At 62.8% G+C, this 113,587-nt stretch carries 104 protein-coding genes and 1 tRNA gene (1 of these 105 cut by a window edge); 49 read left to right on the top strand and 56 right to left on the bottom strand.

Going from position 1 to position 113,587, the window contains the following annotated elements:
* From BLT65_RS33640 to BLT65_RS33630, 3 genes are all read right to left on the bottom strand, one after another.
* A protein-coding gene (locus tag BLT65_RS33640; protein ID WP_091786352.1) for an NAD(P)/FAD-dependent oxidoreductase crosses the window boundary here: on the bottom strand, positions 1–767 show its 5' portion. Its footprint begins 406 nt before the window's first position; the window shows 767 of its 1,173 coding nt (coding positions 1–767); it begins with the start codon at positions 765–767; its stop codon lies off the left edge, out of view.
* A gap of 129 nt (positions 768–896) precedes the next feature.
* On the bottom strand, positions 897–2,396 hold the full coding sequence (gene amaB / locus BLT65_RS33635; protein WP_091786349.1) for an L-piperidine-6-carboxylate dehydrogenase: 1,500 nt from the start codon (positions 2,394–2,396) through the stop codon (positions 897–899).
* Between the two features lie 62 nt (positions 2,397–2,458).
* The gene (locus BLT65_RS33630) at positions 2,459–2,713 is read right to left on the bottom strand and encodes a hypothetical protein (protein WP_091786347.1); all 255 of its coding nucleotides are present in this window, start codon (positions 2,711–2,713) and stop codon (positions 2,459–2,461) included.
* Positions 2,714–2,721: 8 nt separating this feature from the next.
* Here BLT65_RS33630 and BLT65_RS33625 point away from each other — a divergent pair, with 8 nt between their 5' ends.
* The gene (locus BLT65_RS33625) at positions 2,722–3,351 is read left to right on the top strand and encodes a helix-turn-helix domain-containing protein (protein ID WP_042309912.1); all 630 of its coding nucleotides are present in this window, start codon (positions 2,722–2,724) and stop codon (positions 3,349–3,351) included.
* Positions 3,352–4,172: 821 nt separating this feature from the next.
* Here BLT65_RS33625 and BLT65_RS33620 read toward each other — a convergent pair.
* Positions 4,173–5,300: a 4-hydroxyphenylpyruvate dioxygenase family protein gene (locus BLT65_RS33620; RefSeq protein ID WP_091786395.1), complete on the bottom strand. Its 1,128-nt coding sequence runs from the start codon at positions 5,298–5,300 to the stop codon at positions 4,173–4,175.
* A gap of 117 nt (positions 5,301–5,417) precedes the next feature.
* Positions 5,418–6,560, bottom strand: coding sequence for a pca operon transcription factor PcaQ (gene pcaQ, locus BLT65_RS33615; RefSeq protein ID WP_091786344.1), 1,143 nt, complete (start codon positions 6,558–6,560; stop codon positions 5,418–5,420).
* A gap of 109 nt (positions 6,561–6,669) precedes the next feature.
* Here pcaQ and pcaH point away from each other — a divergent pair, with 109 nt between their 5' ends.
* Both pcaH and pcaG read left to right on the top strand, forming a co-directional pair.
* Positions 6,670–7,374 (top strand): protocatechuate 3,4-dioxygenase subunit beta, encoded by a 705-nt coding sequence (gene pcaH / locus BLT65_RS33610; protein ID WP_009771205.1) that lies wholly within the window; start codon positions 6,670–6,672, stop codon positions 7,372–7,374.
* A gap of 2 nt (positions 7,375–7,376) precedes the next feature.
* Positions 7,377–7,967 carry a protocatechuate 3,4-dioxygenase subunit alpha gene (gene pcaG / locus BLT65_RS33605; RefSeq protein ID WP_091786341.1) on the top strand — a complete coding sequence of 197 codons (591 nt, stop codon included), beginning with the start codon at positions 7,377–7,379 and terminating at the stop codon, positions 7,965–7,967.
* Between the two features lie 179 nt (positions 7,968–8,146).
* On the opposite strand, the gene BLT65_RS33600 is transcribed toward pcaG, so the two are convergent.
* The 4 genes from BLT65_RS33600 to BLT65_RS33585 form a co-directional block, all read right to left on the bottom strand.
* Positions 8,147–8,932: a class II aldolase/adducin family protein gene (locus BLT65_RS33600; RefSeq protein WP_091786338.1), complete on the bottom strand. Its 786-nt coding sequence runs from the start codon at positions 8,930–8,932 to the stop codon at positions 8,147–8,149.
* Positions 8,933–9,025: 93 nt separating this feature from the next.
* Entirely contained in the window at positions 9,026–9,280 is a 255-nt protein-coding gene (locus BLT65_RS33595; RefSeq protein WP_007731923.1) for an H-NS family nucleoid-associated regulatory protein, read from the bottom strand.
* Between the two features lie 325 nt (positions 9,281–9,605).
* On the bottom strand, positions 9,606–11,258 hold the full coding sequence (locus tag BLT65_RS33590) for an acyl-CoA synthetase (protein WP_091786335.1): 1,653 nt from the start codon (positions 11,256–11,258) through the stop codon (positions 9,606–9,608).
* Between the two features lie 271 nt (positions 11,259–11,529).
* On the bottom strand, positions 11,530–11,838 hold the full coding sequence (locus BLT65_RS33585) for a hypothetical protein (RefSeq protein WP_042310011.1): 309 nt from the start codon (positions 11,836–11,838) through the stop codon (positions 11,530–11,532).
* A gap of 355 nt (positions 11,839–12,193) precedes the next feature.
* Here BLT65_RS33585 and BLT65_RS33580 point away from each other — a divergent pair, with 355 nt between their 5' ends.
* The 3 genes from BLT65_RS33580 (at position 12,194) to BLT65_RS33570 (ending at position 15,540) form a co-directional block, all read left to right on the top strand.
* Entirely contained in the window at positions 12,194–13,093 is a 900-nt protein-coding gene (locus BLT65_RS33580) for a DUF72 domain-containing protein (RefSeq protein WP_091786392.1), read from the top strand.
* Between the two features lie 139 nt (positions 13,094–13,232).
* Positions 13,233–14,696, top strand: a complete 1,464-nt coding sequence (locus BLT65_RS33575; protein WP_091786332.1) for a metallophosphoesterase family protein — start codon at positions 13,233–13,235, stop codon at positions 14,694–14,696.
* A gap of 22 nt (positions 14,697–14,718) precedes the next feature.
* Positions 14,719–15,540: a hypothetical protein gene (locus BLT65_RS33570; RefSeq protein WP_091786327.1), complete on the top strand. Its 822-nt coding sequence runs from the start codon at positions 14,719–14,721 to the stop codon at positions 15,538–15,540.
* Positions 15,541–15,548: 8 nt separating this feature from the next.
* Here BLT65_RS33570 and BLT65_RS33565 read toward each other — a convergent pair whose 3' ends face one another.
* From BLT65_RS33565 to BLT65_RS33550, 4 genes are all read right to left on the bottom strand, one after another.
* Positions 15,549–17,954 carry a penicillin-binding protein 1A gene (locus BLT65_RS33565; RefSeq protein WP_244186837.1) on the bottom strand — a complete coding sequence of 802 codons (2,406 nt, stop codon included), beginning with the start codon at positions 17,952–17,954 and terminating at the stop codon, positions 15,549–15,551.
* Positions 17,955–18,189: 235 nt separating this feature from the next.
* A complete protein-coding gene (mctP, locus tag BLT65_RS33560; RefSeq protein WP_042309939.1) occupies positions 18,190–19,665 on the bottom strand; it encodes a monocarboxylate uptake permease MctP in 1,476 nt (491 codons plus the stop codon).
* Entirely contained in the window at positions 19,662–19,859 is a 198-nt protein-coding gene (locus BLT65_RS33555) for a DUF3311 domain-containing protein (protein ID WP_007731907.1), read from the bottom strand. The genes mctP and BLT65_RS33555 overlap by 4 nt, the downstream gene beginning before the upstream one ends.
* A 218-nt stretch (positions 19,860–20,077) precedes the next feature.
* Positions 20,078–21,004, bottom strand: coding sequence for a LysR family transcriptional regulator (locus BLT65_RS33550; protein WP_091786321.1), 927 nt, complete (start codon positions 21,002–21,004; stop codon positions 20,078–20,080).
* 167 nt (positions 21,005–21,171) lie between these two features.
* Between BLT65_RS33550 and BLT65_RS33545 the strand changes: the two genes are divergently transcribed.
* The 8 genes from BLT65_RS33545 to BLT65_RS33510 all read left to right on the top strand — a co-directional run bounded on the left by BLT65_RS33545 (position 21,172) and on the right by BLT65_RS33510 (position 27,826).
* On the top strand, positions 21,172–21,897 hold the full coding sequence (locus BLT65_RS33545; protein WP_042309944.1) for a pirin family protein: 726 nt from the start codon (positions 21,172–21,174) through the stop codon (positions 21,895–21,897).
* A 44-nt stretch (positions 21,898–21,941) separates the two neighbouring features.
* On the top strand, positions 21,942–22,352 hold the full coding sequence (locus BLT65_RS33540; RefSeq protein WP_042310015.1) for a DoxX family protein: 411 nt from the start codon (positions 21,942–21,944) through the stop codon (positions 22,350–22,352).
* A 319-nt stretch (positions 22,353–22,671) separates the two neighbouring features.
* Positions 22,672–23,808 (top strand): porin, encoded by a 1,137-nt coding sequence (locus tag BLT65_RS33535; RefSeq protein WP_091786318.1) that lies wholly within the window; start codon positions 22,672–22,674, stop codon positions 23,806–23,808.
* 185 nt (positions 23,809–23,993) lie between these two features.
* Entirely contained in the window at positions 23,994–24,128 is a 135-nt protein-coding gene (locus BLT65_RS48505) for a hypothetical protein (RefSeq protein WP_007731897.1), read from the top strand.
* A 167-nt stretch (positions 24,129–24,295) separates the two neighbouring features.
* Complete coding sequence (locus BLT65_RS33525) at positions 24,296–25,330, top strand: fatty acid desaturase (protein ID WP_091786315.1); 1,035 nt, start codon at positions 24,296–24,298, stop codon at positions 25,328–25,330.
* 41 nt (positions 25,331–25,371) lie between these two features.
* Positions 25,372–25,719: a MocE family 2Fe-2S type ferredoxin gene (locus BLT65_RS33520; protein WP_042309950.1), complete on the top strand. Its 348-nt coding sequence runs from the start codon at positions 25,372–25,374 to the stop codon at positions 25,717–25,719.
* Complete coding sequence (locus tag BLT65_RS33515) at positions 25,716–26,963, top strand: NAD(P)/FAD-dependent oxidoreductase (RefSeq protein ID WP_091786313.1); 1,248 nt, start codon at positions 25,716–25,718, stop codon at positions 26,961–26,963. The genes BLT65_RS33520 and BLT65_RS33515 overlap by 4 nt, the downstream gene beginning before the upstream one ends.
* Positions 26,960–27,826 (top strand): sugar phosphate isomerase/epimerase family protein, encoded by an 867-nt coding sequence (locus BLT65_RS33510; protein WP_091786311.1) that lies wholly within the window; start codon positions 26,960–26,962, stop codon positions 27,824–27,826. Before BLT65_RS33515 ends, BLT65_RS33510 begins: the two co-directional genes overlap by 4 nt.
* Here BLT65_RS33510 and BLT65_RS33505 read toward each other — a convergent pair.
* Entirely contained in the window at positions 27,816–28,853 is a 1,038-nt protein-coding gene (locus BLT65_RS33505) for a LacI family DNA-binding transcriptional regulator (protein WP_091786389.1), read from the bottom strand. The two genes, BLT65_RS33510 and BLT65_RS33505, sit on opposite strands and share 11 nt — an antisense overlap.
* Before the next feature lie 110 nt (positions 28,854–28,963).
* On the opposite strand from BLT65_RS33505, the gene BLT65_RS33500 reads away from it, so the two are divergent.
* Complete coding sequence (locus BLT65_RS33500; RefSeq protein WP_091786309.1) at positions 28,964–29,791, top strand: SDR family oxidoreductase; 828 nt, start codon at positions 28,964–28,966, stop codon at positions 29,789–29,791.
* Between the two features lie 57 nt (positions 29,792–29,848).
* Here BLT65_RS33500 and BLT65_RS33495 read toward each other — a convergent pair whose 3' ends face one another.
* The gene (locus tag BLT65_RS33495) at positions 29,849–30,766 is read right to left on the bottom strand and encodes a LysR family transcriptional regulator (RefSeq protein ID WP_091786386.1); all 918 of its coding nucleotides are present in this window, start codon (positions 30,764–30,766) and stop codon (positions 29,849–29,851) included.
* A 779-nt stretch (positions 30,767–31,545) separates the two neighbouring features.
* Between BLT65_RS33495 and BLT65_RS33490 the strand changes: the two genes are divergently transcribed.
* Together BLT65_RS33490 and BLT65_RS33485 are read left to right on the top strand one after the other, a co-directional pair.
* On the top strand, positions 31,546–31,713 hold the full coding sequence (locus BLT65_RS33490; RefSeq protein WP_244186832.1) for a hypothetical protein: 168 nt from the start codon (positions 31,546–31,548) through the stop codon (positions 31,711–31,713).
* Between the two features lie 130 nt (positions 31,714–31,843).
* Entirely contained in the window at positions 31,844–32,362 is a 519-nt protein-coding gene (locus BLT65_RS33485) for a phasin family protein (RefSeq protein ID WP_042309958.1), read from the top strand.
* 188 nt (positions 32,363–32,550) lie between these two features.
* Here BLT65_RS33485 and BLT65_RS33480 read toward each other — a convergent pair whose 3' ends face one another.
* Both BLT65_RS33480 and BLT65_RS33475 read right to left on the bottom strand, forming a co-directional pair.
* Positions 32,551–32,889, bottom strand: a complete 339-nt coding sequence (locus BLT65_RS33480) for a DUF4148 domain-containing protein (protein WP_091786306.1) — start codon at positions 32,887–32,889, stop codon at positions 32,551–32,553.
* Between the two features lie 91 nt (positions 32,890–32,980).
* Positions 32,981–33,664, bottom strand: a complete 684-nt coding sequence (locus BLT65_RS33475; RefSeq protein WP_091786303.1) for a TetR/AcrR family transcriptional regulator — start codon at positions 33,662–33,664, stop codon at positions 32,981–32,983.
* Positions 33,665–33,737: 73 nt separating this feature from the next.
* Between BLT65_RS33475 and BLT65_RS33470 the strand changes: the two genes are divergently transcribed.
* The 3 genes from BLT65_RS33470 to BLT65_RS33460 all read left to right on the top strand — a co-directional run bounded on the left by BLT65_RS33470 (position 33,738) and on the right by BLT65_RS33460 (position 35,620).
* Positions 33,738–34,358, top strand: coding sequence for a glutathione binding-like protein (locus BLT65_RS33470; protein ID WP_091786300.1), 621 nt, complete (start codon positions 33,738–33,740; stop codon positions 34,356–34,358).
* 21 nt (positions 34,359–34,379) lie between these two features.
* Complete coding sequence (locus BLT65_RS33465; RefSeq protein WP_091786297.1) at positions 34,380–34,730, top strand: VOC family protein; 351 nt, start codon at positions 34,380–34,382, stop codon at positions 34,728–34,730.
* 134 nt (positions 34,731–34,864) lie between these two features.
* Entirely contained in the window at positions 34,865–35,620 is a 756-nt protein-coding gene (locus BLT65_RS33460) for an acetoacetate decarboxylase (RefSeq protein WP_042309966.1), read from the top strand.
* Between the two features lie 39 nt (positions 35,621–35,659).
* On the opposite strand, the gene BLT65_RS33455 is transcribed toward BLT65_RS33460, so the two are convergent.
* Both BLT65_RS33455 and BLT65_RS33450 read right to left on the bottom strand, forming a co-directional pair.
* A complete protein-coding gene (locus BLT65_RS33455) occupies positions 35,660–36,547 on the bottom strand; it encodes a ketopantoate reductase family protein (RefSeq protein WP_091786294.1) in 888 nt (295 codons plus the stop codon).
* Between the two features lie 93 nt (positions 36,548–36,640).
* Positions 36,641–37,531 carry an alpha/beta fold hydrolase gene (locus tag BLT65_RS33450; RefSeq protein ID WP_091786290.1) on the bottom strand — a complete coding sequence of 297 codons (891 nt, stop codon included), beginning with the start codon at positions 37,529–37,531 and terminating at the stop codon, positions 36,641–36,643.
* Positions 37,532–37,772: 241 nt separating this feature from the next.
* Here BLT65_RS33450 and BLT65_RS33445 point away from each other — a divergent pair, with 241 nt between their 5' ends.
* Entirely contained in the window at positions 37,773–39,107 is a 1,335-nt protein-coding gene (locus tag BLT65_RS33445; RefSeq protein ID WP_091786287.1) for an MFS transporter, read from the top strand.
* Between the two features lie 79 nt (positions 39,108–39,186).
* Here the strand turns inward: BLT65_RS33445 and BLT65_RS33440 are convergent, their stop codons facing one another.
* The 7 genes from BLT65_RS33440 to BLT65_RS33410 all read right to left on the bottom strand — a co-directional run bounded on the left by BLT65_RS33440 (position 39,187) and on the right by BLT65_RS33410 (position 46,337).
* Positions 39,187–40,260: a glycosyltransferase gene (locus BLT65_RS33440; RefSeq protein ID WP_091786284.1), complete on the bottom strand. Its 1,074-nt coding sequence runs from the start codon at positions 40,258–40,260 to the stop codon at positions 39,187–39,189.
* 72 nt (positions 40,261–40,332) lie between these two features.
* Complete coding sequence (locus tag BLT65_RS33435; protein WP_091786281.1) at positions 40,333–41,250, bottom strand: glycosyltransferase family 9 protein; 918 nt, start codon at positions 41,248–41,250, stop codon at positions 40,333–40,335.
* Between the two features lies 1 nt (position 41,251).
* Positions 41,252–42,154: a glycosyltransferase family 9 protein gene (locus BLT65_RS33430; protein WP_091786277.1), complete on the bottom strand. Its 903-nt coding sequence runs from the start codon at positions 42,152–42,154 to the stop codon at positions 41,252–41,254.
* Between the two features lie 240 nt (positions 42,155–42,394).
* Positions 42,395–43,249, bottom strand: coding sequence for a hypothetical protein (locus tag BLT65_RS33425; protein ID WP_091786274.1), 855 nt, complete (start codon positions 43,247–43,249; stop codon positions 42,395–42,397).
* Positions 43,250–43,358: 109 nt separating this feature from the next.
* Complete coding sequence (locus BLT65_RS33420) at positions 43,359–45,644, bottom strand: LPS-assembly protein LptD (protein ID WP_091786271.1); 2,286 nt, start codon at positions 45,642–45,644, stop codon at positions 43,359–43,361.
* Between the two features lie 116 nt (positions 45,645–45,760).
* Positions 45,761–46,165 carry a hypothetical protein gene (locus BLT65_RS33415; RefSeq protein ID WP_167306594.1) on the bottom strand — a complete coding sequence of 135 codons (405 nt, stop codon included), beginning with the start codon at positions 46,163–46,165 and terminating at the stop codon, positions 45,761–45,763.
* The gene (locus tag BLT65_RS33410; protein ID WP_091786265.1) at positions 46,158–46,337 is read right to left on the bottom strand and encodes a hypothetical protein; all 180 of its coding nucleotides are present in this window, start codon (positions 46,335–46,337) and stop codon (positions 46,158–46,160) included. Before BLT65_RS33410 ends, BLT65_RS33415 begins: the two co-directional genes overlap by 8 nt.
* 266 nt (positions 46,338–46,603) lie before the next feature.
* On the opposite strand from BLT65_RS33410, the gene bamA reads away from it, so the two are divergent.
* Positions 46,604–48,913, top strand: a complete 2,310-nt coding sequence (gene bamA, locus BLT65_RS33405) for an outer membrane protein assembly factor BamA (protein ID WP_091786262.1) — start codon at positions 46,604–46,606, stop codon at positions 48,911–48,913.
* An 83-nt stretch (positions 48,914–48,996) separates the two neighbouring features.
* Here the strand turns inward: bamA and BLT65_RS33400 are convergent, their stop codons facing one another.
* Entirely contained in the window at positions 48,997–49,818 is an 822-nt protein-coding gene (locus BLT65_RS33400; protein ID WP_091786259.1) for a response regulator, read from the bottom strand.
* A 258-nt stretch (positions 49,819–50,076) separates the two neighbouring features.
* Between BLT65_RS33400 and BLT65_RS33395 the strand changes: the two genes are divergently transcribed.
* Both BLT65_RS33395 and BLT65_RS33390 read left to right on the top strand, forming a co-directional pair.
* Positions 50,077–51,594: an ATP-binding protein gene (locus tag BLT65_RS33395; RefSeq protein WP_091786256.1), complete on the top strand. Its 1,518-nt coding sequence runs from the start codon at positions 50,077–50,079 to the stop codon at positions 51,592–51,594.
* On the top strand, positions 51,587–52,336 hold the full coding sequence (locus tag BLT65_RS33390; protein ID WP_091786253.1) for a response regulator: 750 nt from the start codon (positions 51,587–51,589) through the stop codon (positions 52,334–52,336). The genes BLT65_RS33395 and BLT65_RS33390 overlap by 8 nt, the downstream gene beginning before the upstream one ends.
* Positions 52,337–52,349: 13 nt before the next feature.
* Here BLT65_RS33390 and BLT65_RS33385 read toward each other — a convergent pair whose 3' ends face one another.
* The 3 genes from BLT65_RS33385 to BLT65_RS33375 all read right to left on the bottom strand — a co-directional run bounded on the left by BLT65_RS33385 (position 52,350) and on the right by BLT65_RS33375 (position 53,976).
* Positions 52,350–52,538, bottom strand: a complete 189-nt coding sequence (locus tag BLT65_RS33385; protein WP_420852481.1) for an H-NS family nucleoid-associated regulatory protein — start codon at positions 52,536–52,538, stop codon at positions 52,350–52,352.
* Positions 52,539–52,687: 149 nt separating this feature from the next.
* Positions 52,688–52,918, bottom strand: a complete 231-nt coding sequence (locus tag BLT65_RS33380) for a hypothetical protein (RefSeq protein ID WP_007732479.1) — start codon at positions 52,916–52,918, stop codon at positions 52,688–52,690.
* A 260-nt stretch (positions 52,919–53,178) separates the two neighbouring features.
* Positions 53,179–53,976, bottom strand: a complete 798-nt coding sequence (locus tag BLT65_RS33375; RefSeq protein ID WP_091786248.1) for a hypothetical protein — start codon at positions 53,974–53,976, stop codon at positions 53,179–53,181.
* 99 nt (positions 53,977–54,075) lie between these two features.
* Here BLT65_RS33375 and BLT65_RS33370 point away from each other — a divergent pair, with 99 nt between their 5' ends.
* A complete protein-coding gene (locus BLT65_RS33370) occupies positions 54,076–54,417 on the top strand; it encodes a helix-turn-helix domain-containing protein (protein WP_042310004.1) in 342 nt (113 codons plus the stop codon).
* A gap of 104 nt (positions 54,418–54,521) precedes the next feature.
* Here the strand turns inward: BLT65_RS33370 and BLT65_RS33365 are convergent, their stop codons facing one another.
* The 4 genes from BLT65_RS33365 to rpoD all read right to left on the bottom strand — a co-directional run bounded on the left by BLT65_RS33365 (position 54,522) and on the right by rpoD (position 59,910).
* Positions 54,522–56,312 (bottom strand): acyl-CoA dehydrogenase, encoded by a 1,791-nt coding sequence (locus BLT65_RS33365; protein WP_091786245.1) that lies wholly within the window; start codon positions 56,310–56,312, stop codon positions 54,522–54,524.
* Positions 56,313–56,494: 182 nt separating this feature from the next.
* Positions 56,495–57,508 (bottom strand): AraC family transcriptional regulator, encoded by a 1,014-nt coding sequence (locus tag BLT65_RS33360; RefSeq protein WP_091786242.1) that lies wholly within the window; start codon positions 57,506–57,508, stop codon positions 56,495–56,497.
* 83 nt (positions 57,509–57,591) lie between these two features.
* Positions 57,592–57,679, bottom strand: a tRNA-Ile gene (locus tag BLT65_RS33355).
* Between the two features lie 182 nt (positions 57,680–57,861).
* Positions 57,862–59,910, bottom strand: coding sequence for an RNA polymerase sigma factor RpoD (rpoD, locus tag BLT65_RS33350; RefSeq protein WP_229513555.1), 2,049 nt, complete (start codon positions 59,908–59,910; stop codon positions 57,862–57,864).
* Positions 59,911–59,971: 61 nt separating this feature from the next.
* On the opposite strand from rpoD, the gene BLT65_RS48115 reads away from it, so the two are divergent.
* Positions 59,972–60,310: a hypothetical protein gene (locus BLT65_RS48115; RefSeq protein WP_042310034.1), complete on the top strand. Its 339-nt coding sequence runs from the start codon at positions 59,972–59,974 to the stop codon at positions 60,308–60,310.
* Positions 60,311–60,341: 31 nt separating this feature from the next.
* Here BLT65_RS48115 and dnaG read toward each other — a convergent pair whose 3' ends face one another.
* The 4 genes from dnaG to BLT65_RS33330 form a co-directional block, all read right to left on the bottom strand.
* Complete coding sequence (dnaG, locus tag BLT65_RS33345) at positions 60,342–62,228, bottom strand: DNA primase (RefSeq protein WP_042310035.1); 1,887 nt, start codon at positions 62,226–62,228, stop codon at positions 60,342–60,344.
* Positions 62,229–62,332: 104 nt separating this feature from the next.
* Positions 62,333–62,779, bottom strand: a complete 447-nt coding sequence (locus BLT65_RS33340) for a GatB/YqeY domain-containing protein (RefSeq protein WP_091786236.1) — start codon at positions 62,777–62,779, stop codon at positions 62,333–62,335.
* Between the two features lie 309 nt (positions 62,780–63,088).
* A complete protein-coding gene (rpsU, locus tag BLT65_RS33335) occupies positions 63,089–63,301 on the bottom strand; it encodes a 30S ribosomal protein S21 (RefSeq protein WP_035997875.1) in 213 nt (70 codons plus the stop codon).
* A 109-nt stretch (positions 63,302–63,410) separates the two neighbouring features.
* Positions 63,411–64,628 (bottom strand): BaiN/RdsA family NAD(P)/FAD-dependent oxidoreductase, encoded by a 1,218-nt coding sequence (locus BLT65_RS33330; protein ID WP_091786233.1) that lies wholly within the window; start codon positions 64,626–64,628, stop codon positions 63,411–63,413.
* Positions 64,629–64,751: 123 nt separating this feature from the next.
* On the opposite strand from BLT65_RS33330, the gene tsaD reads away from it, so the two are divergent.
* A complete protein-coding gene (gene tsaD / locus BLT65_RS33325) occupies positions 64,752–65,777 on the top strand; it encodes a tRNA (adenosine(37)-N6)-threonylcarbamoyltransferase complex transferase subunit TsaD (protein ID WP_007748297.1) in 1,026 nt (341 codons plus the stop codon).
* A gap of 837 nt (positions 65,778–66,614) precedes the next feature.
* Here tsaD and folE2 read toward each other — a convergent pair.
* The 4 genes from folE2 to BLT65_RS33305 form a co-directional block, all read right to left on the bottom strand.
* The gene (folE2, locus tag BLT65_RS33320; protein ID WP_091786230.1) at positions 66,615–67,412 is read right to left on the bottom strand and encodes a GTP cyclohydrolase FolE2; all 798 of its coding nucleotides are present in this window, start codon (positions 67,410–67,412) and stop codon (positions 66,615–66,617) included.
* 145 nt (positions 67,413–67,557) lie between these two features.
* On the bottom strand, positions 67,558–69,456 hold the full coding sequence (gene dxs, locus BLT65_RS33315; RefSeq protein WP_007733035.1) for a 1-deoxy-D-xylulose-5-phosphate synthase: 1,899 nt from the start codon (positions 69,454–69,456) through the stop codon (positions 67,558–67,560).
* A gap of 96 nt (positions 69,457–69,552) precedes the next feature.
* Positions 69,553–70,434 (bottom strand): polyprenyl synthetase family protein, encoded by an 882-nt coding sequence (locus tag BLT65_RS33310; protein ID WP_007733037.1) that lies wholly within the window; start codon positions 70,432–70,434, stop codon positions 69,553–69,555.
* A complete protein-coding gene (locus BLT65_RS33305; protein WP_167306593.1) occupies positions 70,431–70,748 on the bottom strand; it encodes an exodeoxyribonuclease VII small subunit in 318 nt (105 codons plus the stop codon). Before BLT65_RS33305 ends, BLT65_RS33310 begins: the two co-directional genes overlap by 4 nt.
* A 286-nt stretch (positions 70,749–71,034) precedes the next feature.
* Between BLT65_RS33305 and BLT65_RS33300 the strand changes: the two genes are divergently transcribed.
* Together BLT65_RS33300 and BLT65_RS33295 are read left to right on the top strand one after the other, a co-directional pair.
* A complete protein-coding gene (locus BLT65_RS33300; protein WP_042316548.1) occupies positions 71,035–72,141 on the top strand; it encodes an aromatic ring-hydroxylating oxygenase subunit alpha in 1,107 nt (368 codons plus the stop codon).
* A 121-nt stretch (positions 72,142–72,262) separates the two neighbouring features.
* Entirely contained in the window at positions 72,263–73,135 is an 873-nt protein-coding gene (locus BLT65_RS33295) for a sulfurtransferase (RefSeq protein WP_091786228.1), read from the top strand.
* A 55-nt stretch (positions 73,136–73,190) separates the two neighbouring features.
* Here BLT65_RS33295 and BLT65_RS33290 read toward each other — a convergent pair whose 3' ends face one another.
* From BLT65_RS33290 to polA, 3 genes are all read right to left on the bottom strand, one after another.
* On the bottom strand, positions 73,191–74,063 hold the full coding sequence (locus tag BLT65_RS33290; protein WP_091786226.1) for a dienelactone hydrolase family protein: 873 nt from the start codon (positions 74,061–74,063) through the stop codon (positions 73,191–73,193).
* Between the two features lie 99 nt (positions 74,064–74,162).
* Positions 74,163–75,509, bottom strand: a complete 1,347-nt coding sequence (locus BLT65_RS33285; protein WP_091786223.1) for an NAD(P)/FAD-dependent oxidoreductase — start codon at positions 75,507–75,509, stop codon at positions 74,163–74,165.
* Positions 75,510–75,749: 240 nt separating this feature from the next.
* Positions 75,750–78,491 (bottom strand): DNA polymerase I, encoded by a 2,742-nt coding sequence (polA, locus tag BLT65_RS33280; RefSeq protein ID WP_091786220.1) that lies wholly within the window; start codon positions 78,489–78,491, stop codon positions 75,750–75,752.
* Between the two features lies 1 nt (position 78,492).
* On the opposite strand from polA, the gene BLT65_RS33275 reads away from it, so the two are divergent.
* A complete protein-coding gene (locus tag BLT65_RS33275) occupies positions 78,493–79,236 on the top strand; it encodes an LOG family protein (protein ID WP_007733054.1) in 744 nt (247 codons plus the stop codon).
* A 60-nt stretch (positions 79,237–79,296) separates the two neighbouring features.
* Here BLT65_RS33275 and BLT65_RS33270 read toward each other — a convergent pair whose 3' ends face one another.
* Positions 79,297–80,232 (bottom strand): transcriptional regulator GcvA, encoded by a 936-nt coding sequence (locus tag BLT65_RS33270; RefSeq protein WP_091786216.1) that lies wholly within the window; start codon positions 80,230–80,232, stop codon positions 79,297–79,299.
* 98 nt (positions 80,233–80,330) lie between these two features.
* On the opposite strand from BLT65_RS33270, the gene BLT65_RS33265 reads away from it, so the two are divergent.
* Together BLT65_RS33265 and BLT65_RS33260 are read left to right on the top strand one after the other, a co-directional pair.
* On the top strand, positions 80,331–80,939 hold the full coding sequence (locus BLT65_RS33265; protein WP_091786213.1) for a chromate transporter: 609 nt from the start codon (positions 80,331–80,333) through the stop codon (positions 80,937–80,939).
* Complete coding sequence (locus BLT65_RS33260) at positions 80,936–81,466, top strand: chromate transporter (RefSeq protein WP_042316562.1); 531 nt, start codon at positions 80,936–80,938, stop codon at positions 81,464–81,466. Before BLT65_RS33265 ends, BLT65_RS33260 begins: the two co-directional genes overlap by 4 nt.
* 793 nt (positions 81,467–82,259) lie before the next feature.
* On the opposite strand, the gene BLT65_RS33255 is transcribed toward BLT65_RS33260, so the two are convergent.
* Positions 82,260–83,786 carry an AMP nucleosidase gene (locus BLT65_RS33255; protein WP_042315626.1) on the bottom strand — a complete coding sequence of 509 codons (1,527 nt, stop codon included), beginning with the start codon at positions 83,784–83,786 and terminating at the stop codon, positions 82,260–82,262.
* Between the two features lie 219 nt (positions 83,787–84,005).
* On the opposite strand from BLT65_RS33255, the gene BLT65_RS33250 reads away from it, so the two are divergent.
* From BLT65_RS33250 to BLT65_RS33225, 6 genes are all read left to right on the top strand, one after another.
* Complete coding sequence (locus BLT65_RS33250; protein WP_035999458.1) at positions 84,006–84,413, top strand: hypothetical protein; 408 nt, start codon at positions 84,006–84,008, stop codon at positions 84,411–84,413.
* A 167-nt stretch (positions 84,414–84,580) separates the two neighbouring features.
* Positions 84,581–85,552, top strand: a complete 972-nt coding sequence (locus BLT65_RS33245; RefSeq protein WP_091786211.1) for a homoserine kinase — start codon at positions 84,581–84,583, stop codon at positions 85,550–85,552.
* 20 nt (positions 85,553–85,572) lie between these two features.
* On the top strand, positions 85,573–86,388 hold the full coding sequence (locus tag BLT65_RS33240) for a BPSS1780 family membrane protein (protein WP_091786208.1): 816 nt from the start codon (positions 85,573–85,575) through the stop codon (positions 86,386–86,388).
* A 145-nt stretch (positions 86,389–86,533) separates the two neighbouring features.
* Positions 86,534–86,989, top strand: coding sequence for a MarR family winged helix-turn-helix transcriptional regulator (locus BLT65_RS33235; protein ID WP_091786206.1), 456 nt, complete (start codon positions 86,534–86,536; stop codon positions 86,987–86,989).
* A gap of 156 nt (positions 86,990–87,145) precedes the next feature.
* Entirely contained in the window at positions 87,146–87,565 is a 420-nt protein-coding gene (locus BLT65_RS33230) for an organic hydroperoxide resistance protein (protein ID WP_091786203.1), read from the top strand.
* A 186-nt stretch (positions 87,566–87,751) separates the two neighbouring features.
* The gene (locus tag BLT65_RS33225) at positions 87,752–89,266 is read left to right on the top strand and encodes a cryptochrome/photolyase family protein (RefSeq protein ID WP_091786201.1); all 1,515 of its coding nucleotides are present in this window, start codon (positions 87,752–87,754) and stop codon (positions 89,264–89,266) included.
* 46 nt (positions 89,267–89,312) lie between these two features.
* On the opposite strand, the gene BLT65_RS33220 is transcribed toward BLT65_RS33225, so the two are convergent.
* Complete coding sequence (locus BLT65_RS33220; RefSeq protein ID WP_007582646.1) at positions 89,313–89,489, bottom strand: DUF3563 family protein; 177 nt, start codon at positions 89,487–89,489, stop codon at positions 89,313–89,315.
* 106 nt (positions 89,490–89,595) lie between these two features.
* Positions 89,596–90,777 carry an extracellular catalytic domain type 1 short-chain-length polyhydroxyalkanoate depolymerase gene (locus BLT65_RS33215; RefSeq protein WP_042315602.1) on the bottom strand — a complete coding sequence of 394 codons (1,182 nt, stop codon included), beginning with the start codon at positions 90,775–90,777 and terminating at the stop codon, positions 89,596–89,598.
* A gap of 335 nt (positions 90,778–91,112) precedes the next feature.
* On the opposite strand from BLT65_RS33215, the gene BLT65_RS33210 reads away from it, so the two are divergent.
* From BLT65_RS33210 to BLT65_RS33195, 4 genes are all read left to right on the top strand, one after another.
* Positions 91,113–91,844: a phosphatase PAP2 family protein gene (locus BLT65_RS33210; RefSeq protein WP_091786199.1), complete on the top strand. Its 732-nt coding sequence runs from the start codon at positions 91,113–91,115 to the stop codon at positions 91,842–91,844.
* 117 nt (positions 91,845–91,961) lie between these two features.
* Positions 91,962–92,741 (top strand): molybdate ABC transporter substrate-binding protein, encoded by a 780-nt coding sequence (modA, locus tag BLT65_RS33205; RefSeq protein ID WP_091786196.1) that lies wholly within the window; start codon positions 91,962–91,964, stop codon positions 92,739–92,741.
* A gap of 36 nt (positions 92,742–92,777) precedes the next feature.
* A complete protein-coding gene (gene modB, locus BLT65_RS33200; protein WP_091786194.1) occupies positions 92,778–93,452 on the top strand; it encodes a molybdate ABC transporter permease subunit in 675 nt (224 codons plus the stop codon).
* Position 93,453: 1 nt separating this feature from the next.
* On the top strand, positions 93,454–94,155 hold the full coding sequence (locus BLT65_RS33195) for an ATP-binding cassette domain-containing protein (RefSeq protein ID WP_079487724.1): 702 nt from the start codon (positions 93,454–93,456) through the stop codon (positions 94,153–94,155).
* A gap of 18 nt (positions 94,156–94,173) precedes the next feature.
* Here BLT65_RS33195 and BLT65_RS33190 read toward each other — a convergent pair whose 3' ends face one another.
* A complete protein-coding gene (locus BLT65_RS33190; protein WP_042315609.1) occupies positions 94,174–95,010 on the bottom strand; it encodes a TOBE domain-containing protein in 837 nt (278 codons plus the stop codon).
* 94 nt (positions 95,011–95,104) lie between these two features.
* Positions 95,105–95,488, bottom strand: coding sequence for a tautomerase family protein (locus BLT65_RS33185; protein ID WP_007745598.1), 384 nt, complete (start codon positions 95,486–95,488; stop codon positions 95,105–95,107).
* A gap of 98 nt (positions 95,489–95,586) precedes the next feature.
* Between BLT65_RS33185 and BLT65_RS33180 the strand changes: the two genes are divergently transcribed.
* Positions 95,587–96,438 carry a LysR family transcriptional regulator gene (locus BLT65_RS33180; RefSeq protein ID WP_091786192.1) on the top strand — a complete coding sequence of 284 codons (852 nt, stop codon included), beginning with the start codon at positions 95,587–95,589 and terminating at the stop codon, positions 96,436–96,438.
* A gap of 14 nt (positions 96,439–96,452) precedes the next feature.
* On the opposite strand, the gene BLT65_RS33175 is transcribed toward BLT65_RS33180, so the two are convergent.
* Positions 96,453–96,863 carry a hypothetical protein gene (locus tag BLT65_RS33175; protein ID WP_091786189.1) on the bottom strand — a complete coding sequence of 137 codons (411 nt, stop codon included), beginning with the start codon at positions 96,861–96,863 and terminating at the stop codon, positions 96,453–96,455.
* A gap of 104 nt (positions 96,864–96,967) precedes the next feature.
* On the opposite strand from BLT65_RS33175, the gene BLT65_RS33170 reads away from it, so the two are divergent.
* Both BLT65_RS33170 and BLT65_RS33165 read left to right on the top strand, forming a co-directional pair.
* On the top strand, positions 96,968–97,405 hold the full coding sequence (locus BLT65_RS33170) for an MbcA/ParS/Xre antitoxin family protein (protein WP_007582627.1): 438 nt from the start codon (positions 96,968–96,970) through the stop codon (positions 97,403–97,405).
* On the top strand, positions 97,402–98,103 hold the full coding sequence (locus tag BLT65_RS33165; RefSeq protein WP_091786187.1) for an RES family NAD+ phosphorylase: 702 nt from the start codon (positions 97,402–97,404) through the stop codon (positions 98,101–98,103). The genes BLT65_RS33170 and BLT65_RS33165 overlap by 4 nt, the downstream gene beginning before the upstream one ends.
* A 31-nt stretch (positions 98,104–98,134) precedes the next feature.
* Here the strand turns inward: BLT65_RS33165 and BLT65_RS33160 are convergent, their stop codons facing one another.
* The 4 genes from BLT65_RS33160 to BLT65_RS33145 all read right to left on the bottom strand — a co-directional run bounded on the left by BLT65_RS33160 (position 98,135) and on the right by BLT65_RS33145 (position 102,790).
* Positions 98,135–98,872 (bottom strand): metallophosphoesterase, encoded by a 738-nt coding sequence (locus tag BLT65_RS33160; RefSeq protein ID WP_208545844.1) that lies wholly within the window; start codon positions 98,870–98,872, stop codon positions 98,135–98,137.
* A gap of 172 nt (positions 98,873–99,044) precedes the next feature.
* Positions 99,045–100,481: a cytochrome c gene (locus tag BLT65_RS33155; RefSeq protein WP_091786182.1), complete on the bottom strand. Its 1,437-nt coding sequence runs from the start codon at positions 100,479–100,481 to the stop codon at positions 99,045–99,047.
* 14 nt (positions 100,482–100,495) lie between these two features.
* Positions 100,496–102,097: a GMC family oxidoreductase gene (locus BLT65_RS33150; protein WP_091786179.1), complete on the bottom strand. Its 1,602-nt coding sequence runs from the start codon at positions 102,095–102,097 to the stop codon at positions 100,496–100,498.
* 117 nt (positions 102,098–102,214) lie between these two features.
* Complete coding sequence (locus BLT65_RS33145) at positions 102,215–102,790, bottom strand: sugar dehydrogenase complex small subunit (RefSeq protein ID WP_091786177.1); 576 nt, start codon at positions 102,788–102,790, stop codon at positions 102,215–102,217.
* Between the two features lie 374 nt (positions 102,791–103,164).
* Between BLT65_RS33145 and BLT65_RS33140 the strand changes: the two genes are divergently transcribed.
* The 4 genes from BLT65_RS33140 to glgB all read left to right on the top strand — a co-directional run bounded on the left by BLT65_RS33140 (position 103,165) and on the right by glgB (position 113,417).
* Positions 103,165–103,815: a DUF1345 domain-containing protein gene (locus tag BLT65_RS33140; protein ID WP_091786175.1), complete on the top strand. Its 651-nt coding sequence runs from the start codon at positions 103,165–103,167 to the stop codon at positions 103,813–103,815.
* Positions 103,816–104,300: 485 nt separating this feature from the next.
* Entirely contained in the window at positions 104,301–107,744 is a 3,444-nt protein-coding gene (locus tag BLT65_RS33135; RefSeq protein WP_091786172.1) for a maltotransferase domain-containing protein, read from the top strand.
* Complete coding sequence (gene treS / locus BLT65_RS33130) at positions 107,741–111,199, top strand: maltose alpha-D-glucosyltransferase (RefSeq protein ID WP_091786170.1); 3,459 nt, start codon at positions 107,741–107,743, stop codon at positions 111,197–111,199. The genes BLT65_RS33135 and treS overlap by 4 nt, the downstream gene beginning before the upstream one ends.
* The gene (glgB, locus tag BLT65_RS33125; RefSeq protein ID WP_091786167.1) at positions 111,192–113,417 is read left to right on the top strand and encodes a 1,4-alpha-glucan branching protein GlgB; all 2,226 of its coding nucleotides are present in this window, start codon (positions 111,192–111,194) and stop codon (positions 113,415–113,417) included. Before treS ends, glgB begins: the two co-directional genes overlap by 8 nt.
* The last annotated feature ends 170 nt before the right edge of the window (positions 113,418–113,587 follow it).

Raw genomic sequence — 113,587 nt, 5'->3', positions numbered from 1 at the left:
CGAAAGTACACGCCCGTCGGATCGATCAGCAACGGAGCGTGTTCAAGCTTCGCTGGCGAGCTGACGTTGAAGATGCTGCGGCGTCGCGCGAACACAGGCAGTTCGATACCCGCCATCGACGCCACCCGCCGTGCCCACGCACCCGCCGCGTTCACGACGACATCGCACGGAAAAGTCTCGCCGCGTGATGTCACGACATGCGTGACGCGCCGCCCTTCGCGATGCAGCGCCGTCACGTCATCGGCGACATAGCGCGCGCCGAGCGCCTGCGCTTTCTTGCGCAAAGCCTGCACGAGCCCGTAACCGTCGAACCAGCCCTCGCCCGTCTCGCCGAATGCGCCCGCGCTCAGGTCGTCGGTGTTGAGCCACGGAAAGCGCGCGGCCAATGTAGGCTTGTCGAGCAACGTGATGTCGGCGCCGAGACGCTGTTGCAGCGCATGATTCTCGCGCAGCGTCGCTTCGCCCGAAGGCGTCGCGAGAAAGAGATAACCGCCTTCGTGCAAGTCGATGGAAGGCTTCGCGCCGTCGATCTCCAGACGCTCGCCAATGGTTCGCAGAAACTCAATGCCGAACAGCGACATCTGAATAGAGAGCGGCGTGGAGAACTGCTGCCGGATCGACGCCGCCGACAACGCCGACGACGAGCGCGCATAAGTCGGATCGCGCTCGATCACGGTGACACTGACCGTCGGGTCCGACAGACGCAAGAAATACGCGATCGAACTGCCGATCACGCCTCCACCGACAACGACGACTTTCGAACTCACAGGCCACTCCAGACGAAGCGGGTCGGCGGGCAACGAATGCCCGCGACAGGTTGGAAACGTTAAGCGGGTTGATCGAAGAAAGCGCGGCGCGTCATGAACTGCAAAGCCCGCACACGCCGCGCCGAAGCATCAGCCGATATTGAAGTCGATGCCTTGCGCCAGCGGCAGCGCCGACGAATAGTTGACGGTGTTCGTCGCGCGCCGCATGTACGCTTTCCACGCGTCCGAGCCGGACTCGCGACCGCCGCCCGTTTCCTTCTCGCCGCCGAACGCGCCGCCGATTTCCGCGCCGCTCGGCCCGATGTTCACGTTTGCGATGCCGCAATCGCTGCCTGAATCCGACGTGAAGCGCTCGGCTTCGCGCAGGTCCGTCGTGAACACGCACGACGACAGCCCGTGATGCGCCGCGTTGTTCGCCGCGATTGCGTCGTTGAAATCCGAGTAACGCAGCACGTAGAGAATCGGCGCGAAGGTCTCCTTCAGCACGACGTCCGTTTGCGACGGCATTTCGACCAGCGCGGGGCGCACGTAGTAGCCGTTTTCATAGCCCTTCACTTCGACGCGTTCGCCGCCGAACACCTTGCCGCCTTCCGCCGCTGCCTGTTGCAGCGATTCCTGCATGCGCGCGAACGACTGCTTGTCGATCAGCGGTCCCATCAGCGTACCCTTTTCGAGCGGATTGCCGATCGGCACCTTTGCATAAAGCTGCTTCAGACGCTCGACCGTTTGCTCGTACACGCTGTCATGCACGAACAGGCGACGCAGCGACGTGCAGCGCTGCCCGGCAGTGCCGACCGCCGAGAACAGGATGCCGCGCAGCGCCAGTTCCTGGTCAGCCGTCTGCGCGACGATGCCCGCGTTATTGCCGCCGAGTTCGAGCAGCGACCGGCCGAAGCGCTTCGCCACTTCGACGCCGACCGTGCGGCCCATTTCCGTGCTGCCCGTCGCGCTGACGATTGACGCACGCGGGTCCGCGACCAGCTTCGCGCCGACATCGCGACCGCCGTTGACGACGGCCGTGAGGCCCGCGGGCGCATCACCGAATTCCTTCAGTGCTTCGTTGAGAATCTGGTTGACGGCAAGCGCCGTCAACGGCGTTTTCTCCGACGGCTTCCAGACCACGGCATTGCCGCACACGAGCGCGAGCGCCGCATTCCACGACCACACGGCTGCCGGGAAATTGAACGCCGAGATCACGACGCAGGTGCCCATGGGGTGCCACGATTCGGCCATCCGGTGGCCGGGGCGCTCCGAAGCGATCGTGAGGCCGTATAGCTGGCGCGACAGGCCGACCGCGAAGTCGCAGATGTCGATCATTTCCTGCACTTCGCCGAGGCCTTCCTGCAGAATCTTGCCCGTCTCCAGCGTGATGATGCTGCCGAGCGCCTGCTTCTTCTCGCGCAGACGCTGGCCGAGCAGGCGGACGAGTTCGCCGCGGCGCGGCGCGGGCACATTGCGCCATTGCTCGAATGCCTGTTTCGCGTTGGCCAGCACTGTATCGACTTGCGCCGCCGACTGGCTGGCCACGCGGCCAATGAGTTCGCCCGTGATGGGCGAATGGACGGCGATGTCGCCCGCTTGCGCTGCGTCTGCAATGCCGAGATCGGCAAGGATGCTCGATGCGTTCATCTGGATTCCCTTGATTTCCGATACGAAACAAAAGTAAGTTCGGAAACTATACACGCCGTCATTTATGGCGACAAGCGGCGTTGCGACATGAACTTGCGCGAACCGGTGAAACGCCGAAATGAGGGGAAAATGAGGGTTTTCCCGAGTTTGTATGCGTGGCGCTTTTCAGCGCGAGGCTTCATCAGGCACACTCTGCGGGTGCGTTTCAGATCGGAAATCCGCTTGCTTCGACTGCGCGCCGCGCCGCCCGCGCGGCGGTCCGCAAACAGGCCGATGTTATGATCGGAAACACTGAAAGCATCACGCTGCATAGTCATTTACGCCCATGGATACCTCGCTCACCAAGTCGCCGGAAAGCTCGACGTCGGACCTCGGCCGCCGCGTGCGCGCCGCGCGGCTCGCGCATGACCTGACGCTCGAAACGGCCAGCCGCCTGTGCGGCGTATCGCGCTCCACGCTGTCGAAGATCGAAAACGGCCTGATGTCGCCGACCTTCGACGTGCTGCAAAAAATCGTCGTGGGTCTGAAGATCGATCTGGGCGAACTGTTCGGCTCGACGCCGAAAGTCAACGCGAGTGGACGGCGCGCGCTTACGCGCAAGGACGCGGGTCAGCGTCACGCGTATCGCGGCTATCAGATGGAACTGCTGGCGACGGACCTCGCGCACAAGGCGATGTTGCCGTTTCGCATCCGCATCACCGCGCACACGCTCGACGCATTCGATGACTGGGGTCGCCATGAGGGCGAAGAGTTTTTGTATGTGATTAGTGGCAGCGTGTGCCTGTATTCGGAGCTTTATGCTCCTACGCATCTGAATGCGGGTGACAGCCTTTACTTCGATAGCCGAACAGGGCATGCCGCCGTCTCGACCAGCGAAGAAGATGCTGAGGTCTTGTGGATGGCGACTAGTGCGGATCTGCCGGTTGCTGGTGGCGGCGGCGCGTCGAAGAAATAGCGGGCTTTTGGTTTTGTGCTGGCGTCTGTGGTTTGCCTCTGCGCTGGCATCCGCGTTTTGTTAGCGTGCTTCAAGCGTCGCCCCTGTGCGGGGCGGCACCTACTTTTCTTTGCCGCCGCAAAGAAAAGTAGGCAAAAGAAAGCGGCTCACACCGCTAATTCTTGTACCTGCCTGAGGGCCCCCAACGGTTCCTACGCTTCACACGGCAACCACGTGACCCACATTCGTTGCCTGCGCTCTTGCCGTGCGCCTCACCCGCTTCACGCTCCGGCATTGCAGTATGCCGTGCCATATAGTCCACCGCCGCCCAGGTGGCAAACTGTGTGTCGGCCCCTTGTGCTCCACACGCCTCACTTCGGACCGCTACGCACGCGTTCCACCCTGTAAGAGCGCTAACGTGTACGTCGCGACAACCTACACACAGTTTGCCACCTGGGCGGCACATACCATTCGCTGCCGCCTGCTCTTGTTCGGGTGTTTGAAGTGGGTGAGGCGGTCATTCGAAGCGTTGGCAACGAACGCGAACAGAACGGCTGCCGTGTGAAGCGTAAGACCCTTTGGGGGCCCTCAGGCAATGAGAGATGTTGGCGGTGTGAGCCGCTTTCTTTTGCCTACTTTTCTTTGCGGCGGCAAAGAAAAGTAGGTGCCGCCCCGCACAGGGGCGACGCTTGAAGCAGGCAAAACAAAACGCGGATGCCAGCGCAAAAGCCAAAACACCGAACGGCAACGCGTGAATCACGCTAACAAATCGCGGATGCCAGCTCATCGACAAGCAAACCACACCGCCTGCGCAGCAAAAACTAAAAACCAAAACCGCCAATTCACCCCACCGACCGCGCCTGCGCAAGCGCGCCGAGATTGCCCTCACCAAAACCATGATGCCCTTTGCGCTGCACGATTTCGAAGAAGATATCGCCTTCACGCCGCCGCACGAACGTCTGAAAGAACAGCAACGGCACACCATCCGCGCCAATCTCCCCATCGACCAGAATCCGGCCGCGCCTCAGGCGCTCGATATCGACCCCATGCCCCGGCAAACGCGTATCGATCTGCTCGTAGTACGCGGGCGGCGGCTCGACCAGCTCGATGCCGTTAGCGAGCAGCTGATCGACGCAGGCAAAGATATCCTCGGTGGCAAGCGCGATGTGCTGCACGCCTTCGCCCGGATGATCGGGCAGATATTCATGCATCAGGCTCGTGCGCCGCGTGCCTTCCTCGTACAGCGGAATGCGGATCGCGCCGCACGGCGACACCATCACGCGCGATTCCGCCGATACATGCCAGTTCGCATGCAGCTCGTGAATCTCACGAAAGTTGAGCAGCTCGCGATAGAAGTCGATCCATTCCTGCATGCGGCCCGCGCCGACCGTTTGCGTCAGATGATCGACGGCGATGAGGCCCGTGCCTGCGTGGCTCAGATCGGCCTGCGCGGTGCTCGGTTCGATGGGGCGAAAGTCGATGTCGAAGATGGAGATGTCGCCGAGGCCGCCCTTCTGGCCGCCGCGTCCGCGCCAGCGGTCGACGAAATAGATATGTGAATCGCCGATGCCCTGAATGGCGGGAATCGTGAGTTCACCTTTACCGATCCGCTCACCTTCGAACGACCACGCGCCGAGTTCCGTCGCGCGGTCATAAGCACGCTGTGCATCGGCGACGCGAATGCCGATCGCGCATATCCCCACGCCATATTCTTCCGCATAGCGCTCGGCGAACGAATCCGGCTCCGCGTTCAGCAGAAAATTCATGTCGGCCTGACGGAACAGCGTCACGTCCTTGCTGATGTGACGCGCAATCGGTTTGAAGCCGAGCTTCACGAAGGTGTCGGCGAGTGTCTGCGGATGGCGCGCGGCAAACTCGACGAACTCGATGCCGGCCGTGCCGAGCGGATTGTGCTCCGGGTCCGCAACGGCCTTGAGCGCGTCGGCAGGGGTCGGCAGGTCGCTGGGCATGTGCATCTCCATGAATCGTGCTGTTTCAACTCGGCAAGCGCGCGGATCGGGGCGCCGCGCACCGTGTTTTACACCGCGCAGCGCCCCTCGTGCAACCTCGATTTTGTACTAATCGGTTCAAAGGTGCACCTTCCTGCGTGACGTTCCCGAGGCTTTGTCCCCTTGTGGCTTCGCGGCGCGCTTTGTTGCACCATGGCTCGCGTCACGCTTTACGTCAACACCCGCGTCAACACCCGCGTCAGCTTTGGCGTCAATCCCCGCGTCACGCTTCGCGCGGCTCCTCGCCGATGTCTTACCCCGCCCCTCTTCCGCGCGCGCCTGCACATGGCGCGCGAGCCGCTCGCGCGCGACCTTGCGCACGGCGTCGATCAGCGCGCGGCCGACGAGCGTCGGCTGTGTGTCCGAGCGCAGGATCAGACCAACCGGTTCCTCCGTGCCCGCGACGGGCAACGGCAATGGCACCAGCAAGCCGTGCGCCAGTTCGTACTCGATTGCGCTGCGCGGCACAAACCACACGGCGTCGTTCTCGAGCGCGAGTGCGCGCCCCACCGACACCGACAGCACCTCGATGAACGACGACAGCGGCGGCACGGCCCACGCGCGCAGCAGACTTTCCGCCGACTGCCGGATCAGTGTCCCATACGGCGGTACAACGACGGAAAACTCCAGCAGGCGCGTGGCGGACGACAGCGGGCCCGACGCCAGCGCATGCCCCGCTCGCACCACGGCGACGAGCGGCTCGCTATACAGCTGCTCGAACGTCAGCCCCACCATGCGCTCGGGATCGGCCAGCCTGCCGACGGCGAACTCGATCGCGCCCGCCTTCAGACGCTCCAGCAGTTCGGTGTTCGAACCCGTCTTGAGCCGCACGATCGCGTTGGGCCACTGCTCGCCGAACAGGCGCATCACGGGCGGCACGAGCGACGTCGCGACGGTCGGCAGCACGCCGATATCGAGCGTCGCGGCGGCCTCGCCTTCCACGCGCGCGAGCAGATCGACGCCCTGCCGCAGCGCGCTCACGCAGGCGCTGGCATGCGGCATGAAGAGCTGGCCTTCGCGCGTCGGCACGGCGCCGTGCCGGCCGCGCTCGAACAGGCGCACGCCGAGAATCTCTTCCAGTTCAGCCACCGTCTTCGAGACGGCCGGCTGCGTGATCGACAGGCTTTCTGCCGCCTTCTGCACGCCGCCGAACTGCGCGACGGCAAGAAAGCACTGCAGATGCCGGAATTTGACGCGGCTGTCCGCGAGGCTGCGTTGCATAACGGATCGTTATACGAGATGGGAAAAAACGTCATTTTGCATAACTTCTCGGCTTCTATAAAGTCACGTCATCCACTAGCCAAAATCGAATCCCCCAAGGAGACACCTGATGGACGATTCCATTCTGAGTCCGCGCGACTTCCCCTCGCATCCCGCCTATGTCCATTCGCCGTATGGATCGTCCGTCAAGCGCGGCCCGACCCGCCCGCTGATTCCGCTGAAAGAGCGCCTGCGCGACCAGCGCGTGCCCGTCTACGGCGCGGAAGACCTCGGTGCGCTCGACAACGACCTGACGCGCAACGCCGCGAAAAACGGCGAACCGCTCGGCGAACGCATCATCGTGACGGGCCGCGTGCTCGACGAAGGCGGCCGCCCGGTGCGCAACACGCTGGTCGAAGTGTGGCAGGCGAATGCTGCCGGCCGTTATGTACACAAGAACGACCAGCACGACGCGCCGCTCGACCCGAACTTCCTCGGCGCGGGCCGCTGCCTGACCGACAACGAAGGCCGCTACCGCTTCATGACGATCAAGCCCGGCGCGTATCCGTGGGGCAATCACCCGAACGCGTGGCGTCCGAACCACATTCACTTCTCGCTGTTCGGCGACTACTTCGGCTCGCGTCTGGTCACGCAGATGTACTTCCCGGGCGACCCGCTGCTGCAGTACGACCCGATCTTCCAAGGCACGCCGGAAGGCGCGCGCGACCGTCTGATCTCGCGCTTCACGCTCGACGTGACCCAGGAAAACTACGCGCTCGGCTATGAATTCGACATCGTGCTGCGCGGCCCGAACGAAACTCCGATGGAGCGCTAATCATGACGACGCTTAAGCAAACCCCTTCGCAGACGGTCGGACCGTACTTCGCCTACGGTCTGTGCCCCGAGCAATACAATTTCGATCTGAAGAGCCTGTTCACGAACGTTCTCGCCGACCGCGAGGCAGCGGGCGAGCACATCACGCTGGTCGGCCAGGTGTTCGACGCCGACGGCGCGGTGATTGGCGATGCGATGATCGAAGTGCAGCAGGTGGACAGCGAAGGCCGCTATCCGCAGTCGCGCGAAGAAGTGGCGAAGACGGGCTTTCGAGGCTTTGCACGCTTCGGCACGGGCACGGACCCGCAGAAGCGCTTCATCATCGAAACCGTGAAACCGGGCCGCGCGTCGCCCGACGAAGCGCCGCACCTGAACGTGATCGTGACGATGCGCGGCATGCTGCTGCACACGTTCACGCGCGTCTACTTCGACGACGAAACCGCTGCGAACGAGAAAGACCCCGTGCTTGCGAGCGTGCCCGCCGAGCGCCGCGCAACGCTGGTCGCCAAGCGCGAATCGAATGGCGGTAATGCCGTCTATCGTTTCGACATCCACATGCAAGGCCCGAAGGAAACGGTGTTCTTCGACCTGTGATGCGACGCACGGCGTGCGAACCTCGCATGCATTCGATGCAAGGGTTCATCGCCTGTTCACAAATGAACGTTAGGATCTGTTGCGCGAGTCAAATCGCGCAACGAAACTCCGAGCAGTTTTGGATGCCCGCTTTGATGCGGGCTTTTTTTCGTCTGCGTTTCGTGGCGCTGCGCCGTGCGTCAACTGCGGTAATCCGAAACCGAATTATCAATTAACCGCAGCGCCGATTCCCACGCCAGTTCCGCGATGCCTTCTTCGTCGTCGCGCGCGAACTGGCTGGCCGTGAGCTTGCGCACATGCTCGGGAGGCAGCGTCAATTCCGCATTGCCCGCGAGTGCGTCGATCTGGATCTGACAGGCGCGTTCGAGAAAGTAGATCTCCTGAAACGCCGTCGCCGCCGACTTGCCGCCCGCCAGCAGGCCGTGATTGCGCAGGATCATCGCGTTGCACGATCCGAGATCGGCGACGAGGCGCTCCCGCTCGCCGAGATCGAGCGCAATGCCTTCGTAGTCGTGATACGCGAGCACGCCGTAGAACTTCAGCGCGTGCTGGCTGATCGGCAGCAAGCCCTGCTTTTGCGCGGATACAGCCGAACCCGCCGACGTATGCGTGTGAATCACAAAGCGCATATCTGGTCGCGCGGTATGCACAGCCGAATGGATCGTGAAGCCCGCCGCATTCACGCGATACCGCTTCGGATCGGCGGCAACCTTGTCCGCCGGTTCGACGACGCGCCCCTCGCGATCGATTTTCACGAGATCCGACGCGCGCATCTCGTGAAAGAGCACGCCATAGCGGTTGATCAGAAAGTGATGCTCGGGACCGGGCACGCGCGCGGTGATATGCGTGTCGATCAGATCGGTCATGCGGAAATGCGCGACCAGCCGATACAGCGCGGCAAGCTCACAGCGCGCCGTCCATTCTTCGCTGCTATATCCAGCCGGTTGCGGAATCGTGTCGGACATGGCGGTGCCTCCATGGAAACAGTCGAGCGGCGCTGCGCAGGAAAGCGGAAACGAGAAGACAAAAAACAATAAAAGCGCCCGCGAATGCGGCGCTTAGACGCGGAAATGCTCGATGTCCTGACCAGCGTTGATGGCGCGCGTGAGCCAGTCGGGGCGATCGCCCTTGCCGTCCCATTCGTGCCCGAACGCGTCGCGGTATTTCGGCACGGCGGCATCGGCGATCAGCGCCTCTTCGAGCGCTTCAAGCGTAATGCCAAATTCATCCATGCGGCGACGGATCCACAAGACCAGCCGCTCACGAGCTTGACCGTCGAGGTCGAGCGTCCGATGTTCCTCTCGCTCTTTCATAACGTGCCGATAACGTATCGAATTACGCGGCCAATAAGCACGCGTTAAATAGATTATTGGCTTCGCACTTGCCGCGAAGCCTTAATACGGATCCACCAACTTCTGCCGAATGAAGTTGTCAGCGCGTTTCGACAGATTGAATGGCGGCGAAAAACCCGCATGGTGCGTACTGGAATTCGCCATGAACCTTGAAGAACCAAGGTCGCTTCCCTGATTTCTCGGGATTCTAGCATTCATTCCCGTGCGTGCGCGTCAGACGCGGTGCTTTGATAGCTGCGGAAAGCGGCATGGGCTCTACGTTTGCGATGATCGGACCATAAGCATGCTACTTTTTCCCCGGTTCCTGATCGATCGCGCTCGACGACTTCACGCGCGAGCGCAATTCGAATTTCTGAATCTTGCCCGTCGAGGTTTTTGGCAATTCGCCAAAGAAGACCGCTTTAGGCAATTTGAATCCGGCGAGCAATTGACGGCAATGCGCAATGATTTCCTCGGCGCTCGCGTCCGCGCCGTCCTTCAGTTCGACGAATGCGCAAGGCACCTCGCCCCATTTCGCATCCGGCATCGCGACTACGGCGGCCACCGAGACGGCCGGATGACGATACAGCGCATCCTCGATCTCGATGCTCGAAATGTTCTCGCCGCCGGAAATGATGATGTCCTTGCTGCGGTCCTTGATGCGCACATAGCCGTCTTCGGTAATCACGCCGAGATCGCCCGTGTGGAACCAGCCGCCACGGAATGCGGCTTCGGTTGCGCGCTCGTTCTTCAGATAGCCCTTCATGCAGATATTGCCGCGAAACATCAGCTCGCCGATCGTCTCGCCGTCGCGCGGCACGGGTTCGAGCGTATCGGGGTCAAGCACGTCGACGGCCGCCTGCAAGTGGTAGCGCACGCCCTGACGCGCGTTGAGCCGCGCGCGTTCGTCGTCGTCGAGCGCGTCCCATGCATCCTGCTTCGCGCAGACGGAGGCGGGCCCATACACTTCCGTCAAGCCGTACACGTGCGTCAGATCGAAACCGATCGCCTTCATGTGGGCAATCACGGCAGGCGACGGCGCCGCGCCCGCCACCATCGTCGACACGCGGTGCGCAATGCCGTCGCGCCATTCGGCAGGCGCATTCGCCAGCGCGCTTTGCACGATGGGCGCGCCGCAATAATGTGTGATGCGCTCGCGGCGAATCAGTTCGAATACGAGCTTCGGATCGAATTTGCGCAGGCATACGTTGACGCCCGCGCGCGCCGCGACCGTCCATGGAAAACACCAGCCGTTGCAGTGAAAGAGCGGCAATGTCCACAGATACACCGCATGCTTCGGCATGTCCCATTCGAGGATATTGCTGAGCGCGTTCAGATAGGCGCCGCGATGGTGATAGACCACGCCCTTCGGCTCGCCCGTCGTGCCCGACGTGTAGTTGAGCGCGATGGCGTCCCATTCGTCGGCGGGCGGCGTCCACGCGAACTGCGGATCGCCCTCGTGCAGGAAAGCTTCATAGTCGGTCGCGTTCGGAAAATGGCGAGTATCGGCGGGCTGCGCATCGCTGACACTGATAATGCGCAATTGCGGAAACTCGCGCGCGGCGAGCAGCGCAAGCTCTCCATATTCGGTATCGACGATCAGCGCTTTCGCCTCGCCATGCCGAAGCATGTAAAGAATCGACGCGGCATCGAGCCGCGTATTCAGCGTGTTGAGCACGGCGCCCGCCATCGGCACGCCGAAATGCGCTTCGATCATCGGCGGAATGTTGGGCAGCAGCGCCGCCACGGTCTCGCCGCGCGCGACGCCCGCGCGTTGCAGCGCGCTCGCAAGACGCCGCGCGCGCTCATACGTCTCGCGCCATGTGCGGCGCACGTCGCCATGCACGACGGCCAGCCGGTCGCCATAGACTTCGGCGGCCCGCGCGATGAAATCGATTGGCGTCAGCGGAACATGATTGGCCTCGCGGCGGGCGAGTCCCGCTTCGAACATATGCGTCATGGCTGTGTCTCCTCCGAAGCGCGCGGCCCCGTCGATTCAGCTGTTTTTTTGGCAATGGATTCCGGGTTCGAAACACGGTGACTCACGCATTGTGGATGCGCAATACACGCGCAAAAGCATCGCATAGATCAGCGCTGCAAAATGCCCGGGCACAGGATTTTGTGCGAAGCCGCAATGCAGGCCGAACGCGCGGCAGCCGCGTCGAACGCGGCCCGCGCGGTCAAACCGGAAATCGGGCCTTCGCCCTTAGAACATGGCGCGCCTGAAAAAATCAGACGCGCGGCAGATCGTCGATGAATTTCTCGACGTGGCCGTCCGGCACTTCGGTATCGATCCCGTCGTGGCCATCGGCGTGCGCGACCGTTTTGATCTTGGGGCCCAGCAGATTCAGGCCGCCCAGCGTGAAGAAGGACCACACGGCATTGCCCGCATGAATGGCCGTCACGACGTCGGCGACTTCGACGATTTCGTGCGGCGAGAGCCACTCATTCGTTTTGGGATTGACGAGAGCCCAACGGACGTGGGTGACGCGGTCAGTCATAGGGTTAATGCGTACGGCATCGATAGCATAGGTCGCCATTTCCACCTCCATCGTCGTCACCCAGGCATCGTAGCACTTATGTCTGGTTAGACGAAGCAGGCATGTATCGCCCCATGCAGACGGATCCATTCGAAGAGCACCGCTCCGTCGCACAGCCACTATCCGGATGTACTCTGCGGCGCCAACCGCCGCGTGATAGCTTCAGTGCAGGGAATGACTGCGTCTTCGAATGGCTTCCAATTTCTATAACGGTCGTGCGTAAATTGTTCTGAAGCCGGGGTTTGCACCAATGCGGCGCGGCGCACATATCGGTCCGCGCGGAGTACTCAGCGTGCTTATGATCCGCGCGCACATGCAGTACGATGGCCGCACTGACCTGCACGGAAGACGAGCCATGTCGATCGAAGTCGGGACGGCGTCGTGGACGGACGCTACGCTCATCAAATCCGGCCGCTTCTATCCGAAGGGCTGCACGAGCGCCGAGGCACGCCTGCGTTTCTATTCGAGCCAGTTTCCAATGGTCGAAGTCGATGCGTCGTACTACGCAATGCCCAGCGCGGCGACCAGCGCGCTGTGGGCCGAACGCACGCCTGGGCACTTCACGTTCAACGTCAAGGCATTCCGGCTTTTCACCGGGCATCAGACGGAGCGCAAGTTCTTCCCCCCGGACATTCAGCCGCTGCTGCCGCAAAGCGATAAAAAGAACCTTTACTACCGCGACGTGCCGCCTGACCTCATCGAAGAGATGTGGCGGCGTTTCTTCGAGGCGCTCGAACCTCTTCGCACAGCGGGCAAGCTCGGCGCCGTGCTGTTCCAGTTCGCGCCGTGGCTCTCCACCGCGCCGCGCGACAAATCACACGTGCGGCACTGCGCTGACCGGATGACGCCCTATCTGACGGCATTCGAATTCCGCAATGCCAGCTGGCTCGACGACCGGAACCGCGAATCGACGCTCGCATTCGAGCGCGAACACGGCCTCGTACACGTGGTGATGGATGCGCCCGAGGGCGTGCCGAACCGCGCGCATACCGTGTGGGAAGCGACGTCGCCGGAACTGGTGATCGTGCGCCTGCACGGCCGCAATGCGGAGACCTGGAGCGGCAGCACGACGGCAGCCGGCCGCTTCAATTACGACTACACCGAGCGCGAACTGGAAGAGATCGCGGTGCCCGTGCGGGAGATCGCGAAACGCGCGGGGCGCACGCATGTCGTGTTCAACAACTGCTTTGAAGACGCCGCGCAACGCAACGCGCATTCGATGATTCGCATCCTTCAGCAAGAGCGCTTTGCGTAAAGACCATCGCGGCGCGCATCTTTGAATATGCAATGCATTAAAGCGTTTTCCGGTTGCAATTCAGTTTGCATCGACTAGCCTCGTCTTATTCGAACCAGACAAATAGCTTTCATAAGACGAAAAAGACAAAGGTACACCGATGCTACTGACGGCTTATGTGCAGGCCAGCCAGCCGGGCCTGTTGCAACTATGGATCGGCATGTTCGGCGTGGCCGCGCCGCCTGTGCCGCAGGTTTCCATCGACCGGCACCCGGCCGTGCCGCTGGAGCCGCTCGCGTTCTTTCCGATTCGCGATTTCAGCGTCGACGACAACGGCCAGGCCATCAATCATCAATGCGTGCTGCGCTTCAACGTGCCGGACGAATCGCGGCCGCGTCAGATCGCTATTGACGCTGGTGGCGAACAGTTCGAGTTCGCCAGTACTTCGTTGCCGAAAGAAGTGCCGACGCTGATGGACGGCAGCTTCAATATCCTGTTGTCGTCGTGCTATTCGCAGCCGGAAGATATCGACGGACTGCTCGGCACGATCGTCTCGCAGATCAAGGTGCAACCGCATCTGACCGTGCTAGCGGGCGACCAGGTGTACCTCGACCTGCCGCTCACGCAGCGTGTACCCGATCAGAACCCCGACCGTGCGCGGCTGCTCGCCAACAAGTACTACCTCAACTGGCTCTCCGGCGCGTTACGCGTGCCGGGGTTGCAATCGGTGCTGGAGCGCGCGCCCGTCGTGTGCATTCCCGACGATCACGAGTTCTGGAACAACTATCCATTTGCACAAAAGCAGTTGCCCGATACGTGGACGGACGGATCGCGCCAGTTGCTCGGCGAGACGGCGCGCGCACTTTACGAGGACTATCAGATCGGCGGCGCGCCGGGCGGCGCGGGCGGCGCGATCCGGCTCAACGTCGACCCGTTGAAGATGCTGTTCGTCGATATGCGCTGTGACCGCGACAACACGTTCAAATCGTTGATGGGCCCCAAAGCCGTTGCGGCGATGCAGGCCTGGGAAAAAGATCTCGTCGATACGCACGCGGCAGGAAAGCCGGTTGTCGGCCTGCTCGCTTCGGGCCAGGCGCTCTTCATCGATCCGCCCGAAAGCAACTGGCGCAAAAAGACCTTCGACGCCGAAATGCCGAACTACGCGCAATTCGACGTGCTGCAAGCGACCTTGTGCCGGCTCGCGGACAACGGCATTCCCATCGTCTACATGACGGGCGACGTGCATTGGGGACGCGTCGCATCGGGTCACGATCTGCAGACGAGCACGGCGCTCTACGAAGTGATCGCCTCGCCGTCGCGGCTGATCCGCACGCCGTTGCTCGACACCGCGAAAGAAGCGGCCAACTCGGTCAAAGGGATTTTCGGCGGCGGCAATGCGTGGCCGCGTCATTCCGATCCCGAAGATGTGCCGGACCGCTTCGGCGTGAATCACCGCTTCACACTCAAGCAGGAATTCGGGCGACACGGCGATCAGGTTGCGATCCTGTCGTTCACGCGCGTGGGCAGCGGTGTCGATATGCAGGTCATGTACTACGGCATTTCCAACGATAAAGCGCTTTCACAATCGGAATCCACGACGCGCTTCGAACTGCGCGCGCGTTAATCAAAAAAGACGAGGCAAGCTCATGCTGAAGATCGTACGATCGACGACGACACAGTCGAATCCACAGTTCACCCCATTCGAGCGCAAAGAAGGCGAGAGCAATACCGCATGGGGCGAGCGCGCGGTACTCGATATGAAAGCGGGCGGCCCAGATGAATGGACCTATGTCGTGCTGCTGGGCGGCAGCGATACGCTGGCGTTTCGCGTGCGTGTCGCGCAATCGCATCTTCGGCACGACATGTTGCCGTCGTTCTGGTCCGAGTCGATTCTCGTGCGACTCGCAAGCGCGACGCTCAAGAACGCCGAAGCGCTACACGTGCCTTTGCATCAGCCGGAAGGGCCCGCGTTTGCGGCGCGTGTGAATGGCGTGGTCGCGCGTCCGTTGACGGATTTCGACGATACGTCGCGCTTTCCGAATATCGCCGTGATCGCATTGCCCGTTGCGCAGGACAAGGTGGTCGACAAGGTGGCGAGCTTCGAGCAGTCGCGCGCGACGCTCGATGCGCTCGAGCATGTGTTGCGCTGGCTCGCCTATGCATGGGGGGCGGCACGCACGCCGAATCCGCTGCACGACAACTATGGTTTGCCGTCTACCTGCATGATCGAGACCGTGTGCGCCGCCGCAAATTTCGACCTGACGCCGGGGCTCGAATCGCGAGCATCATGTCCTGAAGCGATCTGGGCCGCGGCGAATTACTGGCATGAGTACTTCGAGAAGTTCAACGGGCGCGAGCCGATTGGGCGCTATTACACGCCGCATACCTATCCGATCATCGAGCCTTCCGCTGCGCCTGCGCCCTCTCCTGTGCCTTCTCCCGCGCCCAAACGCAAAGCGAAGAAGTGAGCTTCAGTTCAAGGCTGTGACGCGGGCGTGTTTGCAGCAGGCGTCGACGCAAACGCGGGCGCTTCGCTGTTGACGGCGGCGGGCGCGCTCGCCGCAGCCGCTGCGCTCGCCTCACCCGGCGAAGGCAGAATCGGCGGTTGCGATGCGGCGGGCGAAATGATTTGCGGCGGCTCAATATCCGTCGGCGCAGAAGCCTCGGCAACGGGCGACGCATTCTGCACCACGGGCGCGGCCGGCGCGGCGGGTGCTGGACGCGGCTTCGGTCGCGGAGCAGGCGCAGGTGCTTCCGTTTTCGCCGACGACGAGAACAGGTACTGCATCCACGCGCGCAGCTTCATGCGCAACGTGTCGAACATGCCGGGCGGCGGCTCTTCCGCGAACTTCGCGCGCGGATCGACCAGACGCGAGCGCAGCGAACGCTGGAAGAAATCGCCGACGATCGGCAACGCGCTATGCGCGCCCTGCCCCCAGTAGTCGCTGCGCAGCGTCACGCGGCTGTCGTTGAAGCCGATCCATGCGCCCGCGACGAGTTGCGGATGCATCAGGATGAACCAGCCGTCCGCGTTGTCCTGCGTCGTGCCCGTCTTGCCCGCGACGTCGGCGCGGATGCCGAAACGCGTGCGAATGGCCGAGCCCGTCCCCTTGTTGACGACCGAGCGCATCACGTCGAGCAAGGTCTGCGCGCTCGCAATGGGCATCACGCGGTCGGCGCGCGACGGCTGGAACTCGGCGAGCACTTCGCCCTTGCGGTCTTCGATCCGCGTGACGAGCATCGGCGCGACATACGCGCCTTCGTTCGCGATCGTGCCGTACGACGACACCATCTCTTTCAGCGTCACCGGGCTCGTGCCGAGCGCCAGCGAAGGCACCGCGTCGAGTTGACTGTCGCGCACGCCCATCGCGCGCGCGAGCCGCGCGACCTTCGCGGGACCGACCGATTCCATCAGTTGCGCGGTAATGCGGTTGCGCGAATACGCAAGGCCATCGCGCAGCGTGATCGGACGGCCGCTCGGCGCGTCTTCGTCGCTCGGGCGCCAGATTTCGCCGCCTGCCAGCGGGATTTCGACGGCCTGATCGGGGAAGGTATCGTCGGGTTTTGCGCCTTGCTCGAATGCCGCGCCGTAGACGAACGGCTTGAACGTCGAACCCGGCTGACGGCGCGCCTGCGATACGTGATCGAACGGGTCCTGCGTAAAGTCCCGGCTACCGACCCACGCCTTGATCTCGCCAGTGCGCGGGTCCATCGCGACGAATGCGGCCTGCACGCGCGTCTTGCTATCGCACAGCGCCTTCATGAACCCGCGATCCGCCGACAGATGCTTGAGCGCATCTTCGTCGCTCATGCTCGAATCTTTTGCACTGTGGTATTCAGGCGTCTCGCGGATGAACGCGTCAAACACATCTTTATGACCGACGCATCCGCTACGCGCATTCCACGCCGCATTCGCGATCGACTGCAACTGGTTGCCCTGAAACGTCAGCGCCTGGGTCGCCATGGTTTGCAAACGCGCGTCGATCGTCGTTCGCACGACGAGTCCATCCGAATAGATGTTGTAGTCGTTCGCGTCGGCCCACGCGATCAGCCACTTCTTCAATTGCTGCGCGAAATGCGGCGCGGGACCGGGCGGCTCCGTCTGGCGCTCGAAGTCGACGCGCAGCGGCTTTCCTTTGAGCGAATTGAATTGTGCTTGCGACAGGCGCCCGTATTTCACCATCTGCCCAAGCACGATATTGCGCCGGTCCAGCGCGCGCTCGGGATTGATCACCGGGTTGTAATAGCTATTACCCTTCAACATGCCGATCAGCGTCGCGCTTTCGAGCACGGTCAGATTGCCGGCGGACTTGTCGAAGTAAGTGCGCGCGGCCATTTCGATGCCGTACGCGTTATAGAGAAACGGCACCGTGTTCAGGTACGTTTCGAGAATCTCGCTTTTCGTATAGACGGCTTCGATCTTGAAGGCCGTCAGCGCTTCCTTGATCTTGCGCGTAAGCGTCGGCGCGCGACCGATGTCATCCGGATAGAGATTGCGCGCGAGCTGTTGCGTGATCGTCGAGCCGCCCTGGCGGTCGCCCGAAAACGTATGCAACGCCGCGCCCGCCGTGCGTCGAAAGTCGATGCCGTGATGCTCGTAGAAGCGATGGTCTTCCGTGGAGATCAATGCATCGACGACATGCGGCGAGATGTCGGAGAGCTTCATCCACACGCGGTTAGTCGGTTTGAATTCGGCAAGCAGCTTGCCGTCCGCCGAATAGATCTGCGCGGGCTGCTCGATCTTCGCCTTGCGTATGTCCCCGATGCCCGGCGTGAACGGCACCAGGATCAGCACATAGAGCAGAACGAGCGCGGGAATGGAGGCGACCGACAACGCCACGCCGCGCCATGTCGGACGGCGCAAACGTTGCACCGCGCGCATGAGCGGCGGTTTTGCATGGGCCCAGGCCCAGACGGAGATGTCCCGGAGGAACGACAGTATCGACTGTCTCACGCTAACGCACCATCGGCAGAAAAGGCTGCATCCTACCAAAACAGCGCGAACGTCCAGGCGTTTTGCAAGAATCGGCATCGTAGTGCGACGCCGGAAATGACATCGGCCGAATCCGCGCCGCTTGCGCGGGCGGATTCGGCCGAACCATACAGCTACAGCGCGATCAGGCGTGAGCGCGCTTCGGCGTGACCATCGAAACGACGAACGTCACCACCACGTTCACGACCAGCGCGATCAGGCCGATATAAAGCGGCCAGGTCGAATCGCCGACATGCAGCGCGAACACGGGCTTGAGGCCCTGCGAAATCGCGAGTCCCGTGCCGAGCACGATTCCGACCAGCCAGCCGAAGAACAGGCCCGGCGTGTTCAGCCGGCGCGTGTACAACGAGAACACGATAGCCGGGAAGATCTGCAGAATCCACACGCCGCCGAGCAGTTGCAGGTCGATCGCGTATTGCGTGGGCAGGAACACGATAAACAGCAGCGCACCGAACTTGACGACGAGTGACACGATCTTCGCCGTCGATGCTTCCTGAGCAGGCGCCATGTTCGGCGACACCAGCGGACGCCACAGATTACGCGTGAACAGGTTCGCCGCGCCGATCGACATGATGGCGGCGGGCACCAGCGCGCTGATCGCAATGGCCGCCGCCGCAAAGCCGACGAACCACGACGGGAACAGCGTGCCGAACAGTGTCGGCACGATGTCGGACGGCGATTTCACGTGAATGCCCGCGGCAATCGCCATATAGCCGAGCAGCGCGATCAGGCCGAGCAGCAGCGTGTACGCGGGCAGGAAGATCGCGTTCTTGCGCACGGTCTGCATCGACGAAGACGACAGCACGGCCGTCATCGTGTGCGGATACATGAAGGCCGCGAGCGCCGAGCCGAGCGCGAGCGATGCATACGCGGTGAACTGCGTCGGCTTGAGAATGATGCCCGTCGCGCCGCCTTTGGCCTTGAAGTAGGTGTCCGCTGCATCAAACACATGGCCATAGCCGCCGAGCTTCGACGGAATCAGCCACACCGCCGCGATCACGACGATATAGATCATGATGTCCTTGACGAACGCGATCATCGCCGGCGCGCGCAGGCCGCTCGTATACGTATAGAGCGCGAGGATGATGAACGCGATCACGAGCGGTGCTTCGCCCGAGATGCCAAGTCCCTTGATGACAACCTGCATGCCGACCAGCTGCAGCGCGATATACGGCATCGTCGCGACGATGCCCGTCAGCGCGACGGCCGCCGGGAACCACTTGCCGCCGTACTCGCCTTGCACGTAGTCGGCTGCCGTGATGTGGTTTTTCGCGTGGGCGATCTTCCACAGCTTCGGCATCACCGCGAACACGAACGGATAGACGATGATCGTATAAGGCAGCGCAAAGAAGCCATACGCGCCGACGGAATAGACCAGTGCGGGCACCGCGATCACCGTATAGGCCGTATAGAAATCGCCGCCTACCAGAAACCACGAAATGACCGTGCCGAATTGCCGGCCACCAAGACCCCACTCGTGCAGTTGCGTGAGATCGCCCGCTTTCCAGCGCGCGGCAACGAAACCCAATACGGTGACGAGAAGAAAGAATGCGACGAAGACGGTCATCGCGACCGGGTTCACAGGGTTCAGATCGCTCATTTAATGCCCCGGTACACGACGTAGATCAGCAGCGACGTGAGCGGAACCCACAGAAACTGATACCAGTAAAAGAAAGGAAATCCGGCGAATGACGGGCGCGTATCGTTATAGAAAGGCAGCCACAGCAGCGCGATATAGGGGATCAGCAAGATGAGCCAGAGCCATGAACGGCCGGCCGGTTCGGTAGGTTCCACGTTTGTCCCTCTTTGGTCTATCTGATTGAATCCGCTTTGCTGATGCGCGTGGCAAACAGGCGTGAACGTGCATATTCACGCAGGCGCCCGTTGCACGCGCCGGCAAAGGTTCGCGCATTATCTGCGAAAAGCTTTATTGCTGCTCGCACGGTAACCAGCCGTTATCCAATGCGCAGAAGCTTTCAATTGATTGACTGGAACGCTGCGCTATTTGCTGTCTAACGCTTTGGCAAAACGGGCTTTGGCAAAACGGGCTTTGGCAAAACGGCTTTGGCAAAGCGGTCGCGCAAGAACTGCGTGAACGCACGTATCGTCACGGAAGCCTGCCGGTGTTGCGGGTACACGGCGTACAGCGTCAACGGCGGCGAGACGTACTCACCGAGCACTTCAACCAGCTTGCCGCTCGCCAGCGCATCGGCCACGATGAATTCCGGCAGACGCGCAATGCCGAGCCCCGCAATCGCGGCATCGCGGATCACTTCGCCGTTGTTCACGCGCAGCGGGCCATGCACCTCGACGGTCCGGCTCGCGCCATCCACTATGTATTCCCAGCCGCTGCGCGCCTCCTGCCCATATAGCAGGCACGCATGTCGCGCGAGATCGTCGGGCGTCGCCGGCGGACGCCGCGCCTTGCGATACGCGGGGCTGCAACACGCGACCATGCGGATTTCAGCGAGCTTTTGCGCGATCAGCGTCGAATCCGCGAGCGTGCCGATACGCAGCGCCATGTCGAAACCTTCGCCGACCACATCGACGACGCGGTCGCTCAACTCCAGGTCGATACGCACGTCCGCATTCGCGCGCAGAAACGCGGCGACCAGCGGCGACAGATGAATCATCCCGAACGACATCGGCGCGCTGACGCGCAGCAGTCCGCGCGGGTCCGAGCGCCCCGACGACATCGCCTGCTCGGCGTCCTCCACGTCGCCGAGGATACGCGTCGCACGCTGATAGAACTCGTAGCCGAGGTCCGTCACCGCGAGCTTGCGCGTGTTGCGCACCAGCAGCCGCACGCCGAGGCTCGCTTCCAGCGCCATCACGCGGCGGCTGACGAACTGCTTCGACAGTTGCAGGCGGACCGCGGCCGCCGTGAAATTGCGCGCGTCGACGGTGGCGACGAAGATCTTCAGATCGTCCAACTGCATGGCTTTGCCCTTGCGTTACGCGTTAATTGTCCACTCCATTGTGACAGTGATTCTCTTTTGACGTCGATTATAGCCGCCCTGATTGACCTACACTTCAATCACTGCTTCAGACAACGGCACCGCCGATGTCACGAGAAGCAAAGGCCATTCAATAACGGAGAAGAGAAATGATCGACATCAGACACGCCAACGAACGCGGACGCGCCGAACACGGCTGGCTTAGCTCGCGTCATACGTTTTCTTTCGCGAACTACTACGATCCGAAGCAGATCGGCTTCTCCGACCTGCTCGTGATCAACGATGACCGCGTGGCTGCCGGCCGCGGCTTCGGCAAGCATCCGCACCGCGACATGGAAATCTTCTCGTACGTGCTGGAAGGCGCGCTCGAGCACAAGGATTCGATGGGCACGGGCTCCGTGATCGTCCCCGGCGACGTGCAACTGATGAGCGCGGGCACGGGCGTCGCGCACAGCGAGTTCAATCACTCGGCAAGCGACTCCGTGCATTTCCTGCAGATCTGGATCGCACCGTCGGTGAAGGGCGCGACGCCGCGTTACCTGCAGCAAAACTTTTCGGCGCAAGACAAGCGCGGCAAGTTGCGTCTCGTGTTGTCGCCTGAAGGCACGGATGGCTCGCTCGAATTGCGCCAGGACGCACGTGTGTATGCGGGTCTTTTCGACGGCACTGAAACGGCAGGCATCGATATCGCCGCCGATCGCTATGCGTATGTGCATGTGGCGCGCGGCAGCGTGAAGCTGAACGGCGTCGAGTTGAACGAAGGCGACGGTGCGCGTATTCGCAACGAGCGTCGCCTCGAATTTACCGAAGGCCAGGATGCGGAAGTACTCGTATTCGACCTGCGCAATAACGAAGTTTCGGAATTGTGGTCCTGAGCGGCGAACGCCAAAGACCCGACTACATTGAAAGAGGATTGAACATGAACACCTTTATCGAACAACGCAAGGATGCACTGCTGCTCGTCGCACGCGTGCTATTGGTAGTGCTTTTCGTGCTGTTTGGCTGGAGCAAGCTCACCGGCTTCTCGGGCACCGAGCAATACATGGCGTCGACAGGCGCGCCCATCCCGGCATTGGCCGCCGTGATTGCGATCGTGATGGAACTGGCTGTTGGCATCGTCATCGCCGTGGGCTTCAAGACACGTGTGCTTGCACTGGTGCTCGCGCTCTATACGCTCGGCACCGCGTTCATTGGCCACCACTTCTGGACGCAGACGGGCATGGAGCAGTACATCAACATGATCAACTTCTACAAGAACATCAGCATCATTGGCGGCTTGCTGCTGTTGTTCGTGACGGGTCCGGGCAAGTACTCGATCGATCGCGCATAAGCGAAGCAAGCGACACTAAGAGTTGTCAAGAGGGCGGCCTTCTGGCCGCCCTTTTTCGTTGTTTGCAAAGCAACGCCCTGCACTTTCGGCATGAATGCAACACTCTTGTCATGTTCGCGGCGTCGTCGAAATTGATGTGATAAAAGTCCGCGGGCCTGCATGGGATCACGTGCGCGCGGATCTATAAGATTCAAATGGTCGGTATGCATCGCGCTTAAATAGCGGCACATATAAAGACGCGAACGCAACTCCACCACCCGCGCCGCACTAAAACAACAAACTCGTGCAGGGGTTCTCAACATATGAAAAAACAACTCCCATGACCAAGCAAATCAAACGGACAGTTACCGCGCTGGGCGCAACGGCCATTGCACTCGCTTGCCAAAGCGCATTCGCGCAAAGCTCGGTGACGCTGTACGGCGTCGCGGACGTCGGCATTCGCTATCTCACGCATTCGAATGCAAACAACGACGGGCGCCTGTTCATGACCAACGGCGCGATCACGAACAGCCGTTTCGGCATTAAAGGCTCGGAAGATCTCGGCAATGGACTGAAGGCGATCTTCCAGCTGGAAAGCGGCATCGACCTGCAAAGCGGCGCGCAATCGGATAGCAAGCGCCTGTTCAACCGCGCGGCCTACGTCGGCCTGTCGAGCAACTACGGCACGCTGACGCTCGGCCGTCAGAAGACGCCGTTGTTCGATCTGCTCGGCGACACGTACGATCCTCTGACCGTCGGCAACTACTTCGAAAACGCATGGCTGCCCGTCGCGCTCGGCGCAGGCCTCTATGCGGATAACGCCGTGAAGTACGACGGCAAGTTCGGCGGCCTGAACGTCAAGGCGATGTACTCGTTCGGCACGAACTCGACGTCGACGGGCGCGGACGGCTTCTCCGGCCAGATTCCGGGCCACCTCGGCGCGGGCAACATGTACGGCTTCACGGCTTCGTACGCGTTCGGTTCGCTGAGCGTCGGCGCCGGCGTGCAGCAGAACAGCGACAACTCGAATCACAAGCAGACCATTTACAACGCGAATGCCGTCTACGCGTTCAGCACGACAAAGATCTACGTCGGCTATATCCATTCGAAGGACGACACGGGCTTTGTCGACAGCACGCTGTCGCAGCGCGACTTGACGCTTGGCGTCGATATCCTGAAGGGTTCGGGCCGCAAGGACGATGGTCCGTTCGCGGGTGTGACGTGGCAAGCGACGCCCGCCCTGCTGCTGACGGGCGCGTTCTATTACGACCACATGAAGAACGCGGCGATCGGCGGTGGCGCGCTCGGCAGCGGCAACCGCTATACGGGCGTGGCCGTTGCTGAGTACTCGCTGTCCAAGCGCACCGATGTGTATGGCACCGTCGACTTCAACAAGGTCACGGGCGCGGCGACGGTCGAACTGCCGGGTACGTCGAACCAGACGGGCGTGTCGCTCGGTCTGCGCACCATTTTCTGATTTGGCGTTATGAGATGCGCGCTGCAAGGCGCGCGCGATTGCTATAGCGGGCGGCACGGCTTCAAGGGCCATGTCGCCCGTTTTTCATTTTCGGGCGGCGTGGAAGATGTGTCAGGCGCAACTGTGATATACAGGGAAAACCCGTACCAAGCCTTTGTTTTTCTTTTTCGAGTCGTAGTACCAGCATGAAACGCATTGCCGCCTTTTGTCTGACGACGTGGTCCGCCGCCGCGCTCCTTTATTTTGGCCAGCACTCGGTTGCGCTCATCGCCTTGAGCGGAGTCGTCGTGTTCGGCGGATACGACCTGCTGCGCCCCTAAGCCCCTGTTCCGCTACACGCTGTCTCGCGCTCGCCGCCACTTGATGGAAAACCATCATTTTTCGGCGTGAGGCTTCACTCTCCTTCAACTATCTTTGTGCAAACGGAATGTGTCCCTGAAGCGCTGCGCTGATGGGATTCCCGCAATCACAAAGAAGGAGACGACTCATGTCCTCGAGCTCTGCCGTCGACGGCGGCAGCACCGCCACGCCCAGTCCCACCGATCCCTCCTTCGACGCGCGCATCGCCGAGCAGTGGTATCAGCCGCGCATTCCGCGCGCGGTGCTCAAGGAACTGATGAAGCGCGACGATGCGGCGGGCCTGCGCAATTTCATTCCGTGGTTCGCGTTGCTCGTGGCGTCCGGCGCGGTCGCTGCCTTCACATGGGGAACCTGGTGGGCCGTGCCTGCATTCTTCGTGTACGGCACGATCTATTCGTCGAGCGACGCGCGCTGGCATGAGCTGTCCCACGGCACGCCGTTCAAGACGCGCTGGATCAACGACGCGTTCTATCACCTGTCGTCGTTCATGACGATCCGCGAAGGCTACTGGTGGCGCTGGAGCCATGCGCGCCATCACACGCACACGTACTTCCAGGCGCGCGACCCTGAGATCCAGGTGACGCGCCCGACCAAAGTGCTGCCCATCATCGTGGATTTCGTGGGGCTGGTCGGCTGCACGCTCGAAATCGGCAAGATCGTGCGTCATGCGTTCGGCCGCGTCGACGCCGCCACCGACGCGTTTCTGCCCGCGAGCGAAAAACCGAAAATGATCTGGTCGTGCCGCATCTATCTGGCTGTCGTGATCGGCACGATTGCGCTCGCAATCGCAACGCACAGCTTCCTGCCGCTGATGTTCGTATGGACGCCGCGCTTCTACGGCGGCTGGCTGCATCAGCTGCTCGGCCTCACGCAGCATGCGGGGCTCGCTGTCAACGTGAAGGACCATCGGCTGAACACGCGCACCGTGCAGACCAACTTCGTGTTCCGCTTTCTCTATCTGAACATGAACTATCACCTCGAACATCATCTGCTGCCGATGGTGCCGTTCCATGCGCTGCCGCGCCTTCACGAAGCGATCAAGGACCAGTTGCCGCCCGCTTACCCGAGCGTGTATGCCGTGTATCGCGAGATGCTGCCCGCGTTGTGGAAGCAGCGCACCGACCCGACTCACGTGATCGAGCGGCCCCTTCCCGCAGCGTGAGCGCCGCGACCAACGCACAAAGAACATTGGAGGAGATAGCCATGAGCGTCGAAACGAATGCAAAGGTCCACTGGATTGCCGCTTGCGCACCCGACGATATCGACGAGGAAGACGTGATGCGCTTCGATCACGATGGCGCGAGCTACGCGGTGTATCGCATCGCGGAAGGCTACTACGCGTCCGATGGCTGGTGTACCCATGAGCATGCGCATCTCGCCGATGGCTTCGTCGTCAATCGCGAGATCGAATGTCCGCTGCATCAAGGGCGCTTCGACATTCCGAGCGGCAAGGCGAAGAGCGCGCCCGTTTGCGTGCATCTGAAGACCTATCCGGTACGCGTCGAAGATGGCGAAGTTCTGCTCGGTCTTCCCGTACAGGACGCATCATGAGCACACAGCCCGCAATGGTGATAATCGGTGCAGGCCAATGCGGCGTGCGCACGGCAGCCGCGCTGCGCGAAAACGGCTGGGAAGGCGAGATCACGCTGCTCGGTAATGAAGGCTCGGCGCCCTACGACCGGCCGCCGCTGTCGAAAGCCGTGCTGCTCGGCGAACGCAGCACCGCGCAATGCGCGTTCTACGACGACGCGTTCTATCGCGACCAGCGCATCGACTTGCGCGTCGATGCCTGCGTGCAGCAGATCGATCGCGGCGCGCGCAAGGTCGTGTTGCGCGACGCACGCACGATCGACTATCAGCGTCTGCTGATCGCGACAGGTGCCGAGCCAAGGCGGCTCGACGTGCCGGGCGCGAATCTCGATGGCGTGCATCTGCTGCGCACTGCAAGCGATGCCAACACGCTCGCCGAAGTACTGCAGCCTTCACGGCGCATTGCGATTGTCGGCGCGGGCTTCATCGGCCTTGAAGTGGCCGCGTCCGCTGTGGCGCGGGGCTGTGAAGTGGTCGTCATCGAAGCCGGCGCGCGCGCGTTGATGCGCGCGGTACCGGAAGTCGTGGCGGGCTATCTGATCGACAGGCACCGCCAGATGGGCGTGAAAATTCATTTCGCCGCGCAGATCGAACGGCTGCTGGGCAGCACGCATGTAACGGGCGTCAAGCTCAAGGACGGCACGCAGATCGACTGCGATTGCGTCGTGGTCGGCATTGGCGTGAAGCCGCGCACGGAACTCGCGGAAGCGGCAGGCATCGACGTCGCGGACGGCATTGCCGTCGACGACACCTTGCGCACGAACGACCCGCATATCTTCGCGGCGGGCGACGTGTGCTCGTTCCCGCACCGTCTGTTCAGGCGGCGCATCCGGCTCGAATGCTGGAAGAACGCCGAGGATCACGCGCGCATCGTCGCGCGCAACATGCTGGAGCGCGGCGAAACGTATTCGGAAGTGCCGTGGTTCTGGTCGAATCAGTACGACATGACGATCCAGATTGCCGGCCTGCCCGCGTTCGGCGTAGAGAGCGTGGTGCGCGAAACGGGCGACACGTCGCGCATTTTCTTCGCGCTCGATCGCGACGGCGTGCTGGTCGGCGCAAGCGGCGTCGGCAAGGTCAGCGAGATTGCGCGCGATGTGCGCGTCGCGCAGACCTTGATCGGGCAGCGCGCCTGTATCGAGCCTGCGTTACTTGAAGATCGCAGCGTCAAACTGAAGGGACTCGTCGCTGCGGAGGCGCTATGACGCAACGGCTCGCCGTGTATCAGTCGCTGTGGGCGATGGAGCGGCGTCATACCGACGGCTTCGAGCGCACGCTCGAAGAGAACGTCGCGATGATCGCGCAAGCGGGTTTCGAAGGCGTGAGTACATCGTACGGTTCGCGCGAAGAGGTGCGGCGTCTTTCGCAAGTACTCGCGCAACATGGTCTGCAAGCGGAAGCTCAGTGCTTTCCGCGTACCGTCGAAGACCTGTGCCCGATACTCGAACACGCTGTCGAGTTCGGCGCGCACCATATCGACCTGCAACCGGACGTGCGGCCACGCCGCATTGCCGATGCGCTCGAATTGATCGACGGCTGGCAGCGGCTCGCGGAACAGGTGGACATTCCTGTCTACATCGAAACGCATCGCGACCGCATGACCACCGACCTGCACTTCACGCTCGATCTGCTCGACGCGCGGCCCGATCTGCGTCTGCTTGGGGATCTGTCGCATTACCTCGTCGGCCGTGAATTCGCGTGGCCCGTGAACGAAGAAAACGAAGCGGCGATGCAACGGATCATCGATCACTCGTGGGCGTTTCATGGACGCGTCGCGAGCCGCGAGCAGGTGCAGATTGAAATCTCGTTCGAGCCGCATCGCATGTGGGTCGATCTGTTCCTGCGCTGGTGGCGCGACGGTTTCGTGTCGTGGCGCAAGCGCGCCGGACCCGACGACACGCTCGTCTTCACCTGCGAACTCGGGCCGAAGCCTTACGCGATCATCGGTCGCGACGGCAACGATACGACAGACCGCTGGGCCGAATCGCTTTTGATGCGCGACTGGATACGCGAGTTGTGGAACGAAGTGGCGCAAGAAGAAGCGACTGCACTCGCCGCTAGTCCGTAAGCGGCAGGTTCTCGCGCAGCAGCACCGTTACGGGAATCTGCTGCGCCAACGCCACGCCGGGATCGCGATGATAGTGACGCAGGATCACTTCGATCGAATGCAACGCTTCGCCCACGGGGTTCTGGTCGAGCACCGCATCGAGGACGCCTTCGATCAGCAAACGCCGCGACGTGTCGTTGAGTTCGTGCCCGATCAGCACGGTCTTGTGAACACGGTCGAGCGTGCGCAACACGTTGCCGATGCCTTCGTCGCCAACCGAGATGTTGTAGATGCCGCGCAGATCCGGATAGCGGCGAAACGCGTCGCGCGCGAGACTTTCGGTGATCGACGATTGCTCGCGGCTCTCCACGGTCTCGACGATGTCGCAATTCGGAAAACGCCGCCGCACCACAGAGCGAAACCCGCTTTCGCGTTCTTCATGGCCGAGAAAGTCATGCATGCCCGTCATCACGAGCACCTTGCCGCCCGCGTCGCCGAGAAAGCGGCCCATCAGCTCGCCTGCGACACGCCCCGCGCAGCGGTTGTCGATGCCCACATAAGCGAGCCTGCCCGTGCCGGGCAGATCGCTCGCGAGCGTCACGACGGGCATCCTGTGGCTCAGGTGACGCAGCGAAGCCGTGATATCCGGGTGCTCATACGCGACGATCACGAGCGCATCGGCCTTGCGCGTCGCGCGCTCGATCGTCTCGACGACGGCCTGCGGCTCGAGGCTGTCGAAGTACGTGACGGCGCAAATCACACGCTGCGCTTCGAAGGTCTTTTGCGCAAGTTCGAAGCCCTGCTTCAGATGCACGTAATACTGCGCGACAGGCTGCTGCAACAGGATCGCGATGCGCAACCAGCGCACCGACACCGCTTCGAGCGCGCGATCGATCTTCAGCTTGCGCGCCCATTCGAGCACGCGCGTTTCCTTGTCGCGCGAAACGCCGCCGCGCCCGTTCAATACCCGATCGACTGTCGCCTCGCTGACACCCGCTGCGCGGGCAATGTCAGTCATGCTCGTCTTGCGGCGGCGCGTCTCGGACATGGCTGGCTTCGTTGTAGTCGGCATACGCACCATGATCGCATCGACGCCGCGCGCGCAGCAAGCCGAGATATCCACTATCCATCGCAGTACAACGTTGAAGGAGACAGTGCATGGAGCAACTCGATTCGAAGGTCGCGATCGTCACAGGCGGATCGCAGGGCCTGGGCGCAGCGATTGCCGCGTTGTTCGTCGAACGCGGCGCACGCGGCGTCGTGATTTGCGGACGCGCGAAAGAAAAAGGCGAAGCGAAAGCGCGCGAGCTGAGCCGGCTTGGTGAGGCGCGCGGTGCAAAGGTCGTGTTCGTGCAGGCGGATCTCGCGAATGTCGATGATTGCCGCAAGGTCGTCGCTGCCGCCGATCAGCACTTCGGCCGTGTCGATATCCTCGTCAACGCAGCGGCGCTCACCGATCGCGGCACGATACTCGATACTGATCCCGCGCTGTTCGACCGCATGTTCGCAACCAATGTGCGCGCGCCGTTCTTTCTGATGCAGGAGACGATACGCGTGATGCTGCGCGAGCGGATCGAAGGCACGATCGTCAATATCGGCTCGATGTCGGCGATGGCCGGGCAGCCCTTCATCTCCGCGTATTGCGCATCGAAAGCCGCGCTCGCGACGCTCACGCAAAACACCGCGTATGCGCTGTTGCGCAATCGCATCCGCGTGAATGGATTGAATCTTGGCTGGATGGCGTCAGATGGCGAAGACCGCATTCAACGCGAGTTCCATGGCGCCGCCGACGACTGGCTAAAACAGGCCGCCGCCGCGCAGCCGTTCGGCCGTCTGATCGACCCGGCCGAGGCAGCGCGTGCCGTCGCATTTCTGGCCAGCAGCGAATCGGGCTTGATGACGGGCTCGATCGTCAACTTCGATCAGTCGATCTGGGGCGCGTATGAAGATGCACCGCATCCCGCCGAGCCCATGAAGTACGTTTGAATTGACCTGCCTGCTGCGTGCGGTCGCTGCTAACGCAGCAGGCAAAAAAGACCCCGGTCAGTCCTGCTTGCTGCGCAGATCGGGATTCTTGTGCGCGATCTCCGATACCCAATCGACAAACGCGCGCAGCCGCGAACTGAGATTGCGGCGATGCGGGTAGACGACGGAGAGCGGCGTCGTCGGGCTGTCAAAGTCGGTGAGGATTTCGGTCAGCGCGCCCTGCCGGATCAACTCGGACACCATGAAGCGCGACGGCTGGATGATGCCGTGACCCAGTGCGGCTGCGTTGATATAGACGGAGCCGTCGTTCACGGCGAGCACGCTCTTCATCTGTACCTTCACGACTTCGCCGCCGACGTTGTACTCGAACGGGAACGTTCTGCCCGAGCGCGCCGATACGTAGTTCACGGCCTGATGCTCGCTGAGTTCTTCGAGCGTCTTCGGCGTGCCGTGCCGTTCCAGATAGGCGGGCGACGCGCACGTGACGATGCGCGCGCTGCCGATGCGCTTGGCAACCAGGCTCGATTCTTCGAGCATGCCCATGCGGATCACGCAATCCACGCCGTCCTGGATCAGATCGATATTGCGATCCGCGAGACCGAGGCGCACGTCGATTTCCGGAAAGCGTTCATAGAAGTCGTCGAGCGAAGGCAGCAGCAGCGCGCGCGCAAGCGTGCCCGACGTATCGACGCGAATCGTGCCCGCCGGACTTTCCCGCTTGTTCGACAGCGACGATTCGGCGTCCGCCACTTCGGCGAGGATGCGCACGCACCGCTCATAGAACAGCGCGCCGTCTTCCGTCACGCTCACCTGCCGCGTCGAACGGTTCAGCAGGCGCACGCCGACATGCTCCTCGAGCGCCTGAATCGTCCTGCTCACCTTTGCGCGCGGCAAATCGAGCATTTCCGATACCTTCGAAAAGCTGTTCGCGTCCACCACGCGAGTGAAGATCTCCATTGCCTCAAAGCGGTCCATTTCCTGTGCCCTGTCATTGTTTGGCGGCAACACCGTCTGCTGCGACAGACGTTGCCCAATCGAACGGAACGGCGTCAGCGCGTTCCGACTGCCGGCTGCATCTCGCGCGCAGCCTGACGGGTAGAAAAATAGCACGGAGAATATCGCCACGTACGAGAAAGGGCGCGAACGGCGGGGCTTTAGGGGTTGGTGCGCGGTGTATCGAGCGACGCGAGGGGCACGCTCCAGTAAAAATCCGCCGTCGGAGACGGTCCGACAAACACGTGGTGATTAACCAGTTCGATCAATCATTAAGGGGCCACGTATGATTAATATTATTTATTCGTAGCGCGCCGGGCCATTCATCTTTAAAGCTGGATTTTATCTATGATTAGCGTTCCGCATCGGGCGCGTGGAAAACGTTTTAAAGCATGATCGTACGTATAAATGCGCCATGAGTAGGCGGTTTGGCCTTGTCGGTAAAGGGCTAGCGCCTAACCGCCACTTTCGCGAAGGCAAGTCAGCAGTATTTTCCTGGACACCTGATTTACACACGAAATACTTGCTGCACATCCATCCGACAAAAGTACTTTGCGGCATACTGTTAATTCCGATTGAAATTTAAAATCCGCCGCATTAGGATGAGAACCCCGTCGATGCCATAAGCATGGTTCGGGCTAAAAACGTCCAAACATATTTGCTGGCTGCAAAGGCATTTGCAGATCACTAATGTCAGCAAGCGCAGGCGCTGCGCCTTTCAGGAGATACCCGTGCTGAGCCCACACGAATTTTCAACGCTCATGCTGATCAAGAACGCGACCTCCCAGTCCGATTTCGATCAGGCCGATCTGCTCGCGCTGGCCGACCGCGAGTTCATCACCATTGAATTGCCCGAGGCCAGTGTGACGCCGCGTCTCACGGACCGTGGACACGCGCTGCTGGCTCGTCTGGGCGGCGCGCCCCTATGACGCTGCCGGGTCACGCTCAGACAAGCGACAGGCAGCCAGCGGCAACTTCCATTTGACCAGCGGGCGTCGAACTACGATCACATCGACGCTAGCCGGCCGTTTCGTGCATTCAACCTTGCGAGGCCATTCGATGCTCACGACCATCGACGAACTGACTGCTGCACAGAAAGCCGGGGTTCAGACGTTCTTCAATATGACGAACGAGACGGTCAGCGGCTTTGAGAAGCTCGTTCAGTTGAACTTGCGCGTCTTGCGCGACAACACACAACGCGCGATGAACGCGCTCGCCAATGGTGAGGCGCCGGGCATCGCTGCCGCCAGCCGCGGCGATTTGTCGGTTATCGAACGTGCCGCGCTCTATAACCGCCAGGTGTTCGACATCATCGCCGGGACGCAGGCCGCCATCGTCAAGCACGCGACGGCGCAATACGAAAAGCAGATCAGCACGGTGCAAGCCGAGTTTGGCGACGCTGCACAGCGCGCGCCCGCAGGCGCAGAGGTCGCGGTGACGGCGATGAACTCAGCGATAACGGCAGCGAACGCATTCTATGAAAGTGTCTGGAAAACGGCTCAGCAGGCGGTCCAAACGGCCGAGAGCAATGTCAACGTGATGACACGCAGCGCGACGAGCGGTTCGCGCGCCGCCTGATCGGGCGACGCGCGACATACAGTTGTAGGAAACCGGACGCGATCCCCGCGTCAGGCGCATTTTCAGCCCGCTTTCGAGCGGGCTTTTTTTTCGTCGCGTGAAGCGAAGCGTTCGCCTACGGCGCGCGTTAGCCACGCCTTGACGAGGCATGCGACCCCGTCTCGGCTTACGTCTTCACACAACGCCAGTTACTGACCGAAGTAGACACCCTTCGCGCCGTCGTTGGAACGCGAACCCATCGGCTGCGTCGCCATGCCCGACGCCGCCGTACCGTTCACCACGCCGCCGTAGCTTTCGCCCTGCCCTTGCTGCTCTGACAGACGGCGTTCGGCAGCTTGCGCGTTAGCGGGATAGTCCGTGCGGTCGCCATCGCCCGGACGATAGCCCTGGCTCTCGACGTTCATCAGGTCCTGCCTCACTTCACCGCGCGTTGCGGGCTCGTTCGGCTGGACAGTCGTTTGTGCAAAAGCCGTAGCGGAAACACCCATGACGGTGGCAAGAATGGCAGCGTGCTTGAGCAGTTTCATGACTTCCTCCATGAAGTAGGTAGTACACGTCCAATAGTGCAAGCGCTGTACCCGCCAACTCCATTTGAACGACCGCCATGCAAAGCCATGTTTATTGTTTCTCTAACCGTTTTCGCGCACCTGTCATTGATGTGGCTTTTGCAGTGTCGTTGCGCGCACCACAAATCAGCGCGACACCTTCGGCAGCCGTCGCTCGTAACGAGGCGCGCGAATCGCCCGCGCGCGAACGCAATGCAAGACTGTGCAGAATCGCCGACGCGACGCGCGCGAGCACCGCGGCATCCGCGCTGGCTGAAAGCTCGCCGTCCGTTTGCGCACGCCGGATGCGCTTCTCGAATGCGCGATCGAAGGATTTGAGGCCTTGCGCCAATCTGGTGCGTACGGTTTCATCGACTTTCGATTCGACCACGGCCGTGCCGATCAGAAAGCATCCGCGTGGCTCGCCGCCAGTGGGCAGATAAAGCGCGAGCGCGCCGTCGTAGACCCGTTCCAACGCCTGCGCCAACGGAATATCGTCGCGCAACGCAAGATGCATTGCCTGCACACCGGCTTCGACGTAACGGTCCAGCGTGCTCAAATAAAGCGAATGCTTGTCGCCGAACGCGGCATACAGGCTGGGGCGATTCATGCCCGTCGCATCGCTCAGCGTATCGAGCGACGTGCCCGAATAGCCGCCCAGCCAGAATGCATCGGTGGCGTTGCTGAGCGCATCGTCGGCATCGTAGGCGCGAGGCCTTCCGCGTGCGCGCTTCTCACTTTTTGTACTGTCTCGCATATAAATATTGGCATCTCCGATTTTTGTCCACTATAGTACAAAAACCATCCATTGATCGGGAGGAGACGTCGTTATGGATCTGTACTTTTCGCCGCTCGCGTGTTCGCTCGCCACGCGCATCACGTTGTACGAAGCTGGCGCGCAGGCTGGCTTCATTCAGGTGGATACGAAACAGAAGAAGCTGCGCGACGGCTCCGATTTTTATCCAGTCAACGCACTCGGCCAGGTGCCCGTGTTGCGCACGGACGAAGGCTGGCTATTGACGGAGAACACGGCTATCCTGCCGTACGTCGCGGATCAGTTTCCGGCAGCGCAACTGGCGCCTTTGCCAGGCACCCCGCAACGCGCGCAGCTTCAGCAATGGCTCGGTTTTATCAGCACCGAATTGCACAAGGGCATTTTCGTGCCGCTGCTTGATCCGGCCGCACCGCATGATTACGCGCGTCGAAAAGTTACGCGGCGGCTCGACTATTTGCAGACGCACCTGTCGGCGAATGAGTATCTCGTCGAGCGCTTCACGGTCGCGGATGCCTATTTGACGACCGTGTTGAACTGGGCAAAGTATTGCGACGTCGATCTCGCGCAATGGCCCGCTATCGATACGTATTACCATCGCATCGTGCAGCGTCCGCATGTGGCGAGAGCATTGGCCGAAGAGATGGCGTTGTACCGTGAAGAACAGGCGCTTCAATAACGGATCACGCGAGGATTGCCGATGAAGGTCAAGCGCATCGTCTCGAACATCGAAGTGCAGGACGCGGCGCGCGCTCAGCGCTTCTATCAGGAGGTTCTCGGCCTCGACCTGCTGATGGATCACGGCTGGATTCGCACCTACGGTACGGACCAGTCCATGACAGTTCAAATCAGCTTCGCGCAGCAAGGCGGCTCGGACACGCCCGTGCCCGACCTGTCGATCGAAGTCGACGACGTGGACGCCGCCTGTGAAGCCATGCAGGCCGCCGGCTTTGCGATCGAATACGGTGCTGTCGACGAACCGTGGGGCGTGCGGCGCTTTTATGTGCGCGACCCGTTCGGCAAGCTCGTCAACATTCTCGCGCACCGCTAGCACGCGGCTGTTCGCACGACCTTAGGGCAGTGGCGGGCATACAGGAAAATTGCCATCGAACGGACACACCGCTGCGCGCGCAATCGCTTTACTATTGACGCGCGCAGTGTGCGCTGCCTACCGGGAGAACGTCCATGGACCTGGATTCGATCCGCAAAAACGCGTTTGCAATGCCCGTACACAATCCCGCCTTTCCGCGTCCGCCGTTTCGATTCGTGAATCGCGAGTACTTCATTATTTCGTACGAGTCCGATCCTGATGCGATCGCCGCTGCCGTGCCGGCACCGCTCAAGCCGGAAAACGCGCTGGTGCATTACGAATTTATTCGCATGCCCGATTCATCGGGGTTCGGCGACTACACCGAAAGCGGCCAGGTCATTTCCGTGCGCGACGCGGATGGCCGGCTCGGCAACTACACGCATTCAATGTATCTGGACGACGAAGGCCCGATCGCGGCAGGCCGCGAAATCTGGGGCTTTCCGAAGAAACTCGCGCGCCCGCATATCAGTGTGGACGGCAACGACACACTGCTCGGCACGCTCGATTACGGCACGCAACGCATCGCAACGGGCACGATGGGTTACAAGCACTGGACGCTCGACATGGAAACCGAGCGCGCGAAGCTCGCCGACACGCCGAACTATCTGTTGAAGGTGATCCCGCACGTCGACGGGACCGCGCGCGTGTGCGAACTGGTGCGCTTCTTCTTGCGCGACGTGACGGTGCTCGGCGCGTGGGCGGGACCGGCTGCGCTCGAATTGCGGCCCCATGCGCTCGCGCCCGTTGCGGATCTGCCCGTGCGGCGCGTGGTCGGCGCGCGCCAGGTCGTCGCCAATCTCACGCTCGATATCGGCGAGGTCGCGTTCGACTATCTGGCGAACGCTGAATAGCAAGGTGGCACACGGCGCGTGTACGGCACGCGCCGTTCGCTATTTGCTTTCGATCAGTTTGACGAGCGTATGCAGCAGGCGATTCGACGGCGTCGCAACGCCGAGCGCGTCGCCGCGCCGCACGATCAGTCCGTTCAGGTGATCGATCTCGCTGCGCTTGCCGCGCGACAGATCTTGCGCCGTCGATGAATACTGCCCCGGCATCGTCTCGGCGATCATGCGCACGGCCTTGTCGATGTCGCCGGGAATCGTGACCCCATCGGCCTTCGCGACAGCAAGACACTCGTCGACGATATCGCGCATCACGGTTGTCACGCCCTCGCCTTTCACTAGCCGCCCATAAGGCAACTGCGTGATCGCCGATAACGCGTTGTAAGCGCAGTTGAGGATCAGCTTCGCCCACAAAGCGCCGCGCACGTTGTCGGAGATTTCGGTGGGCACGCCGGCCGCGATCAGCGCCTGCGCGACCTCCGCGCTTGAATTGGACGGCTCGATCACCAGCTCGCCGCGTCCGTGATGCCGCACGTGCCCCGGCCCGGCCATTTCCGTCGCGACATAGACCACGGCGGCCGCCACCTGCTGCGTAATGACCTTGCGCACTTCGTCCGCGTTTTCGACGCCATTCTGCAGCGACAAGACGAGCGTGTCAGGCGCGAGAAACGGCTTGATCTCCAGCGCCGCGCTTTGCGTATCCGTGGATTTCACGCAGAACAGCACGAGCTTCGCACCCTGCACCGCACTCGCTTGCGTGCTTGCGGCGAGAGGAATGCGCTCGTCGAACGATTGCGCTTCGAGGCGCAGACCGCTCCGCTCGATAGCCTCGACGTGTTGGCGGCGTCCGATCAATACCACTTCGTGTCCCGCGCGCGCCAGCATGCCGCCGTAGTAGCAGCCCACCGCGCCCGCGCCCATTACGGCGACTTTCATATCAACGCTCTTGTGTAGGGAATTGAAGCGTTAAAAGTTACCACACGCTGCGCGCGGACGTGTCGAACGCGGCAGTAAAGAGGCGCGCTTTTGTCAGGCGTGCGTGCGCACGGCGAGCAGCGCGTCGGCGAATGCGGCAGGCGCCTCTTGCGGCAGGTTGTGGCCCGCGTCGTCAATCACGCGGTACACGTACGGCCCCGTGAAATGCGGCGCATGATGCGCGTTCCCGCCGATTCCCATCACGCCGTCGGCGCTGCCGTCGAGCGAGATCGTCGGCACGGAGATGGGCGGCTGCGCGGCGAGCTGCCGCTCCATTGCGTCGTAGCGCGGATCGCCGGCCACCAGCGCATAGCGATGTCGGTACGAATGAATCACGACATCGACGAAATCCGGGTGATCGAACGATGCGGCCGTCTGCGCGTAGCATGCGTCGTCGAAACGCCAGGTCGGCGACCAGAGCGTCCATAGCAGACGGCACAGCGCGCGGCGATTTTCGGTGAGACCGGCGCGACCGCGCTCGCCGTGAAAATAATATTGATACCAGTGACGCAGTTCGTCTTCCGGCAATGCTGGCTTGCCTGACGCCGCAATGTCCTGGAGGTTGTAGCCGTTGCCCGTGACGAGCCCCTGCACGCGCTCCGGATAAAGCGCGGCGACGATACAAGCGGCGCGCCCGCCCCAGTCGTAGCCGCCGAGCAACACACGTTCGATCTGCAGCGCGTCGAGCAACGCGAGCAGGTCGGCGGCGAGCGCGGCCTGCTGGCCGGAGCGTAGCGTATCGGCAGAAAGGAAGCGCGTCGGCCCGTAGCCGCGCAGATACGGCACGATCACGCGCGCGCCCTGCGCGGCGAGCAATGGCGCGACTTCGTCGTAGGCGTGAATGTCGTAGGGAAAGCCGTGCAGCAGCACGACGGGCCATCCTTCGGCATGGCCGGACTCCTCATAGGCGATGTCCAGCAGTTCGGTACTCACGTGCTTCGGCATGATCGGCGGCTCCTTTTCAGGCGATCGACAGACGACGTTGGGGGCGCAGCGAGCGTTCATGGTAGCGCCGCCGTGCGGATCGTGCTGCCCGCTTGCCTCGCGCGAAAGAAAGTCGGTTTATCGCAAACCGATGTCGTATTCTTGCCATGCCAGCCGTTCGGCGGCCCGCTACATTCGATCAGACGAAGCCGCAAACCGTCGCCATCCGGGTGCCGCGAGAGACGAACCACACCGAGCAAGCATGAAACAGGCACACGATCCGGCGACCCAGCCGTGCGGCGCATTCCCCCTGCACAACACGCAGCCCCTCGCCGATTTCGTCGACGGCGGCCCGGCTCTCGGCACGCCTGTCACGCCCGTTCCCGCGCCGCCTCCCGTCGGCAGCCTGCGCGCCACTGCCATCCTGCTGCTCGGCTACGCCATTCTCATCACGGGCAACGGCCTGCTTGGCACGCTGATCTCGCTGCGGCTCATCCAGCAGCAGGCGCCGTCGATCGTCGTCGGCGTCGTGCAGTCCGCGTATTACGTCGGCTTCATGCTGGGTGCCGTGTATGGCGGCTCATTGATCGGGCGCGTCGGCCATCACCGCGCGTTCGTCACCTTCGCGGCGGCGTCCGCCTGTTGCTCGCTCGGCTATGCGGTGTGGGACGCGGACGCGGTCTGGGTGGCGCTGCGCTTCATCACGGGCTTTTGCCTCGTGGGCATTTTCACCGTGGTCGAAAGCTGGCTGCATCAGGTTGCGAGCAACGCGCAGCGCGGTCGCGTGTTCTCGGCCTATCTGATCACGAATTATCTGGGCGTCGGCATCGGCCAGTTTCTGATCGGCCTCGCGGACCCGGCGGGCTTCGAACTGTTCAGCGCCGTCGCCGCGCTGTTCACCGCGTCGCTGATTCCCGTTGCGCTGGCGGGCACGGCGCCCGGCCCGATCGCCGCGCACGACACCCATGCAGGCGCTTCCTGCGGCGCGCGGCTCGCGCGCGGCCTGTCGGGTTTGCAGACCATCTACCGATGGGCGCCCCTCGGCGTCGTCGCATGCCTCGCGGCGGGCCTGCTCAACAGCGCGTTCTACACGATGCAGCCGGTGTTCATGCGGCGCGTCGGCTATTCGGTGCCGGACGTGTCGCACTTCATGGGCTTCGCGCTGCTCGCGGCGCTCGTGCCGCAATGGCCCGTCGCGCGGCTTGCCGATCTGTTCGACCGGCGCAAGGTGCTGCTGTGCCTCGCCGCGCTCGCCGGTTCGCTGAGCGTCTTGCTGTTCATGTTGCGCGACGGCGTGCTGATCGAAGCACTTGGTTATCTGTATGTCGCCGTGGCGTTCTCTTTGTATGGCGTGGTCACGTCCTATGTGAACGACTGCGTTCCCGCCGACGAGCGGATCGCCGTCAGCGCCGGCCTCTTGCTGATCTTCTCGCTCGGCGCGAGCGGCGGACCAACGCTCGCGTCGGCGATGATGGCGATCGCCGGGCCGGCCGGTCTCTATCTTTTCACGGCTCTCGTGATGGGCCTGCTCGCGCTGCTGACGCTGCGCAACCTGCGCACGAAGACGCCGGCGCGACGCGTTGCCGACGCGCGTTAGGCTTCGCTTCATCCACATTGTCGACAAATACGCGACGCGCGGCGCTCATGAATCTTTATTGCCCTTGTAGCCCTGCGCCTTAAGCCGCTGCCAACCCAACCTGATCCGCCAGCGCAAGCAGATCCGACACATGCCGCGCGATGCACGCGTCGTACAGCACCGCATCGCTTGAAAACGTCGGCCGCAGATGCGGCTCTTCCCGCGCGCTGCGCACGGCGTGCGTGAGCACGCGGCGCAAGCTGTCGACATCGTTCGGCGCGAACACGAGCTTGGCCTGCGGCGCGATCACATCGTGGCAGCCGATATTCGGCGACAGGATCACGGGCGTGCCACACATCGCCGACTCCACACCGACGAGGCCGAACGGCTCATAGCTCGACGCGAGGATCGTATAATCGGCTGCGCGGTAGCCGTCTTCGATCGCGTTCACGTAGCCGATATAGCGCAGCCGCGGCGACGTGCGTTCGGGCGGACGCCCCGCCACCGCGACAACGATGGGCAGGTCGAGATCGCGCAATGCGGCTTCGATCAACGGCAGTCCCTTGCGCTCGTGACTGCTCGATGGAAACAGCAGCACGATTTCGTCGTCGGCGAAACCGAGACGTTTGCGCAACGCGCGCCGCTCATCGTCGGCGACGGGCGAGAAGCGGCCGTTGTCGACGGGCGGATACAGCACGCGGATCTTCGCGTCGTCGACGCCGTACAGCAGCCGCAATTCGTCGCGCATCTGCGGCGAATGCGCGACCACAAAACGCGCGCGCCGGTATTGACGGCGTTCCAGCGCAATCTGCCGGCGATCGAAGAACGATGGCGCGCGGCCTGTCGCGCTGAGAAAACCCAGATGCGTGCCGCCGCAAATCGCGATCTCCGAGGCTTCGACCCGATTGCAGCCGATCAGCACGTCCACTTTCGCGTCACGCCGCATCGTGCTCAGGCGCCGCGAAAACCATTCGTCCCGCCACTTCCCAGGCAGGAAAGACACGTTGATCCGATGCGGTTCGACGAGGCGGCTTTCCGGCAACTTCGGATCGAACGCGCGGCCGAACACGGCCAGCTTGATCCCGGCCGCGACGAGTCCCCGTGTCACCTCGATCGCATAGCGTTCGAGGCCCCCGCTGTACTTCAGTGCATTGCACGACAATCCGATTTTCATGCTTTTTGTTCGATTACCAAACGGCACTGGCAAGTCATCGCGCTTCTGATGTCAGGACACATCGCGCGTTCTTTAGCCCTGCTCCGCCAATTGCCTGAACACAGCAACAACGCGTCGACACGTCAGCGCCTCGCGCCAGAACTTTTCCTTCAGCCGCGCCGTCGGCAGCCATTGCCACGGCAATACGACGCGCACGGTGCCCCACGCCGGCCGCCAGCGCTCGGCCACGGCTCTGCGGCGGAACAGGCTGATGGTCGGGACGGACAGATTCGACGCCAGATGGCCGATGCCCGAATCGTTGCCGATGAACCAGCCCGACTCATAAAGCCAGCACGCGAGCGCATGCAGATCGTCGAATGCAGGCGCGGCGATGCCGAGCCTGTCGAGTTCGCTCCAGCGTGCCCGCTCGTTGGGCGCAATCACGAAGCACACCTCGTAACCGAGCGCCTGCAGGCGCCTCGCCAGCGCGATGAAACGCGCGCGCGACCAGCGCTTGTCGTCGGTGCTGGCTTCGGGATGAATCACGACGCGATGCCGATACCGTCGATGCTTCAACGTCGCGGGTGCCGTGATGCCGTTCTCTGTCGTGCCGGTAACGATACCGAAGCGCGTACGGCAAAAGTGCGCGAAGCGCTCCGCCATGCAGCCGTGCGCATCGGCATACTCGATATCGTGCAGATCGATCACATGAGGATGCGCGCCCGCAAGATGCGCAAACGGCTGATGCCGATGCATCTGCAAGACGGCGTCGAATGCTTCGAGGCGTGTGGCGCAATCCGCCTCGCGTGGCAGCGGATGAATCTCGACATGAGGAAACCAGTGTCGCAGCGCGTAAATCGGCGTGCCGAACACGCAGACATCGATACCGCTTGCGCGCAGGTTCTGCACGATCACCATCGAAACCAGCGAATCGCCGATTGCATTCGACATCACGAACGCGACTCGCCTGATCGAAGCGAGGCGCACGCTCTCCGGCAATCTCGCGTCCACGTCAGGCCGCCTCGCGTTGCAATTGCTGGAATGCGCGCAGCACCTGGTTCACCGACAGCGCGTACTTCCAGCAGCGCTCCTTGAGCCGGCCCGTCGGCAGCCACGCGCCGCCGACCAGCACCTTGCCCGCCCCCCAGCCCGGACGCCATGTGCGCGCGATGCCCTTGCGCATGAAGAGCGACAGCGTCGGCACCCGAAGGCACGACGCAAGATGACCAATGCCCGAATCGTTACCGATGAACCAGCCGCTTTCTACGAGCCACGCGGCGACGTTATCGAGCGTACCGAGGCGCGGCAAGCCGATGCCGTGCTGTTGCACGTGTTCCCAATCGGCGCGCTCTTCGTCGGTCACGATGAAATGCGGCTCGAAGCCCTTTGCTTTCAGCTCCAGCGCAAGACGCACGAAGCGCGGCGCGAGCCAGCGCTTGTCCGGCGTGCTGGCCGTCGGATGGATTGCCACGCGCAAACGATGCTTGCGATGAATCAGCCCTGCCGGAACCGCGAGGCCATTGCCCGGCTCCGCATGATGCAGGCGCAGCGACTCGCGGCAAAATTGCGCGAGGCGTCTCGCCATCGGTTCCGTAGAAGGTGCGCGGCACAGATGCTCCAGCACGAGTGCGTCCGGATGGCGCTGCTCGAGGCGCGGCACCGGGCGGTTGGCGTGAAGCTGGATGACGGTATCGAACGGGCGCAGCATCGCGTCGGCATCGTCGTCGCGCAAGGCGGGCTGGATATCGATCCCGGGAAACCAGTCGCGCAACGCCCGCATGTGCTGGCTAAACACGGTGACTGTCTTGCCGCTCAATTGCAGATTACGCGCGACGGTCATCAGCAGCAGCGAGTCGCCCAACGCCGGCGACGTCGTCACCGCTACGTTCAAAGCCGAATCGTTGGCGTGCTGCATGGTTGTTGCTCTCGGTGAATGACGTGGATCTGGCGTCGCGTGCCGCCGTATTTGACCGCAACGCATTATAGGTTTGGGCCTGTCACGCAGGATTTGCGCAATCTTTCCAACTATTACGCTGGAAGCACCGCATGTCGCTACAGCCCTAGCGGCGCGCAATCGAATCGCGCCGGGCCCACACATGCCTTACGCGATAAAGAATCTGAAAGCCTGATCGACGTGTGACAACGGCGTCCATGATCAGCCCGTCCGTTTTGCGTCGCCGTTATAGTAGCTCAGGTCCGTTTCCGACAGAAGACGCTTCATGTGTGGCCCGTGCGTGCGCAGGTTGGCGGCTTGCAGCCATTCCTTTTTGCCGCGCAAGCGGTCGAATGCGTCGTGACGGGGCGCGTCGGCCGCACTCGGCCAGTGATGACAGACGAGACTCAACGGCTCGCAAACATCCCTGAAATCTGGATGCACAGGTTCGCGCTCATCCATGCCGAGCACGGCGCGTCGCCCGAAGCGTTGAATCATGCCTTCGTAAAGCCGCTTTTCGAGGATGTCTTTATCACCGGGATGCAATGAACGGATGACATCGAGCATCGCGGGCGTACACTTTGCGATGAAGAACTGGGTCGACAGGGATTTGCGGTCGCGTATCCCGTAACGCGATCCGCACCGTCTCAACCACAGTGCGAGGCGCGCGCGCAGCCTTCTTCGCATGTCATCCGAGCGGCTCCATTCCGGCACGCGATCGGTGCTCCACGACGATGCCGCGACAAGCGCGTGCGGCGATTTTTCGAGCCTCTCCAGATAACGCACGATCACGTTCTGATCGAAGATCCACGTATCGGCTTCGAGGTGGATAACATAATCCGCTTTCAACTTCGTGACGGCCGTCTCCATCGACGCGACGAGCAGATCATGCGCGCCGCGCGTCAGCGGCTTCGGCTCGCGCATGACCAGAATGTCCTCGATGTAGCGTGTATAGCTCGCATCCGCGCACGCATGCACGACGGGCCACTTGCGCGGCCAGTTCAGCTTGATGATCTCCATCGAAATGCGCGCGCAATCCGTGCGATTGAACGAGGTCAGGCAAACGACGACTTGCATGTTGGAGTAGCGTCTTCACGAAGCGTCACATACTGCATCAAATCCGTATCGGATTTCGCACCGGTTCTTCGCGCGTGTCTTACATAATATTTCCGCCGCTGCGCGCGCGTCATTGATATTCGCTAAAGCGCGATACGGGCGCTTCGTCGGCAGGCGCGGACGAATAGCCGGGCACGTCCGCCTTGAACTGATCGAGCAGACCGCGATCGGTTCGCGACAGGCCCTTCAACTGAAGCTGCATCAGCACGCGCGTGCCCGTGCTCGGCGAAGTGCTGCCCGTCGCGTTCGTGTACTTTTCCAGCGCGAGCGCGAGCGCGAGCGACCAGCATTGCGCGTCGTATTGCAGCCCCAGCAGGCCCGCGATCAGGCGGTGCGTGCTCATGTCGTAGTTGACGCGCGCGACGCTCGCCAGGTTCTTTGCGAGCGGCCATTGCCCCGACACGATGAACTGGTTCACGGGCTGAAAGTCCAGCGTCGTGTTGGCGCGCGTGTACCGGTAAGCGATATTGAGCACATGTGCCGTCGCCGGCGACCACGCCAGGCCGACCGATCCTTGCGTCAGATAGTTGTTCGCCTGACTGTATTGCAACGCGTTCTCTACATTGATGCCCGCGCCAACCTTGATTGAACTGCCAGCAATCAAGCTGGTCCGCGCGACATTCGCCGTGTCTTCCGTGTCGTATAGCGTCACGCGTGGTTGCCTGAAATCGTACCGCTGCGCGATCACGAAGCGCGCGCGTTCATCGCCCGTTGCGGCGTCGATGAGACGCGACGTCAGCGCAGCCGTCAGGCGGCTTTCGTCGGACACGCGGTCGTTACCGGCAAACGCGTTGTCGCTGAAGAGTTCGCCCAGTCCGAAGTCCGCTTCCGTCGTGTCGAAGAGCGGAACGTAAGTCTGATTTCGATAAGGCGTGTAGACGTAAAAGAGACGCGGCTCCAGCGTCTGGATATACGAGCCTCCCCAGATGCGCACCGCGCGCTCGAACGTCATGCCCGAGTCCAGACTCAAGGTCGGGATGTTCACGTTCACATTGCGCGGCTGCCCTGCGGGTGCATCAGACGCAATCGATGTCAGATCGTACGAAGCGAAATGCCATTTGATCTTCGGCGTGAAGAACCAGCCGGGCCGCACGATCGGATAGCTGACGAAAGGATTGAACACGAAACGCGTGCCTTGCGTTGCATCGTCCGATGACAGCGTGAAGCGCGTCGCGTCCGCCTCGAAACCATAGTCGAAGCCACCGACGTCGTAACGGTTGTAATGCACGTTGAGCTGCGGCTCGCGGTTGTAGGTCGTATCGCTGGAAAACGACTGCCAGTGCTGCTCGCGCGCGAGCACCGACCACGGTCCACTGTTGTACGTGAGACCGGCTTCCTGCTGATACAGCGTCGTCGATGTGGTCGGAAACGCGCTGCCCGAGCCGAGATCGGTCGACACATTGGCATCCGACACACGGTTGTAATTGACGTAAGCGCCGAAGCCGGAGCCGATATTCCAGACATGATTCAGGTCAATCGAATAACGGCGCTCATGCGTCGTGATGTCGTTCGGCAAATAGGCAATCGCTAGCGAACCGGACGATGCACTCGTCAGATACCGATAGTCCGCGCTCAGCATTTCGCCGCGCTTCGACATGTAACGCGGCGCAATGGTCAGGTCGTAGTTCGGTGCGATGTTGAAGTAATAAGGGACGGTAATGTCCACGCCGTTCTTCGAACTCATCGACCACGTCGGCGACAGCAGGCCGCTGCGTCGCGCGCCGTCGAGCGGGAACGACAGCCACGGGCTCGCGAGCAATGGAATGTTCTGAAAGAACAGTACGCCATTGCGCGCGACGCCTTCGTCAGCGCCACGGTCCATCGTGAATTGAGACGCGCGGATATACCACGCGGGATTCGTCTCGCATGCACAGGTGCTGTACGTGCCGTCTTCGATCTTCGAACGCTCGTTGTCGAGCAGGTCGGCGCGTTTGCCGCTGCCCCATCCTCCGTTCAGATAGAAGTGGTATCTGGGCTGCGCAATAAAGCCTTCGCTGGCGTTCACGCGCAACTGGCTGAATGGTCCATCGAATACGTCGCCCTTCGAAACAATGCGGACGCTGCCATATGCATCGGCCATGTCGTGATCGGGGTCGTAATGCAGCGCATCGCCTTTCACGACGAAACCATAGCGGCGCAGCTCGGCGGCGCCCTTCAGTGAAATGTCGCTATCGACGGTGCCTGTGACGGAATCGCCCAATGCGATCGTTGCGGGTTTTGCATCGGGCGGACTGGATGCTTCTGTGAGTTGCGGCGCGATGCGCAAGCTCCACGCATCGGAGAGACGTTCGGCATTGGCCGCGTCGCCCGCGAGTTGCGCGTACACCTGCATTGGCGCGAGCAGGCAAAGCACCAATGCGGCAATGGGCCTGATCGCGAGGCCCTGGACTTCTCGGCGGAATATCAAAGCGGAATCGTGGCGTCTGATTGACGGGCGGACGCCGGCCCGAATGAAGATGCGTCCCGAGCGTCTTACTGCAACGTCACGGCGTCGCTGTTGACCTGAGCGATGGTGGCCCCAGCCGACGCAGCGACGCCGCTCAGCGCCTCGATCAACGGAGCGATCTGCTCACACGGCAACGAAAACGAAATGCCCATGTTGCCCGCAAGCCTGAAGCGAATAACGGCTGTCTGCGTGCCGTTCAGGCGCCCGATCTCCCAGCCATAGCTCTGAAACGCAAAAGCCATGTGCTCGTTCTGGTTGATGATCCGGTCCGAATGCTCGATCGCATTCGGTAGCGCGACCAGCAACTGGTCGAGCACGGAACGGTGGATCGCCGTGGTCGCCTGATTGCCGTGAAGCAACAGGTGGAGACCGTCTTCCGTCATCTGCAGATCGGCAATCGAATCGACAACGTGTGTCTCGCGCTCAGACATGGCGCACCTCGCTCGCGCCTGTTTGCGCGCCCGCTTCGCGCTCGCGATGTAGGCGCGTGTCTTCGACCCACGGTTCATATGAAGAGGCCCGGGCCAGCCAGGCGGAGAAAAGCGGCGTGGAACTGGCGCGTAACACAGCAACCAGTACGACGGGATCGATATGTTCGAGCATGGCGAAGAACCAGAGGTGGGTGGAGTCGGCACGATACCGCCACCTTCGCTCTCAACGCGTTACCACGATCCTACCGATTCTTTGCTGCATCTTTCCGCCTTTGCACGACGTCGCCCGTGCAGCGCGCGCCGCTATTCATCACTGCGCTATTCCTTACCCCACGCAACAAATAAACAGAAAGTTTGGCGTAACCCTGCGCAAGAAGCCCATTCCTATACTCGCGGCTTTCCATAGTGAGTCGCGTCCCGCTCTCAACAAGATCCTCGATGAAACAAAGAGCATCAACTATCTGTCTCGCCAGTGCGATCACGGTGTGCGCCACGTCACTGACGCCATCGACCGCGCATGCCGGCGACTCCGTGGTCGTCACGGACATCCGGCTTGACGGCTTGAAGCGCATTGAAGCGGGAACGCTGCTCGCCAACCTGCCCATCAAACGCGGCGATACTTTCACGGACGACAAGGCATCGCAGGCCGTGCGCGCGATCTACGACACGGGCCTCTTCAGCGACGTCAACGTGTCGCTCGACGGCAATGTCGTGGTGGTTCACGTCGTCGAGCGCCCTGCTATTGCAGAGATCGATTTCTCCGGCATTCACGAGTTCGAGAAGGACAATCTGACGAAGGCGCTGCACGCCGTTGGCCTGTCGCGCGGCCGCCCTTTCGATAAGGCACTCATCGACAAAGCCGAACAGGAACTGAAGCGCCAATACCTCACGCGCGGCTACTACGCCGCGCAGGTAGAAACCACGACGACGCCCGTCGACAGCGGACGCGTGTCGGTTCTGTTCTCAGTCATCGAAGGTCCGAATGCGAAGATCAGGCAGATCAATTTCATCGGTAATCACGTGTTTTCGGAAAGCACGCTGCGCGACGAAATGGAACTGTCGACGCCGAACTGGTTTTCCTGGTACACGAAGAACGATCTCTATTCGAAAGAGAAACTCGGCGCCGATCTGGATCGGCTGCGCTCGTACTACCTGAACCGCGGCTATCTGGAGTTCAGGATCGACTCGACTCAGGTGTCGCTGACGCCCGACAAGAAGGAGATGTATCTGACGCTCAACCTGCACGAAGGCGAGCCCTATACGATCACAGGCATCCGGCTCGCGGGTAATCTGCTCGATCGCGAAGCGGAACTGAAGCCGCTCATCGGCATCAAGCCCGGTGAAACGTTCTCCGAAGACAAGCTCAAGGCGACCACGAAAGCGATCGTGGACCGGCTCGGCGAATACGGCTACGCGTTCGCTGCCGTCAATGCAGTGCCGCAGATCGATCAGGACAAGCACACTGTCGATCTCACGCTGCAAGTCGATCCGGGACGACGCGTGTACGTGCGTCAAGTGAACGTGGAAGGCAACACGCGCACGCGCGATGAAGTGATACGGCGAGAAATGCGCCAGCTCGAAAGCGCGTGGTTCGATTCGAACCGGCTTTCGCTTTCTAAGGAACGGGTGAACCGGCTCGGCTATTTCACCGACGTCGACGTGACGACAGTGCCCGTTGCGGGTTCGAACGATCAGGTCGATGTCGACGTCAAGGTCACCGAAAAACCAACGGGTGCGATTACGCTCGGCGCGGGCTTTTCTTCGTCGGACAAGGTCGTGCTGTCGGCGGGCGTTACGCAGGACAACGTGTTCGGCTCGGGCACGAGCCTCGGCGTCAATGTGAATACGGCGAAGACGTATCGCACGCTGTCGGTCACGCAGACGGACCCGTATTTCACCGTCGATGGCATCAAGCGTATTTCGGATGTCTACTATCGCACCAGCTATCCGCTCTACTACAGCAACGACGAGAGCTTTCGTATCGTCTCGCTCGGCGCGGACCTGAAGTTCGGTATTCCGTTTTCGGAAGTCGATACGGTCTACTTTGGCCTCGGTATCGAGCAGGATCGCTTCAACACCGATTCATCGACGCCGCAAGCCTATCTCGACTATGTAAGCGAGTTCGGCCGCGTGGTCAACAACGTGCCGCTGACGGCTGCCTGGTCGCGCGATGCGCGCGATAGTGCGCTCGTGCCGAGCCGTGGCTATATGCTGCAGGTCAACGGCGAGGTCGGCACGCCCGCAGGCGAGACCGAGTACTACAAGACCGACGTTCAGAGCCAGTATTACTACTCGTTCGCACGCGGCTTCATTCTGGGCATGAACCTGCAGGCGGGCTATGGCAATGGCTTCGCGGGCAAGGCGTATCCGATCTTCAAGAACTACTACGCGGGCGGTATCGGCTCGGTGCGCGGTTATGAGTCGAGTTCGCTTGGGCCACGCGATTCGTCGACGGGCGATTCGATCGGCGGCTCGAAGATGGTGGTTGCGAACGTCGAAATGACATTCCCGCTGCCGGGCAGCGGCTGGGATCGCACGTTGCGCGTCTTTACCTTCGTCGACGCGGGCAACGTGTGGGGCAACGAAGGCAACAGTACAGGCGCGAACGGTTTGAGATACAGCTATGGCGCGGGCCTCGAATGGATTTCGCCGATTGGGCCGCTGAAGCTCTCGGTTGGGTTTCCGATCGTCAGGCACGCGGACGACAAGTACCAGGTGTTCCAGTTTCAGATCGGTACGTCTTTCTAAATGCACCGACGAAAAAAGAGCCCGCTTCGAAGCGGGCTCTTTTGCTTTCGACCTGGCGTTTCCAACGCCGCGCAATACATGCGCTACTGTATTCTTCGCACCGCACTGTCGAACCGCATGCGCTCTTCGGCCACGATGGGCGCTGCAACATCGAGCATCGGCGCCTGCGCATCGTCCCGCTCCTCCGCTGCGCCATGCCGCGGCAGCGCGTCGTCGGGCGCGAACATATAGCCTTCGCCGCGCAAGGTCTTGATGTATTGCCGGCCCGTCGGCGACAGTTTCAACGCGGCGCGCAGCCTGAACACGACGACATCGAGCCCGCGTTCCGTCACGCTGCAATGCCGGCGCAGCATGTTGAGGATACGCACGCGCGACAGCACCTTCATCGGATTCGACGCGAGCACCACCAGCAGCGCGAATTCCGTGCTGCGCAACGGCACTTCCACACCACCGCGAGTAAGCACGCGGTCGGCAACGTCGACTTCGAAATCGTCGAATGCGATTGGCGCGCGCTCGATATGCATCGGCACATGCGACGGCGGCCCCGAACGCAATGCGTTGCGCACCCGTGCGATCATTTCGCGCGGATCGTGTGGATCGACGACATAGTCGTTCGCACCGAGCTCGAACGAGAGCACCTTGTCGACGACATCGTCGGACCGGCTAACGATAATCACAGGCAGGTCGTAGCCGAGCGAACGGATACGCCGCAATGCAGCCAGACCGTCGACTTCAGGCAAGCCGTGACGCATCACGATCAGCGACGGCACTTCGACCTCGAGGCGCCGTTCCAGCGAGTCGGTGTTGTACAGGACGGACATCTCGATCTTGTGCTGCTGCACATGTGCCCGAAGCATGTCGCGGCTGGCCTGATCAGGCTCGACGACGAGCAGATGGATGGTCATGAAGTTTCCGTCCTTCTCCCATTTGAATGGAGGACCATGATAGAGAGCAACTGTGCAGGCAAGACGGTGAAAATTAAGGAGATTGTGTGGAGATTGCCCAACGGTCGTCCGTCGCCGCGCGCGTCGCGTCAAAATAGCGCCGTAGCGGCATATTCATAGAAACGGGCATGCGTGCGGCGCTAAAGGCGCTAGCTAAGGCATGCCGACAGGCAAACACAGGGTGGCAAGCATGAGAAGTGGCGGCCGCGGGGTCTCGCCATGAGAATCGGCATTACGTCGAAGCTCTTCGTCGCGATTTCGGCGGCGTGCATACTCGTGGCCGTCACGATGGGCGTTGCCGTGCGCTGGAGCTTCGAACAGGGCTTTCTCGGCTATCTGCAGCGCCAGTCGCAAACACATTCCTTGCGCCTGCAGCAGGAACTCGAAGCCGCGTGGGCGAAGCATCGGAGCTGGGATTTCATCAAGGACCCGGTGTCGGCAGCGGCCGCGATTCCCGAGGCGATCGACACAGGCGTGCCGCCTCCCGGTCCGTCCGGCCCGCCCGACATGAACGCGCCGCACGAGGGCCCGCCGCCTGACGGCGCGCCGGGCGGCAACGGCGGGGAACCGGGACCGCCGCCTGGCGACGCGGGCGCGCCTCTCGACATGCGCGACACGCGAAGCCCGGGACCGCTGGGCAACCGCCATCCGCCGTTCCGTGTCTACGACACGGACATGCACAGCGTGCTGCAAAAAGGACCGCCACCGCCGCCCGATGCGCCGCGCCTGCCGCTGACCGTCGACGGCAAGGTGATTGGCTGGCTGGTCGTCGCCGGGCCCGAAGTGATGTTTCATTCCGCCGACCGGCAATTTCAGGCGCAGCAGGTTCGCGCGACGTGGATCATCGCCGGCTTCGCCGCGTTGCTGGCCGCCGGTGTCGCCATCGTGCTTTCGCGTTTGCTGCTCGCGCCCGTGCGGCGCCTCGTGCTGGCCACGCATCGGCTCGCTAGCGGCGACTATTCGATTCGCGTCCCCGATGCGGGCAGCGACGAACTGCACAATCTCGCCGCCGACTTCAACCGGCTCGCGATCTCACTCGGCAACGCCGAACGTTCGCGCCGCAATCTCATCGCGGATATTTCGCATGAGTTGCGCACGCCGCTCGCCGTGCTGCGCGGCGAACTCGAAGCGATCGAAGACGGCGTGCGTAAACCCGACCGCACGACGCTCGCGTCGCTGCAGGCCGAAGTCGCACTGCTGAGCCAGTTGATCGACGATCTGTACGAGCTGTCGCTCGCGGACATCGGCGAACTGTCGTTTGAGAAAGTACGGCTCGATGTCGCACCTATCGTCGAAGCCGCCGCCGAATCGTTCAAGGACAGACTCGCCGACAAGAAGATCGCGCTGGAAACGGATATCGACGCCGCGAGCGTCATCATGCTCGGCGACCCGTATCGCCTGACGCAGCTGATGAAGAACCTGCTCGAAAACGCGTTGCGCTATACCGATTCCGGCGGCAAGGTGCGCGTGGCCGTCGCGCAGCACGAGCACGAGATACGGATCGACGTGCAGGATACGCACCCCGCTGTGCCCGAGCCTTTGCTGCCGCATCTGTTCGACCGGCTGTTTCGCGTCGATGCGTCGCGCAGCCGTCAAAGCGGCGGCGCGGGCCTCGGGCTTGCCCTTTGCAAACATATCGTCGGCCAGCATGGCGGCACCATCGACGCATTGCGTTCGCCGCTGGGAGGACTGTGGATCGCGGTCCGGTTCGCTACGTTAGAAACCAAAGATGACTGACTCTTCACTTGCCCGTTCGCCCGCTTCCGTGCTGATCGTCGAAGACGAGCCGAAGCTGTCGGCGCTGCTCACCGACTATCTGCGCGCCGAAAACTTCGACACCCAGGTGATCGAAGATGGCCGCGAGGTAATCGCTTCCGTACGCGCGCATCCGCCTTCGCTAATTCTGCTCGATCTGATGCTGCCGGGACGCGGCGGGCTCGAAATCTGCCGCGAATTGCGGACCTTTTCGGATGTGCCCGTGATCATCCTGACCGCGCGCGTCGATGAGATCGACCGCTTGCTCGGCCTCGAACTCGGCGCCGACGATTACGTGTGCAAGCCGTTCAGTCCGCGTGAAGTCGTGGCGCGCGTGAAGGCGATCCTGCGCCGCATCGAGTCGCTATCGGGCGTGGCGCGCGCCGGCGCGGAACCTGTTTCGAGCGGACTGGCGATCGACCTCGACAGGCATGTCGCATCGCTTGATGGAAAAGACCTCAATCTCACGCCGATTGAAATCAGGCTGCTCGCGCTGTTGCACTCGACGCCCGGCCGCATCTATTCTCGCGACCATCTGCTGCGGCAGCTGTATGACGATCATCGGGTCGTCGCCGACCGGACGGTCGACTCGCATGTGAAGAACTTGCGGCGCAAGCTCCAGAATGTGCGCCCGGATCACGACATGATCCGTTCGATTTATGGCGTCGGTTATCGGCTGGACGTCGTGCCGCCCGAGAACCGCGACGATGGCGATCCGGGCTGATGGATCTTTTCGTCTAGCCTTCGCAGCGGAAGAAATCGATGTTCTGGCCCGATGCGACTGCGCGGCGCAGCCATTCGGGCAAATCGCCCCGTCCGTCCCAAGCATGGCCTGACGCATCCTGATAGCGGATGGCGCGGGCATTTTTTTCGTCTTCGGCGAACGAACGTTCCAGCGCGTCGAACGTGATGCCGAATTCGTTCATTCGATTCTGGATCCACGCGATCAGGCGCTCCCGCGCCTGGCCGTCGAGTTTTGCGATTGAAGTAACATTGCTCGTGCGATTCGAAGTGCGATTCGTAGTGTGGAGAGATCAGCAATCCATTCGTACGGGCGAAACCAGGACTGACGGACTCAATTGCGCCGTCGCGCGTCGATGCGAACCACCGAGTCGAACAGCGCCTGGGCTCGTGCCAGTTCGTCGAGCGCGCGGTCCAGTTGCGCGACGGCGGCGGCATGCCCGGCCGTCGACGCGGCATCTTCCGGGTCGGCGCGCACGGCGCGAAAAGCCAGATCGACATTGCGTGTCGCTTCGACAAAACGCTGTGCGGCCTGAGCCTGCCTCGATTGCATCATTGCCGACATAAGCATTCCTCCATCTGGATTCGGTTCGGATATTCAGCGTGCGATGCGTGGGGCGCGCCCATTTGCGGTTCGCGCCGATGGCTGTCGATACGAGCCAGCGCTACAAAATGGATTGACTGCGGCATGCTGCCGATTTTCGCTCCGCGCGGTGCGAAGCGCCAGGTCTGATTTGCAACAGCGTGCGGTTTAGTACACAAATACCCGACATTCAGTGTTCCCAGGTTTTATGCGCCGGACGCCTGTTTCTGATCCCCGTCTGTTTATAGCGTGAAGCTGGCCTGCGCGTGCGCCGCGTTGAAGGCCGCCATGGCCTCGACGGGCGGCATGTCGAACAGATCGCGCGTGACGCCGCGCATGCGCTCCTGCGGCGGCCGGGTGCGCAAACGCCCAACCAGTTCGATGAAGGCCGCAAAGTCGCCGTCGCGCGTGGCCTTGTTGACCTCCGCGAAGTCACGCGCCTTGAGCACAACAGGTTGCGTGAGCCGCACGAAATACGGCGCTTCCAGTTCGACGGCGAGCGCGACGGGATAGCGCCTGCCGCTCAGTTCGCTCGCGCGCGATGTGCAATCGACGACGGCCGTGCCTTGCGCGGGACCGAGCACCTTGCCCGTGCTGACGCTGCGCAGGTGCTCCGGGTAGATGTGCAGCCGAGTGCCCATGCTCAGTTCAGTGGGCGACGAACACACCAGCGCGTAATGCTGCTCTCTGCGCCGCCCCGAAGGCAACACCGTGCGGCTGACGATAAACGCATGCGGCGGCAGCTGCCGCACCTGCCCCGTGCTGTCGATCCACGCATTCCACAGCAGCATGTCTTCGCGCTTGCGCCCGCCCTGCCGCGGCTTGCTCGACGCCGGCGAAAAGAGCGCGAGCAGCGAGCCAGTGCGATGCGCCGCGATCTGCGCGCTATTGCCGAGCGACTGACCGACACCCCACAGAAAACGCCCGCCACCCAGCCTCCGCTCCCATTCCTTCTGGAGAACGATGCTGGGGAGTTCCTCGCTGGATTCGGTGCCTGTCTTGGTCCAGCAGAACGTGGGCGGTAGGTGCTTCAGTGTCATCAACTTCCTCGGGACTGCCATCCGGCTCGCCGACCTGCGAGCCATTGGCGAAATAGTCAGCCATTCAACAAGCGTTAATGTATAGATATAATGCATGGAATGGAAGCCCCGAAGAGCGATTTTCCCGTACAGGACCTGTTGCGCCGGTTAATGGCGGACGTGCGCTCGTCCAGCGAAATCGCGCGCCTTTCCGGGGTGAGTCAGCCTACGGTGTCGCGGCTTCGGCTGTCGAAAGGGCGCCGTGTGCGCAAGAGCGCGTCATTCAATAAGCTATGCAGTTTCTATGGCGTGGAGGCGCGCCATGTCGGCGGGCGGGCGACGGGCTACAACGAGTTGCTGCGCAACGCGATCGTCGACGCGTGGGACGGCTCGGAAGAGCACGGCCGCGCGTTGCTCGTCGTGATCAAGGGCTTGAAGGGGTTGAGCGCGAAGTTGGAGTGAGCGGTGCGCTCGCGGGGATGTGCGGAGGGGTTGAAGCGGGTTTGAAGCGGACGGGCTTCGCGTTCAGTCGAAGCCCGTCGTTGGATTGCGGGTGGTTTGCGGGTTTAGAACTGGTCTTCGGACAGCGCGAGGTAGCCCTCGCCGCCCTTCGCGCTGGTGATCGACGCTTCCAGCGCCACTGCCTGCGGCAGCAGATGTTCCGCGAAGAACTGCGCGGTCGCGATTTTCGCACCGTAGAACGATGGGTCTTGCGCGTGCTTCTCTTGCGCGGCCAGCATCGCGCGCGCCATCTGCCAGCCGCCCAGCACGATACCTGCGAGCTTCAGATAGGGCACGCTGCCTGCGAATACCGCATTCGGATCGCGCTTCGTATTCGCGACGACATACGCTACCGTTGATTGCAATGCGTCATGTCCAAGCGACAAGTGCTTTTGCATCGAATCGAACGCTGCGCCCTTATGCTGCTTCAGCGCTTCGACCGTCTGCGCAATCTGCGCAAGCAGTGCTTTTGCGACCGCGCCGCCGTCGCGCACCGTCTTGCGACCGACGAGATCGTTCGCCTGGATAGCCGTCGTGCCTTCGTAGATCGGCAGGATGCGCGCGTCGCGATAGTACTGCGCCGCGCCCGTTTCTTCGATGAAGCCCATGCCGCCATGTACCTGCACGCCAAGGCTCGCCACGTCCACCGACAGCTCCGTGCTCCAGCCCTTCACGATCGGCACCAGGTATTCATAGATCGCCTGATGTTCCGCGCGCTTCGCTTCGTCGGGGTGGCGATGCGCGAGATCGCTGTGCGACGCCGCGACGTACGCCAATGCGCGTGAACCTTCCGTGAGCGCGCGCATCGTCGACAGCATGCGGCGCACGTCGGGATGCTGAATGATCGATACGGCCTGCTTCGCGGAGCCGTCCACTGGCCGGCTCTGCACGCGGTCCTTCGCGTACGCGACAGCCTTCTGGTACGCGCGATCCGATATGGCCACGCCCTGCATGCCGACCGCAAACCGCGCCGCGTTCATCATGATGAACATGTATTCGAGGCCGCGATTCTCTTCGCCGATCAGATGACCGATTGCGCCACCGTGATCGCCGAACTGAAGAACGGCTGTCGGGCTCGCCTTGATCCCGAGTTTGTGTTCGATCGACACGCAATGCACGTCGTTACGCTCACCCAGCGAGCCGTCCTCATTGACGAGGAACTTCGGCACGACGAACAGCGAAATGCCCTTCACGCCTTCGGGCGCATCCGGCGTGCGTGCGAGCACGAGGTGGACGATGTTGTCCGCCATGTCGTGCTCGCCCCACGTGATGAAAATCTTCGTGCCGAACAGCTTGAAAGAACCATCGCCCTGCGGCTCGGCACGCGTGCGCACGAGTGCGAGATCGGAGCCGGCTTGCGGCTCGGTGAGGTTCATCGTGCCAGTCCATTCGCCGGAAATCAGCTTCGGCACGTAGGTCTTTTTCTGCTCATCGCTGCCTGCCGTGAGCAGCGCCTCGATCGCGCCATCCGTCAGCAGCGGGCACAGCGCGAACGACAGGTTCGACGCGTTCAGCATCTCGATACACGCCGTCGCGATCAGCTTCGGCAGGCCCTGGCCTTCGTACTCGACGGGATGCTGCACGCCCTGCCAGCCGCCTGCGGCGAACTGACGGAACGCATCGGCGAAACCGGGCGTCGCCGTGACGTGGCCGTCTTTCCAGCTGCTCGGGTTCCGGTCACCTTCGACGTTCAGCGGCGCCAGCACTTCGCCGCACAGCTTTGCGGATTCTTCAAGCACGGCTTGTGCCGTCTCGAGACCCGCTTCCTCGAAGCCGGGCAGCTTCGCGATGTCGTCGATGCCGCTCAATTCCTCGAGCACGAAAAGCATGTCTTTTACGGGGGCGATATAACTCATGGTCGATCTTCCAATCAGGCGTTCAATGGATCACTGCCACGGCGCCCGATAGAAGCGAAGGCCAAGCGGTGACGATACCTGCCGATCGTAACGGCATCTCCCGCGATTCGACTGTCCAAACCGGTCCGCGTACTGACAAATCTGGCCACATCGAATGGGGGGTATATCCACCCACCCGCGGGTTACCCCGCCTGTAAGGGCCGCCGATACGTGCCCGGCGTGCTGCCCGTCCAGTGGCGAAATGCACGGTGGAAGGCGCTGGGATCGTCGAATCCGATATCGCCGGCGATCACGGCGATCGTGTCGTGCGTGTCCGTGAGGCGCTGGATCGCGATATCGCGCCGCAGCTCGTCCTTGAGCAGCTGAAACGTCGTCTCCTCCGACGACAGACGTCGGCACAGCGTGCGTACCGAGCAATGCAGGTTTTTGGCGGCCTGGTCGATGGTCGGCAGGTCCGGCAGTTCTCCCGCGAGAAACTGCCGCACGCGATGGCTGACTCGCTGCTCGCTGAACGTTTCGAAGATCCACTCACCGGGCGAACGGGCGAGAAATTTGCGCAGATTGCGTTTGCTCTGGCGGATCGGCATGTCGAGAAACGCCGCGCTGAAACGCATCAGCGTCGCGTTGCAGCCGAAACGCACGGGGCCGGAGAAGAAATAGCGGTGATCGAATGCATGCGGCGGTTGCGGACACGCGAAATCGACCTGTAGCAGCGGGATTTTCTGACCGATTAGCCATGAAGACACACCGTGCGCGAGTTTGAGCATCAGTTCCTGGCCGAGCGGGCCGATGCTGCCATACGCAGGGTTTGGACGCAGTTCGACCTGCGCCATCAGGTCGTCGCGGCGCGACCCGATGTGGAAATCGTCGAGCACGATATGAAAGAACTGGCCGAAGCGATGCAGCGCGGTTTCGAGGTTGGGTGCATCGAGCAGACTGAGGCAAAGAAACTTCAGCGTGCCGCTGCGAAACGGACGACTGAAGATGCCGGGCATCTCGTCGTCGAGTTCGATCGCGAGTGTGCGGTAGAGCATGGAGAACTGCTCTTCCGTCACCCGCGCGCCGGCTGCGCTGCGCAGTTCGGGCGTGATCCCGGCTTGCTCGAGATAGCGCTGCATGACGTCGGGCTGCGCGTCGGCGGCGGCGAGAAAGCCGTTGACGAGGGAGATGGGGACGGTGGCGCTGGGCGCTTGCATTCGTGATCCGTTCCGGTGGCCACTTCATGCTTGATGGCGTGCGCTGTCGGTCTGCACTGCAGGGAAGCACGCCTTGACGGTTTTGGTGGGCCGGGTGGGAGTCGAACCCACGGTGTCCTTTCGGAGGCGGATTATGAGTCCGCTGCCTGCAACCAGCACGGCGTCCGGCCCAACGATGCTTCGCGACGGAAGCTGGAGAAAACCAACAAAAAGACCCGGTCTGAAGGCCGGGCCTGTCTGTCGATTGGCCGACATACTACACGAAAACAGGGCTTCCGGGATCGCTTCGCTGAACAAAGCTATCGGGAAGCCCTGATGTAATGCTACGTGTTACGGCCAGCAGACAGGTTCGGTCAGTTTCCTTCGAGGAACGACTTCAGCTTGTCCGACCGGCTCGGGTGACGCAGCTTGCGCAACGCCTTCGCCTCGATCTGACGGATACGCTCACGCGTCACGTCGAACTGCTTGCCGACTTCTTCGAGCGTGTGGTCCGTGCTCATTTCGATACCGAAACGCATACGCAGCACCTTCGCCTCGCGCGGCGTCAGCGAATCGAGCACGTCCTTCACGACATCGCGCATGCTGGCGTGCAGCGCGGCGTCGGCCGGCGCGACCGTGTTGTTGTCCTCGATGAAGTCGCCCAGATGCGAATCGTCGTCGTCACCGATCGGCGTTTCCATCGAGATCGGCTCCTTCGCGATCTTCATGATCTTGCGGATCTTGTCTTCCGGCATCTCCATCTTCTCGGCCAGCGTCGCCGGATCCGGCTCGAGACCGGTTTCCTGCAGAATCTGACGCGAGATGCGGTTCATCTTGTTGATCGTCTCGATCATGTGAACCGGGATACGAATGGTGCGCGCCTGGTCCGCGATCGAACGCGTGATGGCCTGACGGATCCACCACGTTGCGTACGTCGAGAACTTGTAGCCGCGGCGATATTCGAACTTGTCCACGGCCTTCATCAGGCCGATGTTGCCTTCCTGAATAAGATCCAGGAATTGCAGGCCACGGTTCGTGTACTTCTTCGCAATCGAGATCACGAGACGCAGGTTCGCCTCGGTCATTTCTCGCTTCGCCTGACGCGCCTTCAATTCGCCCGCCGCCATCTGGCGGTTGGTTTCCTTCAGGTCCTTCAGCGGCAGCACCACACGCGCCTGCAAGTCGAGCAGACGCTGCTGCTGCTCGCGGATAGCCGGCACGTTACGCGACAGGATCGCGCTATACGCGTGATTCTCGGTGACGATCTTGTCGGCCCACTCGAGGTCCGTTTCGTTGCCCGGAAAACGCGCGATGAACTCGGCACGCGGCATGCCGCACTTGTCGACCACCGTGTGCAGGATCTGACGCTCGACCTGACGCACTTCGTCCACCTGCGCACGCAGCGTGTCGCACAGACGCTCGACGGTACGCGCGGTGAAGCGGATCATCATCAGCTCTTCCTGAATGGTTTCCTGCGCCTTCAGGTAGGACTTCGACTTGTAGCCTTCCTTTTCGAACGCGCGGCGCATCTTGTCGAACCATTCGCTGATCATCGCGAATTTTTCGAGCGACATGCGCTTCAGTTCTTCGAGCTGGGCGGCGTTGGCCGTCGCTTGCGCGGCGCCATCGTCGTCTTCCTCTTCTTCCTCGTCCGCCTCTTCCTCTTCTTCTTCCTCGTTCTCGATCGCTTCGGCTTCCTGTTCGGAGAAGCCGTCGGTATCTTCGGCGTTCGCGTCGATCAGGCCGTCGACGAGTTCGTCGATGCGGATCTCTTCATTCGCGACGCGCTCGGCCATCGCGAGAATGTCGGCGATCGTGGTCGGGCAGGCGGAGATGGCCATCACCATGTGCTTCAGGCCGTCTTCGATGCGCTTGGCGATTTCGATTTCGCCTTCGCGCGTGAGCAGCTCGACCGTGCCCATTTCGCGCATGTACATACGCACCGGGTCGGTCGTGCGGCCGAATTCGGAATCGACAGTGGACAGCGCGACTTCCGCTTCCTCTTCCACTTCGTCATCTGACGAAGCGTTGGGGGCGTTGTCGTTCAGCAGCAGCGTTTCGGCATCGGGCGCCTGTTCGTAGACAGCGACACCCATGTCGTTGAACGTGCTGATGATGCCTTCGATCGCCTCGGTTTCCGTGAAGTTGTCCGGGAGGTGGTCGTTGATTTCGCCGTAGGTCAGGAAGCCACGCTCCTTGCCGAGCTTGATCAGCGCGCGCAGCTTCGAGCGGCGCTCTTCGAGCTCCTCGACGGTGCCAGGCTGCGAAGACGCGAACGCGTCCTTGAGCAGCGCCTTCTCCTTTGCGCGGCGGTCGCGTGCCTTGACCTTTTCGACCTTGCCCGTAGCGGGAGTTGCGGCGGCTGCCTCTTCGCTCGGGGATGCGTCGTCATCGACGGATACTTCGTTCAGCTTTTTCGTCATGGAGTTCGCCATACCGGCTGTAGTCTCGACTGCCGGCTGCTGGACGACAGCCGGTTGAACCGTGGATACCAAAGACTCGCGGGGAGCCGCATCGTCCTGCGCGACATCCGCTTCCCTTTCGCTGCTGACTCCCTGCCGCTTCGCGACCGACGCCACCGACTTCGATGTCACCGATGCCGCTCGCGCGGTCGAGGCTTGTTTCCGGGCAACCGGCGTAGCAGCGGTTTCGGCAGACTTTTTCGGGGCGGAAGGAGCCGACCTGGCTGCGCTGACCCTGGTGGTCGTTTTCGGCTCGTCCGAGCCGCTGCCTGTCGCCTTTTTTCCGCCTGTAGTCTTTACCATTGCAATCGCCTTATATCGCCTTTGCCTGGAGAAAAACAAAACCGCTGAAATCTTTTAATTATAGCATTCGGCCTTTCAGCGCTTCCCTTTCACTGCCCGCGCTGACGCTTCATGTCAGCGCACGTCCTGCTCAATTCCTGATACTCCAGCAACTCCTCCGGGGTGTGCCTCGACTGACGCGACAATTGATCCAGCCGCTCGCTATAAGCGTCATAACGCATCTTCAGGATGGCCGCTTTCAATTCTTCCCCGGCGAGGCGCTCGTGTTCCCGGCGCTCCTCAGCCACCGTCGCGTCTTCGGGATTCTTCAACAGCAGATCCCGAACGTTTTCATCATAGTCCAGAATTTCCCGGAAGATTTCCTCGAAGGTGGGGGCGTTAGCGCCGTTTCGCAACAGGTCCGACAGCAACTGGAATTCGGCCGTGTCGCCCAACCCACGGGCATGCGTCGTCACTTCCTCGAACAGTTCGCCGTGCCGCGTGACTGTGAGCAGCGCCTGCTCTTCCTCTTCGCCGAGCACCGCGACGATGCGCGGGTGCATCACCAGATTGCGCAGCGCCCGCTGCTCGATCCCCGTCACGCTGCGCCGGTCTTTGCGGGCAGGCGCGCTGCGTGCTACGGCGGCGATCCGCGCGTCGACTTCGCATAACGCGGCCACTTCCTCGAACGGCACGTCAAGCCGGTCCGCGAACATATGCATGATTTGCGCGCGCAACGCGTTGGCGGGCAGCATCTGCAACAGCGGCTTGGCGTCGAACAGCGCCCGCGCCCGGCCTTCAGGCTGGTCGAGTTCCTTGCCCGCCAGTACTTCATTCAACAGGAACTGCGACAGCGGCATCGCGCGGCGCACCTGCTCCGCGAAGGCATCCGTGCCGAATTCGCGGACATAGCTGTCGGGATCGTGCTCGGCCGGCAGGAACAGGAAGCGGATGGTGCGGTTGTCGGCGGCGTGCGGCAGGCAGGCGTCGAGCGCGCGGCGCGCGGCGCGCCGGCCGGCCGAATCGCCGTCGAAGCTGAACACCACCGTATCCGTCTGCCGCATCAGTTTCTGCACATGAATCGGCGTGCAGGCGGTGCCGAGCGTCGCAACCGCGTTCTCGAAGCCCAACTGGGCCAGCGCAACCACGTCCATATACCCTTCGACGACCAGCACGTAACCCTGTTCGCGGATCGCAAGCCGCGCCTCGAACAGGCCGTACAGCTCGCTGCCTTTGTTAAATAAAGGCGTTTCGGGCGAATTCAAATACTTGGGCTCGCCGCCGTCCAGCACGCGTCCGCCAAAACCGATTACCTGGCCTTTCACGTTGCGGATCGGGAACATCACGCGCTCGCGGAAACGGTCGTAGCGGCGGTTCTGACCCTGGGCGTCCGACTTCTCGCTGACGATCACGAGGCCCGCCTCGACGAGCGCATCGTCCCGATAGTTGGGGAATGCCGTTTCGAGGTTCTGCCAGCCATCGGGCGCGTAGCCGAGGCCGAAGCGCTTGGCGATCTCGCCCGTCAGGCCGCGCTTTTTCAGGTACTGGATGGCGTTCGGCGCGCCGCGCAGTTGCGCCTTGTAGAAGTCGTTGGCTGTCGACATGAGGTCGGACAGCGCCGTCGTCACGGCCTTCGAGACGGCGGGCGCATAGCCTTCGCCGCCACCCGGGCCGCCGGCTCCGACGCCGCCGCGCATCGGCGAAGGCTCTTGCGGCACGGTCAGACCGACGGATTGCGCCAGTTCGTTGACGGCTTCCGGAAAGGAAAGCGCCGCGTGCTCCATCAGGAAACCAATGGCCGTGCCATGCGCGCCACAGCCGAAGCAATGGTAGAACTGCTTAGTCGGACTAACGGTGAACGAAGGGCTCTTCTCGTTGTGGAACGGGCAGAGGCCCATGAAGTTCGCGCCGCCTTTTTTCAGCTGCACATACCGGCCGACCACGTCGACGATATCGACGCGGTTCAGCAGGTCTTGCAGAAAGGAATGCGGGATCACAATGCAGACGCGGCCTTAAAAAGAATGAGGCAAGGGTGTGAATCGCACCCGGCCATGCGCGCCGCGCCGGAACGGGGCGCGCATGGCGGAAAACGACACGAGGCTTACTTCGACAGCGCGGCCTTGACCAGCCCGGACACGGCCGTCATGTCGGCCTTGCCGGCCAGCTTCGGCTTGAGCACGCCCATCACCTTACCCATGTCCTGCGGACCCGCGGCGCCGACCTGCGCGACGGCTGCCTGCACTTCGGCGGCCACTTCCGCGTCCGACAGCTGTGCGGGCATGTAGGCGCTGAGCACGTCCAACTCGGCCTTTTCCTTGTCGACGAGATCGGTGCGGCCGGCCGTTTCGAACTGGGCGATCGAGTCCTTGCGCTGCTTGATCATCTTGTCGACGACGGCTGTCACGGCGGCGTCATCCAGTTCCACGCGATCGTCGACTTCACGCTGCTTGATGGCAGCGAGCAGCAGACGGATCGTGCCGAGACGCTCGGTTTCGCGCGCGCGCATCGCTGCTTTCATGTCGTCGTTGATTCGGACTTTGAGACTCATCGTTCACCTGAATGCGTGGAGGGTTTGAAATACGGGTGAAGACGCGGTGCAGAGCGCAAAAACCCGCTTGGGATCGTTCCTCAAGCGGGTTAGTGCCAAATACGCGGTGAACCGTGCACCTGGATACGGCCTTGCGGAGCGTGGACCGAAGCGGCCTGTCGCGCCTTCCGGCGTGAGCGGCCACATCAGCGACCGCATGCGCGGCCGGTTACCGCAAGCGCCGGCATGCTCCCGCGCCGCCACCTTGTGTGAGCCGCCGCTTTCGCTATCGCTCAAGAGACCAGGCGAGCGCCGCGACTTCACGTTGAATCAGTAAAACTTCTTGGGCAGTTGCTGGCTGCGCAGGCGCTTGAAATGGCGCTTCACTGCCGCTGCTTTCTTTCGTTTGCGCTCGGATGTCGGCTTCTCGTAAAACTCGCGCGCACGAAGTTCGGTCAACAGCCCGTTCTTTTCTATCGTGCGCTTGAAGCGGCGCATTGCAACTTCAAAAGGCTCGTTTTCTTTTAAGCGGATCGTCGTCATCTTTCAATAACGGAGCTTGGCAAAGATTGGAAAGTATAGCAGCTGTTTCGCACAATCGTATAAAGGTGTCAAGCCCCATTTGACGGGCGTCAGCGCCCGTTTTTACGGGCTACCCGACGGCCGCGAATTCCGCTGCCGCCTGCCCGGCAGCCACGCCCGACGCCCACGCCCACTGGAAGTTGTAGCCGCCCAGCCACCCCGTCACGTCGACGGCCTCGCCGATGAAATACAGACCGGGCACGCGCGCGCTCATCATCGTCGCCGAGGACAGTTCGCGCGTGTCGACGCCGCCGCGCGTCACCTCGGCCTTCTTGTAGCCTTCGGTGCCGTTCGGCGTGAGCGACCAGCGCGACAGCGCCTCGCCGACCCGGCGCAGCGACTTGTCGGGCAGATCGGCAAGGCGGGCGTCGGCGGGTACGCCGTGGGTCTGCAGCCAGACATGCGCGAGGCGCGCGGGCACCCATTCGGCGAGCAGGTTGCCGATCTGGCGCTTCGTCGCGGTTTTCGCCTCCAGCAACGCGGCGACGGCGTCCTGCTCGGGCAGCAGATTGACGTGTACGGGCTCGCCCGGCTGCCAGTAGCTGGAAATCTGCAGCACGCCCGGGCCCGACAAACCGCGATGCGTGAGCAGCAGATCCTCGACGAACTCGCCGCCCGCTTTCTTCACGCCCGTCGCCAGATGCACTTCCAGCGACACGCCCGAGAGCTCCGCAAACGGTTGCCAGTCGGCGGGAGCGAACGTGAGCGGCACGAGCGCCGGGCGCGTGTCGATGAGCTTGTGGCCGAACTGCTTCGCGATCCGGTAGCCGAAATCGGTGGCGCCGATTTTCGGAATCGACAGGCCGCCCGTCGCGATCACCAGCGCGCGAGTGCGGATCGGGCCGGAGCGCGTGTCCAGCGTGAAGCCGTCGGAATCGGCGTGGCGCACCTGCTCGACGGCGAGCGGCCGGCGCCACGCGATGTTGCCCGCGTCGCATTCGCTCTTGAGCACGTCGATGACGGCGTCGCTCGACTGGTCGCAGAAGAGTTGTCCCTTATGCTTCTCGTGCCACGTCACCCGGTACTGCTTGAGGAGCGCGATGAAATCGCGCGGCGTGTAGCGGGCCAGCGCGGAACGGCAGAAATGCGGATTCGCCGACAGATAGTTGTTCGGCCCGGCGTACAGATTCGTGAAGTTGCAGCGGCCGCCGCCCGAAATGCGGATTTTCTCGGCGAGCCGCGCCGCGTGGTCGATCAGCACGACGCGCCGGCCGAGCTGCCCCGCCACCGATGCGCACATCATGCCCGCCGCGCCCGCGCCGATTACGGCGATATCGAAGGATTCCATGGGGCTGCATTGTAACCGCCACGCCGGGGGCGCCCGGCGGCACCGTGCCTGCGCTGCTATACTTTCAGGTTCCTTTTTTGATGTTTCGGGCGGCACGTCAGGCGCCCGTTCGACGGTCGAATCATGCTCGTTCTCGGCATAGAAAGCTCCTGCGACGAAACCGGACTCGCGCTCTACGACACGGAGCGTGGGCTGCTCGCGCATGCGCTGCATTCGCAGATCGCGATGCATCGCGAATATGGTGGCGTGGTGCCGGAACTGGCTTCGCGCGACCATATCCGGCGTGCGCTGCCACTGCTTGAAGAGGTTCTGGAGCGCTCGGGCGCCGCGCGGGGCGACATCGACGCGATCGCCTACACGCAGGGCCCGGGGCTCGCGGGCGCGTTGCTGGTCGGCGCGAGTATCGCCAATTCGCTGGCGATGGCATGGGACAAGCCGACTATCGGCATCCATCATCTGGAAGGGCATTTGCTGTCGCCGCTGCTTGTCGACGAGCCGCCGCCGTTTCCGTTTGTTGCCTTGCTCGTGTCGGGCGGTCATACGCAGCTGATGCGCGTCACGGATGTGGGCGTCTACGAGACGCTCGGCGAGACGCTCGACGACGCCGCCGGTGAAGCCTTCGATAAGACCGCGAAGCTGCTTGGGCTGGGTTATCCGGGCGGGCCGGAGGTGTCGCGGCTCGCGGAGTTCGGCACGCCGGGCGCTGTCGTGCTGCCCCGTCCGATGCTGCATTCCGGTGATCTCGATTTCAGCTTCAGCGGGCTGAAGACGGCCGTGCTGACGCATGTCAAAAAGCTTGGCAGCAATGTGTGCGAGCAGGCTAAGGCTGATCTGGCGCGTGGTTTCGTCGACGCAGCCGTCGATGTGCTGGCCGCTAAATCGCTCGCGGCGCTGAAGAAGACCAAGCTCAAGCGGCTTGTTGTCGCGGGTGGTGTTGGCGCGAACCGGCAGTTGCGTGAGGCTCTCTCGGCGGCCGCGAAGATGCGCGGGTTTCATGTTCACTATCCTGACCTCTCGCTATGCACTGATAACGGCGCGATGATTGCGCTCGCCGGCGCGCTTCGGTTGGAACGCTGGCCCGCGCAGGCTGGTAATGACTATGCTTTTACCGTGAAGCCACGGTGGGATTTGGCGTCTCTCGCGAGGTGAGGTTTTTTGCCTGCCGGGGGCATTCGTGTTTGAGACTTCGCGGCGCAGGTGTTGTTGGGCGGTGTTTTGGCCTTTGCGCTGGCATCCGCTTTTGAGACTTCGCGGCGCGGGCGTTGTTGGGCGGTGTTTTGGCCTTTGCGCTGGCATCCGCGTTTTGTTAGCTTGCTTCAAGCGTCGCCCCTGTGCGGGGCGGCACCTACTTTTCTTTGCCGCCGCAAAGAAAAGTAGGCAAAAGAAAGCGGCTCACACCGCCAGCTCTTGTGTTTGCCTGAGGGCCCCCAACCGGTCTTACGCTTCACACGGCAATCACGTGACCCACGTTCGTTGCCAGCGCTCTTGCGCTGCGCCTCACCCGCTTCACGCACCCGCGCTGCATCATGCCGTGCCAGATATTCCGCGGCCGCCCAGGTGGCAAACTGTGTGTAGGCCGTAGCGCCTCGCATGCCTCACTTCGAACCGATAGCGCATGCGTTCCACCCTGTAAGAGCGCTACCCTGGACGACGCGACAACCTACACACAGTTTGCCACCTGGGCGGCACGTACCATTCGCTGCCGCTAGTTCTTGTGCGCGTGTTTGAAGTGGGTGAGGCGTTCATTCGAAGCGTTGGCAACGAGCACCGACCAGGGCACTGTCATGTGAAGCGTGGGGACGTTGGGGGCCCGTGGATAAGAACACGGGCTGGCGGTGTGAGCCGCTTTCTTTTGCCTACTTTTCTTTGCGGCGGCAAAGAAAAGTAGGTGCCGCCCCGCACAGGGGCGACGCTTGAAGCAAGCTAACAAAACGCGGATGCCAGCGCAAACACAAGCAAACCAACCAGCGTCGCAGACAAAAAAACTTAAGCCCTCTTCTCAATCACCGCATAAGCCGAATGATTATGAATAGACTCGAAGTTCTCCGCTTCGAGCACATAAGCAACGATCCGCTTATCCGCATTCAACCGCTGCGCGACATCGCGCACCAGGTCTTCAACGAACTTCGGGTTCTCGTAAGCACGCTCGGTAACGAACTTCTCATCAGGCCGCTTGAGCAGCCCCCACAACTCACACGAAGCCTCTTCTTCCGCGATACGGATCAAATCCTCGACGGGCACGTCGTCGATCAACTCAGCGTCAATCGTCACATGCGAGCGCTGGTTATGCGCGCCATACTGCGAGATCTTCTTCGAACACGGGCACAGGCTGGTGACGGGCACCAGAACCTTAAGAAACAACCGCGCGGCGCCATCGCGCGAATCGGCCGTCAACGTCACTTCGTAGTCCAGCAGACTTTGCACGCCCGACACAGGCGCCGTCTTGTTGACGAAATACGGAAACGACACCTCGATACGGCCCGCAGGTGCCTCAAGCTTCTCGAGCATCGAAGCAAGCATCGCGCGGAACGCAGCCGAATCCAGCGGCGTCTTGTTCTCTTCAAGCAACGCGACGAACCGCGACATATGCGTGCCCTTCACCTCGGCAGGCAGATGAACATCGAGATTCCACGTACCGATAGTCGGCTGCACGCTGCCGTCCGGCGTGCGAACCGTCAACGGATGACGCACCGCCTTCACGCCGACCCGCTGAATCGGAATCTGGCGGGTGTCGACCGTGCTCTGCACGTCAGGCATCACGAAGGCGGGGTTCATCTGGTTCATGTTCTTGTCCTCACTGGCGGCGCGAATCGACGCGCAAAATGACAACCGCCGGCTTGCGCCGGCGGAGCCCGGCGGGTACGCGACCCGCCGATTCATATTGGAGTAGATGCAACGAGCCGCCTTTTTGTTCCGGCGGCCCGCTATGTTAAGCGACGCGTTTGACGGACTTGCCGCTCGCGTGCTCCACAAATCGCTCGCGGATGGACTTCGCGATGCCCGCAGCGTCCAGCCCACACGACGCCAGCAGCTTCGCCGGATCTCCATGATCGATGAAGCGATCGGGAAGGCCCAATTGTAGTACGGGTCGGATAACCCCACTCTCCATCATGGCTTCCACGCACGCCGAGCCCGCGCCGCCCATCACACAGCCTTCTTCGACGGTGACGATGGCGTCGTGCGTCTCGGCCAGCTCGCGCACCAGATCGGCGTCGATCGGCTTCACGAAGCGCATGTTGGCGACCGTCGCGTCCAGCTGCTCTGCTGCCGCCAGCGAAGGCGCGACCATCGTGCCGAACGCGAGAATCGCGATGCGCTTGCCAGCCGGCTGCGTCGATTGACGACGCACTTCGCCCTTGCCGAGCGGAAGCGCGGCCATCTGCTTGACCGTCGCGACGCCCGTGCCCGCGCCGCGCGGATAGCGCACGGCCGTCGGGTTCGGCTGCTGCAGCGCCGTGTACAACATCTGGCGACACTCGTTTTCATCCGACGCCGCCATCACCGTCATGTTCGGGATGCAGCGCAGGAACGCGAGGTCGTACGCGCCCGCGTGCGTCGCGCCGTCCGCGCCAACGAGGCCCGCGCGATCGATTGCGAACACAACGGGCAGATTTTGCAGCGCGACGTCATGAATCAGCTGGTCATACCCGCGTTGCAGGAACGTCGAGTAGATCGCAACAACGGGCTTGAGCCCTTCCGTCGCCAGGCCACCCGCGAACGTGACGGCGTGCTGCTCGGCAATACCAACGTCGTAGTAGCGATCCGGGAAACGCTTTTCGAATTCGACCATGCCCGAGCCTTCGCGCATCGCCGGCGTAATGCCGACCACGCGCGAATCGAGTTCAGCCGCGTCGCACAGCCATTCGCCGAACACTTGCGTGTAGGTCTTCTTGGCGGGCGTCGTCGAAGGCTTGATGCCTTCGGCCGGGTTGAACTTGCCGGGGCCGTGATACAGAACCGGGTCGGCTTCCGCCAGCTTGTAGCCTTGGCCTTTCTTCGTCACGACGTGCAGGAATTGCGGACCGCGCAGTTCCTTGATGTTCTGCAGCGTCGGGATCAGCGAGTCGAGATCGTGACCGTCGATCGGTCCGATGTAATTGAAGCCGAACTCTTCGAACAGCGTAGCCGGAACGATCATGCCCTTCGCGTGCTCTTCGAGCTTGCGTGCGAGGTCGAGCACGGGCGGCGCGTGGCGCAGCACGCGTTCGACACCGGCGCGCGCGGCCGCGTAGAAGCGACCCGACATCAGGCGCGCGAGATGGCGATTCAGCGCGCCGACGGGCGGCGAAATCGACATGTCGTTGTCGTTGAGGATGACGAGCAGCGGCACGTCGTCTTCGACGCCGGCGTTGTTCATCGCCTCGAAGGCCATGCCCGCCGTCATCGCGCCGTCGCCGATCACCGCGATCGAGTAGGCGTCTTCGCCGCGCAGCTTGCTGCCGATCGCCATGCCGAGCGCGGCCGAGATCGACGTGCTCGAATGCGCCGTGCCGAACGTGTCGTACGGCGACTCGTCGCGCTTCGGAAAGCCCGAGATGCCGCCCAACTGACGCAGCGAGTGCATCTGGTCACGGCGGCCCGTCAGAATCTTGTGGGGGTAGGTCTGATGACCCACGTCCCAGACGATGCGGTCGCGCGGCGTGTCGAACACGTAGTGCAGCGCGATCGTCAGTTCGACCGTGCCGAGGTTGGACGACAGGTGGCCGCCCGTCTGCGACACGCTGTCGAGCACGAAGGCTCGCAACTCGTCGGCAAGCGGTTGCAACTGGCGGCGATCAAGGCGGCGCAGGTCCGCGGGGTCGTCAATGGTTTTCAGCAAGTCGTACATCGTCGTTCCATTGTAGGAAAACTTACGCGCCCGCACTTCATTCGCGCACACCCGAGAAGTCTTGTGCGGGCGGCGGGCTTTCGCGTTACAGCTACATCAGCTGACCCGGTTCACCACGAGGTCAGCCAACTCGGCGAGCCGCTGCGCGCGGGCGCCAAAAGGTGCAAGCGCCTGGTGCGCGTCGCTGCGCAACTGCGCAGCCAGCGCGCGCGAAGCGTCGAGCCCGATGATCGACACGTAGGTCGGCTTGCCGTCCTTCGCGTCCTTTCCAGCCGTTTTGCCGAGCGTCGCGGAATCGGTCGTGACGTCGAGAATGTCGTCGACGACCTGAAACGCGAGGCCCACAGCCGCCGAATACGCGTCCAGCGACTGCAGTGCCTTCGCGTCGGGCGTCTCGCCTGTCAGCGCGCCCATGCGCACGGCTGCTCGCAGCAACGCGCCCGTCTTCAGCCGGTGCATCGTTTCGAGCTGCGGGCGCGTCAGCGTGTGACCGACGCTCGCCAGATCGATCGCCTGGCCACCCGCCATGCCGATCGAGCCGCTCGCGAGCGCCAGTTCGCGCACCAGCGCGGCCTGCTGCGCGGGTGCGAGCACATCCGATGTCAGCGCAACGAAAGCTTGCGATTGAAGCGCGTCACCGACCAGCAGTGCCGTCGCTTCGTCATATTTGACGTGTACCGTGGGCTTGCCGCGGCGCAGTTCGTCGTCGTCCATGCAGGGCATGTCATCGTGTACGAGCGAATAGACGTGGATCATCTCCAGCGCCGCCGACGCCGCGTCCAGGCACTCGGCCTTCGCGCCCGTCAGCTCACCCGCCGCGTGGCACAGCAGCGGGCGCACCCGCTTGCCGCCGCCCAGCACGGCATAGCGCATGGCTTCATGCAGCCGGGCGGGCTCGGTCGAGTCCGCCGGCAAGTATTGCTCGAGTGCGCCCTCTACCCGGTCCAGCACCGAGCGCATCCATTGTTCGAAGGTCATAGATCGTCTCCGCTGTCGGCAGCGGTTGTACCTGCTGTGTTCACGGGAAGCGGCTTGAGCGTTTCGCCATCGAGGACGCGCACCTGCTGCTCCACCTTTTCGAGTTGTTGCTGGCAGAACGCCACGAGCACGGCGCCACGCCGGTAAGCCGCAAGCGACTCTTCCAGACTGAGGCTGCCGCCCTCCATGCGCCCAACGAGCCCCTCCAGTTCCGCCAGCGCTGCCTCGTAGCTCACGGGCAGCGGTGAATTGTCGGAACCTTCGGTGCTGGTGGGGGACAAACCAGCCGTGTCCGTGGAAGCCGTCTTCGCCATGAATCGTCGCAAAATTAAAACAAGTCGGACATTCTACGGCAAAAGCGAGATTTTCGACCTGTGAGCCCACCAATGGGTATCGGCACGGCCATTGCGCAACACTTCGGACGATAGAAATAAATCCAACGTTTGCACGGCGAAATCGCTAGCTTCCCCGACATTTTTAACCCAAATCAGGTACTTAAGCGCCCCAAGGAGGGGGAAACGGGTATAATCGCGGGCTCCCTAAATCGAATCTTCGATGGTTGGGTTGTTCACTGCTTTCACGTCTTCATCGGGAGTGGGAATGTCCAATCTGAGCAATGCATTGCAGCTCAAGGCTATTCACAGCCAGCTGCCAGTCACGGCTTACTTTGACCCGGCGCTCCACGAGCGCGAACTCGAAACCCTTTTCAAGAAAGGTCCTCGCTACGTCGGGCACGAACTCATGGTTCCCGAAGCGGGTAACTATTTTGCCTTGCCCAGCGAACGCGAGGGGCGCGTGCTCGTCCGCAACCAGCAGTCGCAGATCGAACTGCTGTCGAACGTGTGCCGCCACCGTCAGGCGATCATGCTGAACGGCCGCGGGCAGACGGAGAACATCGTCTGTCCCCTGCATCGATGGACCTACGACCTGAACGGCCAGTTGCTCGGCGCGCCGCATTTCGCCGACAACCCCTGCCTGAATCTCGGCGCCACTCCGCTGCAAAGCTGGAACGGTCTGCTGTTCGAAACGCAGGGCCGCGACGTCGCGAAAGATCTTGCGCGCCTCGGCACGGCAAAGCATTTCGACTTCACGGACTATATGTTCGATCACGTCGAAGTACACGAGTGCAACTACAACTGGAAGACCTTCATCGAGGTCTATCTGGAGGACTATCACGTCGTGCCGTTCCATCCGGGCCTCGGCAGCTTCGTCAATTGCGACGATCTGAAGTGGGAGTTCGGCGACTGGTACAGCGTGCAGACGGTCGGCGTACACAACGAGCTCGCGCGTCCGGGCAGCCCGACGTATCGCAAGTGGCACGATGAAGTGCTGCGCTACCGCGACGGCAAGATGCCCGAGTTCGGCGCGATCTGGATGGTGTACTACCCGGGCATCATGGTCGAGTGGTATCCGCATGTGCTGGTCGTGTCATGGCTGATTCCGCGCGGTCCGCAGAAGACGACGAACGTCGTCGAGTTCTATTACCCTGAGGAAATCGCGCTGTTCGAGCGTGATTTCGTCGAAGCGGAGCGCGCCGCGTATATGGAAACGGCGCGCGAAGACGACGAGATCGCCGAACGCATGGACGCCGGCCGCCGCGCGCTGCTGGATCGCGGCGAATCGCAGGTCGGTCCGTATCAGAGCCCGATGGAAGACGGTATGCAGCACTTCCACGAGTTCCTGCGCCGCGAGCTCGGCACGGTCTGATCGCGCCGCCGCGAGCGGCATCCACGGCTTCATACAAGGAATGACGGGCTTCGGCCCGTCATTTTTGTTTAGACTAGAGATATCGTTCGGCGCTGCCGAAGTCAGTCTCTCAGGAGCCGTCATGCCACACACTCACTACACCACGCTGATCTCCGCAGGCAATCTCGCCGAACGCCTTGCCGCCGCGCCGGGCAGCGTGTTCATCGTCGATTGCCGTTTCGATCTCGCCGATACCGACTCTGGCGAAAAAGCCTACGCGGCGGGTCATCTGCCGCAAGCGCACTATCTGCATCTCGACCGCGATCTGTCCGGACCGAAGACAGGCAGCAACGGACGTCATCCGTTGCCGGACCGTCAGAAGCTGGTCGAGCGTCTCGCCGCACTCGGCCTCAAGCAAGGCCAGCAAGTGATCGCGTACGACGCGCAAGGCGGCATGTACGCCGCGCGTCTGTGGTGGCTGCTGCGCTGGCTGGGTCACGATTCCGCCGCACTGCTCGACGGCGGGCTGCAGGCGTGGGAAGCAGCCGGCCACCCGCTGACACAGGACGCGCCGCCTCAGTCGAGCGGCGACTTCAAGGCGGGCGCGCCGCTGGCCGTGACGGTCGATGCGCAGGCCGTAGAACGCAACATCGGCACGAAGGAACGCGTGGTGATCGATGCGCGTGCGGCTGACCGCTATCGCGGCGAGAACGAAACGCTGGATCGCGTGGGCGGCCACATTCCGGGCGCGCGCAACCGCTTCTTCAAGGACAACCTGACGGCGGACGGCCGCTTCAAGTCCGCGCACACGCTGCGCGACGACTTCAACGCAGTGATTCCCGCGGGCGTGTCCGCCGAGCATGTGGTGCTGCAATGCGGCTCGGGTGTCACCGCTTGCCACAACGCGCTGGCGATGGAAATCGCCGGGCTGCATGGCGCGGCCCTGTACCCGGGATCGTGGAGCGAATGGAGCTCGGATACGTCGCGGCCTGTGGCGACGGGACCGAATCCGTAACCGCTTTTTGTCTGCGCTGCCGACAACCACCGGCGGCGCAGACGCGAGCCAAAACTCAACCGACGCCGTGCGCCTTGAACCACGCAAGCGTGCGGCGCCAGCCATCTTCGGCATCGGCTTGCTTGTAGCTCGGCCGATAGTCCGCAAAGAACGCATGCCCCGCGTCGTCATACACGACGAACTCCGAGCCGCGCCCCGCCTGCGGCCCCTGCGCGATCGCCTGCTTCATCTTGTCGAGCGATTCCTGCGGGATGCTCTGGTCCTGCCGACCATACAGCCCCAGCACGGGTACCTGCAGATCGGACACGCGGTCGATCGGATTGGCAGGGTTCATTGGCGTCTGATTGCCGACCACGCGCCCATACCACGCCACGCCCGCCTTCAGCCGCGGGTTGTGCTCCGCGTAAAGCCACGCGATGCGCCCGCCCCAGCAGAAGCCGTTGATGCCCACCTTGTTCACGTCGCCGCCATGCTCGCCCGCCCATTTGAAGGTCGCGTCGAGGTCTGCCATCGCCTGTGAATCGGGCACCTTGCTGAGAACCTGCTCGTTCAACTGCTGGATCGTCGGATACGCGTTCGGGTCGCCCTGCCGCACGAAGAGGTCGGGCGCGATAGCAAGATAGCCGAGCTTGGCGAAGCGCCGGCAGACATCGGCGATATGTTCATGCACGCCGAATGCCTCATGAACCACGATGATCACGGGCAGATGCGTCTTGCCCTTCGGCTGCGCCCGATAGGCGGGCACCAGCGTATCGCCCGATTTGATGCCGACTTCGCCCGCCTCGAGGCCTTCGCTGTCAGTATGAATAGTCTGCGCGGACACGGGCAGCACGCACGCCGCGAAGCCAGTGCCGAGCGCCGCCTTGATGAAGGTGCGCCGGTCGAAGGGAACATGGGGAACGAGACTGTCGACTTCTGGCTTCAACATGCTGTGCTCCTCGTTTGGAATGGGTAGACGGCAAGGAGCCAACAGGATACGCGCAAAGCGCATCCTGTTGCAGAAGCATCGATATTGATCAGCGAAGGTTCAGTGCAGCTTGACGCGCGGCAGCGTGGTGCGCCGCAGCCAGTGCGCAAAGGTATCGAGCACCATGCGCGCATAGCCGTGCAGCGCGGCGATATGCAGCCGGTACAGCGACATGTACATGAAGCGCGCGAACAGCCCTTCGATCAGCATGTTGCCGCCGATCACGCCGCCCATCAGATTGCCCACGGCGCTGAAATGCCCAAGCGACACCAGCGAGCCGAAGTCGCGATACGTGAACTCCGGCAGCGGCCGACCTTCGAGCCGGTTGCCGAGCGCGCGCAGCAGGAAGCTCGCCTGCTGATGCGCGGCCTGCGCGCGCGGCGGCACGTTGCGTTCGTTGCCGGGCCACGCGCAGGCGGCACAATCGCCCAGCGCGAAGACGTTGTCATCGATCATGGTCTGCAACGTGGGACGCACTTCGAGCTGACCAAGTCGGTTCACGGGCAGGCCGTCGAGCTGGCTCAGCACGGCTGGCGCCTTGATGCCCGCCGCCCACACGGTCAGGTCGGCGCGCACCGTCTTGCCGCTCGCCGTGCGCACGACGCCCGGCGCGACTTCCGCCACCGTCTCGCCGACCATCAGCTTCACGCCGAGCTTTTGCAGCAGTTCGGACGTGGCCGTCGATACGCGCTCCTGAAGCGCCGGCAGAATGCGCGGCCCGGCCTCGATCAGCACGATGCCGACATCGTGGCGCGGATCGAGCTTGTGCAGCCCATACGCGGACAGCACCTGCGCCGTATTGCGCAGTTCCGCCGACAATTCGACACCCGTCGCGCCGCCGCCGACGATCGCAACCTGGATGCGCGGCTCCGTCGACGTCGTGCCGGGATTCGTTTCGACGGGTTCGTGTGCCTGATGCTCGGCGCGCATGCAGGCGGCGATCAGCCGCTTGCGGAAGCGTTCGGCCTGGTGAACGGTATCGAGCGCGAGCGAATATTCAGGCGCGCCCTTGACGCCGAAGAAATGCGTCGTACTGCCGATCGCAATCACCAGCGTGTCGTATTCGAGAACCCGTTCGGGGAGCAGTTCGGCGCCGTCGTCGTCGAGTACGCGGCCAAGTCTGATGGACTTAGCCGTGCGGTCGAGCGCCACCAGTTCGCCCTGCTGGAATTCAAAGCCATGCCAGCGCGCCTGCGCCGCGTATTCGAGTTCCTGGGTGAACGGGTCCATGCTGCCCGCCGCCACCTCGTGCAGCAGGGGCTTCCAGATATGCGTCGGATTACGATCGACCAGGCTCACCTGCGCGCGCGGCTCACCGCCGCTCTTTCGGCGCGCATAGCGATCGCCGAGCCGTGTCGCCAGCTCCAGGCCTCCCGCGCCTCCACCTACGACGACAAAACGATGCATCAGAACTCTCCGTATTGACCGATAAAGCTGTGCGTCGATGCGGCGCGCGTGCGGCCGCTGTGTAATCGCGTAGTGTCGATTGTCGGCGAGCAATGGGACAAGTCACAAGCCTGTCAAAACATAACTGTGACATGCGAGCGACGTTATCCCATTGACCTGAAGAAGCAACAATGTTGTGTCAGTGTGGCATGAAAAGCATGACTGACATGTCAGTGTGCCCTCCCAAGCCTCGATGTGCGCTTAGTGCGCTTCCTCCCAGTTTGCGCCCGCGCCCACGTCGGCGACGAGCGGCACCTTCAGTTGCGCGACGCCGCACATCAATTCCGGCAAGCGCTTACGTACGTCGGATAGTTCGTCGTCCGGCACTTCGAGAATCAGTTCATCGTGGACCTGCATGATCATGCGCGTGCCGATGCCCGACTCCTCGATCCACTTCTGCACCGCGATCATCGACATCTTGATCAGATCGGCGGCCGTGCCTTGCATCGGCGCGTTGATCGCGGCGCGCTCCGCCGCCTGACGGCGCGGGCCGTTGCCGCCGTTGATCTCGGGCAGCCACAGGCGGCGGCCGAACACGGTTTCGACATAACCCTTCATCTTGGCGCTCGTCCGCGTGTTCTCCATGTACGCGGCGACGCCCGGATAGCGCGCGAAATAGCGGTCGATATACAGCTTCGCCGCGTCACGCGTGATGCCGAGATTCGACGCGAGACCGAACGAGCTCATGCCGTAGATCAGGCCGAAGTTGATAACCTTCGCAATACGCCGCTGATCGTTCGACACTTCGAGCGGCGTCACGCTGAACACTTCGGATGCCGTGGCGCGGTGAATGTCCTCGCCCTGCTTGAACGCACGCAGCAGCGCTTCGTCGCCCGAGATATGCGCCATGATGCGCAACTCGATCTGCGAGTAGTCCGCCGACACCAGCTTGTGTCCCGGCGGCGCAATGAACGCCTCGCGAATGCGGCGGCCTTCGCCCGTGCGCACGGGAATGTTCTGCAGATTCGGATCGTTCGATGCAAGGCGGCCAGTCACGGCAACAGCCTGCGCATAGTTCGTATGCACGCGGCCCGTGGCGGCGTTGACCATGCGCGGCAGCTTGTCGGTGTAAGTCGACTTGAGCTTCGACAGGCCGCGATGTTCGAGCAGGACCTTTGGCAGCGGATAGTCTTCCGCGAGTTTCTGCAGCACCTCTTCGTCAGTAGACGGCGCGCCGCTCGGCGTCTTCTTGATGACGGGCAGTTCGAGCTTCTCGAAGAAGATCTGGCCGATCTGCTTCGGCGAGCCGAGATTGAATTCACCGCCTGCGAATTCGTACGCCTGTTTTTCGAGTTCGACCAGACGCGTCGCGATCTCGTTGCTTTGCACGCGCAGCTTTTCCGCATCGATCAAGACGCCGTTGCGCTCCATCTTGCGCAGCACGCGCGAGGTCGGCACTTCGATGTTGCGGTACACGTGATCGAGCTGCGCTTCCGCGGCGACCTGCGGATACAGCGTCTGATGCAGACGCAACGTGATGTCAGCGTCTTCGGCTGCGTATTCGGCGGCCTTGTCGAGCGCGACTTCGTCGAAGCCGATCTGCGATGCGCCCTTGCCCGCGACGTCCTCGTACTTGATCGTTTTCAGTCCGAGGTGACGCAGCGCGAGGTTGTCCATATCATGCGGACGATGCGATTCGAGTACGTACGACTGCAGCAGCGTGTCGTGCTCGATGCCGTCCATCACGATGCCGTAGTTCGCGAGCACCTGCTCGTCGTACTTCAGATGCTGGCCGACCTTCTTCTTGTCGCGGCTTTCGAGCCAGGGCTTGAGCTTCGCGAGCACTTCGTCGCGCGGCAACTGCACGGGTGCATCCGGCCCGCGATGCGCAAGCGGAATGTACGCGGCCTTGCCCGCTTCGACCGCGATCGAGATGCCGACGATCTGCGCCGTCATCGGATCGAGCGACGTGGTTTCGGTATCGAACGAGGTGATCTCAGCGGCGTTGATCTTGTCGAGCCATGCGTCGAACTGCTCCCACGTCTGCACGGTGTCGTACTCATGCTCGCCATCGACGGTCGGCGCGGGCGGTACATCCGTCTCGGGCCCTTCGACGGCATCGGCGATTTCCACTTCGCGCAGCCACGTCTTGAAGCCGCTACGTGTAAACACGTCGCGCAGTTCTTCGCGCGACTCGGGGCGAGTAGCGAGCGTTTCTTCGAACGAGTTGACCTGTCGCGACAGATCGCAATCCGTATCCACCGTGACGAGCTTGCGCGCCATCGGCAGGAAATCGAGCGCGCGTCGCAGATTGTCTCCTACCGCACCTTTGATTTCATCGGCGTGTGCGACGATGCCATCAAGGGTTTCAAATTGCGTGAGCCATTTGATCGCGGTTTTCGGGCCGCATTTCTCGACGCCTGGCACGTTGTCGACGGTATCGCCGATCAGCGACAGATAGTCGACGATGCGCTCGGGCGGTACGCCGAACTTGCCCACGACGCCTTCGCGGTCGAGCTTCTCGTTCGTCATCGTATTGATGAGGGTGACATGATCCGTCACGAGCTGCGCCAGATCCTTGTCCCCAGTGGATACGATCACGTTCATGCCGCGCGCCTCGGCCCGCTTCGCGAGCGTGCCGATCACGTCGTCGGCCTCGACGCCTTCGATCATCAACAGCGGCCAGCCGAGCGAACGCACGGCCACGTGAATCGGCTCGATCTGCTTCGAGAGATCGTCGGGCATCGAAGGACGGTTCGCCTTGTATTGCGGATACCAGTCGTCGCGAAACGTCTTGCCTTTGGCATCGAACACGCACGCGCTATACTCTGCCGTAACCTCCTTGCGCATACGACGGAGCATGTTGATGATCCCGTAGAGCGCTCCCGTTGGCGCACCATCGGGACCGCGCAAATCAGGCATCGCATGGTAGGCCCGGTACAGATAACTCGAACCGTCAACCAATAGCAGGGTCTTACCTTCCAGGTTCTGTTCTTCAGGCATTATGACTAAGAGAAAAGTGATTCCGAGTCTGCGATCGCTCGCAGATCAAGAGCGCGCAACAGCCAAGAAGGCCCGCGCATCGTGGCAGATGTTCACGATTATGGCAGAGTTTATTGAGGCGACCGAGTACCTGTCGGAGATTCGCCCGGCCGTGAGCATCTATGGTTCGGCGCGTCTGAAACCGAACTCGCCGTACTACAAACTGGCCACGCAGATCGCGCGCAAACTGTCCGACGCGGGCTTTGCCGTGATCTCCGGTGGCGGCCCCGGCATCATGGAAGCGGCCAACAAGGGCGCCCATGCAGGCAAGGCGCCGTCGGTGGGCCTGAACATCGAGTTGCCGCATGAGCAGTCGGGCAACCAGTGGCAGGACATCTCGCTGCGCTTCCGTCACTTCTTCACGCGCAAGGTCACGTTCGTGAAGAACTCGGATGCCGTGATCGTGATGCCGGGTGGATTCGGCACGCTCGACGAACTGGCCGAAGTGCTCACGCTGATTCAAACCAAGAAGTCGCGGCACGTGCCCATCATTCTGGTCGGCGCGGAGTTCTGGAAGGGACTGCTGGGCTGGTTCGAATCGCAACTGGTGCCGATGGGCCTCATCAATCCCGGCGACATGAACCTGATGCAGGTGATCGACGATCCCGACCAGGTGCTCGAAGCGGTGCTCGCGTTCTATGAAGAGCGTGAAGAACAACCCGAACAACAGCCGAAGTCGGACGAAGACCGGATGTTCTATCTGTGAGCTTCTGACGCGATTGCGTCGCGGATGCGTGCTGTATGGAAGCCGCGTCCGCGATGCGCGCTATCGCGTCGCGACGCGCTGCTTACCGCGTGCTTTCTCTGGCGCGTTGTCTTGCTTCATTTCCTTCGCCTGCGCTTCGAGCCAACGGCAGAACTGCTCGACGAGCGGCGCATTCGCCACCTCGCGCCGCGCGACCCACCAGTAACCGCGCGCATCGATCCGTGGCCCTTCCAGCGGCGTCACCAGCCGGCCTGACGCGAGTTCGTCATCGAGCAGCGGCAGCGGACCGAGCGCGACGCCCAGTCCATCGACGGCCGCCTGCAAGGCCAGATAGAAATGGTCGAACGACTGTTTCTTGCGGCACTTCGCCTTGACGCCCGCTGCCTGCAACCAGTGATGCCACGCGTCCGGCCGCGTATCCGAATGCAGCAACACATGGCGCGCGAGGTCGTCGGCGGTATGGATGGGCAGGCGTTGCAAGAGCGCCGGACTGCATACGGGAATCTCGCTTTCGTCGAGGAACTGACCGCTCGCGCAATTCGGCCAGTGCGCGGGCCCGCGCCGCACGGCGACGTCGAAACCATCGAGCATCTCCACGGGCTCGTTCGATGTCGCGAGCCTCAGCTCGACGTTCGGCGCCATCCGCTGAAACTGCGACAGACGCGGCAACAGCCACTTCATCGCGAAGGTGGGTAGCGCATTCACGCGCAGCACATGCACGACGCCCGTGTCGCGCAACTGATCGGTCGCGGCGGCGATGCTGTCGAACGCGTCCTGCACCTTCGACAAATAGCGCCGGCCGTCTTCCGTGAGCCGCACGCGCTTGCCGTTGCGATGAAACACCTGCACACCGACCCACGCCTCGAACGCCGCCACCTGCCGGCTGATTGCACCGTGCGTCACATGGAGCTCGTCGGCGGCTGCCGTGAAGCTGTTGTGCCGCGCCGCGGCCTCGAAGGCGCGCAGCGCCGGAAAAGGGGGAAGCTTGCGGTTCATCCTTGTGATTCTAGATCACAAAGACTTGGCCAAGAAATCGTTTTGAACGATCGGCAAACGGCGTTAACCTTCACGGCTTGTACTGGATAGTGAACGTCATGGATCAGCACCCCCACGCGCCGGAGCACGCGCCCGCTCCGACCACGCGCGAAATCTTCATGGGCTTCCTGGGCCTCGGCCTGACGTCGTTCGGCGGCGCGCTGCCGCTCGCGCGGCGGACCATCGTCGACCAGCACCGCTGGCTCACCGCCGCCGAATTCACCGATCTGCTCGGCCTGTGCCAGTTTCTGCCGGGCGGCAACGTGATCAATCTGTCGGTGGCGCTCGGCATGCGGTTTCGGGGCTTGCGCGGCGCGCTCGCGGGCATTCTCGGTTTGATCGCCGGGCCGTCGCTGGTGGTGATCGCGCTCGGCGTGCTCTACGAGCACACGCAGAACGATCCGCACATCAAGCATCTGTTCGCCGGACTGGCGGCATCTGCGGCGGGATTGCTGGTCGCGATGGCCGTCAAGATCCTGATGCCGTTGCGCCACGATCCGCGTGCCGCGGCGATCGCTGCGCTCGGCTTCGTCGCGATTGCGCTGCTGCGCTTCCCGCTGCTGCCGACGATGCTCGTGCTGACGCCGCTCAGTATCTTCCTCGCGTCGCGCGTGGCCAAAGCCGAAGCGGTTGCCGAATCGTCACAGCCGAACGAGGTGTCGAAATGATGGAAACGCTGATCGCTCTTGCCGTCATCTTCAGTCAGTTATCGCTGCTCGCATTCGGCGGCGGCAACACGATCCTGCCGGAGATGCAGCGGCAGGTCGTCGAAGTGCATCACTGGATGCCCGCCAGCGAGTTCAGCGCGCTGTTCGCGCTCGCGCAGGCTGCGCCCGGTCCGAACATGATGGTTGTTACGCTGGTCGGTTGGCACGTGGCGGGCTGGGCGGGAATGCTGGTGACATCGGTGGCGAAGTTCGGGCCGTCGTCCATCGTGACGATTCTCGCGATGCATGCGTGGAACCGCTTCAAGGACCGTCCGTGGCGGCGCGTCGCGCAGAAGGGTCTGGTGCCCGTGACCGCGGGGCTGGTCGCGGCGAGTGCGCTGCTGATCGCACGGTCGTCGGATACGTCGTGGCTCGCGTGGATCATCACCGGTGCATGCGCGGTGCTCGCGTTCAAGACGCGCATTCACCCGTTGTGGTTGCTGGGAGGTGGGGCGGTTGTCGGGCTTGTTGGGCTGGCTTACGTGTGAGGTGAGTGCGCTGCCCCTGTGCGCGGTAGTACCTGGTTTTTTGGTTTTTTTGGTTGTCTGCGACGCTGGGTGGTTTGCTTGTTTTGCCGTTGGCATCCGCGATTTGTTAGCGTGCTTCAAGCGTCGCCCCTGTGCGGGGCGGCACCTACTTTTCTTTGCCGCCGCAAAGAAAAGTAGGCAAAAGAAAGCGGCTAACACCGCCAGCTCTTGTTCCTGCCTGAGGCCCCCCAACCGGTCCCTCACTTCACACGGCAACCTGCTTGTTCCGCGTGTGTTGCCAGCGCTCCAAGCCAGCGCATCACCCGCTTCACGCACCCGCGTTGCGGCACGCCATGCCAGATATTCCACCGCCGCCCAGGTGGCAAACTGTGTGTAGGTTGTCGCGTCGTATAGCTTGGCGCTCTCACAGGGTGGAACGCCTGCGCTATTGGTCCGGAGTGAGGCGTGTGGGGTACTACGGCCTACACACAGTTTGCCACCTGGGCGGCGCCAACCATTCGCTACCGCTAGCCCGTGCGCGAGCATTCGAAGCGGGTGAGGCGTCAATTCAAAGCGTTGGCAACACCCGTCAACAGAGCCGTTGCCGTGTGAAGCGTAAGACCCTTTGGGGGCCCTCAGGCACGAAGAAATGTTGGCGGTGTTAGCCGCTTTCTTTTGCCTACTTTTCTTTGCGGCGGCAAAGAAAAGTAGGTGCCGCCCCGCACAGGGGCGACGCTTGAAGCACGCTAACAAATCGCGGATGCCAGCGCAAACACAAGCAAACCAAACCGACCGCGCCGCGAAGGCAAGGCGCCTACTGAAACGCCACTTCCGCAAAACTCCGCAACTTCCGGCTATGCAGCTTATGCAAGCCATTGGTGCGCAAAATCTCCATAGCCTTCACGCCAATCTGCAAATGCTGATCGACCTGCGCGCGATAAAACTGATCAGCCATACCAGGCAACTTCAGCTCACCGTGCAACGGCTTATCCGACACGCACAGCAACGTGCCATAAGGCACCCGAAACCGAAACCCATTCGCGGCGATAGTCGCGCTTTCCATATCGAGCGCAATAGCCCGGCTTTGCGACAGACGCAGCACCGGCTCGCGATGATCGCGCAATTCCCAGTTGCGGTTATCGACGCTCGCCACCGTACCCGTGCGCATCACGCGCTTGAGTTCGGCGCCGTCGAGCTGCGTGACCTGCGCCACCCCTCGTTCGAGCGCAACCTGCACTTCGGCCAAAGCCGGAATCGGCACCCACAGCGGCAAATCGTCGTCCAGCACGTGATCCTCGCGCACATAGCCGTGCGCAAGCACGTAGTCGCCAAGACGTTGCGTATTGCGTAGCCCCGCGCAGTGCCCAAGCATGATCCACGCATGCGGACGCAGCACGGCGATGTGATCGGTGATCGTCTTCGCATTCGACGGGCCGACGCCGATATTGACCATCGTGATGCCGCTGCCGTCCGCGCGCTTCAGGTGATACGCGGGCATCTGCGGCAGGCGCGGCGGCGCATGGCCCTCGTCCTCCTGCTCGCCGAGATTCGCGTTGTACGTGATCACGTCGCCGGGCTCGACGAACGACGTGTACTCGCTGCGGTACGCACGCAGATCGGCGTCGTCGGTCTTCGTCATCATCGTGCGGCCGAGCTTCACGAACTCGTCGATATAAAACTGATAGTTCGTGTACAGCACGTAGTTCTGGCAATGCGTCGGCGAGGTCGCCGTGTAGTGCTTCAGCCGGTGCAGCGAAAAGTCAACCCGCGCCGCCGTGAAGAGTGCGAGCGGATGCGGCTCGCCCGGCAGCGGCTCGTACGTGCCGTTGACGATGCGATCGTCGAGCAGCGCGAGATCGGGCGCGTCGAACACGTCGCGCATCGCCAGCAGACGCTCGCGGTCCAGGTCGCCTTCGAGGTGAATGCCTTCGGCGAACGCGAAGTGAATCGGAATGGGCTGGTCGGACACGCCCACTTCGACCGACACATGATGGTTCTTCACCAGCAGCCGCAATTGCTCGCGATAGTAATTGCCGAACAGATCCGGGCGCGTCACCGTGGTTTCGAACACACCCGGACCGGCAACGAAGCCATACGAACGGCGCGAATCGACGTGCGTATTGGTCTCCGTGCGCACGCGCACGAACGGATAGCAGGCGCGCACGCGCCGGTCGAACGGTTCGTTGCGGCGATAGCGCGCGAACGCATCGCGCAGGAACGACGTGTTCGCTTCATAGATGGCGGAGAGGCGCGTAACGGCGTCGGCGGCATCGCCGAAGGCCTCGGTCGGGAACGCGTTTGCGGGCATATGCACCGCGCGTTGATTGGTCTCGTAGTTCATCTTCGCTCGCCTCGATTGATGCAACGACATTACCACGGAACCCGTGCTTTTCGATGAAGACGGGCCCGCGCATCGCGGGTTTGCGTGTTGTCTCGCACGCAGGGTTGCCCTTTCTGCAGGCCGCGCGGGAAGCGCGCAAAATAAGGCTATCGCCCGTTGTTCATGTCCGTGAGCAGCAGTGGATTTGCTAGAATTGGGCCACCTAATCGGAGAAACACCATGAAGCCGCTCTTCCCCGTCGCCGTTGCGCTGATGCTCGCCGTCAGCGGCGTCGCGATGGCTGCCCAGCCTGCCCCGTCCGCGCAAGAGGCGCAGGCAGCCGCAGACGCCCAAGCCGCCGCCAACGAACGGGCCGGCCTGCCGGATCTGAGAGCGATCAACCGCCCTGCGGCCGAAGTCAGCTCGAAAGTCGAGATCAACCAGCCGCGCACGCCGAGCTTCCACGAACGTAGCGGCAACGGCACCGAAATCACCGAGTACCGCGACAAGGGCAAGCCCGTCGAAATCGACGTGCGCTCGAACTTCGGCACGCGCTACCAGATGAGCGCGCCGACCGATACGTCGCCGCGCGTGTATGAATCCGGCAAGCCGCCTGCGCGCCTGCCGTCCGTGAACCTGCATTACTGATCGCCCCGAGCCGGCGCGCTGCCTCAGCAGGCGCGCGCCGGCCCGCTTCAAGCCGATCCGCCGGCCCGAACGAGTCCGGCGTGGATCGCAACAACGCTTTCAGCCCGCTTTCCCCGACCTCGCACTGGCGTAACGCCAGCCGACCAACCTGATCCGACGCCCCACGCATGGCCGTATTCACCGCTGTCACCGAAGCCCAACTCGCAGATTGGATGCGCCACTACGATCTCGGCGAAGTCGTCGAGTTTCGGGGCATTACATCCGGTATCGAGAACAGCAATTTCTTTCTGACGACCACGCGCGGCGAGTACGTCCTCACGATCTTCGAAAAGCTCACGGCGCAGCAACTGCCGTTCTATCTCGATCTGATGCGTCATCTGGCGTCGCACCGCGTGCCCGTGCCGGACCCGATGCCGCGCGACGACGGCGCGCTGTTCGGCATGCTCAACGGCAAGCCCGCGACCATCGTCACGAAGCTCGACGGCGCGCCGGAACTCACGCCCGGCGTCGCGCACTGCGTCGAAGTGGGGCAGATGCTCGCGCGTCTGCACCTGGCGGGACGGGACTTCGCGCATCACCAGCCGAACCTGCGCAGCCTGCCGTGGTGGCAGGAGACGGTGCCGGGCGTCGTGCCGTTTTTGACGGACGCGCAGCGCACGCTGATCACGGAAGAACTCGCGCATCAACAGGCGTTCTTCGCGTCGGCGGATTATGCGTCGCTGCCCGAAGGCCCGTGCCATTGCGATCTGTTCCGCGACAATGTGCTGTTCGCGCATGCAGCGCCCGGCACGCATCATGAAGTGGAACTCGGCGGCTTCTTCGACTTTTATTTCGCGGGCTGCGACAAATGGCTCTTCGACGTCGCCGTGACCGTCAACGACTGGTGCGTCGACCTCGCGACCGGCAAGCTCGACGACCCGCGCGTCGACGCGCTGTTGCGCTCGTATCAGACCGTGCGCCCGTTCACTCCCGCCGAAAACCGGCACTGGGGCGACATGTTGCGCGCGGGCGCGTACCGTTTCTGGGTGTCGCGCCTGTATGATTTCCATATGCCGCGCGCCGCCGAACTGCTCAAGCCGCACGATCCGGGTCATTTCGAGCGCATCCTGCGCGAGCGCCTTGCGGGCGCCGCACTCTAGACCCTAGGCATCCATACCTCATGCAACTGATCGAAGTTCCGGCGAAAACCGGCTATGTGTGGTTCCGGCAAGGCATCTGGCTGTTTCGCAGGAACCCGCTCGCATTTCTGACGCTGTTCTTCGCGTACCTGCTCGCGATGACGGCGATCTCGCTGATTCCCATCATCGGCGGCGTGCTGCCGCTCATGTTGATTCCAGGCATCGCCGTCGGCTTCATGTCGGCGTGCCGCGATACGATCGCCGGCAAGCCGGTGCTGCCCACTATTCTTGTGGACGGTTTCCGCTCGTACGGCGGCCAGGTGTCGAAGCGCCTGCTGCTGCTCGGCGTGCTGTACATCATCGCGATGGCGATCGTGCTGATGGGTTCCGCGCTCGCGGACGGCGGCATGCTGCTGCGTCTGATGATCAGCGGCGAATCGATGCAGCCGGAAGCCGTCGCCAATAGCGATATACCGCTCGCCGTGCTGACGGCGCTTGCGTTCTACGTGCCCGTCGCGATGTTGTTCTGGTTCGCGCCCGTGCTCGCCGCGTGGCACGACGTGCCGACCATCAAGGCGATGTTCTTCAGCATCGTCAGTTGCTGGCGTAATCGCGGCGCGTTCATCGTGTATGGCGCGCTGTGGTTCGCTGTCGCGACGACGGTGTCGTTCGGGCTGTCCGCGCTGCTGCAGGCGCTTGGCGCGGGCGATCTCGCGCTGGTGATCCTGATGCCCGCGTCGATCATCGTCACGACGATGCTCTACTGCTCGTTCTACGCCACGTATCGCGGCTGCTTCGGCGTGCAATCACCCGGCCAGCCGCTGCCGCCCGCTCCCACGTCTTCGTCGTCTACCTGAACGGTTCCGCTTTCCGGCTCCGCGCCGCGCATGCGGCGCGGATTTTCCGCGCTCGCGTGTGAAGCATCGATGCATCGCGCCGCTTTTTTTGCGGCACAATAGTTTGCACGCAATCCATTCGCACGCTTCGTTTCAGGGGACGTCCATGACCCAGCGCACCGCCTTTCCCGTTACGCTCGACGAGCAGCTCTGCTTCGCTCTCTATTCGACGTCCCTCGCGATGACGAAAGCCTACAAGCCGATTCTCGACCGGCTTGGCCTCACGTATCCGCAGTATCTGACCATGCTGATCCTCTGGGAAAGCGACGACGTCACCGTGAAGGACATCGCCGCGCGCCTGAACCTCGATTCGGCGACGGTCACGCCGCTGCTGAAGCGGCTCGAATCGCAAGGGTTTATCGAACGCGTGCGCGGTACGGAAGACGAACGGCTCGTCTTCATCCGGCTGACGAAATCGGGCGTCGCGCTCAAGCGCAGCGCACGCGACGTACCGGAAGAAATCTTCTGCGCGACCCAGCAGACGCCCGAATTCCTGATGCGGCTGCGCAGCGATCTGCAGCAGTTGCGCGGCACGCTGAACGACTATCTCGAACGCTACTGACAACGCGTGCATGCGCGGCTATTGCGTCGATAGGCAATTTAATTTGTACACTAATGATTTGTACGCTATATTTATGCCCATGCCAGTTCGATAGCGATGACGCGAAGCACTGGCAAGCACTGACCCTATCACTGGAACCGATCAAGGAGCGTCAAGATGAACGTACTGTACAAGGCAACGGCAACGAGCAATGGTGGTCGCGATGGTCGCGCAGTTTCGTCGGATAACGCGCTCGACGTGAAGCTGGCGGCACCGCGTGAACTCGGCGGCAACGGCGCGCAAGGCACGAACCCGGAACAACTGTTCGCTGCCGGCTATTCGGCGTGTTTCCTCAGCGCGATGAAGTTCGTCGCCGGCCAGCGCAAGCAAGCCGTGCCCGCCGAAACGACCGTGACGGCCGACGTCGGCGTCGGTCCGAACGACAAGGGCGGCTTCGCGCTGGATATCGAACTGCGCGTTTCGCTGCCTGGCCTCGACGCAGCGGCGGCGCAAGATCTGGTGAACGCGGCGCATCAGGTTTGCCCGTACTCGAACGCGACGCGCGGCAATGTCGATGTGCGCGTGAACGTGGTCTGAGCGGATCTGAACTGATCGTCCTTCGTGAGCAGCGCCCGCCTTTCGTGCGAAAGGCGGGCGCTGCTTCATTTTTGCGTCGATTTCCGATGCCGCGAGCATTGGGTTTGCGACTGGCGGACACTATCATCGGCGGTGGCTTTTCGGCCCGACGTCAGCACCCGCCGACGCGCAACAACTCAAGCGATCATGACCCGCGCCTACCAGCTCGACGCACACTTTCAGAACGGACTCGTATGGTTTCGCCGCGACCTGCGCACGGGCGACAACGCGGCGCTGTATTACGCGCTCAAGCATTGCGAGCGCGTCTGGTGTGTGTTCGTGTTCGATACGACCATTCTTCAGCCGTTGATCGATTGGGCGAACGAGCACGGCGACCACAAGGGCAAGGTGCAGGATCGGCGGATCGAATTCATCCAGGCGTCGCTGGAAGAACTGGATAAGTCGCTGAAGGAAGGCGGTGGCGGATTGATCGTGCTGCATGGCGATCCGCATCAAGAGATTCCAAGGCTCGCCGCGCAAGTCGAAGCCGAAGCCGTGTTCACCAATCACGACTACGAGCCCGTCGCAATCGAGCGCGATGAAACCATCGCAGAACGGCTGCGCGACGATGAACGTCAGTTGCTGACATTCAAGGACCAGGTGATTTTCGAGCACGACGAACTGCTCAATGGACAAGGCAAGCCCTTCGCCGTGTTCACGCCGTACAAGAACGCGTGGCTCAAGAAATTGACGCCGTTCGACCTGAGGCCCTATCCCGTCGAACGGTACGCAAAGAGCCTCGCGCGGCCGACGCGCAAGCTCGATCACGCATGGCCGACGCTCGGCCAAATGGGCTTCGCGCCCGGCAAGCTGGCGGAAACAAAACTGCTGACGGGCATGAGCGGCGCGCAAACGCTGCTCGAAGACTTTGTGACCCGTATCGACAGCTACGCCGACCGGCGTGACTTTCCTGCCGCACGCGGGACGAGCCATCTGTCGGTGCATCTGCGCTTCGGCACGGTGTCGATCCGCACGCTCGCGCGGCTTGCGCACGAGATGTCGCTGCAACCCGACGGCCAGGGCGCAGCCACGTGGCTATCGGAACTGATCTGGAGGGACTTCTACTTCATGATCCTCGCGCATCATCCGCATATCGCGAAGCGCGCGTCGTTCAAGCCGGAATTCGACACGCTGCGCTGGGAAACAGGCAAGCAAGCCGACGCGCTGTTCGCCGCCTGGTGCGAAGGACGTACCGGCTATCCGCTCGTCGACGCCGCGATGCTGCAACTGAACCAGACGGGCTTCATGCACAACCGTCTGCGGATGGTGACGGCGAGTTTTCTGGCGAAAGATCTGGGTATCGACTGGCGGCGCGGGGAGCGCTACTTCGAGGAAAAGCTCAACGACTTCGACTTCTCCGCGAATAACGGCGGCTGGCAATGGGCGGCGTCGACGGGCTGCGACGCGCAGCCGTGGTTCCGGATTTTCAACCCGGTAACGCAATCGGAGAAGTTCGATCCGCAGGGGCTCTTCATCAAGCGCTTCTTGCCGGACCTGGAGAAGGTGCCCGCGAAGTGGATTCACGCGCCATGGCAGGCGAATCCCGACGACTTGAAGGATTGGGGCGTGGTGCTGGGGAAAGACTATCCGCAGCCGGTCGTCGATCACGCAAAAGCGCGCCAGGAAACGCTGGCGCGCTATGGCGTGCTGCGCTCGCGTTGAGCGCTTTTCTTGGCCGGCTCACGCACCGGCCCGTGCTTGCCGCAGCTTAGTGCTGGCTCATCCACGACGGTTGACGCAGTTGCGCTTCACGGTCGATCTTGCGCATGCGGAACTCGAGGTCGTACAGATCCGTGGCTTCGGCCAGATACGCGTCGTTTTGCTCTTTGACGCGCAGGTCATAGGACTTCGTCAGGAACAGGAAAAGGCGGCTGATCAGATACATGGTGAACCTCGAATTTGGTGTTAGGTGGCTGACACCTAGGGATAACCCCTATTATAGGGAAAACCCTAGGAACACGCCAGCACCAAATTCGAAGTGTGGCAATTTGTCAACTCGCGCGCTGCCGGGCGCCATCGGCGGCACGTCCGGCAGGCCGCGCCGACTCGGTGCGACGCTGATGCCGGAAAAAGTCCCACAGCAGACTGGACGCATCCGGACCCTTCGATGAATGGAACGGCACCGCATCGTCGCCGCCGCTCCACTCATGGCCAAGGCCCTGCACGCGGCACAGGCGCACCACGCGCCGCCCGCCGCGCGTGTAATCGCGCGTCGTAACGGTCGCCTTGCGGTCTTCCTTGACGTCGCCGACCTTGCGCACGCCTCGCGCGTCGACGATTCCGTTTAGCCGGAGGTACTGTTCCGTCAGTTGCTCGGCGTTGACGGGCGCGACGACGCGATCGGCTTCGCCTTGCAAAATGATCGCGGGCATGCCCGGATAGGTCGTCACGTCCGCGACGGCATCGACGAGCGCAACGGGGTCCTGCCGCGTGCCGCGCCGCATCACGTCCATCGCGGCGATGCCCGAATGCGCATCGCCGAACGCCGGCCCCGAATGCAGCGCGACGGCGGCGAAATGCTCGGGAAAATGCAGCGCCAGCAACGACGTCAACCCGGCGCCCGCCGATATCCCGGCGACATACACCCGCTCGCGGTCGAGGCCGTGCGCTTCCACCAGCGCCTCGACGAGCGACACGACGGCGCGCGCTTCCGCGCGTCCCGCACGGTCGGTATCGTCATACCAATGCCAGCAGCGGTGCGCGTGTGCGTGCTTCGACTGCTCCGGGTACACGACGGCAAAGCCGTAGCGATCGGCCAGCAGGTTCATGCGCGTGCCTTCGGCGAATTCGTCGATGGACTGCGTGCATCCGTGCAGCATCACGACGAGCGGCGCGTGCTTGATCGGCTTGCCGGCGGGCAGATACAGCCCGTACTGCAAATGATTGATGAGGCTGCCGGGCGCGGCCGGTGCGGAGTGGAACGAGCGCGTCCACGAACCGCTCGCCCAGGCGGCGGCGCGCGGCCGCACGCGGGATTCGCGCGCGCCGCGCTGCGGCACGTCGCGCGTGGTGGTCTGGCGGACTTTCGCTGACGGCTTCGCGACCGTAGTAGCCGCCGGCCGGGTCGACGACCGTTTCGGCTTGCGCTTCGTAGTCGCGCGGGCGTGCTCTGTCTGGATCGCAAACAGGCGTTTCAGGCCGCCTAGCCAGATTTTGGTCAAGCTTTTTGGCATAGGATTTTCTCGCTAATAGGGACTCATGCTCTCTGCCTTCCGGCAGTCTTGTGCAATGCACAATAACATCAATCTCCGTGCGATGCTGACACCGACTGAGGTCGTTTTCGGGAAAGCCCGTCGCGCCGAGCTTCGTATAAGACGATTTCCGAATCGTCCTAACATCTGGCAGTTTTCGTGCTTTTCCTTTCATCTGCCGCGTAACCGCTGCCTCTATACTTATAGAATACGCGCGGGCGGGGAAGGTCCTTCCCGATCCGGCACCGTCGTCGGCTGTCCTGGAAACCTCTGGCCGCAGGCAAGTTCGCGCCCGTACATGTCGTTAAGGATTGTCCATGCTTCACCTGCCACCACAATTCTGGCTTCTGGTTACAAACTTCGGCGGCGCCGGTCTGACGTTGCCGCTCGCCTTCGCCATCGCGCTGTGGCTCACGGTCGGTTATTCGTGGCGGCTCGCTGCCGTCTGGCTGTTTCTGCTCGGCGTGGCCGTCGCGCTGGTCACGGCGACGAAGATTGCGTTCCTCGGCTGGGGTGTCGGCGTGCAAGTGTGGGACTTCACCGGCCTGAGCGGACACGCGATGTTCGCCACCGCCGTGTTCCCCGTTGCCGCCTTGCTCGTTCTGCTGCCAGCGCCGCCCGCCGTGCGCGCCGTGGGCGTGGCGCTTGCCCTGTTCGGCGGCGCGCTGGTCGGCTTTTCGCGCATCGTCGTCGAGGCGCATTCGCCTTCGGAAGCGATCACGGGCTGCATCGTCGGCGGGTTGACGGCGCTGGTGTTCGTCCGGATCGCGTGGAACGCGACGCCGCCCGGGCGCCTGCCCGTCGCACCCGTGGCATTGAGCCTGATGATCATCACGCTCGCTCTGCACGCAGTGCATCTGCCGACCCAGCGCTGGGTCACGCATATCGCGCTGAAAATTTCCGGCCATGACCGGCCGTTCATCCGCGCCCGCTGGAAGGCGCTGCGCGACGCCTACGGGCCCGCTGCGCCAGCCGCCCCCGCCACACCCATCGTGCCGTTGCAAAAAACACGCAACGTCGCAGTGCCCTTGCCCGATTCCGACGCATAAATCACACGAAACCGGCTATCTTGCACGCCACATGTTCAATATGCCGACCGCTATAACCCTACATATATTACGATGGCGTTTTCAACCTGCTTCCGGTCGACCCGGCGCCACCTTCCCATGTCCTTCCCGTCGATGATCCGCTTCCTGAAACCTGCCCTGCTCGCCGCGAGCGCGATTTCGTTTGCCTTCGCCACGCAGGCGCGCGCCGACGAACTCGTCGTGTCCGCGGCCGCGAGCCTGACCAACGCGTTCAAGGCCGTCGGCGACGCGTACGAGAAGGAGCACCCCGGCACCAAGCTGCTGTTCAACTTCGGCGCGTCGGACGTGCTGATGCAGCAGATCGTGAAAGGCGCGCCCGCCGACGTGTTCGCCTCCGCCGACCAGAAAGCGATGGACAAGGCCGCCGAGCAAAAAGTAATCGTGCCGTCGACGCGCAAGGACTTCGCCGCGAACTCGCTCGTGCTGATCGTGCCGACGGACAGCAAGCTCGCGCCGTCGAACCTGAACGAGTTGACGTCGGCGAGCGTGAAGCGCGTTTCATACGGCGATCCGGCATCCGTGCCGGTGGGCCGCTACACGGAAGGCGCGCTGAAGGCGGCGGGCGTGTGGGACGCTGTCAGCGCGAAGGGCGTGCTGGCGTCGAACGTGCGCCAGAGCCTCGACTACGTGTCGCGTGGCGAAGTCGACGCCGGCTTCGTGTTCGGCACCGATGCCGCCGTGATGCCCGAGAAGGTCAAAGTCGCGCTGACCGTGCCGACCACCACGCCGATCACCTACCCGATCGCGCAGGTCGAAGGCAGCAAGCACGCCGCCGACGCGCAGTCGTTCATCACCTTCGTGCTGTCGCCGGCGGGCCAGGCCGTGCTCGCGAAGTACGGCTTCAAGCCGGCGCACTAAGCTGCGCCGCCACAGACGAAGCACGACGCCCAAATCATGGAACAGGCCTGGATTCCGCTGATGCTGTCGCTGAAGGTCGCGGGCTGGGCGACGGCGCTGAACATCGTGTTCGGCGTCGCAGCCGGCTTCGGCCTGGCGCGCTGGCACTCGGGCGCGCGTGACCTGATCGACTCGCTGCTGACGCTGCCGCTCGTCATGCCGCCGACGGTTCTCGGCTATTACCTGCTTGTGCTGCTCGGCCGGCGCGGCGTGTTCGGCGCATGGCTCGAGCGCTTCGATATCCAGCTGGTGTTCACGTGGCAAGGCGCAGTGATCGCGTCGATGGTGGTGGCGTTTCCGCTCGTGCTGAAGTCGGCGCGGGCCGCATTCGAATCCGTCGATCCGCAACTGGAACGCGCCGCGCGCACGCTCGGCATCAGCGAAATGGCGATCTTCTTTCGCGTGACACTGCCGCTCGCCTCGCGCGGCATTCTCGCGGGCGCCCTGCTCGCGTTCGCGCGCGCGCTCGGCGAGTTCGGCGCGACGCTGATGATCGCCGGCAATCTGCCGGGCCGCACGCAGACGCTGTCGGTTGCCGTCTACGCCGCCGTGCAGGCGGGCGACGACAGCACGGCCAATTTCCTCGTGCTCGTGACCTCGGTCACCTGCGTCGTGATTCTCGTGCTCGCGGGCCGGCTCGTACCGCAACACTCGCTGATGACGTCCCGCTGACATGCCGCTCACCGTCGATATCCGCAAAACGCTGCGCACGGCCGAACGCCAGTTCACGCTCGACGTGTCGTTCACCGCGAGCGCGCAGCGCATGGTGCTGTTCGGGCCGTCGGGTGCGGGCAAGAGCCTGACGCTGCAGGCAATCGCCGGGCTGCTGCGTCCCGACGAAGGCCAGATCGTGCTGCACGGCGACCCGCTCTTCGACAGCGCGCAAGGCATCGACCAGAAGCCGCAGGCGCGCCGTCTCGCGTATCTCTTTCAGGACTACGCGCTGTTCCCGCATCTGAACGTGCGACAGAACATCGGCTTCGGGATGCACACAGGCTGGCTGAATCCGGGACGGCGTTTTTCGCATCCGCAGATCGACTACTGGCTCGACGCGCTCGATCTGAAAACGGTGGCGGGTCATCATCCGGCGCAGCTTTCGGGCGGGCAGAAGCAGCGCGTGGCGCTGGCGCGGGCGCTCGTCGCGCAGCCGCGCCTGTTGTTGCTCGATGAGCCGTTTTCCGCACTCGATCACGCGCTGCGCGCGCGCATGCGGCAGGAGCTGTCCGATCTGCAGACGCGGCTCGACATTCCGATGCTATTGATCACGCACGATCCCGACGATGTCGCCGCATTCGGCGATCAGGTCGTGCAGGTGTACGACGGCAGCGTGCGCGAGAACGCGCCGTTCGCGGGCTATCCGCGCACGGTGTCCTAGCAGGCGGCGCCGCCGCGTTTAAGCCTGGGCCGTCACGCCCAGAATCACGCTCGACGCCTTGAACGCGGCCACGAGCGCCTGCCCTTCGGCGATGCTCAATTCCGCGACGCTCTCATTCGTGACGACGGACGTCACGACTGCTCCGCCTTCGAGCGTCAGCGACACTTCGGCATTCACGGCGCCACGCTGCACGGCCGACACCGTGCCGCGCAGGCGGTTGCGGGTCGACAGCCGGTCCGCCGTGCCGTCATCGGCAACCAGCAGCACTGACGACGCCTTGACGAGCGCCACCGCCTCGCCGCCGACGGCAAGTTCCAGCGTCTCCGTGCTTTCGTGCGTGACGACGGCGACGACCGACTGCCCGCCGGGCAATGCCAGCGAGACTTCGTCGTTGACCGTGCCGCGCTGGATCGCGCTGACCTTGCCGTACCACTGGTTGCGCGCGCTAGTCTTCATGCCGATACGGCCGATCAGTTGCCAGTCGTCGGAGAAGCCGGCGATAGCCGCGCCCGCGCGTTCGAGAAACAACCGGTGCTCGCGCTCGACGGCACGAAACGTGTCGATCAAGGTCAGCGCGCGCGGCGTGAGCGTCGTGCCGCCGCCGCCCTTGCCGCCCGTCGAGCGGATCACGAGTGTTTCACCCGCGAGGTTGTTCATCGCATCGACGGCATCCCACGCGGCCTTGTAGCTCATGCCGATGGCTTTGGCCGCGCCCGTGATCGAGCCCGTTTCGCCGATCGCCGCCAGCAGCGCAATGCGCTGCGTGCCGCCGAGCGACTGCTCGCCGGAGCGGAACCAGACGGAACCGCCAAATTGCAAAGCGTCGTGGGAAGCGTCGTTGTTATCGGATGTCATGGCTCGCGTGCGCGTCGGCGGAAGAACGGATAAAGGTGCAAACCATTATAGCGACGCACCTTGCGCCGACCGCACGCGAGCCTGGCGCGAACGCTCAGAGCGCGTACTGCGCGATCCCGTTGCCGAACGACCAGTTCTCCTTCAGCACTTCGACGAGATTGATGAACACGTCCTCGCGCCGCACGCCCGGATGCTCGGCGAGGTTGTCGGCGATGCGCTTGTAGAGCGCTTTTTTCTGCTCCTGCGTCCGGCTGTTGGTCACGGTGAGCTGGATCAGCACGAAATCGTCGCTGCGCGCGATGCCGAGATAGTTGCGGTCATAGACGAAGTTGCTCTCGTCGTGCTCGGTGATGACCATAAAGATGTCGTCCTCGGGGACGTTGAACTCGGCGATCAGCGCGCGCTGGATGCCTTGCGTGAGCGCCTGGCGATAAGCAGCGGGCTTGCCGGCGCGAACTGCGATGCGAGTGAAAGGCATGTCGAACTCCTATGAATGAACAGAAAGTGCATTCAGATTAGTTCGCGTCTATCATATTTAACAGATATGACTGGATATTTCATCTATTTTCATCTGAAATGAAAGTACTCGATCTCGATACTGTGCGCGCTTTCGTGCTGGTCGCGGATTTGCGTAGCTTCACCCGCGCCGCCGATGCCCTCGACACCACGCAATCCGCCGTCAGCCTCAAGCTGAAACGGCTCGAAGCGCATCTGGGCAAGCCTTTGCTGGAACGCACGCCGCGCGTCGTGCGACTGTCGGAGCATGGCCAGGCGTTTCTCGACGGCGCGCGCGACCTGCTGAGCGCGCACGACCGCGCGCTCGGCGCGTTATCCGCCGACAGACGGCGACTCGCGCTGGGCTTGAGCGAGCATGTGGCGGGCACCGACCTTGCGGCGCTGCTCACGCGCGTGAATGCCCATGATCCGGGGCTAGTGCTGGAACTGCACATGGGCTTGTCGTCGACGCTGTTGCAGCAGTTCGACGAACGGCGGCTCGATGCCGTGGTCGTGCGCTCGGAGCCCGACGACGTACCGCGCGAAGACGGCCAATTGCTCTTCACCGAGCCACTGTCGTGGCTCGCGACGCCCGAATGGCAGCCGCGCGCGGGCGAGCCGCTGCCGCTGGCGCTGCTCGCCCCGCCCTGCAACGTGCGCTCAATCTCGCTGCGCACGCTGGATGGTGCGGGTATCGCGTGGCGCGAGGCGTTTGTCGGCGGCGGCGTGCAGGCCGTCGGCGCAGCGGCTGCGGCTGGGCTCGCCGTGTCGCCACTGGCGAGGCGGGTCGCGCCGCGCGGACTGGTCGATTCAGGCGCGCGGCTTGGATTGCCGGCGTTGCCTGAATCACGCGTGACGTTGCATTCGCGCGTGCGCGACGCGCGTTCGATCGAGTCGTTGCGACTCGTGACGAACGGGTTGATCGCGCAGTGAGGCGTTGGCAGGAGCTAGTGAAGGATCGGCGGAAGTTCGCGCGGAGGTTGTGTGCTGCTGGTTTGCGGCGCGCTACTCTGCGCAACCTGGCGAGGCTTTGTCGCCGCTACGACTGGTTTTGCGTGCGCAGGCTTTTGCGATGAATCGCGCGTCGCGGGCGCGTGGGCCGTTTTGACGGGGGCGCTAGTCTTGTTCGTTTTCCCGGACGAGACGGAAGCCTTTGCAGCCACCTTCGCATGCGGCGTGGACTTGCCCTGATGCACGGCCTTCGCTGCACCCGAACCAGCGGAACTGGCCGCATGCTTCGAATGCCTGACGTGCTGGGCGGCCTCAGGCGGATTCCACACTTCCTTGTACTCGGCGCGCGCCGCCATCGACACGCACAGCAAACCAACCGATACCCACACCTTCGAACGCAGCGACACCGCAGTCTCCGTGCAAAAAACTGGAGGGCGGATTATACAGCCGCGCTTGCATTAATCCATATATAGACTAAGATGTTAAAAAAGTTCAACTCAGGACTCCGATCATGTCTTCCGCTGCCCATTACTCGAGCGCCGAACGACCGTTGCGACGACCGCCCGCCGAACCCTCCATGGCGGACATGTCCGCCGCCGGTCTGCGCGCGTTCTTCAACATCGCGCGCGACTGGGAATTGAGCGCCGAAGAGCAGATCATCCTGCTCGGCTCGCCGGGACGCTCCACCTTCTTCAAATGGAAGAACGCACCGCAAACGGCGCGCCTCGGCCGCGACACGCTGGAGCGGCTGTCTCTTCTGCTCGGTATCTACAAGGCGCTGCAAATCCTGCTGCCGCAGCCTGCCGCTGCCGATACATGGATCAAGCGCCCCAACAGCGCGCCGCCGTTCGGCGGCCGCCGCGCGCTGGACCGCATGTTGGCGGGCAACATCAGCGACCTCGTGGCCGTGCGCCAGTATCTCGACGCAATGCGAGGCGGCTGGGCGTGACTGAACTGCAATGGCAAGACCAATGGCGTGTGGCCTCGCTCGCCTGGACACCTGCGTTCCGCGTGATCCCCACGCGCTTTCCTGCCGTCAACCTGTTCGACCGCGTCGCGTCGCCCGAAGACTTCGAAGCGCTCTACGCGCTCGAAGCCATGACCAATGACCGCGTGCGGACCGAAGTCGGCGATCTCGATCTCGTGCCGCGCGAGGAACGGCGCTTCGGTCCCGGCTACGGGCCGATCATGGCCGCGCTCACGCATCTGAATCCGCAAGGCAGCCGTTTCTCGGACGGCTCGTACGGCGTGTTTTACTGCGCGCGCTCGCGCGAAACCGCGATCGCTGAAACGCGTTATCACTCGGGTCTCTTCCTCGCCGCCACGCAGGAGCCGCCGATGCGTCAGCAGATGCGCCTCTATACGGTGATGGCGCAGGGCGACGTGGTAGACCTGCGCGATGCCGAATCGGTCGATGCGTCGGTGCTGTCGCCGAACGACTACACGCCCGGCCAGGCGCTCGGCCGCGCGGCGCGCGAGGCGGGCGCGCCGGGGATCGTGTATCCGTCGGTGCGGGATGCGGGTGGCGAATGCCTCGCCGCGTTCAAGACGACGCTGCTGCGCGACTGCCATCACGCGGCGTATCTGGAATACAACTGGAACGGCAGCGCCGTCGATATCGTCTTCGAACTGCACCAGGTGGGGTAGAGGCAGCAGCGCCGGAAGCGTTATAGAGCGCTCAAGGCAACGCCAGCGCCGAAGCACCGACCGAGCGCGCCCGTTCGACCGTCACCGACCAGCGCTTCGTCGTGCGTGCCTCGACGAGAGTCAGCTTGCCGCCGGGACCGAATGCGCCCGTATCGATGAACATCTGCGCGCCAATCTGCTGCACTTCGCGCACGGGCGTATGGCCGCAATACGTGAGCGATAACCCAAGCTGACGCATCGGATCGCCCGCGCCCATGGCGAGGCTGCGGCCCCACAGCAGTTGCTGGCGGACTTCTTCGGAGAGGGTGTCGGCGTCCAGTTCGGCGTCCGAGCCGAGAAATTCCGCATGCAGCACGTTGAAGCGCTCGCTGCCCGAGCCGATCACGCGTACGAGCGGCAGCGTGCGCAGACGCCGTGCATAGACGCGCAGTCTTTCAACAGGCACCTGCACGCTCCACAGCCCGCCGATCCCATACCACCACTGCTTCTTCAGCTTGCCTTCAGCAACGGCGCAGAGCGCGTCCTCGTGATTGCCGAGCACGGCATAAAACCAGGGCTTGTCGAGCAGCGCCAACGCCTCTTCTGACTGCGAGCCGCGATCAACCAAGTCGCCGACCGAGAACAGCCGGTCGCGTGACGGATCGAAATCGACCTCGCGCAACAGGAAGCGCAGCGCGTCGACGCAGCCGTGCAGATCACCGACGACGAAATCGCGCCCGGTCCGGTTGACGGGATGATGTTGGACGACGGTGACAAGTGTGGAATCCATAACACCATGATAGTGCGGGCGCGCAAGCCGTGTATGCGCGGCATCTCGCGTTCGCGCGCCTTTCGTGAGCAGGATTCGTGCGAATCGCATCCGCGCTTGCCAGCTTCGCGCATTCGCAGCGCGCCAAAACACCGGCTCCCGTCGCCACGCTCACAGGACGATCACTGTGCCGTCACTGCGGCACGGCGCGTAGCCTGCCGACCTCCTCCGCGCTCAGCGTCGATCGAGGATTGCCGAACTGCTTCGTCACGTAGTTCGTGACGGCGGCGATCTGCGCGTCGGTCAGTTCGCGGTCGAACGCGGGCATCAGCACGTCGGCGTCTTTCGTCGTACGGTGGATGCCGTGCAGAATCACCATCGCCAGATTGTTCGCGTCGCTCGCGCCCGCGACGCTGTTATGGATCAGTGACGGATACGCGCCCGGCGCGCTAGCGCCTACGCCCTCGCCCGTCCAGTGGTGGCAGCTCGCGCAGTTCGCGAGGAATAGCTGCGCGCCGTGTACACCCTCGATCCGCGCGCCGCGCAACGCGACGACGTCGCTCGCGGGCGAGCCCCATTCGGCACGCGCACGTGCCTCGCCCCGGTCAATGGGCTTGAGCGCGCGCAGATAGATGGCGATCGAACGCAGGTCTTCGCGATTCAGATACTGCGTGCTGTCGGAGACCACGTCGGCCATCGGTCCCGCCGCGCTCGCGCGGCCCTGCGCAATGCCTGTCGACAGATAGCTGGCGATCTCCTGATCCGACCAGCCGCCGATCCCGCTCGTCTTGTGCGGCGTGATGTTGTACGCGTGCCAGCCGGCCTGGATCGCGCCCGACAGACGTTCGCCCGTTTTCAGGCCCTGCGTGAAATTGCGTGGCGTATGGCATTCCTCGCAATGCGCGAGCCCTTCGACCAGATACGCGCCGCGATTCCATTCGGCGCTCCGCTTCGGGTCGGGCACGAAGCGCCCTTCGTCGAAGTTGAGCAGGTTCCAGAAGACCATCAGCCAGCGCTGGTTGAACGGAAAGCGCAGATCGTTCGACGGCGGCGTGTAGCGCACGGGCACCACTGTGTTCAGATACGCGCGGATCGCCTGCACGTCCTGATCGGTGACGCGCGTGTATTCGACATACGGAAACGCTGGGTAGAGCTGCTGGCCGTCCTTGCCGATGCCTTCGTGCATCGCGCGCATGAAGTCAGCGTCCGTCCAGCGGCCGATGCCCGTGTCCGGATCGGGTGTGATGTTTGGCGTATAGAGCGTGCCGAACGGCGTGCTGATCGCGCGGCCGCCCGCGAACGGACGCCCTTTGTCCGACGTATGGCAGGCGATGCAATCGCCCGCGCGCGCCAGGTACTCGCCGCGCTTGACGAGATCGGGTCCCAGACCTGACGCGCCGCCTGCGGGCGCGCTGGCCTGCGCGACGGCTTCGCCGAGCGGCGACTCGTCGGTGTGGCGCAGCTCGGTGTCGTAGGCTTCGAGCCACGCGAGATACAGCGCGAACAGCGAGAACGCCGCCGCGAGCGCCGCCATCCTCCATACGCGGCGGCGCGCCTTGAGCGCCGCGCGCCGGCTCGCGGAGAAAACCGTCGCATCGAGGTTGCCGCCGTGTCCGTCTGATCGTTTCATAGGCAACATGACCCTCAGATTTCGCGCTTGAGCTTGTCGGCAAGCTTCAGCGACAGCGCCGCGATCGTCAGCGTGCAGTTCACCGACGCCGCGCCCGGCATCACGCCGCTACTCGCAATGAACAGATTCGGGTGATCGTGCGTGCGGCAGTCGGCGTCGACGACGGAACTGGCGGCGTCGTTACCCATGATGGTCGTGCCCATGATGTGATTGTTCGGCGCGAAGGTATCGTCGAACGAAACCTCGGTGCCGCCGAACAGCCCGGCGATCTGCGCATAGAGTTCATGCGTGTGCGCGGCGCTTTTCTTCACGTAATCGTTGATCGAGTAGTAGATCTCGGGCTGCGCGATGCCGAGCGCGTCCTTGTGATCGGCGGAAGGGAGGATGCGGTTCTGCGGCTCGGGCAGATGCTCGTGAAAGCTGTTGATGGTCACCATGCGCGCGGCGCGGTCGCGAATCTGCCGGTCCAGTTCTGCGCCCGTCATTCCGCCTTTGAGCAGCGCCGATGTAATCGCCATGGTCGGCACACCGTTCGACACGTGCAGCTTCTTCGCCGCGTACTCCGAGCGGAACGCGCCGTCGCGGAAGTTCACCACCGACGTCATCTCCATCGGCCCGCGCCCCGGCCACAACGATTCGTTCGCGAGAAACGTGACGCCCGTGCCGGGATGATCCATCAGGTTACGTCCGACCTGATCGGAGCTATTGCCGATGCCGTGCGGGAATGCGTCGGACGTCGACATCAGCATCAGCTTGGGCGTCTCGATGCCGTTTGCTGCGAGCACGAACAGCTTGCCTGTCACGCGCGTGCTGTTGCCGTTCGGGTCCTTGTAGTGGACGGCCGTGATGAGCCCTTTGTTGTCCGCTTCGACGCGGTAGACGACGGCCTGCGCGATCAGCTTCGCGCCCGCGCGCTCCGCCTTGTCGGCATGCACGATGCCGTTGTACATCGCGCCGATCGGACAGATCGGCATGCAATTGTTGTTGCCGCAGCAGGTGGGGCGCGCGTCGTACGGACGGCTGTTGCGCGCGACGGGCTCGGGCACGACCTTGAAGCCGTTCGCGTTGAGCACGACGGAGAAACGCTGGTCCATGTACGACAGCGGCAGCGCGGTCATCGGATATGGCTTCGAGCGCGGCGAGCCGAGATCGACGGATGTATCGGGGCCGGACACGCCCAGTTGCACTTCGGCCGCGTAGTACCACGGTTCGAGCGTCTCATACGGATAAGGCCAGTCGCGGCCCACGCCGTACAGCTTCTTCAGTTGAAAGTCCGACGGCAGCAGACGCCATGTCGCAGCCGCCCAATGCCAGGTGGTGCCGCCGACGAGCCGCACATACTGCGAGTCATACGGATAGTCGCCCTTCTGGATCAGATAGTGGTTGGCGGGCGAGTACTGCGGATGCGGCGCGTAAGGCGTCGACGGATACGGCGTCGCGAAGTCCGATTTCGCAGGCGAATTGCGAAAGTTCTCGACGATCTGCCCGCGCTGCAGACGCGGCCCGGCTTCGAGCAGGATCACCGAGGCGCCCGCGAGCGCCATCTGATGCGCGACGAGACTGCCCGCGACGCCCGAGCCGACTACGACGACGTCGGCGGAATTTGCGTTTGCCATGCTTGCCTCTTCGGTGCCCTCTTATTTGTCTGCTGGCTTTTGCTGCTTGTTTGTTCTTTCGCAAACTCCACGCGCGAACCCAGTAAGAAGCGCACGCGCGATGCCACGCGCAGCGTCTTACGCATTCGCCGGCTTGTGTGTCCAGTAAAAGGGCACGTCGCGACAGTACGACGGGATCGTCAGGATGTCTTTGACGGGTTCGAACATCAGCGCGCGTTCGAACGCGATGACCTGCACGTTCGGCATCTCGCCGACGAGGCCGAGATACCACGCGCGCGTGATCGCGCTGACGGTCTTCGCGAGCTGCGGCTGGTCGGCCTGCAAGGCCTGCGTGACGACGTCCGAAGGCACGCCGCCATGCGTCTGCAGCCAGGCGTTGAGCGCGGCGACGTTCTGCGTGAACTGGCCGTCCGCTCTGGACAATGCGTCATACGCGCGTTTGCCGTGCAGCGGGTCGAAGCTGGTGTGTCCTGTGAGCTTGCTGGAGAGCGCAATGAAGGCGTCGAAACCGCCGCCTGCGGGCGGCGGCGTGTCGGCGAAGGCGGGCGAAATGCCTACGATGCCGGGCGCTGCGCCCGATGTGCCATAGCGCGCCGCCGACGCAAACGCGAGGCCGGCAGCCGAAGCGAACGCGCCGAGCAGCCATGCACGGCGGCGCGGCGAGCGCGCAGCGTGTCGATCAACATCTGTCATGGGGGCTCCAGATGATGTGTGTATTCGCCTGGCGCGCGCCGCGTCCGGCTGTTGGCCGAACCATGCTCGCACGCCGGGCGTCCGCCCCAAAACTGGTCTTGCGCCGCTGTCTCGCGGTCTCTGATGTCCGGGCGCGGCAGGAAATCCCTGCCGCCCTTGCATGCTCGCCGTTCGCTGCGCGCGAGAACGAAGCAACGGGTGAAAGCCGCATGCAAGGCCACTGAGCAAAACTGTGGGAAAACTATAACGTCCCGGCACCCGTTTCGACAAATCATCCAGCATGCCCCGATAGAATCGCCGCAACCTTCATCACGACTTTCGAACATGCATCGAGACATACCCGTGTCACATCACGCTGCCAGGAGCGCGCGCCCATGACTGTCTATCCGCAGGTATTGCGCAACCGGCCGCGCATGGTCACGGGCTTCGTGCTCGGCGTGGTGGTCGGCGTGCTGCTCGCCAGCGCGCACATGCGCCCGATGATCCGCGTCCTCGTCTCGTGGGATGTCGCCGTGTGGACCTATCTCGCGCTGATGTGGCTGGAGATGGCACGCGCCGATCACGATCGCGTGCGCGACATTGCGCGGCGCGAAGACGAGAACGCGGGCGTCGTGCTCGCCATCGTCTGCCTCGCGACGGTCGCGAGCGTTGCCGCCATCGTGCTTGAGCTGGCGTCGTCGAAGGGCAGCACGGGTGTGTCGCACTACATCGTGACGGGCGTCACGCTGATCGGCGCGTGGTTCCTGATACCGACCATCTTCACGCTGCACTACGCGCGCCTGTACTTCGCAACCGACATGCAGGAAACCGCGCTGAAGTTTCCCGACCACAAGCTCGATCCGAACTATTGGGACTTCCTGTATTTCTCGTTCACGATCGCCGTCGCCTCGCAGACATCGGACGTCGTGCTGCGCTCACGCGAGATACGCCGCGCGGCGCTCGCGCAGTCGGTGCTGTCGTTCTATTTCAACCTGGCCGTGCTTGGGCTGTGCATCAACATGGCGGCGGGTTTGCTCGGGTCATAGCGAGCCGCGCCGGCAAAACCAGGCGCGCTCGAAGTCCTTTCTCAGCCGCGCGCCCCCGGCTATGGCAACATGGCATGTAACGGCCGCCGGACGACTCGCCCTAATTACACGTCTTCCCTTGGTTTCGCGGCGTCATTCGTATGAACGACGCCGCGCCCGCATCTTTTTCTTCGTGCCGTACCAGGCTGCACCAGCCGTCCTTGCACGCATCTCGCCGTTTCAGTCCTGACCTTGCTGTATCGCTTTCTGGCATACCGCTTGCTCCTTCACCGCCTGTTGATTGAACCCGGACAGACGACATGCAGCGCCGTCGCAGACTCTTTGAACTGACGCGCCGCCTGTCGATCAATGAATGCACTACATTGAGCAGTACGCGCCGTCGCAGGACGCATCGCGCGGCATCCGGCTCTGAAGCCTAATAGGCGGTCGTGATCGCACCCATGTGCATCCACGCCGCACAGCAGGACGAAATCTGGAAACGACCGATGGAAGCTCCTCACGCCTATGCGCCGCGGATTTACTTCGTTCATTCTCCCCTTGTCGGACGGCTGGATGCGTGGCCCGCACTGTTCGCGCATGCCGCCGCGCTCGGTTTCGATCATGTGCTGATCGGCGGGCTGTTCCAGCCGGGACAGGCCGGCCACGCGCAGATCGTCAGCGACCATGCGCGGCTGCATCCCGCGCTCGCTAGCACCGAGAGCGCGCACGAAGTGCTGCAGCGTCTCGCCGAGACGGCGAGCCAGCATGGCCTGACGCTGCTCGTCGATCTCGTGATCGACCGCGCCGCAGCCGACGGCAACCTGTTCCGCGAGCATCGCGACTGGTTTCATCCGTTCGAGCCGGAAGAGGCGCGGCTCGATCCGCGCCACGCGCGTCACGAAGACAACGTCGCGTATGCGAACTTCAACGACGAGCACGCGGCCGCGCCGCTGCTCGACTGGTGGGCGCAGACGCTCGACGCGCTCGCGGATGCGGACATCGGCGGATTCCGTTTCGATTCGCCGCACCGCGTGCCCGCCTTCGCTTGGCGGCGGCTGCTCGGTGCCGTGCGCGCGTCGCGCCATCCGACCTCACGCTTTCTCGCGGCGACGCCCGGCCTCGTGCGCTCGGACGTCGCCGCGCTCGAAGGCGTGGGCTTCGACGCGGTGTTCTCGTCGTCGCGCTGGTGGGACTTCCGCGCGCCGTGGATGCTCGACGAGCATGCGCTGCTGACGCGTATCGCTTCGCCCGTCGCCTTTCCCGAAGCGCCGTACGGCACGCGGCTCGCAGCGGACCTCGAACATGTGCATGATTCCGCGATCGTCGAGCGCGCGTATCGCCGCGCGTTGCTGACGGCCGTTTCGACGGGCACCGGCTGGATGATGCCGATGGGCTTCGAATACGGCATCGCCGAACCGATTTCCCATACGCTCGGCGACGCCGCCCACTACGCGAGCCTGCGCGGCGCGGCGCGCTTCGATCTCTCGGAGCGCGTGCGGCACGCGAATGCGATCGCACGCGACACCTGGTCGCTGCAAACCAATGGCGAACTGCGTTCGCTGTCCGGTCCGGAAACCCATGCCGCCATCCTGTTGCGCGGCGATCAGCGCGATTTGCGCGACGCGGGCGAAGCCGTGATGGTCGCGATCAACCCGGAGCTGGGCACGCCCGTACGCGTCGATCCCGCGCGTTTTCTCGACGGCGTGCCGGGCGACTTCACGCGCTTCGTGCCACTCGGCACCGATTCGCGCGGCGCGCCGCAACCGCTCGCCGCCTTCACGCTGGCGCCGGGTGCGTGCCGCCTGTTCCGCGCGGTCGCTGAGAAGCCGATCGTGCTCGCGCCGCCCATCGACAAAAAGAGCACCAAGACGTCGGGACACAAGAGCGTGCTCGATGCGATCGCGGGCTCGCGTGTCGCGATCGAAAGCGTGTCGCCCGCCGTCGATCACGGACGCTTCCCTGCCAAGCGCATCGTCGGCGAACGCGTGCATATCACGGCAGCCGTGTTCGCCGAAGGTCACGACAAGATCGCCGCCGCCGTGATCTGGCGCGCCGCCGATGAAACCGCCTGGCACGAAGCGCCGATGACGCCCGCTCAGCCCGCTGGCAACGACATCTGGGAAGCGCGCATTCCGCTCGAACGCATCGGGCGTCACGAGTACACGGTGATTGCGTGGCGCGACGATTTCGCGTCGCTCGTCGATCACATGCAGAAGAAGCTGAAGGCGGATCAGTCGGTCGAACTCGAAGTCGAAGAGGCGAAGCATCTGTTTGCGCTCGCGTTGGCCGAAACGGAAACTACCGACGGCTCGCAGCCGCAGCAACTAGAAGCGATCGTCAAGGAATTCATGAAGGCGGACACGGGTGAACGCCTCGCGATCGTGCTGGCGCCCACGACGGCGGAAGCGTTCGCCGCCGCGCGCCACCGGCCTGGGCTGTCGCGCGACCACGTCGTGTACCGCATCGACGCCGAACGCGCGGGCGCGCGCTTTGGCAGCTGGTACGAGATCTTCCCGCGCTCGATGAGCGACGACGAGCATCGGCACGGCAACTTCGACGACGTAATCGGCAAACTGCCGCGCATCCGCGACATGGGCTTCGACGTGCTGTACTTCCCGCCCATTCACCCCATCGGCATCGCCAACCGCAAGGGCCGCAACAACACGCTGACGCCGGGCCCGGACGACGTGGGCAGCCCGTATGCGATCGGCGGCGAAGCGGGCGGCCACGATGCCGTGCATCCGCAGCTCGGCACGCTCGACGACTTCAAGCGCATGCTCGCCGCCGCGCACGATCACGGCCTGGAAATCGCGCTCGACTTCGCGATTCAATGCTCACCCGATCACCCGTGGCTAAAACAGCACCCCACATGGTTCGCGTGGCGTCCCGACGGCACGCTGCGTTACGCCGAAAACCCGCCGAAGAAGTATCAGGACATCGTGAATCCTGACTTCTACGCGCACGACGCGAAGCCCGATTTATGGCTTTCGCTGCGCGACGTGATCCTGTTCTGGATCGATGCGGGCGTGCGCATCTTCCGCGTCGACAATCCGCACACGAAACCTTTCCCGTTCTGGGAATGGATGATCAACGACGTGCGCGTGCGGCATCCCGACGTGATCTTCCTCGCGGAAGCGTTCACGCGTCCGCGCGTGATGGCGCGGCTCGCGAAGCTGGGCTTCTCGCAGTCGTACACGTACTTCACATGGCGCGAATCGAAGCGCGATTTCACCGAGTATCTGACGCAACTGACGCAAACCGATCTGCGCGAATTCTTCCGGCCGAACTTCTTTGTCAACACGCCGGACATCAACCCGCGTCACCTGCAGTCGCAAGGACGTCCCGGCTTCTTGATTCGCGCCGCGCTCGCGACGATGCTGTCGGGACTGTGGGGCGTGTATAGCGGCTTCGAACTGTGCGAAGCCGCCGCGCTGCCGAACAGCGAAGAGTATCTGGATTCGGAGAAGTATCAGATCCGCGCATGGGACTGGAACCGGCCCGGCAACATCGTGCGCGAGATCACGGAGCTGAACCGCATTCGCCGCACGAACCCGGCGCTGCACTCGCATCTGAATCTCACGTTCCTGCCCGCGCACAACGAGAGCATCCTGTTCTTCGAAAAGGCCACGCCGGCGCGCGACAACGTGATCATCGTCGCGATCAATCTCGATCCGTACAACGAGCAGGGCGCGGATATCGAGTTGTCGTGGAGCACGTTCAACGGCTGGGGCCTGCACGATCAAGGCGCCATCGACGTGATCGATCAGATGACGGGCGAACGGTTTCAATGGCATGGCAGATGGCAACACGTGCGGCTCGATCCCGGCACGCGGCCGTTCGCGATCTGGCGCATCGCGCCCGCGACCGGCCTGCCGCGAGACGCTGTTCCCGATGAAAGCGACACGCATCGGGCCGCCCCCGACACGACATTCAATGAAGGTGCAATATGAAACGTGACGATTCCGCCGAAAGCACGTCGCAGCATTTCACCGACACGACAGCCGAGGCCGCTCCCGAGAAGCCGCGCCCGTCGCGCCGCGCCAAGGTGTCGACGCTCGCAGACGATCCGCTCTGGTACAAGGACGCGATCATCTATCAGGTACACATCAAGTCGTTCTTCGATGCGAACAACGACGGTGTCGGCGATTTCCCCGGCCTGATCGCGAAGCTCGACTACATCGCGGAGCTCGGCGTCAGCGCGATCTGGCTATTGCCGTTCTATCCGTCGCCGCGCCGCGATGACGGATATGACATCGCCGATTACAAGAGCGTACACCCGGACTACGGCACGATCGGCGACGTCAAGCGCTTCATTCAGGAAGCGCACGCGCGCGGCTTGCACGTGATCACCGAGCTTGTCATCAACCACACGTCGGACCAGCACCCGTGGTTCCAGCGCGCGCGCCGCGCGAAGCCCGGCTCGAACCATCGCAACTACTACGTGTGGTCCGACACGGACAAGAAGTACGAGAAGACACGCATCATCTTCATTGATACTGAACCGTCGAACTGGACGCATGACCCCGTTGCGGGCCAGTACTACTGGCACCGCTTTTACGCGCACCAGCCCGACCTGAACTTCGACAATCCCGCTGTGCTGCGCGAAGTGCTGCAGGTGATGCGCTTCTGGCTCGACCTGGGCATCGACGGTTTGCGGCTGGATGCCGTGCCGTATCTCGTCGAGCGCGAAGGCACGAACAACGAGAACCTGCCCGAAACGCACGCGGTCCTGAAGAAGATTCGTGCAACCATCGACGCCGAATATCCGAACCGGATGCTGCTCGCCGAAGCGAACCAGTGGCCGGAAGACGTGCAGGAATACTTCGGCAACGAAGACGAATGCCATATGGCGTTCCACTTCCCGCTGATGCCGCGCATCTATATGTCGATTGCGAGCGAGGACCGCTTCCCGATCACCGACATCATGAAGCAGACGCCGGATCTCCCCGAGACGAACCAATGGGCGATCTTCCTGCGCAATCACGATGAACTCACGCTCGAAATGGTCACGGACTCCGAGCGCGACTACTTGTGGAACACGTATGCGAGCGATCGGCGCGCGCGTTTGAACCTCGGCATCCGCCGACGCCTCGCGCCGCTGATGGAACGCGACCGCCGCCGCATCGAGCTGATCAATTCGCTGCTGCTGTCGATGCCGGGCACGCCCGTCATCTACTACGGCGACGAACTCGGCATGGGCGACAACATTCACCTCGGCGACCGCGACGGCGTGCGCACGCCGATGCAATGGTCGTCCGACAGAAACGGCGGCTTCTCGCGCGCCGATCCCGAACAACTGGTGCTGCCGCCCGTGATGGGCTCGCTGTATGGCTTCGACGCCGTCAACGTCGAAGCGCAAAGCCGCGATCCGCACTCGCTGCTCAACTGGACGCGGCGCATGCTCGCGACGCGCCGCTCGAAGCACACGTTCGGGCGCGGCACGATCCGCTTTCTGAAGCCGAGCAACCGCAAGATTCTCGCGTATCTGCGCGAACTGCCCGGCCAGCCGCCCATTCTGTGCGTCGCGAACCTGTCGCGCGCGCCACAGGCGGTCGAACTCGATCTGTCCGAATTCAACGGTGCAGTGCCCATCGAAATGACGGCGGATTCGGTGTTCCCCGCGATCGGGCAGCTGACGTATCTGCTGACGTTCCCGCCGTACGGCTTCCTGTGGTTCCTTCTTTGCGAAGGCGGCGGCCGTCCGACATGGAGCCAGGCGCCGTCCGAACCCCTGCCCGACTTCGTGACCATCGTGATCCGCGAAGGTCAGGCGGGCCCGACGCCAGAAAACGTGCGGCTGCTCGAATCGGAAGTGCTGCCGTCGTGGCTGGGACGCCGCAGATGGTATGCGTCGAAGGATCAGAAGCTGCATGCCGTGCGCCTCGCCGCGCTGACGACGATCCCCGAAGCGGGCTTCGCGTTCACGGAGATCGAAGCGGATGTCGGCAATCACACCGAGCGTTACGTGCTGCCGCTCGCGATCACGTGGGGCGCCGACACGACCACGCCGCTCTTCATGCAACTGGCGTTGGCGCGCGTGCGGCGCGGACGCAACGTCGGCCATCTGACGGATGCGTTCGCATTGCCGCAGTTCGCGTACGGCACGCTGCGCAAGCTGCGCGAGCGCGCCGGCGTGCCGACCGTGCAAAAGAGCACGATCCATTTCATTCCAACTGACCGTTTCGACGAACTCGATCTGGGCGAACAGCCGGAAATCCGCTGGCTCGCCGCCGAGCAGAGCAACAGCTCGCTCGTGATCGCCGACAAGGTCGTGCTGAAGCTCGTGCGGCGCCTGTTGAAGGGCATGCATCCCGAAGCGGAAATGAGCCGCTATCTGACGCAGCTCGGCTACGCGAACACCGCGCCGTTGTATGGCGAAGTGGTGCGCGTCGATCCGGAGAACGTGCCGCATACGCTGTGTATCCTGCAAGGCTTCGTCGACAACCAGGGCGACGCGTGGAACTGGGCACTCGACACACTGCGCCGTTCGATCGACGAACTCGCGCTCGCCGTCGATGGCGCCAACAACGAGAACCAGGCGAACCAGGACCGCGTACACGAGGAAGAGGCGACGGAAGGCTACGCGTCGTACATGGGCATCATCGGCAAGCGGCTCGGCGAGCTGCACGTCGCGCTCGCGACGCCATCGGACAACCCGGCATTCGATCCCGAACTCGCTGACAGCAAGCAGGTGCAGGCATGGATCGACGGCACGCAGAAACTGCTTGCCTCCGCGCTCGAACTGCTCGAGAAGAACGTCGATCAGCTCGGCGAAGACGCTGCCCTGCTCGGCCACAGCGTGCTCGATCGCAAGGACAAGCTGGTCGAAGCGGTGTCGAAGCTGGTGAAGCCCGATGCGCATGCGCTGCGCACGCGCATTCACGGCGACTTCCATCTCGGCCAGGTGCTCGTGGCGCAAGGCGACGCCTTCCTGATCGACTTCGAAGGCGAGCCGGCGCGCGAACTCGAAGAGCGCCGCGCGAAGTCCAGCCCGCTGCGCGACGTCGCGGGGCTGTTGCGTTCGCTGTCGTATGCGAGCGCCGCCGCGCAATCGACGATGGAAGCCGCGCCGCAAATGACGGCCGACCGCAAGCGCGCGCTGTTCGAGCGCTTCCGCGCCGCCGCTGCCGAAGCGTTCCTCACCGAGTACCGCGCGGCAACGCAAGCCGCGTCGCAGCCGCTCGTCGCGCCGGAGCACGAACAGGCGTTGCTCGATCTGTTCCTGATCGAGAAGGCCGCCTATGAAATCCGTTACGAGGCAGCCAACCGGCCGGCATGGCTCGGCTTGCCAGTGCGCGGCCTCGCCGCGCTGACGAGCCGCCTGCTCGGCGACACGGGCGCAGCGCCGCATTCGCCGGCGGCTGCCTCGACGCCTCCCGCAGCATCAGAGGGCGATTATGAGTGAGCACTACAACGTTCAACTAGAGGCGGCCGGTCTGCATCGCGTGGATCTGGATGCGCTCGTCGATGCGCGCCATCACGATCCGTTCTCGCAACTCGGCATGCACGAGACCAGCGCCGGCCCCGTCGTGCGCGTGATGCTGCCGAACGCGGCGCGCGTGTCGGTGATCGCGCGCGATGACGGCAGGCTGCTCGGCGAACTGGAGCAACTGCATCCGGGCGGCCTGTTCGCGGGTCCCGTCAGCGAAGCCGTGGCGTATCGCTTGCGGATCGACTGGCATGGGTCGGTTCAGGAAATCGAAGACACGTATTCGTTCGGCCCGGTGCTCGGCGACGAGCCGTTGCAGCGCGTCGCGTGGGGTGACCCGTACGCGGTGCTCGAATGCCTGGGCTCGCGGCCGCATACATTCGACGGCGTGCCGGGCGTGCGCTTTGCCGTGTGGGCGCCGAATGCGCGGCGCGTGTCGGTGGTGGGCGACTTCAATTCATGGGACGGCCGCCGACATCCGATGCGGCTGCGCCATCAGGCCGGCGTGTGGGAACTGTTCGTGCCGCGCATCGGCGCTGGCACGCGCTACAAGTACGAGATGCTGACGCGCGACGGTCATCCGTTGCCGCTCAAGGCCGACCCTTGCGCGATGCAGACCGAGAGGCCACCCGCGACGGGGTCCGTGGTCGCGCACGTCGACGATGTCGAGCGTTTTCCGTGGACGGACGGCGACTGGATGCAGACACGCGCGTCGAAGCAGACCGCGCAATCGGCGATCTCGATCTACGAAGTGCATGCGGAATCGTGGCTGCGCGTCGCGGAGGAAGGGCATCGCGGGTTGAACTGGTCCGAGCTGGCGGACCGCCTTATTCCTTATGCGAAGGAAATGGGCTTCACGCATATCGAGTTCATGCCGATTGCCGAGCATCCGTTCGGTGGATCGTGGGGTTATCAGCCGTTGGCGCAGTTCGCGCCGTCGGCGCGCTTCGGCACGCCGGAGCAGTTCGCGGGCTTCATGAACCGCGCGCACGAGGCGGGGCTCGGCGTGATCCTCGACTGGGTGCCTGCGCACTTCCCGAACGATGCACACGGGCTGATCGAGTTCGACGGCACGCCTTTGTATGAGCATGCGGACCCGCGCGAAGGCTATCACCAGGACTGGAACACGATGATCTACAACCTCGGCCGCAACGAGGTGAGCGCGTTCCTGATCGCATCGGCGCTGGCGTGGCTAAAGCGCTATCACGTCGATGGCTTGCGGGTGGATGCCGTCGCGTCGATGCTGTACCGCGACTATTCGCGCGCGGCGGGCGAGTGGGTGCCGAACGTGCATGGCGGACGCGAGAATCTCGAATCGATTGCGTTTTTGAAGCGGCTCAATCATGAAGTGCAGCATATGCCGGACGTGCATGGCGCGATCACGATCGCGGAGGAATCGACGGCGTGGCCCGGTGTGACGGCGCGCATCGAGGATGGCGGGCTCGGCTTCCAGTTCAAGTGGAACATGGGGTGGATGCACGATACGTTGCACTACGTTGAAGAAGACCCGATCAACCGTCGATGGCATCACCACAACATGACGTTCGCGATGGTGTATGCGTATTCCGAGAAGTTCGTGTTGCCGCTTTCGCACGACGAGGTCGTGCATGGCAAGGGATCGCTGCTGGGCAAGATGCCGGGCGACCGCTGGCAGAAGTTTGCGAATCTGCGCGCGTACTTTGCGTTTATGTGGGCCCATCCGGGCAAGAAGCTGATGTTCATGGGTGGCGAGTTTGGGCAGATGGCCGAGTTCGATCACGATGGGTCGCCGCATTGGCATCTTCTCGATGATGAGTTGCATCACGGCGTGCAGCGGCTTGTGCGGGATTTGAACCGGCTTTATCGCGAGGAACCGGCGTTGCATCGGCTCGATACTGAGCCGGGTGGGTTTGAGTGGATCATTGGTGACGATAGTGCGAATTCGGTTTTTGCCTGGCGGCGCATGGATGGTGCTGGGCGTGAGCTGATTACGGTTTGCAACTTTACGCCGGTGCCCCGGCATGGGTATCGGATTGGGATGCCCCGGGCGGGGCGGTGGGTTGAGATCGTTAATTCTGATGCTGGGGTTTATGGTGGGTCTAATGTTGGGAACGGTGGTGTCATCTATACAGATGAGGTTGCGGCGCATGGGCGGCCGCAGTCGGCCTCTTTAGTGCTGCCGCCGCTGGGGACTGTTGTGCTGCGGGCTGATTAGGGGTTGGGTTTGGTTTTTTGTTTTCTCTGCGAGGCTGGGGCGTTTTTGCGGTTGCGGGTTTGGTGTTTTGGACTCTGCGGTGGCATCCGCGATGCGTTAGCGTGCTTCAGGCGTCGCCCCTGTGCGGGGCGGCACCTACTTTTCTTTGCCGCCGCAAAGAAAAGTAGGCA

Source organism: Paraburkholderia steynii (genome assembly GCF_900100565.1).
GTDB classification, from domain to species: Bacteria; Pseudomonadota; Gammaproteobacteria; order Burkholderiales; family Burkholderiaceae; genus Paraburkholderia; species Paraburkholderia terrae.
The sequence above is the reverse complement of the archived record's forward strand: the minus strand, read 5'-3'. Positions and strand labels throughout refer to the sequence as shown.

What these genes read in the sequence shown, in the direction of transcription:
- amaB (WP_091786349.1), bottom strand. Translation starts at nt 2,396, where the DNA reads ATGAACGCATCGAGCATCCTTGCCGATCTCGGCATTGCAGACGCAGCG.
- BLT65_RS33630 (WP_091786347.1), bottom strand. Translation starts at nt 2,713, where the DNA reads ATGACTATGCAGCGTGATGCTTTCAGTGTTTCCGATCATAACATCGGC.
- BLT65_RS33625 (WP_042309912.1), top strand. Translation starts at nt 2,722, where the DNA reads ATGGATACCTCGCTCACCAAGTCGCCGGAAAGCTCGACGTCGGACCTC.
- BLT65_RS33620 (WP_091786395.1), bottom strand. Translation starts at nt 5,300, where the DNA reads ATGCCCAGCGACCTGCCGACCCCTGCCGACGCGCTCAAGGCCGTTGCG.
- pcaQ (WP_091786344.1), bottom strand. Translation starts at nt 6,560, where the DNA reads ATGCAACGCAGCCTCGCGGACAGCCGCGTCAAATTCCGGCATCTGCAG.
- pcaH (WP_009771205.1), top strand. Translation starts at nt 6,670, where the DNA reads ATGGACGATTCCATTCTGAGTCCGCGCGACTTCCCCTCGCATCCCGCC.
- pcaG (WP_091786341.1), top strand. Translation starts at nt 7,377, where the DNA reads ATGACGACGCTTAAGCAAACCCCTTCGCAGACGGTCGGACCGTACTTC.
- BLT65_RS33600 (WP_091786338.1), bottom strand. Translation starts at nt 8,932, where the DNA reads ATGTCCGACACGATTCCGCAACCGGCTGGATATAGCAGCGAAGAATGG.
- BLT65_RS33595 (WP_007731923.1), bottom strand. Translation starts at nt 9,280, where the DNA reads ATGAAAGAGCGAGAGGAACATCGGACGCTCGACCTCGACGGTCAAGCT.
- BLT65_RS33590 (WP_091786335.1), bottom strand. Translation starts at nt 11,258, where the DNA reads ATGACGCATATGTTCGAAGCGGGACTCGCCCGCCGCGAGGCCAATCAT.
- BLT65_RS33585 (WP_042310011.1), bottom strand. Translation starts at nt 11,838, where the DNA reads ATGGCGACCTATGCTATCGATGCCGTACGCATTAACCCTATGACTGAC.
- BLT65_RS33580 (WP_091786392.1), top strand. Translation starts at nt 12,194, where the DNA reads ATGTCGATCGAAGTCGGGACGGCGTCGTGGACGGACGCTACGCTCATC.
- BLT65_RS33575 (WP_091786332.1), top strand. Translation starts at nt 13,233, where the DNA reads ATGCTACTGACGGCTTATGTGCAGGCCAGCCAGCCGGGCCTGTTGCAA.
- BLT65_RS33570 (WP_091786327.1), top strand. Translation starts at nt 14,719, where the DNA reads ATGCTGAAGATCGTACGATCGACGACGACACAGTCGAATCCACAGTTC.
- BLT65_RS33565 (WP_244186837.1), bottom strand. Translation starts at nt 17,954, where the DNA reads ATGCGCGCGGTGCAACGTTTGCGCCGTCCGACATGGCGCGGCGTGGCG.
- mctP (WP_042309939.1), bottom strand. Translation starts at nt 19,665, where the DNA reads ATGAGCGATCTGAACCCTGTGAACCCGGTCGCGATGACCGTCTTCGTC.
- BLT65_RS33550 (WP_091786321.1), bottom strand. Translation starts at nt 21,004, where the DNA reads ATGCAGTTGGACGATCTGAAGATCTTCGTCGCCACCGTCGACGCGCGC.
- BLT65_RS33545 (WP_042309944.1), top strand. Translation starts at nt 21,172, where the DNA reads ATGATCGACATCAGACACGCCAACGAACGCGGACGCGCCGAACACGGC.
- BLT65_RS33540 (WP_042310015.1), top strand. Translation starts at nt 21,942, where the DNA reads ATGAACACCTTTATCGAACAACGCAAGGATGCACTGCTGCTCGTCGCA.
- BLT65_RS33535 (WP_091786318.1), top strand. Translation starts at nt 22,672, where the DNA reads ATGACCAAGCAAATCAAACGGACAGTTACCGCGCTGGGCGCAACGGCC.
- BLT65_RS48505 (WP_007731897.1), top strand. Translation starts at nt 23,994, where the DNA reads ATGAAACGCATTGCCGCCTTTTGTCTGACGACGTGGTCCGCCGCCGCG.
- BLT65_RS33525 (WP_091786315.1), top strand. Translation starts at nt 24,296, where the DNA reads ATGTCCTCGAGCTCTGCCGTCGACGGCGGCAGCACCGCCACGCCCAGT.
- BLT65_RS33520 (WP_042309950.1), top strand. Translation starts at nt 25,372, where the DNA reads ATGAGCGTCGAAACGAATGCAAAGGTCCACTGGATTGCCGCTTGCGCA.
- BLT65_RS33515 (WP_091786313.1), top strand. Translation starts at nt 25,716, where the DNA reads ATGAGCACACAGCCCGCAATGGTGATAATCGGTGCAGGCCAATGCGGC.
- BLT65_RS33510 (WP_091786311.1), top strand. Translation starts at nt 26,960, where the DNA reads ATGACGCAACGGCTCGCCGTGTATCAGTCGCTGTGGGCGATGGAGCGG.
- BLT65_RS33505 (WP_091786389.1), bottom strand. Translation starts at nt 28,853, where the DNA reads ATGTCCGAGACGCGCCGCCGCAAGACGAGCATGACTGACATTGCCCGC.
- BLT65_RS33500 (WP_091786309.1), top strand. Translation starts at nt 28,964, where the DNA reads ATGGAGCAACTCGATTCGAAGGTCGCGATCGTCACAGGCGGATCGCAG.
- BLT65_RS33495 (WP_091786386.1), bottom strand. Translation starts at nt 30,766, where the DNA reads ATGGACCGCTTTGAGGCAATGGAGATCTTCACTCGCGTGGTGGACGCG.
- BLT65_RS33490 (WP_244186832.1), top strand. Translation starts at nt 31,546, where the DNA reads ATGCTGATCAAGAACGCGACCTCCCAGTCCGATTTCGATCAGGCCGAT.
- BLT65_RS33485 (WP_042309958.1), top strand. Translation starts at nt 31,844, where the DNA reads ATGCTCACGACCATCGACGAACTGACTGCTGCACAGAAAGCCGGGGTT.
- BLT65_RS33480 (WP_091786306.1), bottom strand. Translation starts at nt 32,889, where the DNA reads ATGAAACTGCTCAAGCACGCTGCCATTCTTGCCACCGTCATGGGTGTT.
- BLT65_RS33475 (WP_091786303.1), bottom strand. Translation starts at nt 33,664, where the DNA reads ATGCGAGACAGTACAAAAAGTGAGAAGCGCGCACGCGGAAGGCCTCGC.
- BLT65_RS33470 (WP_091786300.1), top strand. Translation starts at nt 33,738, where the DNA reads ATGGATCTGTACTTTTCGCCGCTCGCGTGTTCGCTCGCCACGCGCATC.
- BLT65_RS33465 (WP_091786297.1), top strand. Translation starts at nt 34,380, where the DNA reads ATGAAGGTCAAGCGCATCGTCTCGAACATCGAAGTGCAGGACGCGGCG.
- BLT65_RS33460 (WP_042309966.1), top strand. Translation starts at nt 34,865, where the DNA reads ATGGACCTGGATTCGATCCGCAAAAACGCGTTTGCAATGCCCGTACAC.
- BLT65_RS33455 (WP_091786294.1), bottom strand. Translation starts at nt 36,547, where the DNA reads ATGAAAGTCGCCGTAATGGGCGCGGGCGCGGTGGGCTGCTACTACGGC.
- BLT65_RS33450 (WP_091786290.1), bottom strand. Translation starts at nt 37,531, where the DNA reads ATGCCGAAGCACGTGAGTACCGAACTGCTGGACATCGCCTATGAGGAG.
- BLT65_RS33445 (WP_091786287.1), top strand. Translation starts at nt 37,773, where the DNA reads ATGAAACAGGCACACGATCCGGCGACCCAGCCGTGCGGCGCATTCCCC.
- BLT65_RS33440 (WP_091786284.1), bottom strand. Translation starts at nt 40,260, where the DNA reads ATGAAAATCGGATTGTCGTGCAATGCACTGAAGTACAGCGGGGGCCTC.
- BLT65_RS33430 (WP_091786277.1), bottom strand. Translation starts at nt 42,154, where the DNA reads ATGCAGCACGCCAACGATTCGGCTTTGAACGTAGCGGTGACGACGTCG.
- BLT65_RS33425 (WP_091786274.1), bottom strand. Translation starts at nt 43,249, where the DNA reads ATGCAAGTCGTCGTTTGCCTGACCTCGTTCAATCGCACGGATTGCGCG.
- BLT65_RS33415 (WP_167306594.1), bottom strand. Translation starts at nt 46,165, where the DNA reads ATGTCTGAGCGCGAGACACACGTTGTCGATTCGATTGCCGATCTGCAG.
- BLT65_RS33410 (WP_091786265.1), bottom strand. Translation starts at nt 46,337, where the DNA reads ATGCTCGAACATATCGATCCCGTCGTACTGGTTGCTGTGTTACGCGCC.
- bamA (WP_091786262.1), top strand. Translation starts at nt 46,604, where the DNA reads ATGAAACAAAGAGCATCAACTATCTGTCTCGCCAGTGCGATCACGGTG.
- BLT65_RS33400 (WP_091786259.1), bottom strand. Translation starts at nt 49,818, where the DNA reads ATGACCATCCATCTGCTCGTCGTCGAGCCTGATCAGGCCAGCCGCGAC.
- BLT65_RS33395 (WP_091786256.1), top strand. Translation starts at nt 50,077, where the DNA reads ATGAGAATCGGCATTACGTCGAAGCTCTTCGTCGCGATTTCGGCGGCG.
- BLT65_RS33390 (WP_091786253.1), top strand. Translation starts at nt 51,587, where the DNA reads ATGACTGACTCTTCACTTGCCCGTTCGCCCGCTTCCGTGCTGATCGTC.
- BLT65_RS33385 (WP_420852481.1), bottom strand. Translation starts at nt 52,538, where the DNA reads ATGAACGAATTCGGCATCACGTTCGACGCGCTGGAACGTTCGTTCGCC.
- BLT65_RS33380 (WP_007732479.1), bottom strand. Translation starts at nt 52,918, where the DNA reads ATGTCGGCAATGATGCAATCGAGGCAGGCTCAGGCCGCACAGCGTTTT.
- BLT65_RS33375 (WP_091786248.1), bottom strand. Translation starts at nt 53,976, where the DNA reads ATGACACTGAAGCACCTACCGCCCACGTTCTGCTGGACCAAGACAGGC.
- BLT65_RS33370 (WP_042310004.1), top strand. Translation starts at nt 54,076, where the DNA reads ATGGAAGCCCCGAAGAGCGATTTTCCCGTACAGGACCTGTTGCGCCGG.
- BLT65_RS33365 (WP_091786245.1), bottom strand. Translation starts at nt 56,312, where the DNA reads ATGAGTTATATCGCCCCCGTAAAAGACATGCTTTTCGTGCTCGAGGAA.
- BLT65_RS33360 (WP_091786242.1), bottom strand. Translation starts at nt 57,508, where the DNA reads ATGCAAGCGCCCAGCGCCACCGTCCCCATCTCCCTCGTCAACGGCTTT.
- rpoD (WP_229513555.1), bottom strand. Translation starts at nt 59,910, where the DNA reads ATGACGAAAAAGCTGAACGAAGTATCCGTCGATGACGACGCATCCCCG.
- BLT65_RS33340 (WP_091786236.1), bottom strand. Translation starts at nt 62,779, where the DNA reads ATGAGTCTCAAAGTCCGAATCAACGACGACATGAAAGCAGCGATGCGC.
- rpsU (WP_035997875.1), bottom strand. Translation starts at nt 63,301, where the DNA reads ATGACGACGATCCGCTTAAAAGAAAACGAGCCTTTTGAAGTTGCAATG.
- BLT65_RS33330 (WP_091786233.1), bottom strand. Translation starts at nt 64,628, where the DNA reads ATGGAATCCTTCGATATCGCCGTAATCGGCGCGGGCGCGGCGGGCATG.
- tsaD (WP_007748297.1), top strand. Translation starts at nt 64,752, where the DNA reads ATGCTCGTTCTCGGCATAGAAAGCTCCTGCGACGAAACCGGACTCGCG.
- folE2 (WP_091786230.1), bottom strand. Translation starts at nt 67,412, where the DNA reads ATGAACCAGATGAACCCCGCCTTCGTGATGCCTGACGTGCAGAGCACG.
- dxs (WP_007733035.1), bottom strand. Translation starts at nt 69,456, where the DNA reads ATGTACGACTTGCTGAAAACCATTGACGACCCCGCGGACCTGCGCCGC.
- BLT65_RS33310 (WP_007733037.1), bottom strand. Translation starts at nt 70,434, where the DNA reads ATGACCTTCGAACAATGGATGCGCTCGGTGCTGGACCGGGTAGAGGGC.
- BLT65_RS33305 (WP_167306593.1), bottom strand. Translation starts at nt 70,748, where the DNA reads ATGGCGAAGACGGCTTCCACGGACACGGCTGGTTTGTCCCCCACCAGC.
- BLT65_RS33300 (WP_042316548.1), top strand. Translation starts at nt 71,035, where the DNA reads ATGTCCAATCTGAGCAATGCATTGCAGCTCAAGGCTATTCACAGCCAG.
- BLT65_RS33295 (WP_091786228.1), top strand. Translation starts at nt 72,263, where the DNA reads ATGCCACACACTCACTACACCACGCTGATCTCCGCAGGCAATCTCGCC.
- BLT65_RS33290 (WP_091786226.1), bottom strand. Translation starts at nt 74,063, where the DNA reads ATGTTGAAGCCAGAAGTCGACAGTCTCGTTCCCCATGTTCCCTTCGAC.
- BLT65_RS33285 (WP_091786223.1), bottom strand. Translation starts at nt 75,509, where the DNA reads ATGCATCGTTTTGTCGTCGTAGGTGGAGGCGCGGGAGGCCTGGAGCTG.
- polA (WP_091786220.1), bottom strand. Translation starts at nt 78,491, where the DNA reads ATGCCTGAAGAACAGAACCTGGAAGGTAAGACCCTGCTATTGGTTGAC.
- BLT65_RS33275 (WP_007733054.1), top strand. Translation starts at nt 78,493, where the DNA reads ATGACTAAGAGAAAAGTGATTCCGAGTCTGCGATCGCTCGCAGATCAA.
- BLT65_RS33270 (WP_091786216.1), bottom strand. Translation starts at nt 80,232, where the DNA reads ATGAACCGCAAGCTTCCCCCTTTTCCGGCGCTGCGCGCCTTCGAGGCC.
- BLT65_RS33265 (WP_091786213.1), top strand. Translation starts at nt 80,331, where the DNA reads ATGGATCAGCACCCCCACGCGCCGGAGCACGCGCCCGCTCCGACCACG.
- BLT65_RS33260 (WP_042316562.1), top strand. Translation starts at nt 80,936, where the DNA reads ATGATGGAAACGCTGATCGCTCTTGCCGTCATCTTCAGTCAGTTATCG.
- BLT65_RS33255 (WP_042315626.1), bottom strand. Translation starts at nt 83,786, where the DNA reads ATGAACTACGAGACCAATCAACGCGCGGTGCATATGCCCGCAAACGCG.
- BLT65_RS33250 (WP_035999458.1), top strand. Translation starts at nt 84,006, where the DNA reads ATGAAGCCGCTCTTCCCCGTCGCCGTTGCGCTGATGCTCGCCGTCAGC.
- BLT65_RS33245 (WP_091786211.1), top strand. Translation starts at nt 84,581, where the DNA reads ATGGCCGTATTCACCGCTGTCACCGAAGCCCAACTCGCAGATTGGATG.
- BLT65_RS33240 (WP_091786208.1), top strand. Translation starts at nt 85,573, where the DNA reads ATGCAACTGATCGAAGTTCCGGCGAAAACCGGCTATGTGTGGTTCCGG.
- BLT65_RS33235 (WP_091786206.1), top strand. Translation starts at nt 86,534, where the DNA reads ATGACCCAGCGCACCGCCTTTCCCGTTACGCTCGACGAGCAGCTCTGC.
- BLT65_RS33230 (WP_091786203.1), top strand. Translation starts at nt 87,146, where the DNA reads ATGAACGTACTGTACAAGGCAACGGCAACGAGCAATGGTGGTCGCGAT.
- BLT65_RS33225 (WP_091786201.1), top strand. Translation starts at nt 87,752, where the DNA reads ATGACCCGCGCCTACCAGCTCGACGCACACTTTCAGAACGGACTCGTA.
- BLT65_RS33220 (WP_007582646.1), bottom strand. Translation starts at nt 89,489, where the DNA reads ATGTATCTGATCAGCCGCCTTTTCCTGTTCCTGACGAAGTCCTATGAC.
- BLT65_RS33215 (WP_042315602.1), bottom strand. Translation starts at nt 90,777, where the DNA reads ATGCCAAAAAGCTTGACCAAAATCTGGCTAGGCGGCCTGAAACGCCTG.
- BLT65_RS33210 (WP_091786199.1), top strand. Translation starts at nt 91,113, where the DNA reads ATGCTTCACCTGCCACCACAATTCTGGCTTCTGGTTACAAACTTCGGC.
- modA (WP_091786196.1), top strand. Translation starts at nt 91,962, where the DNA reads ATGTCCTTCCCGTCGATGATCCGCTTCCTGAAACCTGCCCTGCTCGCC.
- modB (WP_091786194.1), top strand. Translation starts at nt 92,778, where the DNA reads ATGGAACAGGCCTGGATTCCGCTGATGCTGTCGCTGAAGGTCGCGGGC.
- BLT65_RS33195 (WP_079487724.1), top strand. Translation starts at nt 93,454, where the DNA reads ATGCCGCTCACCGTCGATATCCGCAAAACGCTGCGCACGGCCGAACGC.
- BLT65_RS33190 (WP_042315609.1), bottom strand. Translation starts at nt 95,010, where the DNA reads ATGACATCCGATAACAACGACGCTTCCCACGACGCTTTGCAATTTGGC.
- BLT65_RS33185 (WP_007745598.1), bottom strand. Translation starts at nt 95,488, where the DNA reads ATGCCTTTCACTCGCATCGCAGTTCGCGCCGGCAAGCCCGCTGCTTAT.
- BLT65_RS33180 (WP_091786192.1), top strand. Translation starts at nt 95,587, where the DNA reads ATGAAAGTACTCGATCTCGATACTGTGCGCGCTTTCGTGCTGGTCGCG.
- BLT65_RS33170 (WP_007582627.1), top strand. Translation starts at nt 96,968, where the DNA reads ATGTCTTCCGCTGCCCATTACTCGAGCGCCGAACGACCGTTGCGACGA.
- BLT65_RS33160 (WP_208545844.1), bottom strand. Translation starts at nt 98,872, where the DNA reads ATGGATTCCACACTTGTCACCGTCGTCCAACATCATCCCGTCAACCGG.
- BLT65_RS33155 (WP_091786182.1), bottom strand. Translation starts at nt 100,481, where the DNA reads ATGAAACGATCAGACGGACACGGCGGCAACCTCGATGCGACGGTTTTC.
- BLT65_RS33150 (WP_091786179.1), bottom strand. Translation starts at nt 102,097, where the DNA reads ATGGCAAACGCAAATTCCGCCGACGTCGTCGTAGTCGGCTCGGGCGTC.
- BLT65_RS33145 (WP_091786177.1), bottom strand. Translation starts at nt 102,790, where the DNA reads ATGACAGATGTTGATCGACACGCTGCGCGCTCGCCGCGCCGCCGTGCA.
- BLT65_RS33140 (WP_091786175.1), top strand. Translation starts at nt 103,165, where the DNA reads ATGACTGTCTATCCGCAGGTATTGCGCAACCGGCCGCGCATGGTCACG.
- BLT65_RS33135 (WP_091786172.1), top strand. Translation starts at nt 104,301, where the DNA reads ATGGAAGCTCCTCACGCCTATGCGCCGCGGATTTACTTCGTTCATTCT.
- treS (WP_091786170.1), top strand. Translation starts at nt 107,741, where the DNA reads ATGAAACGTGACGATTCCGCCGAAAGCACGTCGCAGCATTTCACCGAC.
- glgB (WP_091786167.1), top strand. Translation starts at nt 111,192, where the DNA reads ATGAGTGAGCACTACAACGTTCAACTAGAGGCGGCCGGTCTGCATCGC.